89 protein-coding genes and 5 tRNA genes (2 of these 94 running past the window's edge) are annotated in these 115,343 nt (G+C 64.5%); 61 read left to right on the top strand and 33 right to left on the bottom strand.

From position 1 onward, the window contains the following. From HGB41_RS13870 to HGB41_RS13850, 5 genes are all read right to left on the bottom strand, one after another. Positions 1-124: the beginning of a SixA phosphatase family protein gene (locus tag HGB41_RS13870; RefSeq protein WP_229423022.1), read on the bottom strand. 377 nt of this gene lie to the left of the window's left edge; 124 of the gene's 501 nt are visible here — the first part of the coding sequence; the start codon lies at positions 122-124; its stop codon lies off the left edge, out of view. 112 nt (positions 125-236) lie between these two features. Further along, positions 237-1,100, bottom strand: a complete 864-nt coding sequence (locus HGB41_RS13865) for a DUF3494 domain-containing protein (protein WP_171085691.1) — start codon at positions 1,098-1,100, stop codon at positions 237-239. Positions 1,101-1,280: 180 nt separating this feature from the next. Then, entirely contained in the window at positions 1,281-2,210 is a 930-nt protein-coding gene (ttcA, locus tag HGB41_RS13860; protein WP_171085320.1) for a tRNA 2-thiocytidine(32) synthetase TtcA, read from the bottom strand. Beyond that, positions 2,207-2,605 (bottom strand): dihydroneopterin aldolase, encoded by a 399-nt coding sequence (locus tag HGB41_RS13855; protein ID WP_171085318.1) that lies wholly within the window; start codon positions 2,603-2,605, stop codon positions 2,207-2,209. Before HGB41_RS13855 ends, ttcA begins: the two co-directional genes overlap by 4 nt. 9 nt (positions 2,606-2,614) lie before the next feature. Next, entirely contained in the window at positions 2,615-3,409 is a 795-nt protein-coding gene (locus tag HGB41_RS13850) for an SDR family oxidoreductase (RefSeq protein ID WP_171085316.1), read from the bottom strand. Between the two features lie 58 nt (positions 3,410-3,467). Between HGB41_RS13850 and HGB41_RS13845 the strand changes: the two genes are divergently transcribed. The 17 genes from HGB41_RS13845 to rpoC all read left to right on the top strand — a co-directional run bounded on the left by HGB41_RS13845 (position 3,468) and on the right by rpoC (position 23,795). After that, positions 3,468-4,616, top strand: coding sequence for a class I SAM-dependent methyltransferase (locus HGB41_RS13845; RefSeq protein WP_171085313.1), 1,149 nt, complete (start codon positions 3,468-3,470; stop codon positions 4,614-4,616). Between the two features lie 133 nt (positions 4,617-4,749). Continuing rightward, positions 4,750-5,724, top strand: a complete 975-nt coding sequence (locus HGB41_RS13840; protein ID WP_171085311.1) for a J domain-containing protein — start codon at positions 4,750-4,752, stop codon at positions 5,722-5,724. A 353-nt stretch (positions 5,725-6,077) separates the two neighbouring features. Continuing rightward, positions 6,078-7,748 (top strand): response regulator, encoded by a 1,671-nt coding sequence (locus HGB41_RS13835; RefSeq protein ID WP_171085309.1) that lies wholly within the window; start codon positions 6,078-6,080, stop codon positions 7,746-7,748. Between the two features lie 3 nt (positions 7,749-7,751). After that, positions 7,752-9,293: an HDOD domain-containing protein gene (locus tag HGB41_RS13830; protein ID WP_171085307.1), complete on the top strand. Its 1,542-nt coding sequence runs from the start codon at positions 7,752-7,754 to the stop codon at positions 9,291-9,293. Positions 9,294-9,645: 352 nt separating this feature from the next. Then, positions 9,646-9,730 (top strand) — tRNA-Tyr (locus HGB41_RS13825). A 38-nt stretch (positions 9,731-9,768) separates the two neighbouring features. Further along, positions 9,769-9,842 (top strand) — tRNA-Gly (locus HGB41_RS13820). A gap of 35 nt (positions 9,843-9,877) precedes the next feature. Beyond that, positions 9,878-9,952: transfer RNA gene (locus HGB41_RS13815), tRNA-Thr, on the top strand. Positions 9,953-10,031: 79 nt separating this feature from the next. Beyond that, on the top strand, positions 10,032-11,222 hold the full coding sequence (gene tuf / locus HGB41_RS13810) for an elongation factor Tu (RefSeq protein ID WP_171085305.1): 1,191 nt from the start codon (positions 10,032-10,034) through the stop codon (positions 11,220-11,222). 102 nt (positions 11,223-11,324) lie between these two features. Further along, positions 11,325-11,400: transfer RNA gene (locus HGB41_RS13805), tRNA-Trp, on the top strand. A 36-nt stretch (positions 11,401-11,436) separates the two neighbouring features. Beyond that, positions 11,437-11,826, top strand: a complete 390-nt coding sequence (secE, locus tag HGB41_RS13800; RefSeq protein ID WP_171085303.1) for a preprotein translocase subunit SecE — start codon at positions 11,437-11,439, stop codon at positions 11,824-11,826. Then, positions 11,826-12,446: a transcription termination/antitermination protein NusG gene (nusG, locus tag HGB41_RS13795; RefSeq protein WP_171085302.1), complete on the top strand. Its 621-nt coding sequence runs from the start codon at positions 11,826-11,828 to the stop codon at positions 12,444-12,446. The genes secE and nusG overlap by 1 nt, the downstream gene beginning before the upstream one ends. A 106-nt stretch (positions 12,447-12,552) precedes the next feature. Continuing rightward, the gene (gene rplK / locus HGB41_RS13790) at positions 12,553-12,984 is read left to right on the top strand and encodes a 50S ribosomal protein L11 (RefSeq protein ID WP_020653552.1); all 432 of its coding nucleotides are present in this window, start codon (positions 12,553-12,555) and stop codon (positions 12,982-12,984) included. Then, complete coding sequence (gene rplA, locus HGB41_RS13785) at positions 12,984-13,679, top strand: 50S ribosomal protein L1 (protein ID WP_171085300.1); 696 nt, start codon at positions 12,984-12,986, stop codon at positions 13,677-13,679. The genes rplK and rplA overlap by 1 nt, the downstream gene beginning before the upstream one ends. A gap of 270 nt (positions 13,680-13,949) precedes the next feature. Then, positions 13,950-14,483 carry a 50S ribosomal protein L10 gene (gene rplJ, locus HGB41_RS13780; protein ID WP_171085298.1) on the top strand — a complete coding sequence of 178 codons (534 nt, stop codon included), beginning with the start codon at positions 13,950-13,952 and terminating at the stop codon, positions 14,481-14,483. Between the two features lie 63 nt (positions 14,484-14,546). Next, the gene (gene rplL / locus HGB41_RS13775) at positions 14,547-14,921 is read left to right on the top strand and encodes a 50S ribosomal protein L7/L12 (protein WP_171085296.1); all 375 of its coding nucleotides are present in this window, start codon (positions 14,547-14,549) and stop codon (positions 14,919-14,921) included. Positions 14,922-15,206: 285 nt separating this feature from the next. Next, entirely contained in the window at positions 15,207-19,316 is a 4,110-nt protein-coding gene (gene rpoB, locus HGB41_RS13770; RefSeq protein WP_171085294.1) for a DNA-directed RNA polymerase subunit beta, read from the top strand. Between the two features lie 225 nt (positions 19,317-19,541). Continuing rightward, on the top strand, positions 19,542-23,795 hold the full coding sequence (gene rpoC / locus HGB41_RS13765; protein ID WP_171085292.1) for a DNA-directed RNA polymerase subunit beta': 4,254 nt from the start codon (positions 19,542-19,544) through the stop codon (positions 23,793-23,795). A 94-nt stretch (positions 23,796-23,889) separates the two neighbouring features. On the opposite strand, the gene HGB41_RS13760 is transcribed toward rpoC, so the two are convergent. Then, positions 23,890-24,261, bottom strand: coding sequence for a hypothetical protein (locus tag HGB41_RS13760; protein WP_171085290.1), 372 nt, complete (start codon positions 24,259-24,261; stop codon positions 23,890-23,892). 296 nt (positions 24,262-24,557) lie between these two features. Between HGB41_RS13760 and HGB41_RS13755 the strand changes: the two genes are divergently transcribed. Both HGB41_RS13755 and sodC read left to right on the top strand, forming a co-directional pair. Further along, a complete protein-coding gene (locus tag HGB41_RS13755) occupies positions 24,558-27,329 on the top strand; it encodes a GAF domain-containing protein (protein WP_171085288.1) in 2,772 nt (923 codons plus the stop codon). Between the two features lie 131 nt (positions 27,330-27,460). Beyond that, entirely contained in the window at positions 27,461-27,982 is a 522-nt protein-coding gene (gene sodC, locus HGB41_RS13750; RefSeq protein WP_171085286.1) for a superoxide dismutase family protein, read from the top strand. A 207-nt stretch (positions 27,983-28,189) separates the two neighbouring features. On the opposite strand, the gene HGB41_RS13745 is transcribed toward sodC, so the two are convergent. The 3 genes from HGB41_RS13745 to HGB41_RS13735 form a co-directional block, all read right to left on the bottom strand. Beyond that, entirely contained in the window at positions 28,190-29,842 is a 1,653-nt protein-coding gene (locus tag HGB41_RS13745; RefSeq protein ID WP_171085284.1) for a M28 family peptidase, read from the bottom strand. Between the two features lie 64 nt (positions 29,843-29,906). Beyond that, positions 29,907-32,204, bottom strand: coding sequence for a M28 family peptidase (locus HGB41_RS13740; protein WP_171085282.1), 2,298 nt, complete (start codon positions 32,202-32,204; stop codon positions 29,907-29,909). A gap of 145 nt (positions 32,205-32,349) precedes the next feature. After that, on the bottom strand, positions 32,350-33,012 hold the full coding sequence (locus HGB41_RS13735; RefSeq protein ID WP_171085280.1) for an energy transducer TonB: 663 nt from the start codon (positions 33,010-33,012) through the stop codon (positions 32,350-32,352). Positions 33,013-33,322: 310 nt separating this feature from the next. Between HGB41_RS13735 and HGB41_RS13730 the strand changes: the two genes are divergently transcribed. Genes HGB41_RS13730 through HGB41_RS13715 form a run of 4 tightly spaced genes read left to right on the top strand, consistent with a single transcriptional unit; the run spans position 33,323 to position 38,201 of the window. Continuing rightward, entirely contained in the window at positions 33,323-33,973 is a 651-nt protein-coding gene (locus HGB41_RS13730; RefSeq protein WP_371868519.1) for a response regulator, read from the top strand. 7 nt (positions 33,974-33,980) lie between these two features. Further along, positions 33,981-34,985 (top strand): hypothetical protein, encoded by a 1,005-nt coding sequence (locus HGB41_RS13725; RefSeq protein WP_229423021.1) that lies wholly within the window; start codon positions 33,981-33,983, stop codon positions 34,983-34,985. After that, on the top strand, positions 34,982-36,493 hold the full coding sequence (locus HGB41_RS13720) for a sensor histidine kinase (RefSeq protein WP_171085278.1): 1,512 nt from the start codon (positions 34,982-34,984) through the stop codon (positions 36,491-36,493). Before HGB41_RS13725 ends, HGB41_RS13720 begins: the two co-directional genes overlap by 4 nt. A gap of 19 nt (positions 36,494-36,512) precedes the next feature. Beyond that, positions 36,513-38,201 carry a M14 family zinc carboxypeptidase gene (locus tag HGB41_RS13715; RefSeq protein WP_171085276.1) on the top strand — a complete coding sequence of 563 codons (1,689 nt, stop codon included), beginning with the start codon at positions 36,513-36,515 and terminating at the stop codon, positions 38,199-38,201. Between the two features lie 162 nt (positions 38,202-38,363). Here the strand turns inward: HGB41_RS13715 and HGB41_RS13710 are convergent, their stop codons facing one another. The 3 genes from HGB41_RS13710 to HGB41_RS13700 form a co-directional block, all read right to left on the bottom strand. Continuing rightward, positions 38,364-40,169, bottom strand: a complete 1,806-nt coding sequence (locus HGB41_RS13710; RefSeq protein WP_171085273.1) for a DUF885 domain-containing protein — start codon at positions 40,167-40,169, stop codon at positions 38,364-38,366. Between the two features lie 16 nt (positions 40,170-40,185). Then, entirely contained in the window at positions 40,186-41,322 is a 1,137-nt protein-coding gene (locus tag HGB41_RS13705) for a branched-chain amino acid ABC transporter substrate-binding protein (RefSeq protein WP_171085271.1), read from the bottom strand. 165 nt (positions 41,323-41,487) lie between these two features. Next, positions 41,488-41,973 (bottom strand): Lrp/AsnC family transcriptional regulator, encoded by a 486-nt coding sequence (locus HGB41_RS13700; RefSeq protein ID WP_171085270.1) that lies wholly within the window; start codon positions 41,971-41,973, stop codon positions 41,488-41,490. A gap of 148 nt (positions 41,974-42,121) precedes the next feature. Here HGB41_RS13700 and HGB41_RS13695 point away from each other — a divergent pair, with 148 nt between their 5' ends. The 6 genes from HGB41_RS13695 to HGB41_RS13670 all read left to right on the top strand — a co-directional run bounded on the left by HGB41_RS13695 (position 42,122) and on the right by HGB41_RS13670 (position 58,832). Then, positions 42,122-44,059 (top strand): aminotransferase class V-fold PLP-dependent enzyme, encoded by a 1,938-nt coding sequence (locus HGB41_RS13695; RefSeq protein ID WP_171085268.1) that lies wholly within the window; start codon positions 42,122-42,124, stop codon positions 44,057-44,059. Between the two features lie 214 nt (positions 44,060-44,273). Further along, positions 44,274-52,505 (top strand): GH36-type glycosyl hydrolase domain-containing protein, encoded by an 8,232-nt coding sequence (locus HGB41_RS13690; RefSeq protein ID WP_229423020.1) that lies wholly within the window; start codon positions 44,274-44,276, stop codon positions 52,503-52,505. After that, a complete protein-coding gene (locus HGB41_RS13685) occupies positions 52,502-53,359 on the top strand; it encodes an outer envelope protein (protein ID WP_171085266.1) in 858 nt (285 codons plus the stop codon). The genes HGB41_RS13690 and HGB41_RS13685 overlap by 4 nt, the downstream gene beginning before the upstream one ends. 105 nt (positions 53,360-53,464) lie before the next feature. Next, complete coding sequence (locus tag HGB41_RS13680; protein ID WP_171085264.1) at positions 53,465-55,111, top strand: CehA/McbA family metallohydrolase; 1,647 nt, start codon at positions 53,465-53,467, stop codon at positions 55,109-55,111. Positions 55,112-55,351: 240 nt separating this feature from the next. Beyond that, complete coding sequence (locus tag HGB41_RS13675) at positions 55,352-57,208, top strand: M1 family metallopeptidase (RefSeq protein WP_171085262.1); 1,857 nt, start codon at positions 55,352-55,354, stop codon at positions 57,206-57,208. A 13-nt stretch (positions 57,209-57,221) separates the two neighbouring features. After that, positions 57,222-58,832, top strand: coding sequence for a serine hydrolase (locus HGB41_RS13670; protein WP_171085259.1), 1,611 nt, complete (start codon positions 57,222-57,224; stop codon positions 58,830-58,832). Between the two features lie 138 nt (positions 58,833-58,970). Here HGB41_RS13670 and HGB41_RS13665 read toward each other — a convergent pair whose 3' ends face one another. Beyond that, a complete protein-coding gene (locus HGB41_RS13665; protein WP_171085257.1) occupies positions 58,971-60,542 on the bottom strand; it encodes a S1C family serine protease in 1,572 nt (523 codons plus the stop codon). Between the two features lie 148 nt (positions 60,543-60,690). Beyond that, positions 60,691-61,485 (bottom strand): class I SAM-dependent methyltransferase, encoded by a 795-nt coding sequence (locus tag HGB41_RS13660; RefSeq protein WP_171085255.1) that lies wholly within the window; start codon positions 61,483-61,485, stop codon positions 60,691-60,693. 412 nt (positions 61,486-61,897) lie between these two features. Between HGB41_RS13660 and HGB41_RS13655 the strand changes: the two genes are divergently transcribed. From HGB41_RS13655 to HGB41_RS13610, 10 genes are all read left to right on the top strand, one after another. Further along, positions 61,898-63,532, top strand: a complete 1,635-nt coding sequence (locus tag HGB41_RS13655) for a TldD/PmbA family protein (protein WP_171085253.1) — start codon at positions 61,898-61,900, stop codon at positions 63,530-63,532. Positions 63,533-63,546: 14 nt separating this feature from the next. Then, positions 63,547-64,881, top strand: coding sequence for a TldD/PmbA family protein (locus HGB41_RS13650; RefSeq protein WP_171085251.1), 1,335 nt, complete (start codon positions 63,547-63,549; stop codon positions 64,879-64,881). Between the two features lie 132 nt (positions 64,882-65,013). Next, positions 65,014-66,651 carry a TldD/PmbA family protein gene (locus HGB41_RS13645; protein ID WP_171085249.1) on the top strand — a complete coding sequence of 546 codons (1,638 nt, stop codon included), beginning with the start codon at positions 65,014-65,016 and terminating at the stop codon, positions 66,649-66,651. Positions 66,652-66,663: 12 nt separating this feature from the next. Beyond that, positions 66,664-68,001: a TldD/PmbA family protein gene (locus HGB41_RS13640; RefSeq protein ID WP_171085247.1), complete on the top strand. Its 1,338-nt coding sequence runs from the start codon at positions 66,664-66,666 to the stop codon at positions 67,999-68,001. A 16-nt stretch (positions 68,002-68,017) separates the two neighbouring features. After that, positions 68,018-68,638 carry a DUF4159 domain-containing protein gene (locus HGB41_RS13635; protein WP_171085246.1) on the top strand — a complete coding sequence of 207 codons (621 nt, stop codon included), beginning with the start codon at positions 68,018-68,020 and terminating at the stop codon, positions 68,636-68,638. A 3-nt stretch (positions 68,639-68,641) separates the two neighbouring features. Then, positions 68,642-69,646: an AAA family ATPase gene (locus HGB41_RS13630; RefSeq protein WP_171085244.1), complete on the top strand. Its 1,005-nt coding sequence runs from the start codon at positions 68,642-68,644 to the stop codon at positions 69,644-69,646. 2 nt (positions 69,647-69,648) lie between these two features. Beyond that, positions 69,649-70,539, top strand: coding sequence for a DUF58 domain-containing protein (locus HGB41_RS13625; protein ID WP_171085242.1), 891 nt, complete (start codon positions 69,649-69,651; stop codon positions 70,537-70,539). Further along, positions 70,536-71,507: a BatA domain-containing protein gene (locus HGB41_RS13620; protein ID WP_171085240.1), complete on the top strand. Its 972-nt coding sequence runs from the start codon at positions 70,536-70,538 to the stop codon at positions 71,505-71,507. Before HGB41_RS13625 ends, HGB41_RS13620 begins: the two co-directional genes overlap by 4 nt. Then, positions 71,491-73,467 (top strand): DUF4175 family protein, encoded by a 1,977-nt coding sequence (locus tag HGB41_RS13615; protein WP_171085238.1) that lies wholly within the window; start codon positions 71,491-71,493, stop codon positions 73,465-73,467. The genes HGB41_RS13620 and HGB41_RS13615 overlap by 17 nt, the downstream gene beginning before the upstream one ends. After that, a complete protein-coding gene (locus HGB41_RS13610) occupies positions 73,464-75,002 on the top strand; it encodes a hypothetical protein (RefSeq protein ID WP_229423019.1) in 1,539 nt (512 codons plus the stop codon). Before HGB41_RS13615 ends, HGB41_RS13610 begins: the two co-directional genes overlap by 4 nt. Before the next feature lie 169 nt (positions 75,003-75,171). Here HGB41_RS13610 and HGB41_RS13605 read toward each other — a convergent pair whose 3' ends face one another. Both HGB41_RS13605 and HGB41_RS13600 read right to left on the bottom strand, forming a co-directional pair. Next, positions 75,172-77,604, bottom strand: a complete 2,433-nt coding sequence (locus HGB41_RS13605; protein WP_171085236.1) for a TonB-dependent receptor plug domain-containing protein — start codon at positions 77,602-77,604, stop codon at positions 75,172-75,174. 288 nt (positions 77,605-77,892) lie between these two features. Further along, entirely contained in the window at positions 77,893-78,621 is a 729-nt protein-coding gene (locus HGB41_RS13600) for an autoinducer binding domain-containing protein (protein WP_229423018.1), read from the bottom strand. 125 nt (positions 78,622-78,746) lie between these two features. Between HGB41_RS13600 and HGB41_RS13595 the strand changes: the two genes are divergently transcribed. Further along, on the top strand, positions 78,747-79,982 hold the full coding sequence (locus HGB41_RS13595) for an alpha/beta fold hydrolase (RefSeq protein ID WP_171085234.1): 1,236 nt from the start codon (positions 78,747-78,749) through the stop codon (positions 79,980-79,982). Between the two features lie 27 nt (positions 79,983-80,009). On the opposite strand, the gene HGB41_RS13590 is transcribed toward HGB41_RS13595, so the two are convergent. The 9 genes from HGB41_RS13590 to HGB41_RS13550 form a co-directional block, all read right to left on the bottom strand. Then, entirely contained in the window at positions 80,010-80,786 is a 777-nt protein-coding gene (locus tag HGB41_RS13590; protein ID WP_171085233.1) for a spermine/spermidine synthase domain-containing protein, read from the bottom strand. Between the two features lie 118 nt (positions 80,787-80,904). Beyond that, positions 80,905-81,504 (bottom strand): glutathione S-transferase family protein, encoded by a 600-nt coding sequence (locus HGB41_RS13585; RefSeq protein WP_171085231.1) that lies wholly within the window; start codon positions 81,502-81,504, stop codon positions 80,905-80,907. A gap of 13 nt (positions 81,505-81,517) precedes the next feature. Continuing rightward, complete coding sequence (locus tag HGB41_RS13580) at positions 81,518-82,870, bottom strand: sensor histidine kinase (RefSeq protein WP_171085229.1); 1,353 nt, start codon at positions 82,868-82,870, stop codon at positions 81,518-81,520. Then, complete coding sequence (locus tag HGB41_RS13575; RefSeq protein WP_212760937.1) at positions 82,867-84,198, bottom strand: sigma-54-dependent transcriptional regulator; 1,332 nt, start codon at positions 84,196-84,198, stop codon at positions 82,867-82,869. The genes HGB41_RS13580 and HGB41_RS13575 overlap by 4 nt, the downstream gene beginning before the upstream one ends. 42 nt (positions 84,199-84,240) lie before the next feature. Then, entirely contained in the window at positions 84,241-85,473 is a 1,233-nt protein-coding gene (locus HGB41_RS13570) for an ABC transporter permease (protein ID WP_171085228.1), read from the bottom strand. Between the two features lie 18 nt (positions 85,474-85,491). Next, a complete protein-coding gene (locus HGB41_RS13565; protein WP_171085226.1) occupies positions 85,492-86,802 on the bottom strand; it encodes an ABC transporter permease in 1,311 nt (436 codons plus the stop codon). 10 nt (positions 86,803-86,812) lie between these two features. After that, a complete protein-coding gene (locus HGB41_RS13560; RefSeq protein ID WP_171085224.1) occupies positions 86,813-87,523 on the bottom strand; it encodes an ABC transporter ATP-binding protein in 711 nt (236 codons plus the stop codon). 31 nt (positions 87,524-87,554) lie between these two features. Next, positions 87,555-88,823: an efflux RND transporter periplasmic adaptor subunit gene (locus HGB41_RS13555; RefSeq protein WP_171085222.1), complete on the bottom strand. Its 1,269-nt coding sequence runs from the start codon at positions 88,821-88,823 to the stop codon at positions 87,555-87,557. Positions 88,824-89,119: 296 nt separating this feature from the next. Next, complete coding sequence (locus tag HGB41_RS13550; RefSeq protein ID WP_171085220.1) at positions 89,120-90,895, bottom strand: YbhB/YbcL family Raf kinase inhibitor-like protein; 1,776 nt, start codon at positions 90,893-90,895, stop codon at positions 89,120-89,122. Between the two features lie 221 nt (positions 90,896-91,116). Between HGB41_RS13550 and HGB41_RS13545 the strand changes: the two genes are divergently transcribed. Further along, the gene (locus tag HGB41_RS13545; RefSeq protein ID WP_229423017.1) at positions 91,117-92,682 is read left to right on the top strand and encodes a MutS-related protein; all 1,566 of its coding nucleotides are present in this window, start codon (positions 91,117-91,119) and stop codon (positions 92,680-92,682) included. 209 nt (positions 92,683-92,891) lie between these two features. Here HGB41_RS13545 and HGB41_RS13540 read toward each other — a convergent pair whose 3' ends face one another. Further along, entirely contained in the window at positions 92,892-94,691 is a 1,800-nt protein-coding gene (locus tag HGB41_RS13540; protein WP_171085216.1) for a phosphoethanolamine transferase, read from the bottom strand. 551 nt (positions 94,692-95,242) lie between these two features. Here HGB41_RS13540 and rpsL point away from each other — a divergent pair. From rpsL to HGB41_RS13510, 6 genes are all read left to right on the top strand, one after another. Beyond that, entirely contained in the window at positions 95,243-95,626 is a 384-nt protein-coding gene (gene rpsL, locus HGB41_RS13535) for a 30S ribosomal protein S12 (protein WP_091877422.1), read from the top strand. Positions 95,627-95,773: 147 nt separating this feature from the next. Next, positions 95,774-96,244 (top strand): 30S ribosomal protein S7, encoded by a 471-nt coding sequence (gene rpsG / locus HGB41_RS13530; protein ID WP_171085213.1) that lies wholly within the window; start codon positions 95,774-95,776, stop codon positions 96,242-96,244. Positions 96,245-96,360: 116 nt separating this feature from the next. After that, on the top strand, positions 96,361-98,466 hold the full coding sequence (fusA, locus tag HGB41_RS13525; protein WP_171085211.1) for an elongation factor G: 2,106 nt from the start codon (positions 96,361-96,363) through the stop codon (positions 98,464-98,466). Positions 98,467-98,540: 74 nt separating this feature from the next. Then, complete coding sequence (gene tuf, locus HGB41_RS13520; RefSeq protein WP_171085209.1) at positions 98,541-99,731, top strand: elongation factor Tu; 1,191 nt, start codon at positions 98,541-98,543, stop codon at positions 99,729-99,731. A 286-nt stretch (positions 99,732-100,017) separates the two neighbouring features. Continuing rightward, a complete protein-coding gene (gene rpsJ / locus HGB41_RS13515) occupies positions 100,018-100,332 on the top strand; it encodes a 30S ribosomal protein S10 (RefSeq protein WP_091877180.1) in 315 nt (104 codons plus the stop codon). A gap of 301 nt (positions 100,333-100,633) precedes the next feature. Then, positions 100,634-101,557, top strand: coding sequence for a hypothetical protein (locus HGB41_RS13510; protein WP_171085207.1), 924 nt, complete (start codon positions 100,634-100,636; stop codon positions 101,555-101,557). A 220-nt stretch (positions 101,558-101,777) separates the two neighbouring features. On the opposite strand, the gene HGB41_RS13505 is transcribed toward HGB41_RS13510, so the two are convergent. The 7 genes from HGB41_RS13505 to HGB41_RS13475 all read right to left on the bottom strand — a co-directional run bounded on the left by HGB41_RS13505 (position 101,778) and on the right by HGB41_RS13475 (position 108,647). Next, positions 101,778-103,031, bottom strand: coding sequence for a TerD family protein (locus HGB41_RS13505; protein WP_171085205.1), 1,254 nt, complete (start codon positions 103,029-103,031; stop codon positions 101,778-101,780). Further along, positions 103,028-103,945 (bottom strand): HpcH/HpaI aldolase/citrate lyase family protein, encoded by a 918-nt coding sequence (locus HGB41_RS13500; RefSeq protein ID WP_171085203.1) that lies wholly within the window; start codon positions 103,943-103,945, stop codon positions 103,028-103,030. Before HGB41_RS13500 ends, HGB41_RS13505 begins: the two co-directional genes overlap by 4 nt. Next, entirely contained in the window at positions 103,938-105,041 is a 1,104-nt protein-coding gene (locus tag HGB41_RS13495) for a cysteine protease StiP family protein (protein ID WP_171085201.1), read from the bottom strand. Before HGB41_RS13495 ends, HGB41_RS13500 begins: the two co-directional genes overlap by 8 nt. Further along, the gene (locus HGB41_RS13490) at positions 105,038-105,799 is read right to left on the bottom strand and encodes an HAD family hydrolase (RefSeq protein ID WP_171085199.1); all 762 of its coding nucleotides are present in this window, start codon (positions 105,797-105,799) and stop codon (positions 105,038-105,040) included. Before HGB41_RS13490 ends, HGB41_RS13495 begins: the two co-directional genes overlap by 4 nt. Further along, entirely contained in the window at positions 105,777-106,961 is a 1,185-nt protein-coding gene (locus HGB41_RS13485) for a phosphoribosyltransferase domain-containing protein (protein WP_171085197.1), read from the bottom strand. The genes HGB41_RS13490 and HGB41_RS13485 overlap by 23 nt, the downstream gene beginning before the upstream one ends. Next, entirely contained in the window at positions 106,958-107,986 is a 1,029-nt protein-coding gene (locus HGB41_RS13480) for an ATP-grasp domain-containing protein (RefSeq protein WP_171085195.1), read from the bottom strand. The genes HGB41_RS13485 and HGB41_RS13480 overlap by 4 nt, the downstream gene beginning before the upstream one ends. Positions 107,987-108,071: 85 nt before the next feature. After that, positions 108,072-108,647, bottom strand: coding sequence for a TerD family protein (locus HGB41_RS13475; RefSeq protein ID WP_171085193.1), 576 nt, complete (start codon positions 108,645-108,647; stop codon positions 108,072-108,074). Between the two features lie 254 nt (positions 108,648-108,901). Here HGB41_RS13475 and HGB41_RS13470 point away from each other — a divergent pair. From HGB41_RS13470 to rplE, 14 genes are all read left to right on the top strand, one after another. Continuing rightward, positions 108,902-108,978 (top strand) — tRNA-Val (locus HGB41_RS13470). 277 nt (positions 108,979-109,255) lie between these two features. After that, a complete protein-coding gene (gene rplC / locus HGB41_RS13465) occupies positions 109,256-109,912 on the top strand; it encodes a 50S ribosomal protein L3 (RefSeq protein ID WP_171085191.1) in 657 nt (218 codons plus the stop codon). Positions 109,913-109,914: 2 nt separating this feature from the next. Next, positions 109,915-110,535, top strand: coding sequence for a 50S ribosomal protein L4 (rplD, locus tag HGB41_RS13460; protein WP_171085189.1), 621 nt, complete (start codon positions 109,915-109,917; stop codon positions 110,533-110,535). Next, a complete protein-coding gene (gene rplW / locus HGB41_RS13455; RefSeq protein ID WP_171085187.1) occupies positions 110,532-110,849 on the top strand; it encodes a 50S ribosomal protein L23 in 318 nt (105 codons plus the stop codon). Before rplD ends, rplW begins: the two co-directional genes overlap by 4 nt. After that, entirely contained in the window at positions 110,849-111,679 is an 831-nt protein-coding gene (rplB, locus tag HGB41_RS13450; protein WP_171085185.1) for a 50S ribosomal protein L2, read from the top strand. Before rplW ends, rplB begins: the two co-directional genes overlap by 1 nt. Before the next feature lie 10 nt (positions 111,680-111,689). Then, positions 111,690-111,965, top strand: coding sequence for a 30S ribosomal protein S19 (rpsS, locus tag HGB41_RS13445; protein ID WP_056337578.1), 276 nt, complete (start codon positions 111,690-111,692; stop codon positions 111,963-111,965). Continuing rightward, positions 111,962-112,294 (top strand): 50S ribosomal protein L22, encoded by a 333-nt coding sequence (gene rplV, locus HGB41_RS13440; RefSeq protein WP_171085678.1) that lies wholly within the window; start codon positions 111,962-111,964, stop codon positions 112,292-112,294. Before rpsS ends, rplV begins: the two co-directional genes overlap by 4 nt. Before the next feature lie 11 nt (positions 112,295-112,305). Continuing rightward, positions 112,306-113,136, top strand: a complete 831-nt coding sequence (gene rpsC / locus HGB41_RS13435; protein ID WP_171085183.1) for a 30S ribosomal protein S3 — start codon at positions 112,306-112,308, stop codon at positions 113,134-113,136. 2 nt (positions 113,137-113,138) lie between these two features. Beyond that, a complete protein-coding gene (rplP, locus tag HGB41_RS13430) occupies positions 113,139-113,558 on the top strand; it encodes a 50S ribosomal protein L16 (RefSeq protein WP_005663456.1) in 420 nt (139 codons plus the stop codon). A gap of 12 nt (positions 113,559-113,570) precedes the next feature. Beyond that, the gene (gene rpmC, locus HGB41_RS13425) at positions 113,571-113,762 is read left to right on the top strand and encodes a 50S ribosomal protein L29 (protein ID WP_091877207.1); all 192 of its coding nucleotides are present in this window, start codon (positions 113,571-113,573) and stop codon (positions 113,760-113,762) included. Beyond that, positions 113,759-114,031: a 30S ribosomal protein S17 gene (rpsQ, locus tag HGB41_RS13420; RefSeq protein WP_171085181.1), complete on the top strand. Its 273-nt coding sequence runs from the start codon at positions 113,759-113,761 to the stop codon at positions 114,029-114,031. Before rpmC ends, rpsQ begins: the two co-directional genes overlap by 4 nt. A 234-nt stretch (positions 114,032-114,265) precedes the next feature. Then, complete coding sequence (gene rplN, locus HGB41_RS13415) at positions 114,266-114,634, top strand: 50S ribosomal protein L14 (protein ID WP_155436388.1); 369 nt, start codon at positions 114,266-114,268, stop codon at positions 114,632-114,634. 9 nt (positions 114,635-114,643) lie between these two features. After that, a complete protein-coding gene (gene rplX / locus HGB41_RS13410; RefSeq protein WP_171085179.1) occupies positions 114,644-114,958 on the top strand; it encodes a 50S ribosomal protein L24 in 315 nt (104 codons plus the stop codon). A 6-nt stretch (positions 114,959-114,964) separates the two neighbouring features. Then, positions 114,965-115,343 carry the 5' portion of a 50S ribosomal protein L5 gene (gene rplE, locus HGB41_RS13405; protein WP_171085177.1) on the top strand. Its footprint extends 161 nt past the window's final position, so 379 of the gene's 540 nt are visible here — the first part of the coding sequence; the start codon lies at positions 114,965-114,967; the stop codon falls past the right edge of the window.

Here is a 115,343-nt window from a genome sequence, read left to right as displayed (position 1 = left end):
CGCTCATCTTTTCCCCATGCCGCAGCAGGTAGATCGCGCTGGGTTCGGCCATCGCTGCTGCGCAGGGCACGAGCATGGCGCAGGCCAGGGAGAGTTGTCGGAACAGGCGGGCAGGCAGTCTCATTGGCATCCTCTTGTAGGTGAGCGGGACGAAAAAAAGGCAGGGTAGCATGCCCCTGCCTTATTGCTACAGCCTCCGCTATGGGTATGTCCGTGGTCGACGCGGGACGGGAAACTTAATTCAGGGCGGCCGGCTTGATTCGGCGGCGCAAGGCTGCTGCGCACAGGCCGGCGCCAAACAGCGCCAGGGTTGCCGGCTCCGGCACTTCGCCGGGCGCCATCACGCTGGTGCCGTCGCCGCTGAAACCCTTGCTGCCGAAGTCGTTTGCCTGGACTGTGGGCGCGTAGGCATTGCAGTCGCTGGAAACGGTAGCGCCGTTCATGGTGACCGCGCCACCCAGCGCGAACGCGCGTCCGCATGTGATGCCGGCGGCCGACGCGAAGCTCACGCTTTGCAGGGCCAGGATATTTCCTGCAAACGCCGTATTTTCCCCCAGCGTCGCCGAGCTGCCAACCTGGAAATAGATCCCGTTGCTGCTGGTACCGTTGAGCACGTTCACGACGGCATTCGATGCCGTGGTCAGCGCGCTGCCGATCTGGAAAACGACAATGCCGTTCGGATCGTTGGCGAAATCGATCGTCATCGTGCCGGTCAGCGCTGCCGCTGCGGAGAATCGGTACACGCCCGCAGTGAAGCTGCCGGTGCTGCCGAGGTCCTGGCCGCTCAGGTCGGTGCCGCCGGTGAGGCTGGCCAGCCGGCCGTAAGCGGCGTTCGCATCGGCGTAGGCCCGGATCGCGGTGGCGTCGGCCTGATGGCGGGCGCCACCGCTCGCGAAGTTGACCTGGCCGGTGCCGGCGAAGGCCGAGCCAGGCGCGACGCCCAGGTTGCCCTGCAGCGTATTGATATTGGTATAGGTGACCGACTGGGCGCCGAGGACGGCAAATTGCTGTGCTTCGCCCAGGAGCGGGATGACGCCGGCAGCGGCCCCGCCGCAGGACAGGGCCAGCACCAGTGGGAGTAGCAATGTTCGAGTGCGCATGTGTTCTTTCGATTGGGCGCGTATGTACACATACGCAAGTTATATTATCGACAATATCACGCCAGGACGGCCACACGTGCCGCCGGCTGTGATATTGCGTGCAATATGCCCAATCTACTTCTGCATGCCAGCCCATACCCGGGCGTGGCAGCTAACCCGCCCTGGGGGAGGGCAGCCTGCCTACAGTTGCTGCAGCGAGATGATGCCGGGTGTCGGCGTCGAACAAGGTTCTTCATCAAACGCGATATCCCCCAGCGGATTGGGCACGCCATCGGTCTTCAGGTCCATGAACCCGAACAGGTCGCGGTCCTGAAGGTGCGACGGCACCACGGTCGACAGCGACGAGAAAATGTTGTCCACGCGCCCCGGATTCGTTTTTTCCCATCCGCGCAGCATGTTCTTGATCTGCTTGCGCTGCAGGTTTTCCTGCGAGCCGCACAAATCGCAGGGGATGATCGGGAAGCCCTTCACTTCGGCATAGCGTTCGGTGTCGGCTTCTTTCACATAGGCCAGCGGGCGGATCACCATGTGCTTGCCGTCGTCCGACACCAGCTTGGCCGGCATGCCCTTCAGCTTCCCGCCGAAGAACATGTTCAGGAAGAAGGTCTCGAGGATGTCGTCGCGGTGGTGGCCGAGGGCGATCTTGTTGCAGCCCAGCTCGTCCGCCACGCGGTACAGGATGCCGCGGCGCAGGCGCGAGCACAGCGAACAGGTGGTCTTGCCTTCCGGGATCAGGCGCTTGACGATACTGTAGGTGTCCTGGTTTTCGATGTGGTAGTCCACGCCGAGCTTGTCCAGGTAGGCCGGCAGGATGTCGGCCGGGAAGTTCGGCTGCTTCTGGTCGAGGTTCACGGCGACGATGTCGAAGTGGATCGGCGCGCGCTCGCGCAGGGTCAGCAGGATGTCCAGCAGCGCATAGCTGTCCTTGCCGCCCGACAGGCAGACCATCACCTTGTCGCCGTCTTCGATCATGTTGAAGTCGCCGATCGCCTGGCCCACCAGGCGGCACAGGCGCTTGTGCAGCTTGTTGTTCTCGTGCGCGATCTTCTCCATCGTCTTGGCGCTGGTTCCAACGCCTGCGCCCATCTGGTCGAGGTCTGCTTCGCTCATGCTTCTTCCTTCATCTGGAACACTTCGCAGCCCACGCCTTCGCAGTCCGGATACACGTCCGGCTTCATGGTCGAGACGCGCGCGGCGCGTACGCGCGGGTGCGTCAGCATCGCCTTCACCACGTCGTCGCACAGGGTTTCCTGCAGGTGGATATGGCCCTTGGACACGCGCTTGGCGATGGTGTCGCGCATGAAGTCGTAGTCGACCACTTCCGACAGCTGGTCGGCCTTCGGGGTCGATTGCTCGAGCGGGATGTACAGGTCGACGTTGATCAGGACGCGCTGTTCCGCCTTCTTCTCGAAGTCATGCACGCCGATATTGATCATCACTTCGTAATTGCGCAGGAACAGCCGGCGGCAATCGCGCAAGCTCGGGTGGGTCAGGGCGGACAGCATAATAAAGCCTTATGAATGGTTACTTTTTGGTTCGGTCAGGAACATCACGTCGCGGTTCGACGGCACCAGGTGCTGGCCGCCGTCGACCAGCAGCGTGGTGCCGGTAAGGGCGCGTGCGCCGGCCGCGTAGACGACGGCGTCGGCGATGTCCTGCGGGGTCGAAGAGCGCCCCAGCGGCGTCTGCCGATGCGCCTGCGCGAAGCCTTCCTCGGTCTGCTCGCCCGACACCATCGTGATGCCGGGCGCCACGCCGACCACGCGCACCCTTGGGGCCAGCGCCTGCGCCAGCATCGTGGTGGCCGCATGCAGCGCCGCTTTCGACAGCGTGTACGACAGAAAATCCGGGTTGAGATTGTACAGTTTCTGGTCCAGCAGGTTGATGACGACCGCCTGGCTACCTGCAGGTGTTGCAGCATGCAGGGCCTGCGCCAGCAGCAGCGGCGCAGCGACATTCGCTCCCATATGGGTGACCAGCAGGGCCGGGGAGAAGCCGGTCGCACTGTCGTATTCAAACAACGATGCATTATTGACCACGCAGCTGACCGCGCCCAGTTCCTCGGCCACGCGGCCCGGCAGCGCGCGCACGGCGGCTTCATCGAGCAGGTCGCACTGGACCAGCGCGGCGCGCCGGCCAAGGGCGCGGATCGCGTCCGCCGTCTCGCGGGCGTCGCCTTCCGAATGGCGGTAATGGACGGCCACGTCCCAGCCGGCGGCGGCCAGGCCGAGCGCGATCGCGCGGCCCAGGCGCCGGCCGGCGCCGGTCACGAGCGCGACCTTTGGGGTAGCAGGGGCGGAATCCGTCATCGTTGGTCTGTAGAGCGGCTGAATGGTTGATAAGGGCTGATTTCGCTACAATGCGCGCATGTCCCTGCCCGCACCCGCTCCCGACGCCCTCGCAGCGTCCCAATCCCTGCAACAACTGATCGCCCTCGAGATCGAACAGCTCGGCGGGGCGATGGCGTTTTCACGGTTCATGGAACTGGCGCTGTATGCGCCCAGGCTCGGGTATTACAGCGGCGGTGCATCGAAGCTCGGCGCGAGCGGCGATTTCACGACTGCGCCGGAGATCTCGCCCCTGTTCGGGGCCAGCTTGGGGCGCGCGGCAGCCGCTATTATCGCGCAAAGCGCGCCCGACATCATCGAATTCGGCGCCGGCACCGGCAAGCTGGCGCGCGACGTGCTCACCGCGCTCGCGCGCATGGGCGTGACGGTCAACTCCTATACCATCATTGAATTGTCCGGCGAACTGCGCGCGCGCCAGCAGGAAGCCCTGAAGGATTTGCCGCAAGTGCGCTGGGTCGATGGCTTCCCGGACAGCTTCAGCGGCGTGGTGCTGGCCAACGAAGTGCTCGACGCCATGCCGGTCGAGCTGGTCATCCGCAAGGACGGTACTTGGGCCCGCCAGATGGTGACGGTGGAAGAGGGCGAATTCGCTTTTATCCAGCAGCCGCTGCCCGAGCAACTGGCGCTTCAGGTCTTGCGCCAGATCCCGGATGCCGACCACCTGCCCGAAGGCTATGTCACCGAAATCCACCCGGTGGCCGAAGGCTTCATGGCCTCGCTGGCCGGCATGATGAAGAACGGCCGCGGCGCCGCCATCCTGCTCGACTACGGCTTCCCGGCGCGCGAATTCTATGTCGACCAGCGCACGGGCGGCACCTTGATGTGCCATTACCGCCACCATGCCCACCCGGATCCCTTCTATTTGCCGGGCCTGCAGGACATTACCGCCCACATCGACTTTACCGCGATGGCGCTGGCTTCCCAGGATGCCGGCCTGCCGGTGCTGGCCTATATGAACCAGGCCTCCTTCCTGCTGGCCTGCGGCATCGGCGACCTGCTGCTCGAGACGGATCCGCAGGATGCCCTGCGTTATTTGCCCCAGGCCAGGGCGATGCAGAAGCTGGTGTCGCCGGCCGAAATGGGCGAACTGTTCAAGGTGCTGGTGGTCGGGCAGGGCGTCGATTTGCCAGACGCAATCGTGCAGGCAGACCGTACCCACCGCCTGTAGAATTTTTGACATCTTGCGCTCTGGATACAAATCCGGCTAAGCTGTACCACCCTGCGCCGGGGCTGGCGACCGGATCGGCTGTAGAATCTGCTTAAAGATCGACACGGCGAGAACAGCACGCACACGAGACACCATGGCCAAGATCCACACCCACTATGACAACCTGAAGGTCGCGCGCGGCGCGCCGGGGGAAGTCGTGCGTGCGGCATACAAGGCCCTCAGCCAGAAATACCATCCCGACAAGAATCCGGGCGACGAAAAGGCCGCCCGCATCATGGCGATCGTCAACACCGCCTATAACACCCTGTCCGACCCGGTGCGCCGCAAGGAGCATGACGAATGGATCGCGTCCGAGGAATGGGAAGTCGAGTGGCTCGAAAGCAGCGGCGCCGAGGACGGCGCCCCCCGCACCCGCCCTGACAGCTGGGAGCCGCGTGCGCCGGAAGCGCGTCCGCGCGCCCGCCTGCTGCGCGATCCGCGCTGGTGGCTGGGCCTGGCGAGCTGTTTCGTGGCCGGGGCCGCCGCTGCCTTCTTCCTGGTGGAGCCGCCGCGCGCCAAGCTGCCGGCCGCGCTGGCCTGGGCCGGCAAGCCCGATCCGGTGGCAGTCGAACGTACCGACCGCCCCGACCGTCCGGACGAACTCGGCACCGATGCCAGCACCGAAGGCTGGGCGCGCCGCTTCGGCGGCGAGGGATCGGCGCCGCCGCCCGAGATCAAGGCACTGGCCGTGACCCAGCTGGTGGTGCCGGCCCATGCCCCCGACTGCGGCACCGACCTGCAGACCCTGAACGCCCCAAGCGGCGATCCGTGGCCCGCCGAATCCGGCTACCTGCCTGGCTACCCCTACGGCAATGGCGGCAGCGAGATGCAGGTCCTGGTCGACAACAGCGCGAATGCCTCGCCGATCTTCGTCAAGCTGTACGACCTCGACCGCCGTTCGAACGTGCGCCACGCCTACGTCCAGCCGCAAGCGACTTTCCTGATCGACAAGCTCACCGCAGGCAAGTACGAAGTCCGTTACCAGAACATCATCGTTGGCGGCCCCAAGTCCGAATGCGTGAACGGTCGCCGCGCGCCCCTGCGCCAGGCCGCCGCCTTCGCGCCATAAGCGCCCGGATGTAATGCCGAGAATCGTAGGGTGGGCAGGTTTTCCTGCCCACGCGGTGATCGTTGCGATATGAACTGGCGCACAGGCTGCAGCACCGTAATCTGAACGCGTGGGCAAGGTAATTCAGGCCAGTGGCCTGAATTACGAATTGCCCACCCTACGATTAAGCGACGGCTCTCAAAAGTGACCAGCCTTTGCCCCGGCTGTCGCATTTTCCCCGCACTTACCGCCGGTTAAAGCAGCGTCTTTACCCAATTCAACTATTTTGTTCCCCAGCCGTAATATACTGGACCAATGCAGCGTGCCCATGCAGCAGCTGCGCCACGCCCAACGCAGGCTAACGGAAACCTGGAATGAACGAACTGGAAGGCCTCACGGCCCTGATCATCGAGCCCCACGCGGGCATGCGTGCCAACGTGCACAGCATGCTGAACATGTGCGGCCTGACGAAAATCGAGCATGCCAGCTCGTCGAACCAGGCGGTCAAGCACCTGACCCTGCGCAGCTTCGACCTGATCCTGTGCGAATACGACCTCGAAGGCGGCCAGGACGGCCAGCAACTGCTGGAAGACGTGCGCCACCACAAGCTGATGCCGCTCGCGACCATGTTCTTCATGGTCACCGCCGAAGGCAACCACAGCAAGGTCGTCAGCGCGGCCGAGCTGGCGCCCACCGACTACGTCCTGAAACCATTCACCGCCGACCGCCTGCTCGAGCGCATCGCGCGTGCGCTCGACAAGCGCTCCGCCTTCATGCCGGTGTACACGCTGATGGAAGCGGGCGACCAGCGCGACGCGATCGAGGCCTGCATCAAAGGCGAGGCCCTGCATCCGCGCTACGCCGTCGACTTCTTGCGCCTGCGCGCCGAACTGCACATGTTCCTGGGCGAGCCTGAGCAGGCCGAGCCGATCTACCGCCAGCTGATCGAGGTCAAGGCGATCGCCTGGGCCCGCCTGGGCCTGGCCAAGACCCTGTTCCTGCGCAAGCAGTTCGACGAGGCCAAGGGCCTGCTGGAAGAGCTGGTCGACTCCAACAAGAACTTCGTCGACGCTTACGATTGGCTGGCGCGCACCCATTCGGCGGTCGGCGACCTCGCCAAATCGCAGGCCGTGCTGACCGAAGCGGTGGCGGTCTCGCCGCATGCCGTGCGCCGCCTGCGCACGCTGGGCGAGACGGCCTTCGAGGCGGGCGATACCGAGGCGGCCGAGAAGGCGCTCAAGCAGGTGGTGAACAAGGCCAAGTATTCCGAATTCCGCGATCCGGAAGACCACGTGCGGCTGGTGCGCACGCTGGTAAAAAAGGGCGACCCGGTCGCCGCGGCCGCCATGGTGCGCGACCTCGACCGCTCGATGGGCGGGCGCGCCAACACGGCCCTGTGCAGCGCGATCTCGTCGGCGATGCTGCATGAGTACACCGGCAACGAAGCGCGCCTGAACGAAGCCCTCACTTCCGCCCTGGGCGCCTGCAAGGATGCGCCGGCGCTCTCCAGCGACCTGAAGCTGGAACTGGCCCGTACCTGCCTGGAAAACAACATGGAAGAGGGCGGCGCCGACCTGGTGCGCGAAGTCATGCGCAACGCCTCGAACGATGCCGGCATGGCGCGCGCGATGGGGGTGTTAGAAAAAGCCGGCTTCCCGGACCTGGCGCGCACGCTGGCGCAGGAAAGCCGCCAGCACGTGGTCGACCTGGTGGCCGACGGCGCCGCGCGTGCCCGCAGCGGCGACTACAGCGGCGCCGTCACCATGATGCTGGAAGCAACTAGCAAGCTGCCGAACAATCCCTCGGTGGCCTTCAATGCCGCGCTGGCGGCACTGCGCTGCATCGAGCACGACGGCTGGGACGACAAGCTCGGCCAGCAGGTGACCGGCCTGATCGGCAACGTGCGCAAGCTCGACCCGGGCAATCCGAAGCTGGGCGCGCTGGCGGCGCTGCACCACCAGCTGCTCAAGAAATACGAACGCAATGCGCAAGGCCGTCCGGTGAAGCCGTCCACCCAGCCTGCGCCGGCGAAGACGGCTGGTTGATCGATGCATGAATCTGAATTGCCGCCGGAAGGCGTGACCCGCCGCGTGCGCGCCGCCCTGATGCACAAGGTCTGCGGCGACGAAGAGATGTTCGCGCTCGGCGCCTCGATCGCGCGCGTGGTCGAGATGGCATCGAGCGACGACCAGGGCACGCACGACCTCGCGTACTACGTGGTGTCCGACCCGGCGCTGACCCAGCGCATCCTGCGCCTGTCCAATACCATCCAGTACCGCACCATTTCCGGCACCGCGGTGACGACGATCTCGCGCGCGATCTCGCTGCTCGGCTTCGATAACGTCAAGACCACCGCGCTGGCGATGCTGCTGGTCGACGCCCTCGACAGCTCCGAGCATGCCGGCAGCGTGCGCATCGAACTGGAAGCGGCACTGTGCGCCAGCCTGGTGGGCCGCGAAATGGCGCGCCACAGTTTCTTCCAGGGCGCCGAGGAAGCGGCCATCTGCGCGCTGTTCAAGAACATCGGCCCGCTGCTGGTGGCCAGCCACGAGCACGACCGCTACCGCGAGATCGGCGCCCTGGTCCAGGGCGGCAAGCACACGGTCGGCCAGGCCTCCCAGATGATCCTGGGCGCCAGCTACGACATGCTGTCGCAGGCGGTGCTGGCCGAATGGAAAATCCCGGACGTCATCGTGCGCGCCCAGGCGGCCCTGCCGCCCACGGCAGTGCGGGTGGCGGCCAACCGCGGTGAATGGATGCGCCAGGTCGCTTCCTTCGGCCTCGACGTGGCGCGCCTGCTGGCAAAAACCCACGAGCCGGCCGGCACGCCGGAAGCGGTGGCGCTGCTGGGCCGCTATGGCGCCGCCCTCGACCTGGATAACGCGCGCATGGAGGCGCTGCTGGCGTCGGTGCAGGAAGGCATGCGCGGCCTGATGGAGAGCATGAACCTGAAGCCGGCGCCCAAGACCGAGGCCCAGAATGCGAAAGCTGGCTTGCCCAACGTACTGCTGCTGGCCACCCTGGATGCGGGCGAGGAAGAGCAGGGCGGTTTCCACCCGAGCGGCAAGCCGAGGAATGCCCGCGACCTGCTGCTGGCGGGCGTGCAGGACGTGACGCAGTTGCGCGCCTCTGGCCAGGGTACGCTCAACGACGTGGTGCTGGCCGTGCTCGAAACCCTGTTCGGCGCGCTGGGTTTTCGTTTCGCCACCGTTTGCCTGAAGGACGCCAGGTCCGGCCAGTTCCGCGCCCGCGTGGCGCTGGGCGAAGACAGCACCCGGCTGCAGGCCGGCTTCGCCTTCCCGGTGGCCACGGCACGCGACCTGTTCCACCTGGCCATGGACAACGACGCCGACCTGATGATCTCGGACGCCGCCAGCCCCAAGATCCGCGACCTGCTGCCCGACTGGCACCGCAAGCTGCTGCCCGACGCAAAAAGCTTCATCGTGCTGCCGCTGGTGGTGGGCAAGGCGCAGCTGGGCATGTTCTATGCCGACCGCACCATGGAAGCGCCGGAAGGCGTGCCGCCGGACGAGACGGCGCTGATCAAGGCGCTCAAGGGGCAGGTGCTGGCGGCGTTGGGGCAAGGCTAGGCACAGCCGCTGTTCGTAGGGTGGGCAGATTCTGCCCACGCATTCAAATCACGTTTGAAACCTGGCGGGCCGGTTCCATTGCCGGCTGAACACCCTGCACCCAACCCCTGCATGAAACGCCTTCACGGCCCTTCAATTGGCGGCTGAACGCGTGGGCAAGAAACTTGCCCGCCCTACGGGTAAACGATAATTTTTAGGCTACCCTGCAATTCCCACCAAATCACCCTTGTGGTTTTGCATCCTGCCCGTTACAATCACGCCCCGAAGCAACGCTGCTATGCGATGCAGACAAAGTCTGCGGAAGCATAGTTGACACTACGTTGGGCTTGCTTCATACTCTGCGGTTCTTCGCGGTGGGGTGGCCGAGTGGTTAAAGGCAGCAGACTGTAAATCTGCCCTCTCTGAGTACGCTGGTTCGAATCCAGCCCCCACCACCAAAAGAAGAGTCGTGAAGACGAATTGATAGTTGTGCCTCGCGGGTGTAGCTCAATGGTAGAGCAGAAGCCTTCCAAGCTTACGACGAGGGTTCGATTCCCTTCACCCGCTCCAGTGTTCGCGGTGTAAGTAGAAAACCGCAAAAACAAGCCCTTTTAGCTCAGTGGTAGAGCACTCCCTTGGTAAGGGAGAGGCCACGTGTTCAATCCACGTAAAGGGCACCAGAATTCAAAAAAACGGCAGTGCGCTGTACTGCCCGTCAGGTGTGCCTGGTAATTCTCAAAATATCGTTAGGAGTCTCAAATGGCAAAAGGTAAATTCGAACGGACCAAGCCGCACGTCAACGTCGGCACCATCGGTCACGTTGATCACGGCAAAACCACCCTGACGGCAGCAATCGCAACCGTCCTGTCGAAGAAATTCGGCGGCGAAGCTAAAGCATACGACCAGATCGATGCGGCTCCAGAAGAAAAAGCACGCGGCATCACCATCAACACTGCGCACGTCGAGTACGAGACCGAAAACCGTCACTACGCGCACGTTGACTGCCCAGGCCACGCCGACTACATCAAGAACATGATTACCGGTGCTGCGCAGATGGACGGCGCGATCCTGGTGTGCTCGGCCGCCGACGGCCCAATGCCACAGACCCGCGAGCACATCCTGCTGGCGCGTCAGGTTGGCGTTCCATACATCATCGTGTTCCTGAACAAGTGCGACCTGGTCGACGACGCAGAGCTGCTGGAACTGGTCGAAATGGAAGTCCGTGAGCTCCTGTCGAAGTACGAGTTCCCAGGCGACGACCTGCCAATCATCAAGGGTTCGGCACGTATGGCCCTCGAAGGCAAGCCGGGCGAAATGGGCGAAGACTGCATCATCGCCCTGGCGCATGCACTGGACACCTACATCCCAACGCCAGAGCGCGCTGTTGACGGCGCCTTCCTGATGCCAGTGGAAGACGTGTTCTCGATCTCGGGTCGCGGCACCGTTGTTACCGGTCGCGTCGAGCGCGGTATCATCAAGGTCGGCGAAGAAATCGAAATCGTCGGTATCGTCGACACCGTCAAGACCATCTGCACCGGCGTGGAAATGTTCCGCAAGCTGCTGGACCAGGGTCAAGCTGGCGACAACGTCGGCCTGCTGCTGCGCGGCACCAAGCGTGAAGATGTCCAGCGTGGTCAGGTCCTGGCAAAGCCAGGTTCGATCAAGCCGCACAACCACTTCACCGGCGAGATCTACGTCCTGTCGAAAGACGAAGGCGGCCGTCACACTCCGTTCTTCAACAACTATCGTCCACAGTTCTACTTCCGTACGACTGACGTGACCGGTTCGATCGAGCTGCCAGCGGACAAAGAAATGGTCATGCCAGGCGACAACGTGTCGATCACCGTCAAGCTGATCAACCCGATCGCGATGGAAGAAGGCCTGCGCTTCGCAATCCGCGAAGGCGGCCGTACCGTCGGCGCCGGCGTGGTTGCCAAGATCCTGGCCTAATAAGCCACGGAAAGAGGGAAGCGGTCACCCGTTTCCCTCGAACAGCATTGTCAGGCTGCGAAGGTATCCTGTATAATGCTGGATTCAGCGAGAAGTTTTCGTAGGGGTGTAGCTCAATTGGCAGAGCGTCGGTCTCCAAAACCGAAGGTCGCGGGTTCGATTCCCTCCGCCCCTGCCACCGATTCTGGTGCCAGGCACCGAAAGTAAAAAAAGTATGTCGAACCAATCCGTGCAAACTGTCAGCACCTCGAATGACAAGTTCAAGGTCGCACTGGCGGTGGTTGCCACGATTGCAGGCGTTGTCGGGTTCTTTTACCTGAAAGGCCAGAACAAACCAGCCTTGGTCGCCGCAGGCGCCCTCTTGGCTGGTTTAGTTTTTGCCGTCCTGCTTTTGTGGACTTCCACCACTGGTCGTGATTTCCTGAGCTTCGCCAAGGAATCGGTGCGTGAAACCAAGAAGGTCGTTTGGCCGACCCGTAGGGAAGCCACCCAGATCACCGGCATCGTTTTTGCCTTCGTGGTCGTGACGGCAATTTTCCTGTGGGGCACGGATAAAGTTCTCGAATTCCTGTTGTACGACGTCGTCCTGGGGTGGAAAAACTAATGAGCGATAACGTTGACAACGTGCCGGGTGAAGTCCCGGCCGACGGCATTCCACAAGACGCTGCAGCACCGGTGAGTGTCCCGGTCAGCAACAAGCGCTGGTATGTCGTCCATGTCTATTCCGGTATGGAAAAGAGCGTCATGCGCGCCCTGACCGAGCGCATCGAGCGCGCCGGCATGCAAGAACAGTTCGGCCAGATCCTGGTCCCGACCGAAGAAGTCGTCGAAATGCGCAACGGCACCAAGGCCGTCTCCGAGCGCCGCTTCTTCCCTGGCTATGTGCTGGTTGAGATGGAAATGACCGACGAAACCTGGCACCTGGTGAAGAACACTTCCAAGGTCACCGGTTTCATCGGCGGCAAGAGCAACAAACCGACCCCTATCCCGGCGCGCGAGATCGACAAGATCATGCAGCAGGTCCAGGAAGGCGTCGAAAAGCCTCGGCCGAAAGTGCTATACGAAGTGGGCGAGCAGGTCCGTATCAAAGAGGGCCCGTTCACCGACTTCAACGGCAACGTCGAGGAAGTGAATTACGAAAAATCGAAGGTGCGCGTGTCTGTCACCATCTTCGGTCGCGCAACTCCGGTGGAACTGGAGTTCGGGCAAGTCGAGAAGGTTTAAACGCAATAATCGGAGCGTCGCAGCAGCAAGGCGGAATCCGGTAAGAGGAGCCCCGCCAGAGTAGTAGTGGTGGGGCGCTACTACTCAAAGCCAACAGGAGCTACACATGGCAAAGAAGATTATTGGTTTTATCAAGCTGCAAGTCGCAGCTGGTAAAGCAAACCCATCCCCACCGATCGGCCCAGCACTGGGTCAGCGCGGCCTGAACATCATGGAATTCTGCAAGGCGTTCAACGCCCAGACCCAGGGTTTCGAGCCGGGCATGCCGATTCCAGTCGTGATCACCGCGTTCGCCGACAAGTCCTTCACCTTCGTGATGAAGACCCCACCGGCAACCTACCTGATCAAGAAAGCCGCTGGCATCACCAAAGGTTCGCCGAAGCCACATACCGACAAAGTTGGCACGCTGACCCGTGCACAGGCTGAAGAAATCGCAAAAACCAAGCAGCCGGACCTGACCGCAGCCGACATGGACGCCGCAGTGCGTATCATCGCCGGTTCGGCACGTTCGATGGGCATCACGGTAGAGGGTGTGTAATGGCTAAGATCTCCAAGCGCGTCAAAGAAATGAAAGCGAAAGTCGACCGTAACAAGGTCTACGCCTTCGACAACGCACTGTCGCTCGTCAAGGAATTCGCAACCGCCAAGTTCAACGAGTCGATCGACGTCTCGGTGCAGCTGGGTGTGGACCCGAAGAAGTCGGACCAAGTGGTCCGCGGTTCGGTCGTCCTGCCAGCAGGCACCGGCAAGACCGTGCGCGTCGCTGTCTTCGCATCGGGCGAAAAAGCCGAAGCTGCAAAAGCAGCCGGCGCCGACATCGTCGGTATGGAAGACCTGGCTGAGATGGTTAAAGCCGGCAACATGCCATTCGATATCGTCATCGCTTCGCCAGACACCATGCGTATCGTCGGTACCCTGGGCCAGATCCTGGGTCCACGTGGCCTGATGCCTAACCCGAAGGTCGGCACCGTCACCCCTGACGTCGCTACCGCGGTCAAGAATGCCAAAGCCGGTCAGGTCCAGTACCGTACCGACAAGGCTGGTATCGTCCACGCTACCATCGGCCGCAAGTCGTTCTCGGACGACCAGCTGAAGTCGAACCTGGTTGCGCTGATCGAAGCCCTGAACAAGGCCAAGCCGGCAACCTCGAAGGGCGTGTACCTGCGTAAGGTCGCCCTGTCGTCGACCATGGGCGCCGGCGTCCGCGTCGACCACGCTTCGATCGCCGCTTAAGCAATAAGAATTCAGTCTTCGCCAGAAATGGCGAAGCGCATCTTTGGGCTGGTGAGGCGGCAACGCTTCACCAGGCAATCAAAGACCGTTGGGCCGAATGCAGCAGGCAGGCAGGAGGTTAATAGGCCACCCAACGCAGATGGTGTACCCGAACAAGTTTTGTAGTCCACGCTGCGTGAATCTATCCGCGTCAGATTGGCTTCTTAACTTCGGACGCCGTGTTCGAACCGATGTGAACGCTTTTGTTCCCATCATTTAAGGAGATTGACCGTGGGTCTTAATCTGAATGACAAAAAGGTCGTCGTCGAAGAAGTTTCCGCGAAAGTAGCTAGCGCGCAAACGATCGTCGTGGCTGAGTACCGTGGCATCCAGGTTGCTCACTTGACCAAGCTCCGTGCAACCGCACGTGCCCAGGGCGTCTACCTGCGTGTTCTGAAGAACACGCTGGCTCGTCGCGCTGTCGAAGGCACGCAGTTTGCCTCGCTGGCTGATTCCATGACCGGTCCGCTGATCTATTCGATCTCGGACGATGCCGTTGCTGCAGCGAAAATCATCAATGATTTCGCTAAAACCAACGACAAGCTGGTCGTGAAAGCCGGTAACTACGCAGGTAAGCAGCTCGATGTAGCTGGCGTTACCGCGTTGGCAAGCATTCCGTCGCGTGACGTCCTCATCTCGCAGCTGTTGGGCGTGATGCTGGCTCCGGTGTCGGGCTTTGCACGTGGTCTGGCTGCCCTGGCAGCGAAAAAAGGCGAAGGTTCGGAAGTTGCTCCAGAAGCAACCGAAGAAACCGCAGCAGCTTAATAGCCGCGCCTTTTTTTTCAAGTACCAACCTGAACTACACACACAACATATTTGGAGTTTCAAATGGCAATTAGCAAAGACGATATCCTGAACGCAGTGAGCGAAATGTCCGTCATGGACCTGAACGAACTGGTCAAGGCCTTCGAAGAGAAGTTTGGCGTGTCGGCAGCTGCGATGGCAGCACCTGCAGCCGGTGGCGCTGGCGCCGCTGCTGCAGTCGAAGAGCAGACCGAATTCAACGTCGTGCTGACCGAAATCGGCGCGAACAAGGTCGGCGTCATCAAAGCCGTCCGTGAAATCACCGGTCTGGGCCTGAAAGAAGCTAAAGACGTGGTCGACGGTGCACCAAAGACCGTGAAAGAAGCCATGCCTAAAGCTGACGCTGAAGCCGCCAAGAAGAAGCTGGAAGAAGCTGGCGCCAAGGCTGAACTGAAGTAATACATGTGCATTGGGCACTTCGGTGCCCAACGCGGGAGTCAAAGCTTGCGAAACCTGCCGAAAGGGAGGTGTAGCTGCTTTGGCTCTTTTGTCGTCCCTGCGGCAAACGTGTGCAATACCTGTCGTACGGAAACAAATAGTGACGGCAGACGGAAATATCGTAACACAGCAGTAGCTCGTCCTTTTTCACCTGACGGGAAAGCAGAGGCTTCAGGCCTTGCGTGTGGCGCTTCAACCACTGGCAATTCCTGAATTCTCATCCTTTCTGTCACTCACGGAGTGTCCATGCACTACTCATTTACTGAGAAGAAGCGCATTCGCAAGTCGTTCGCGAAGCGCGCCAACGTTCACAACGTTCCCTACCTTCTGGCTACCCAGCTTGAATCCTACGAGAATTTCCTGCAAGCGGATGCCGTTCCCTCCGTGCGCAAGAATGAGGGCCTGCAGTCCGCCTTCAGCTCCATCTTCCCTATCGTGTCGCACAATGGTTTTGCGCGCCTCGAGTTCCTTTCTTATGTGCTGGGCGATCCTGCGTTTGACGTGAAAGAATGCCAGCAGCGCGGCCTGACTTTCGCCTCGCCGCTGCGCGCCAAGGTGCGTCTGGTGATCCTGGACAAGGAATCGCCGACCAAGCCGGTCGTGAAGGAAATGAAGGAGCAGGAAGTCTACATGGGCGAACTGCCGCTTATGACCACGAACGGTTCGTTCGTGATCAACGGCACGGAACGCGTCATCGTCTCGCAGCTGCACCGCTCGCCAGGCGTGTTCTTCGAACACGACCGCGGCAAGACCCACTCCTCGGGCAAGCTGCTGTTCTCGGCACGCATCATTCCTTACCGCGGCTCGTGGCTGGACTTCGAGTTCGACCCGAAAGACATTTTGTTCTTCCGCGTCGACCGCCGCCGCAAGATGCCGGTCACGATCCTGCTGAAGGCCATCGGCATGACGCCGGAGCAGATCCTGGCGAACTTCTTCGTCTTCGACAATTTCACCCTCCGCAATGAAGGCGGCGAGCTGGAGTTCGTGTCCGAACGCCTGCGCGGCGAAGTCGCGCGCTTCGACATCGTCGATCCGAAGTCGGGCAAGACCATCGTCACCAAGGACAAGCGCATCAATGCCAAGCATGTGCGCGACATCGAAGCTGCCGGCATCAAATCCATCTCGGTCCCTGAAGACTACCTGCTCGGCCGCGTGCTGGCACGTAACATCGTCGACCAGGACACTGGCGAAGTCATCGCCGTGGCCAACGACGAGCTGACCGAAGAACTGCTGGGTAAGCTGCGCGATTCGAGCGTGACCGACATCCAGACGCTCTACACGAACGACCTGGACCAGGGTGGCTACATCTCGCAGACCCTGCGCACCGACGACACCGCCGACCAGACCGCAGCTCGCGTGGCGATCTACCGGATGATGCGTCCTGGCGAACCGCCAACCGAAGAATCGGTCGAAGCCCTGTTCAACGGCCTGTTCTACAGCCCTGAGCGCTACGACCTGTCGGCTGTCGGCCGCATGAAGTTCAACCGCCGTATCGGCCGTGACGAACTGACCGGCGCCATGACGATGTCGAACGAAGACATCCTGGCCGTGATCAAGATCCTCGTCGAGCTGCGCAATGGCCGCGGCGAAGTCGATGACATCGATCACCTGGGTAACCGTCGCGTCCGTTGCGTCGGCGAACTGGCTGAGAACCAGTTCCGTGCCGGCCTGGTGCGTGTGGAACGCGCCGTCAAGGAACGCCTCGGCCAGGCCGAAGCGGACAACCTGATGCCGCATGACCTGATCAACAGCAAGCCGATCTCGGCCGCGATCCGTGAATTCTTCGGTTCGTCGCAGCTGTCGCAGTTCATGGACCAGACCAACCCGCTGTCGGAAGTCACCCACAAGCGCCGCGTCTCGGCTCTTGGACCGGGCGGTTTGACCCGCGAACGTGCAGGCTTCGAGGTGCGCGACGTGCACCCGACCCACTACGGCCGCGTGTGCCCGATCGAAACGCCTGAAGGCCCGAACATCGGCCTGATCAACTCGCTGGCACTGTACGCCCGCCTGAACGAATACGGCTTCCTGGAAACCCCGTACCGCAAGGTCGACGGCTCCAAGGTCACCGACAAGATCGAATACCTGTCGGCGATCGAAGAAGGCCGCTACATCATTGCGCAGGCGAACGCCGCGATCAATGAACAGGGCCAGCTGGTCGACGAACTGGTCTCCGCTCGTGAAGCCGGTGAAACCATCCTGGTCTCGCCAGAGCGCATCCAGTACATGGACGTGGCGCCAGGCCAGATCGTGTCGGTCGCAGCGTCCCTGATTCCGTTCCTGGAACACGATGATGCGAACCGTGCACTGATGGGCGCCAACATGCAGCGCCAGGCCGTGCCTTGCCTGCGTCCGGAAAAAGCCTTTGTCGGTACCGGCATCGAGCGCACCGTGGCAGTCGACTCGGGCACTACCGTGCAGGCCCTGCGTGGCGGTGTGGTGGACTATATCGATGCAGGCCGTGTGGTGATTCGCGTCAACGACGACGAAGCAACCGCAGGCGAAGTCGGTGTCGACATCTACAACCTGATCAAGTACACCCGTTCGAACCAGAACACCAACATCAACCAGCGTCCGATCGTGCAGGTTGGCGACCGCGTTGCCCGTGGCGACGTGATTGCCGACGGCGCATCGACCGACCTGGGCGAACTGGCCCTGGGCCAGAACATGCTGGTGGCGTTCATGCCGTGGAACGGCCTGAACTTCGAGGATTCGATCCTGATCTCGGAAAACGTCGTCAAGGACGACCGTTACACCTCGATCCACATCGAAGAGCTGTCGGTCGTCGCTCGCGACACCAAGCTCGGCGCGGAAGAGATCACCCGCGACATCTCGAACCTGGCTGAAAACCAGCTGGCGCGCCTGGATGAATCGGGCATCGTCTACATCGGCGCCGAAGTGCAGGCTGGCGACGTGCTGGTCGGTAAGGTCACCCCGAAAGGCGAGACCCAGCTGACCCCGGAAGAAAAGCTGCTGCGCGCGATCTTCGGCGAAAAAGCGTCGGACGTGAAAGACACCTCGCTGCGCGTGCCATCGGGCATGATCGGCACCGTGATCGACGTCCAGGTCTTCACCCGTGAAGGCATCCAGCGCGACAAGCGCGCCCAGCAGATCATCGACGATGAACTCAAGCGCTATCGCCTGGACCTGAACGACCAGATGCGTATCGTCGAAGGCGATGCCTTCCAGCGTCTGGAGCGCATGTTGACCGGCAAGATCGTCAACGGCGGTCCGAAGAAACTGGCCAAGGGCGCCGCGATCACCCAGGAATACCTGGCTGACCTCGACAAGTTCCACTGGTTCGACATCCGCCCTGCGGACGACGACACTGCGAACGCGCTGGAAGCGATCAAGGAATCGATCAACGAGAAGCGCCACCAGTTCGACCTGGCCTTCGAAGAGAAGCGCAAGAAGCTCACCCAGGGCGACGAGCTGCAGCCTGGCGTGCAGAAGATGGTCAAGGTCTACCTGGCCGTCAAGCGCCGCCTGCAGTCGGGCGACAAGATGGCAGGCCGCCACGGTAACAAGGGTGTGGTCTCGCGTATCGTGCCGGTGGAAGACATGCCGTTCATGGCGGATGGTACGCCTGCAGACGTCGTGCTGAACCCGCTGGGTGTCCCGTCGCGTATGAACGTCGGCCAGATCCTCGAAACCCACCTCGGTTGGGCGGCAAAGGGCCTGGGCCTGCGTATCGGCGACATGCTGCGCGCCTCGGCGAAAGCCGAAGAACTGCGCGGCTTCCTGGGCCAGATCTACAACGAAACCGGCCGCAAGGAAGACCTGGACAGCTTCAGCGATGAAGAAATCCTGACCCTGGCGGGGAACCTCAAGAACGGCGTGCCGTTCGCGACCCCAGTCTTCGATGGCGCCCACGAAAGTGAAATCCGCCGCATGCTGGACCTGGCGTTCCCTGACGAGATCGCTGCCCAGCTGGGCATGACCCCGTCGAAGAACCAGGTCACGATGTTCGACGGCCGCACCGGCGAAGCATTCGAGCGCAAGGTCACCGTCGGCTTCATGCACATGCTGAAGCTGCATCACCTGGTGGACGACAAGATGCACGCGCGTTCGACCGGTCCATACTCGCTCGTCACGCAGCAGCCACTGGGCGGTAAAGCCCAGTTCGGCGGCCAGCGCTTCGGTGAGATGGAGGTGTGGGCACTGGAAGCCTACGGCGCGTCCTACGTGCTGCAGGAAATGCTGACCGTGAAGTCGGATGACGTGAACGGCCGTACCAAGGTGTACGAGAACCTGGTCAAGGGCGACCACGTGATCGACGCCGGCATGCCGGAATCGTTCAACGTGCTGGTGAAGGAAATCCGTTCGCTGGGTATCGACATCGATCTCGAGCGCAACTAAGCAAGTCAGCATGGCTGTCGGCCTTCGGGCTTGGCCTGTTGCTCTTGAAACGTCGCCCCGGCGCAGGCCGGGGCCCAATTTCGGTGATTTAGCCGAAAAACCTGGATCCCGGCCTGCGCCGGGATGACGCTTTCAAGGGTAGTGGTTCAAGCAAGCACTGGCGAAAATCAGTGAGAACCGGCGGTAGTAGTAGTACGTAAAGAATTCAATCACCTGGAGTGATAAATGAAAGCACTGCTCGATCTATTCAAGCAAGTTCAAACGAACGAAACCTTCGACGCCATCAAGATTGGCCTGGCGTCGCCTGAAAAAATCCGTTCGTGGTCCTTCGGCGAAGTCAAGAAGCCGGAAACCATCAACTACCGTACCTTCAAGCCAGAGCGCGACGGCCTGTTCTGCGCCAAGATCTTTGGCCCGATCAAGGACTACGAGTGCCTGTGCGGCAAGTACAAGCGCCTGAAGCACCGTGGCGTGATCTGCGAGAAGTGCGGCGTCGAAGTCACGCTGGCCAAGGTGCGCCGTGAGCGCATGGGCCACATCGAACTGGCCTCGCCAACCGCGCACATCTGGTTCCTGAAGTCGCTGCCGTCGCGCCTGGGCATGGTCCTGGACATGACGCTGCGGGACATCGAACGCGTGCTGTACTTCGAAGCATATGTCGTGACCGATCCAGGCATGACCCCGCTGAAGAAGTCGCAGATCATGTCGGAAGACGACTACGCCGCCAAGTACGAAGAGTACGGCGACGACTTCACCGCATTCATGGGCGCCGAAGGCATCCGTGAGCTGCTGCGCTCGATCGACATCCACCGCGATGCCGAAGCCCTGCGCGTGGAGCTGAAAGAATCGAAATCCGAAGCCAAGATCAAGAAATACGCCAAGCGCCTGAAAGTGCTCGAGGCGTTCCAGCGTTCGGGCATCAAGCCTGACTGGATGATCATGGAAGTGCTTCCGGTCCTGCCGCCGGAGCTGCGTCCGCTCGTCCCGCTGGACGGTGGCCGTTTCGCGACCTCCGACCTGAACGACCTGTACCGCCGCGTCATCAACCGTAATAACCGCCTGAAGCGCCTGATGGAACTGCGCGCACCGGAAATCATTACGCGTAACGAAAAGCGCATGCTGCAGGAAGCGGTCGACTCGCTGCTGGACAACGGCCGTCGCGGTAAAGCGATGACCGGCGCCAACAAGCGTCCGCTGAAGTCGCTGGCCGAGATGATCAAGGGTAAGGGCGGCCGTTTCCGCCAGAACTTGCTGGGCAAGCGCGTCGACTACTCGGGCCGTTCGGTCATCGTGGTCGGCCCACAGCTGAAACTGCACCAGTGCGGCCTGCCGAAGCTGATGGCCCTGGAACTGTTCAAGCCGTTCATCTTCAACAAGCTCGAACTGATGGGTCTGGCAACGACCATCAAGGCGGCCAAGAAGCTGGTCGAAATCCAGGAACCGGTGGTCTGGGACATCCTTGAAGAAGTCATCAAGGAACACCCGGTCATGCTCAACCGTGCACCAACCCTGCACCGTCTCGGTATCCAGGCGTTCGAGCCAGTCCTGATCGAAGGCAAGGCCATCCAGCTGCACCCACTCGTCTGCGCGGCGTTCAACGCCGACTTCGACGGTGACCAGATGGCTGTCCACGTCCCGCTGTCGATCGAAGCGCAGATGGAAGCGCGTACGCTGATGCTGGCGTCGAACAACATCCTGTTCCCGTCGAACGGCGAACCGTCGATCGTGCCGTCCCAGGATATCGTGCTGGGCCTGTACTACGCGAGCCGCGAGGCGATCAACGCCAAGGGCGAAGGCATGATGTTCCCGGACGTGTCGGAAGTCATCCGCGCGTACGACAACAAGGAAGTCGAACTGGCGACCCGCATCACCGTGCGTATCGTCGAGTTCCCACGCGTTGCCGGCACCGAGGAATTCGAGCGCACCGTCACGCGCTACGAGACCACCGTCGGCCGTGCGATCCTGTCCGAGATCCTGCCTAAAGGCCTGCCGTTCAGCGTGCTGAACCGCTCGCTGAAGAAGAAGGAAATCTCGAAGCTGATCAACACGTCGTTCCGCAAGTGCGGCCTGCGTGCGACCGTCGTGTTCGCCGACAAGCTGATGCAGTCGGGCTTCCGCCTGGCGACGCGCGCCGGTATCTCGATCGCCGTCGACGACATGAAGATCCCGGACGTCAAGAAGGGCATGATCGCGACCGCCGAAGCGGAAGTGAAGCAGATCGAGCAGCAGTACAGCTCGGGCCTGGTCACCGCCGGCGAGCGTTACAACAAGGTCGTCGACATCTGGGGCAAGACCTCCGATGAAGTCGGCAAGGCGATGATGGACCAGCTGAAAGTCGAGCCGGTCACCCGCCGCGACGGCACCGAAGGCACCCAGGAATCGTTCAACGCGATTTACATGATGGCCGACTCGGGCGCCCGTGGTTCGGCAGCGCAGATTCGCCAGCTGGCTGGTATGCGAGGCCTGATGGCCAAGCCGGACGGTTCGATTATCGAAACGCCGATTACCGCGAACTTCCGCGAAGGCCTGAACGTGTTGCAGTACTTCATCTCGACGCACGGCGCCCGTAAGGGTCTGGCCGACACCGCGCTGAAGACCGCAAACTCGGGTTACCTGACCCGCCGCCTGGTCGACGTGACCCAGGATCTGGTGGTCATCGAGGACGATTGCGGCACCACCAACGGCACCTTCATGAAGGCGATGGTCGAAGGCGGTGAAGTCATCGAAGCGCTGCGCGACCGTATCCTCGGCCGCGTGACGGGCAACGATGTCGTCAATCCTGAAACCCAGGAAACCGTGTACGAAGCCGGCACGCTGCTGGACGAAGACATGGTCGAAGAGATCGAACGCCTCGGCATCGACGAAGTCAAGGTCCGCACCCCGCTGAACTGCGACACCCGTTATGGCCTGTGCGCATCCTGCTACGGCCGCGACCTGGGCCGCGGCTCGATGGTCAACAGCGGCGAAGCAGTCGGCGTCGTGGCAGCACAGTCGATCGGTGAGCCGGGTACCCAGCTGACCATGCGTACCTTCCACATCGGTGGTGCGGCATCGCGTGCAGCAGTGGCATCGTCGGTCGAAGCCAAGTCGAACGGTACGGTCCGCTTCACGGCGACCATGCGTTACGTCACCAACGGCAAGGGCGCGCAAATCGTCATTACCCGTTCGGGCGAAGTGCTGATCACCGACGACCACGGCCGTGAGCGCGAGCGTCACAAGGTGCCGTACGGCGCGACCCTGATCGTCAAGGACGGCCAGGCAGTCAAGGCCGGCACCGCCCTGGCAACCTGGGATCCGCTGACCCGTCCGATCATTACCGAGTACGCAGGTACGATCCGCTTCGAGAACGTGGAAGAGGGCGTCACCGTCGCTCGCCAGGTCGACGAAGTGACCGGCCTGTCGACCCTGGTCGCGATCGATCCGAAGCGTCGTGGTTCCGCAGGCAAGGTTGTGCGTCCGCAGGTCAAACTGCTGAACGAAGAAGGCCAGGAAGTGAAGATCGCCGGCACCGAACACGCCGTGGCGATTGGTTTCCAGGTTGGCGCGCTGATCATGGTGAAAGACGGTCAATCTGTCTCGGTGGGTGAAGTGCTGGCACGTATCCCGACCGAATCGCAGAAGACCCGCGACATTACCGGTGGTCTGCCACGCGTTGCCGAGCTGTTCGAAGCACGTTCGCCGAAAGACGCGGGCATGCTGGCCGAAGTCACCGGTACCGTCGCCTTCGGTAAAGAAACCAAGGGCAAGCAGCGTCTGGAAATCACGGACATGGACGGCAACAAGCACGAGTTCCTGATCACCAAGGACAAGCAAGTGCTGGTCCACGATGGTCAAGTCGTGAACAAGGGCGAGATGATCGTCGATGGTCCGGCCGATCCGCAGGACATCCTGCGCCTGCTGGGTATCGAAGCGCTGGCACGTTACATCGTCGACGAAGTGCAGGACGTCTACCGTCTGCAGGGCGTGAAGATCAACGACAAGCACATCGAAGTCATTGTTCGCCAGATGCTGCGCCGCGTGGCCATCGTCGAAGCCGGCGACACCGACTACATCGTCGGCGAGCAGGTGGAGCGTTCGGAACTGCTGGAAGAGAACGACCGCATGGAAGCCGCAGGCAAACTGCAAGCGACCTACGAGAACGTCCTGCTGGGTATTACCAAGGCATCGCTGTCGACCGATTCGTTCATCTCGGCCGCATCGTTCCAGGAAACCACCCGCGTGCTGACCGAAGCTGCGATCATGGGCAAGCGCGATGGCCTGCGCGGCCTGAAGGAAAACGTCATCGTCGGCCGCCTGATCCCTGGCGGTACCGGCCTGGCATTCCACCGCGCCAAGAAAGAGAAGGAAGTGTGGGAGGCGGAAGAGCGCCAGGCACTGCTGCAGCAGGAGAAGGCCAACATGGCTGCCGAACTGCAGGCGATGGAAGACCAGCAGAATGCGGCGGCTCCGGCTGAGCAGCATCACGGCGACGACGAGTAATCGTTTAGCTTCGCTGATATGAAGACGGCACCCTGAGGGGTGCCGTTTTTTTTGGTGTACGAATTATTCGAGAAGCTAAAAAGAGGCAAATTCGCTAACAGAGACTTCCACCAATGCTTTTCCCGTCGCGAAGATCGAAACCGAAGCTGCATACGTATTCGCCTTCCTTACTTCTACTACACATCACATTGCCCTTGTCACGGAACCGAACACGAGTGCCGCTGCCCTCCATGCATGGGTCGTGTTTGTCGGGCCCAATCTCTTCGAACAGTTCCCTTGCTGCCTGGCCTTCCATTGAAATGGCAACTTTCTTGTTCTTAACGGTCGGGACCGTGGGATCGCCGAGGCTACCGCCGTAAATGCGATAGGTCGTCGCTGCCTTTTTATATGGGCCTGGTTCGCTGTCGCCGGCGCCGGCGCCCCCAGCAAGCGACAATGCCGCTAGCTGCAAAGGTAGTTTGAGCATGCCTCGCCTTGAAAACGCACTTCGACAGGGAATGACCGTGACGACTGGCCAGCAACGGGGTAGTCACCAGGATGGAAGTTCCCTCGCTACATGGACATCCAAAGGAGACATTCTTGGTTATATTCAGCAAGCAATATTGATGCTGGCTAAGGGCCATCGGTCGCCACAGAGCGAGCGTGCAAGAGTAGAGGACAATGTTCGCCATTTAACTCATCCGTACGCCATGCGCCTGTAATGACTGCTATCATCCATCGCTGAGTTATCGTTCTTTCCACGTTCCTTACCCACCAAGCAATATGCCCTGGCCATTTGATGCGACCCCGGACGCCGCGTGCGCGCCTGCCATGCCGGATACCCGCACCTCCGACATGGAACGCCAGATGCGCGCCTTCCCATGGGAAACCACCGCCGTCGGCCCCGTCAGCACCTGGCCGCAAAGCCTGAAGCATGCCGTCCGCACGGTGCTCGACCTGCGCATGCCGGCCTACCTCGCGTGGGGCGAGTCATACATCCAGTTCTTCAACGATGCCTATGTCCCGATTCTCGGCGCCAAAGCGCAAAACGCGCTGGGCGTCGATACCCGCCTCACCTGGCCCGAGGCCTGGCCGACCATCGCGCCGCTGTGGGAACAGGTGCGCCAGGGCGCGACCTTCGCCGACGACGAATTCCAGATCACGCTGAACCGCAATGGTTTTGCCGAGAGCTGCTACTTCAGCCACTCGTACAGCCCGATCTACAGCCCCTCCGGCGCGATCGAAGGCATCTTCGTCACCTGCGTGGAGACCACGAAGGCCGTGATGGGAGAGCGCCGCAAGGCCTACCAGCTCAAGCTGGCCGACACGCTGCGCCGCGAGACGGAGTTCGGCCCGATGCTCAAGGCGACCATCCGCCTGACCAGCGAATACTTCACCGGCTCGAAGGTCGCCTACGTCGAACTCGATGAGGGGCAGCGCAGCTTCTCGGTCAAGGAAGAATGGATGGAAGGCGTCGAGACCGGCGGCGCCCATGGCACGCTGCCACTGGACATGCTCTCGCCCGACCAGCTCGAGCAGCTGCGCGCTGGCACCACCATCTGCATCAACGACGTCAAGACCGATCCGGCCTGCGCGCCGGTCGCCATGCCTTGCTTGAGCCTGGGCATCCATTCGGTGGTCGTGATTCCCCTCAAGGACGGCAACCGCCTGCACGGCGCCGGCTTCCTGTACAAGGACCATGCCTACCGCTGGACCGACGACGACCGCACGCTGGCAGAAGACCTTGCGCGCCGCACCTGGGAAGCGCTGCGCCGCATCCGCGCCGAGGAAGCGCTGCGCGAAGAGACGCGCATGCTCGAACTGCTCAACCGCGCGGGCAATGCGCTGGCGTCGACGCTCGATATCGACACGCTGCTGCAGGCGATCACCGACGCCGCCACCGAACTGACCGGCGCCGAATTTGGCTCCTTCTTCTACAACGGCAAGGACGAGAACGGAGACGCCTACCTGCTGTATACGCTCAGCGGCGCGCCGCGCGAGGCCTTTGCCCATCTCGGCCATCCGCGCACGACAGCGATCTTCGGCCCCACCTTCCATGGCGCCGCGCCGATCCGCAGCGACGACATCACCAAAGACCCGCGCTACGGCAGGATGGGCCCGCACCATGGCATGCCGAAAGGGCATCTGCCGGTGCGCAGCTACCTGGCAGCCTCGGTGTATTCGCGCTCCGGCGAGGTGCTGGGCGGCCTGTTCTTCGGCCATTCGCAGACGCACAGGTTCGACGAGCGCACCGAGCAGCTCATTACCGGTTTCGTGGCGCAGGCCGCGGTGGCCATCGACAATGCGCGCCTGTACGAACTGGCCCAGCGCGCGGCGAAGGAACGCGAAGGATTGCTCGCCAGCGAGCGCGCCGCGCGCGCCGAGGCCGAGCGCCACAGCAAGATGAAGGACGAGTTCCTGGCGATGCTGGCGCACGAGCTGCGCAACCCGCTGGCGCCGATCATCAACGCGGCGCAGCTGCTCAAGATGCCGACCGTGGACGAGAACCTGCGCCTCAAGGCCGGCAACATCATCTCGCGCCAGGTACGCCACATGACGGAGCTGGTGGACGATTTGCTCGACGTGTCGCGCGTGACGCGCGGCCTGGTGAAACTCGATACCGAGCCTTTGGCACTCGACGCCGTGCTGCGCGCCGCCGTCGAACAGGCGCGCCCGCACATCGAGGCGCGCGAGCACCTGCTGACGGTGGAAGCGCCGGCGCTTCCCGTAGTGGTAGCCGGCGACCGCACGCGCCTGGTGCAGGTGCTGGTCAACCTGCTCAACAACGCGGCCAAGTACACGCCGCCGCAGGGCCGCATCACGCTGCGCCTGGAAGCCAGCCTGGAGGCGGCGCGCATGACCGTGATCGACAACGGCTGCGGCATGGACGCCAAGCTGCTGCCGCACGTGTTCGACCTGTTCACCCAGGCCGAACGTACGCCGGACCGCTCACAGGGCGGCCTCGGTATCGGGCTGGCGCTGGTCAAGAGCATCGTGCAGATGCATGGTGGCCAAGTCGAGGCGCACAGCGATGGCCTGAACCTGGGCACCTCGGTGTCGGTGCTGCTGCCGCTGGTCGATGCGGCCGGCGCCCCGGGCCCCGCGCACCTGCATTCGGCGGCGCGAACCGTGTCGCCATGCCTGCTGACCATCGTCGACGACAACGTCGATGCGGCCCAGTCGCTGGCGGTGTTGCTGCGCGCACAGGGCCATAGCGTGAACGTGTTCGAAGATGGCGTGCGCACGCTGGCTTCCAGCGAGATCGCGCAGACGCATGCCTTCATCCTCGACATCGGCCTGCCCGACATGACCGGCTACGAGCTGGCGCGGCGCCTGCGCCGCGAGCATCCGCAGGCAGTGTTCATTGCGCTCACCGGCTACGGGCAGGAGCGCGATCGCGACCTCTCGAAAGCGGCCGGCTTCGACTACCACCTGGTAAAACCGGTGGAGTTCCGCGCGCTGGCGGACATCCTGGCGCAGCTGCCGCAGTCCCAAGCGGCCGCACAGGAAGAGGCGCCGCGCAAGCCGGAGCCGGATGTGGCCGAACTGGCTTGATGTATGCCGGCCTGGCGCCGGCGAACCGGTGTCGCTTCCCCGGGGCCTCTCCTGCGGAACGCCCCCGTCAAGGGGGATGGCATACACTTGTTCCGGTTCTCGTTTACTCACCCGACTCCAAGGAGCTAGTCATGAAGATTCGCTGGATCTGTGCCGTCTTACTGGGCGCGAGCTGCGCCGCCGCCCATGCTGCCGATGTGAAGGTCGCCATGAAGATGGCGACCGAGAAGGGGGAGGGCGCCAGCGTGGGCACCGTCACCATTAGCGAGACCGCCCATGGCCTGGTGTTTACCCCGGCGTTGACCGGGCTGCCCGCCGGCCTGCACGGCTTCCACGTGCATGAAAATGGCAGCTGCGGCCCGAACCAGAAGGATGGCAAGACGGTGGCTGCAGGCGCCGCGGGCGGCCACCTCGATCCGGCCAAGACCGGCAAGCATGGACTGCCGTGGGGCGAAGGCCACCTGGGTGATTTACCGGCCTTGAGCGTCGATGCGAACGGAGCGTCCGCCAATCCGGTGCTGGCGCCACGCCTGAAGCTGGCAGACGTCAAGGGCAAGGCCTTGATGGTGCATGCGGGTGGGGATAATCATGCGGATCATCCGGCGCCGCTGGGTGGTGGGGGTGCGCGGATGGCTTGTGGGGTGATTCAGTAAGTGAAATAAAATTTCAGTAGTGCGCTTTATATGAAATAAAATTTCACTCGTAGGGTGGGCGGCTTCACCCGTCGCGAGGAATACCTCGCACCGCGTGTGCCGCCCGCGCGTTCAACCACGACATGGTTAGACGCGACATCCGTTCATGCGTCGGTTGAACGCGCGGGCGGGAGACCCGCCCACCCTACGAAAGCGAGACGATAGCGATTACTTCGCCGCCGTACGCGCCTTTCCGAACGGATCACCCGCCTTCCACTGCGGCGCCTTCGGCGAATCCGCCACCATGCGGCCCAGGTTCAGCGTGAACTGCGCCTGCTGCACCATGCCCGACAAATCCCAGTTCGGATCGTATTCATCCGACACCTGGTGGTAGCGCGCGCGGTAAGCTTTCTGCTTGGCGTCGCTCGCTTCCACGTCCTTCACCCAGCCGTGACCCGCGCCCACCGAGAATGCCGGCACGCCGGCCTTGGCGAAGCTGAAGTGGTCGCTGCGGAAGTAGCCGCCGGCGAGGTCCGGCTTGCTTGCTGCGATCTGCAGGCCCATGCTCTTGGCGGTGGCTGCTGCCATCGCGCCCAGGTCGGTGCGCTCGCTGCCCGGGGTGCTGACGTCCTTGACCAGGCCGACGAAGTTCAGGCTGTCCAGGTTCAGGTTGGCGACGGTCTTCTCGATCGGCCACAGCGGCTTGGTGGCATAGGCGGCGCTGCCCAGCAGGCCCTGCTCTTCGGCCGCGACCCACAGGAACATCTGGCTGCGCTTGGCCGGGTTGCGCGAGGCTTGCTCCGCCATCGCCAGCAGCGCGGCGGTGCCCGAGGCGTTGTCGACCGCGCCGTTGAAGATGGTGTCGCCCTCGCTACCCTGCTTGCCCATGTGGTCCCAGTGCGCGCTGTACACCACGACTTCGTCCTTGAGCTTTGGGTCGGTGCCCGGCACGACGCCGGCCACGTTGAATTCGTTCAGCGTACGCACTTCGGCACGCGCCTCGCCCTTCACACGCGCATTGAGTACGACCGGCTTGAAGGCCTTGTCTTCGGCCGCGAGGCGCAGCTTGTCGAGGTCCTGGCCGCTGGCGGCGAACAGCTTGCGTGCGGTGGCGTCGGTCATCCAGCCCTGCAGGCCGGTGCCCAGCTTGCCCTCGGCCAGCTGGAAGCGCTCTGCAGAGGCCCAGCTGTTTTGCACCACGCTCCAGCCATACGAGGCCGATGCGTCGGTGTGGATCAGCAGCACGCCGGCGGCGCCCTGGCGCGCGGCTTCTTCGAGTTTATAGGTCCAGCGGCCGTAATAGGTCAGGCCCGCGCCATTGAAGCGCTTTGGCTCCGCTGCGGTCGGCGCCGGGTCGTTCACCATCATGACGATGACCTTGCCCTTGACGTCCACGCCCTTGAAATCGTCCCAGCCTTCTTCCGGCGCGTTGATGCCGTAGCCGACGAAGACCAGCTCCGCGTCGAGCGTGTGGTCCGGCTTGGCATCGCCCGGTCCCCAGACCCAGTCGGAACCGAATTGCAGCGGCAGCGCCTGGCCGCCGGCGATGATGCCCAGATTGCTCTTCTGCGGCAGCGAGCGCACGCCCGCGATCTTCACCGGCTGGCGGAAGCTGCCGTTATTGGCCGGCTGCAGGCCGGCGGCGGCGGCTTGCGTTTCCAGGTAAGTAACGGTCAGTTCGCCACCGCGCTGGCCGGTGCCGCGGCCTTCGACGGCGTCGGACGACAGGAAGGCCAGGTGGGCGCGCAATGGCGCTTCCTTGACGGTCGCAGCTTGTGCGGATTTTGGCGACTTGGCTGCGCCGGCGGCGTGGGCCGGATAGGCCAGCGCCAGGCTGCCCGCGAGGGCGGTGAGGACAACGGAGGAGACGATCTTGTACATGGAATCCTGCTGCGTAAGTTGAAGGGTAAAGCACTGGGTGCGTCGAGCATTGTATGCCAACTGCTCAGTAAAACCGCAGCACGTCCGAGGAGATTGTCATGCCCGTTCCCGGCATCCGCGGCGGCGCGCCGGGCGGCAGCAGGTGGGTCGGCAGGCCGGGCATGCGTTCCTCGACCACGATCGCCAGCAGGTCTTCGGCCTTGGCGTCGACCGTGAAGCGCAGCAGCCCGTCCTCCATCCCGTACAGCGACATCGACCATCCACCTTCGCTCGAGGTCAGCACCCGCCCGTTGACGGTCGAGCGCAGCGGCTTGGTGCCGGCTGCCCACAGCTCGATATGCGGTGCGCGGTTCTTCGAGCGCAGCGTGAATTCAAGCTGCCGCGTGGTTTGCTTCGCGTTGGTCGAGGCCAGGGCTGGATTCTTCAGCAAGAACGCTTCGGGGAAGGCGATGCGGTCTTCGCGCGGCGCGATCGCATACCACTGGCGCGGGCTGTGCCAGCCGAAGACGTCGACATGGATTACCGGCTGCGCCAGGCCAGGGAACAGGGACTTGGACCAGCCGTCGAGCGGCTGCGGCGGCAGCAGCCAGTAAGCGCGCCAGCTGTTCATGTCCTTGAAATAGACCAGGCGGTCCGGTTCCACCATGACGCGTTCCTGCGGCGCCGGGCTGGCGCCGCGCTCGGGCGCAGGCAAGGCCGCGCAACCGGCAAACACCAGCACCAGCGCCGGCCCTGCGACACGCCCGACCGGCACCAGCAGCAGCACGCTCGCGAAGCACAGCATCAGGATGGCGACAACCAGCGCCGGCACATACAGTCCCTGCGGCGCCAGCTCGGTCCAGGCATCAAGCAGGGCTGGCATGAACAGCACCAGCGCGGGAATGAGTCCGGCGGCCACGATCGCGAGGCGGGCCATGGAGCCGGGTGCAGCCTGCAGTGCCGTGAAGGCGCCAAGTGCCGCCACCAGCGGCCACGCGAGCAAATAGGCCACCTCGGGCGCCGCCAGCAATACCCCGACCAGGACTGCGGTGATCCACGCCATGGCACCGAGGAAGACCGGGACGCCGCCGGCCAGCCAGCGCAACACGTAGAGCGCGCCGACGAACAGGCAGCCGCTCATAATCGCGAACACCAGCACCGGCTCATGGCTGGCGGCCTGCGTCAGTGCGATCACTTCCTCGCGCCGCTCCCACAGGCCCATGCGCGCCGCCAGCAGGATCAGCGCGATGCCGAAGAAGCCCTGCACCAGCGGCGCCACCGTGGTGTCGGATTCCGCCAGTGCGCGCCGGTAGCCCCGCACCAGCAGCACGCAACTGAGCACCGCCAGGCCCCAGGACAGGAAGGCCGAATGCCGGACGCTGCCCACCAGCGGCAGGGTGAAATAGCTGTGCGCGTAATGGACGCCGCGTCCCAAGGATGCGTCGCCGAAGTGGCGCGCCAGACGCAGCATGGTGTCGCCCAGTTGCCCCAGCATGGCCGGGTCCAGGCGCTGCGGCGTATCGAGCACGCGCTCGGCATCGAAGCGTTTGCCGGTATTCGCGAACAGCAGGGCAGGGGCATCGATGCCGGCGAGCGGCCCGATACGCAGCGGGTCGGGCAGCAGCCTGGCCAGTCCGGCCACCATCGAAGAACCCTCGACGCCCGGCACTGCCGTGGAAACGCCGCGCAGTACCGCACTTCCGGCGCCCGCAGCATCGACCAGTACCGGCGGCCCGCTGCTCCCCGCGCTGTCGAAGCGCAGGGCCAGGCCCACCTGCCGCGCCCACGGATGCTGTTCGGCGAAGCCTTTCGCGCCCAGTGCACCGACGCTCTCGCCATCGGCAAACAGCAGCACGATGTCGTTCGCTCGCGCAGGGCTTGAACTCAGCACCCGGGCGGTTTCCAGCAGCGCCGCCACCTGCGCGCCCGAACGGGCCGCGCCCAGCGTGGTCTTGCCGGTGTCGTAGTGCGCCGCGAGCAGGAGCGCAGGGCGCTGCATGCTGCCAGGCGCATTTCCCGGGATACGCACGAGGATGTTGTGGACCACACCCAGGGTCACATGCCTGCCGCCCCAGTACTGGATCACCGATTTCTGCACGGTGGTTTTCTGCACCAGCGGCGCCAGGCCCATGCCACGCAACTGGCCCACGATATAGTCGCGCGCCCTGGCGTTGGCGCCGGTCGCGATCGGCCGCGGCTCGCTTGCCAGCACCGCCACGTGGCGCAGCATGCGCTCGAGCTGGGGCGCTCCGGCCGGCGCGGGCAGTGTGGTGGCGGGTGCGATGGCCAGCCAGGCCAGTGCACCCAGGGTCAGGCAGGCGGCCGCCAGCGCGGCCAGGCCAAGGGCACGCGGCGGCGCCCTCAAGGATCCAGCGGTAAGCATCTTCTCTCTCCAGTTATTGGTATTGTTGTCGGTACTGCGGGTGTGTCGGTGTGCGGCCTCCAGGGTCGACGGCGAAACTGCGGGCGAAAAAAAGCCCGCCAGGCTAAAAGCTGGGGCGGGCGAAGAGGGGGAAAACCCGGGAAACCTATTCGAGGGTCCAGACGTAGGCGATCTGCGCCCATCCGGCTTCGGCGACGCCGGCATTCATGGCTGGCTTGAACTGGCACAGGCTCAGGGCATTCACCGCGGCGCGGTCCAGGTCACGCGAGCCGCTCGACTTCTGCACCCGCGAACCCTGCACCCGGCCGTCGGCGCCCACCATCAGCGCCAGCGTCACGGTGCCGGTCTCGCCATTGCGGGCCGCACTCACCGGATACTCCGGCTTGGCGCAACCGTTGGCATCGGCCAGTACGGCGCTGCGCATTTCGCCCGGATTGCTGTTCGAGGCCGGCGGCGCCGGCGGTGCGTCATTCTGCGAAGGCAGTGCCGGTTCCGGCGCCGGATCTGGCTCGGTGCTGGCCTGGACCTGGTCTTCCATTGGCGGAGGTGCCACCTCGACTTCGGTCTTCGGCACCACGATGTCCGGCTTGCTGACTTTCTGCTGCGGCTGCGGTGGTTCCGGCGGTGGTGGAGGCGGGACCTCCGGCTGCATCCAGACGATCTTGTCGTCCAGCAGGGCCGGCAGGCTGATGGTCTTGCTGTTCATCATGTTGACCATGCCCACCGCCACCAGGGCATGCAGGCCGGCGACGAGAGCGAACTTGCCGGCCTTGCCGCCGGGCGCATCATTGATTTGCGAAAAGTGCATGGTGTTCTCCTTTTTTTGTCGCACGGCGACTGGGTCGCAGAACTTTTTACCTCAGGAAAGATATGCATAAGACAGCTTATGGAATCAATATATGCTAGAGCCTAGCAATTAGTAAAGCGAATTCGTAGTAATTTTGATTCCATGTGTAAGAGTGCTGGCGCCAGCCCCCAAGGAAAAGCGGGCACTCGCATCGTGACGCGTTGTATGAAATAATCCTTCTATCACCCGCACCCGTTCCGTCCATTGGCACACATAGCTGCCAGAACTTGGTAAGCGAATGTAAGCGGGCCTCAAGACAGGAGTAAAAGTGGTGTCCGAACAGAAAAACCCGATTCGCGTCATGCTGGCCGACGACCATCCGATCGTCATGACCGGCTTTGCCATGTCGCTGGAAGCGGCAGGCATGCAGGTAGTGGGGCAGGCCAAGACCCCGAGCGAGGCGGTGGCGCTGTATGCGTCGCAGCAGCCCGACGTGGTCATCCTCGACATGCGCTTCGGGACCGAGCTGACCGGCCTCGATGCCGCACAAAGCATCCTGAAGGACGACCCGGGCGCGAAGATCATCTTCCTGAGCCAGTTCGACCAGGACAGCCTGATCAAGGAAACCTACCGCATGGGCGCGCATGCCTTCGTCACGAAAGATTGCGACCCGTCCGACCTGGTGACCGCCGTGCGCCACGCCCACGACGGCAAGCTGTACTTCCTGCCGCAGATCGCTTCGCGCCTGGCCAGCATGGCGGTGCGCGGCGACGTCACACCGCAATCGCAGCTCGATGAGCGCGGGCTCGAGATCTTCAAGCTGATGGCCGAGGGCATGACCAATGCCGAAATCGCCGAGAAGCTCGATTTGTCGACCAAGACCATCAGCAATGTCAGCCAGTCGATCAAGGAGAAGCTGGGCGTGCACCGCCAGGCCAACATCACGCTGCTGGCCGTGAAGCACGGCCTGATCGAACCTTAAGCCGCCGATGCAGCCCTTCCGGTTCCTGCGCACGGCCTGCGCTGCGCTCGCGCTGCTTGCCTGCGCGGCGCAGGCGGCGCCGATGCAGCACGATGCAACGAAGGACGACGAGATCACGGGCTTTCGCTTCCAGATCGTCACCGGCGACGACAGCGAAGTCACGCGCCGCATCGCCGAAGACCTGTACAAGCGCCTGGTGCCCACCTTCGCCGCCTTCCGCACCGAGCTCGGTCAGCGCCGCCGCATGCTCTACGTGGCGATCGGCCCCACCGCCTTGCGCGATGCCGTGGCGCGCCGCTGCGACTGCGTGGTGATCTCGGCCTTCACCTCGAGCCAGGTCTGGCGCGCGGTGACGAAATCCGCACCTGGCCGCGCCGCCTCCATGACCGCCGTGTATGCCGAGCCGGCGCCCGCCGACCAGCTGCGCCTGGCCGCGCTGCTGTACGGACGGCCGGTGCGCGTGGGCGCCATCCTCGGGCGTGACACCGCCTTCCTGCGCCCGACGCTGGAAAACGAGGTCGACGTCCAGCCGCTCGCCCTGGGCGACGACATCAACCATACGCTCAACCGCATGACGCGCTCCGAAGTGCTGCTGGCGCTGCCCGACGGCGACGTCTACAACCCGGAGAACGTGCGCAACATCCTGCTCTCGACCTACCGCCGCAAGCAGGGCGTGATCGGCTTCTCGGCCGACATGGTGAAGGTCGGCGCGCTCGCCACCACCTATTCCGAGATCGAGGACATCAACACCCAGGTGGCCGAGATCGCGGCCAGTTTCGTCGCCACCGGCGAGCTGGCCCCGCCGCAGTTCCCGCGCTATTTTCGCACCCTGGTCAATGAAGGCGTGGCACGCTCGCTCGACGTGCGCGTGACCGATGGCGCGCGCAAGTTTGCGCGTGCGCCGGTGCGTCACGCTGCGCCCTTGCGAGCCCCGTCGGTGGCCCACTCCGCCGGCGCGCCGCTCATTCCGTCGATTGCTCCACTACCGGCCCCCGTGGCGCCCAAGCCATGACGCTGCGCTTCTGGCGCGGCTGGAGCATCGGCCGGCGCATGACCTTCATCACCATGCTGCCGGTGGCCTGCCTGTTCACCTCCTTCGTGTGGTACTCGTGGTATTCGCACCGCTCGCAGGTGGCCGAGGAACTGTCCGAGCGCGGACGGATCCTGGCGCGCGCGCTGGCGGAGACCAGCGAATACAACGTCATCTCGGGCAACCTGTCCGACCTGCGCCTGACCATCAACGGCCTGGTGCAGTCCGACAGCAGCCTGTATCGCATCGAAGTGGTGGGCGTGGACGGCACCCAGGCGGTGCGCGTGGATTCCGAATCGGCCATTGACGCCCAGCCGCATTATTACGAGGCGCCGATCAAGAAGCAGGTGGTGTGGATCAACCTGTTCACCGACAACGGCACGCCCCACGTGTCCGCATCGAGCCTGCTGCGCCCGCCGACGCTCACCACCGAGATCGTCGGCTGGGTGCGGGTGACGATGTCGCCCTCGAACATGATGGCCAAGCAGACCCGCCGCTTCCAGTTTGAGCTCGGCATCGCGGCGCTGGCGCTGGCGGTCAGCGGCATCCTGGCCTGGGTGCTGGCGCGCTCGCTCACGGTGCCGCTGCGCGAAGCCATCGGGGCGCTGAGCCGCATCCGCAACAGCGACTTCCGCGTGCACCTGCCGGTCACCACCGGCGGCGAGATGGGCGAGCTGCAGGCCTCGATCGGCGAGATGGCGCTGGCGCTGGACGAATCCAAGCGCGACCTCGAGAACAAAGTGGCCGAGCGCACCCGCGACCTGCTCGCCTCGCGCAACGAAGCGCTGCGCGCCGACGCCGACAAGCGTAAACTCATCCAGAAAGTAAATTCGATCATCGAGGACGAGCGCAAGAGCATCGCGGTCGAGATCCACGACGAACTCAATGCCTCCCTGATCGCCGCGCGCCTGGAAGCGCAGGCCATCGGCGCCCTTGCGGCCAAGGCCGTGCCCTGTCCAGAGATCGACGAGATCGGACGCAAGTCGCAGGCCATCACCAAGCTGGCGCTCGACCTGTACGCCAACGGCCGCCGCCTGGTGCGGCGCCTGCGCCCCGAAGTGCTCGACATGCTGGGACTGCACGGCGCAGTGGAAGAGATGGTGCGCCACTACGACAGCGGCTCCGGCTGCGGTTTCGAATTCCACGGCGAGGGCGATTTCTCGCGTCTGCCCAACGAACTGGCCATTTCGGCCTACCGCATCGTGCAGGAAGCGCTGTCGAACATCATGAAGCACGCGCAGGCGACATCGGCCCAGGTGCGCCTGGTGCTGGACGAAGGCGCGCAGACGCTGCGCATCGTCGTGGCCGACGACGGCAACGGCTTCGATCCGGCCAGCGCCTCGGAAGGCATCGGCATCATCGGCATGCGCGAGCGCGTGTACGCGGTGCACGGCGTGATGGACGTGCGTTCCAGCCCGGGTGGCGGGACCGTGCTGGCGATCACGCTGCCGCTCACCGCACCGGTTGCCGTGCCGACTACCATTCAGTAACTCCAACACAAAGCAAACCATGTCCAACGAACTGCTGACGCCCTATGAACAGGGCAACCTGAACCAAACCACCACCCTGCGCGACTGCATCGCCTGGTACGAAGACCTCGCGCGCCGCTATCCCGGCGTGCTGCACTTTACCCAAGTGGGCGTGTCCGATGCGGGCGTGCCGATCCACGCGGGCGTGGTAACGAGCGATGGCGTGTTCGACCGCGAAACCATCAAGCGCTCTGGCCGTCCGGTCTTCTTCAACAACAACGGCATCCATCCGGGCGAGCCGGAAGGTGTGGACAGCTGCATGGCGCTGGTGCGCGACTTCTGCACCCAGCCCGAGCGCCTGGCCGCGCTGAAAGACACGGTTTTCCTGTTCGTCCCGCTGTACAACGTGGACGGCAGCCTGAATCGCGCCGACACTTCGCGCGTGAACCAGGACGGCCCCGAGCAGTTCGGCTTCCGCGGCAACAGCCGCCACCTCGACCTGAACCGCGACTTCGTCAAGTGCGACACCCTGACCGCCCGCGTGTTCAACCAGCTGTTCACCGCCTGGGACCCGGACGTGATGGTCGACACCCATACCTCCAACGGCGCCGACTACAGCTACACGATGACGCTGATCCACACGCAGGCGGACAAGCTGGGCGAAGAGCTGGGCGGCTTCCTGCGCTCGACCATGCTGCCGGCCATGTACGCGGGCATGGAAGCGCGCGGCTGGCCGACCTGCCCGTACGTGAACCCGGTCAAGGACAGCCCGGACCACGGCATCGCCGAGTTCCTGGAAACCGCGCGCTTCTCGACCGGCTACGCGGCCCTGCACCACACGATCGGCTTCATGCCCGAGACCCACATGCTCAAGCCGTTCAAGGACCGCTACGAGTCGATGCGTGCGCTGGTCGAGACCGCCCTGGAGTTCACTGTGAAGCACGCCGGCCAGATCCAGGCCCTGCGCCGCGCCGCCAAGCAGCTTGGGCGTACCCGCAGCGAGTGGCCGATCCACTGGGCGATGGACGACACGAATCCGTCGTCGTTCCGCTTCAAGGGCTATGAAGCGAAGTACAAGCCAAGCGTGCTGGGAACCTATGCGCGCCTGTCCTACGACCGTTCGAGCCCGTGGGAACGCGACATCGCCTACTACAACAGCTTCCCGGCCGACATCACCGTGCCGGCGCCGCGCGCCTACATCGTGCCGCAGCAGTGGCGGGAAGCGATCGAACGCCTGCAGTGGAATGGCGTGCGCCTGGAGCGCGTGGAAAGCGACCGCATGCAAGACGTCGACTATTACCACATCGTGTCGGTGACCTCGCGCCCGAACGCCTACGAAGGCCACATGTTCCACGACGACGTGGTGCTGGAACGGCGCCGCGGCCAGGTCCAGCTGCGCGCCGGCGACTTCATCGTGCCGCTCGACCAGGACAATGCGCGCTACGCCGTGGAGACGCTCGAGCCGCAGGCCCACGACAGCTTCTTCCGCTGGGGCTTCTTCAACAGCGTGCTGGAGAAGAAAGAAGCGTATTCGGACTACGTGTTCGAAGACCACGCGGCGGAACTACTGAACGACGAGCCGGCGCTGGCAGCGAAGTTCGAGGAGTGGAAGCGTTCGAATCCGGCGCTGCTGGGCAACCAGGAGGCGGTGCTGGACTTTATCTTTGCGAACTGCGAGCGCTATCGCGAGCCGGAGTGGAGGCGGTATCCGGTGTTCATGATCGGCTGATCTCGCATCGAACGCCGATGCAGCCGGCACTCGTAGGGTGGGCGTAAAACAGTCCACTGGACTGTTTTACCTGCCCACGCGTTCAACCATGGCGTGCATTGCCACAACGCCACCGTGAGTTGAACGCGCGGGCGGGAGACCCGCCCACCCTACGAGCCGCGTCTATTTAGCCTCAGCAATCCACCGATCCACCTTCGCCTCCAGCACCGCCAGCGGCAGCGTGCCTTCCTCCAGCACGACCTTGTGGAACTCCGGAAGGCTGAACTTGCTACCCAACGCATCTTGCGCGCGCTTGCGAAGCTCCATGATCTTCAGCGATCCGATCTTGTAGCCCAGCGCCTGCGCCGGCCACACCATGTAGCGCTCGATCTGGGCGCGTGCCTCGTGCTCCGAATAGCCCAGCGTATCCTGGAAATATTTGATGGCGCGCTGACGGCTCCAGCCCTTCGCATGCAGGCCCGTGTCCACCACCAGGCGCGCTGCGCGCAGCATCTCGTCGTTCAGGTGGCCGAAATAATCTTCCGGCTTGTCGAACAGGCCCATCTCCTTGCCCAGGGTCTCGGCGTAGAGGGCCCAGCCCTCGGTAAAGGCATTGTTGCCGCCGAATTTGCGGAAGTTCGGCAGGCCCAGTTCCTGCACCAGGGCGATGTGGAAGTGGTGGCCCGGCTGGCCTTCGTGCAGGTAGAGCGTGACCATGCCGGTGCTGCCGTACTGTTTCGGGTCGTTCACCACCGACCAGAACACGCCCGGACGCGAACCGTCCACCGCCGGCGGCGTGTAGTGGTCGGATGCAGTCGCGCGCGACAGTTCCGGTTCCAGGCGCAGGTCGAGCGGCGACTTCGGCATCAGGTTGAACAGGCTAGGTAGCTTGGTGCGCACTTTCGCATCGAGCTCGCGGAACACGTCGATCACCTGCTGGTCCGACGTAAACGGCTTGAACTTCGGCTGCTCCGACACCCAGCGCGGCAGGCCGGCGGCCGGGCCGGTATAGCCCATCTTCGGTCCAGTCACGCCGTATTCGCCCTGGATGCGCGCCACTTCCTTCAGGCCGATCTGGTGGATCTGGTCGGGCGTGAGGCTGGTCGTGGTCATGGCCGCGGCGCGCGCCGCGTACCAGGCGGCGCCCTGCGGCAGCGCATTCCAGCCGGCCGTCGTGCGGGTCTTCGGCAGGTAGTCCTTCTCGATGAAGGTCGCCAGGCGTTTCAAGGCTGGATTGAGCTTGTTGGCGATCGCCTTGCGGTAGGCCGTGGTCAGGCTGCGCTTCTCGGCTGCCGAGAAGCTGGCCGGCATGTTCTTGATCGGCGTGTAGAAGATGCTGTCTTCCGGCTTGCTGGCCACCAGCTGCTTGAACTGCGGCAGGCTTGACAGCATCGGCTCGCGCGGCTGCACCACGCCGCGCCGGATCCCTTCGCGCATGTTCACGATCGACTGGTCGATATGCGGCACCAGCTGGTTCAGGCGGCTCAGGTAGGCGCGGTAGTCGCGCGCCGTGGTGAGCGGCTGGGCGCCCTGGCCGCCGGCGTAGTTCGCCAGGATCACCGGCATGCTGACCATCTGGTCGATCGGGATCAGGTGCTCGGGGAAGGGGGCCAGGCGCAGCGCGGTATCGAGCTCGAACTTCAGGATGTCGTGGCTGGTCTGGTCGCGGCTGCCGAGGCGCTCGCGCGGGATCGCGGACAGCCGCTTCAGGTAGCTGCGGTAGAGTGCGAACTGCTGCTGGCGCAGCTTGGGCGAGATCGACAGGCCCAGCTTGTCGTTGAAGCGGCTGTCGCCGTTTTCGGTGGCCCATACCGGCTCGAAACGCGCCAGCGATTCGTAGTATTCGTCGGCCAGGGCGTTGATCTGGCGGCTTTCAACAGTAGCCGCAGCGGAGGCAGGCTTGGGTGGCGTCGTGGGCGCAGCCGTTACGGGCGCGCAGGCCAGCAGCGCGGCCGCAGCGACGGCGCCCAGTGTAAACAATGCTTTCATCTTGGTTCTTCCCGGATCAGTAGCTGGCCAGCGGCGTCAATGCGCCATTCTTGAAGGTGTAGACGGTGACCGCAGTCTTCTTCAGGTTGCCCTTCGGGTCATAGCCGTAGGTGCCGACCACGCCCTGGTAGCTGATCGTGTGCATCGCCGCGCCGACCTTGGCTGCGTCCAGCGAGTTCGCAGTCTTCATGGCTTGCGCGATGAACCTGGTCTGGTCGTAGAACGAGGGCGCGTACACGTCCGGCTCGCGCTTGAACCGGGCCTTGTAGCTGTTGATGAAGGCCGGGCCGCCCGGCTGCCTGGCGACGATCGCGCCGGCCTGGGCGCAGCGCACGTTCTCGCCGACGGCGGGGCCGCCGAGTTTTGCCATCTCGGGGCTGCACAGGGTGTCGCCGCCCAGCAGCGGCACGTTCAGGCCAAGCTGCTTCATCTGGCGCGCCATCGGGGCGGCCTGCGGCGCATAGCCGCCGAAGAACACGGCGTCCACGCGCTTGGCCTTGAGGGCGGTAAGGATGGCGGCGAAGTCGCTGGCCTTGTCGGTGGTGTATTCGTGTCCGGCGACCTTCATGCCGCTGGCCTGCGCCTGGCGCTTGAATTCCATCGCGATGCCCTGGCCGAAGGCGGTGCGGTCGTCGATGACGCCCACGTTCTTGACCTTCAGTTCCTTGGCGGCGTAGGCCGCGACCGAGCCGCCGACCTGGGTGTCGCTGGCGACGATGCGGAATACGGTCGGGTAGCCGGACTGGGTGATTTTGGGATTGGTGCCGACGGTCGACATCAGGATGCCGCTGTCGTTGTACACGCGCGAAGCGGGAATGGCCACGCCCGAGTTGTACGGGCCGAGCACGAACTTGACGCCGGCGTCGGCGAATTTCTGCGCCACGCTCACGCCCTGTTTCGGGTCGCCGCCATCGTCTTCGGACTGCAATTCGAAGCGCAGGGTCTTGCCGCCGACCTGGAGTTTCTGGGCGTTGAGTTCTTCGACGGCGAGGCGCACGCCGTTCTCGTTGTCCTTGCCGGCGAAGGCGTTGGCGCCCGAGAGCGGACCGCTGACACCGATTTTCACGACCTGTTCGGCGGCAGTGGCCGGAACAGCATGAGCGGCAAGCAGCGCGGCCAGCGCCAGCGGCGCCATGTTCATCTTGGTTGGCATTCCCTTGGTCTCCGTAAGAATCTAACGGTCGCCATCATCGCACGATTCAGAGCGCCTAACAAAACCCCATGGCTGCGTTGCATTCGTCTCGCCGTACTAGCGTACTGTCTTCGACAATGCGCCTTGCCCTGGGGCCTTGCAAGACGCTCTGCTTGTTAGTGGAAATCAGGCGGGCAGGCCGTGCGAGATCAGTTCCAGCGGCAGCGCCGTGGTGTTCTTGATCTGCTCCATGGAGAACGCGGAGGACACGCCGGTCAGGCGCGCAGCCTTGATCAGCTTCTTGTAGAAGCGGTCGTAGCCGGCGATGTCGGTGGTGACGACCTTGAGCAGGTAGTCGACGTCGCCGCTCATGCGGTGGAATTCGAGCACTTCCGGCAGCGCGACCACGGCCGCGGCGAAACGTGCCAGCCATTTTTCATCGTGCTCGGTCGTGCGGACGCTGACGAAGACGGTCACCGGCAGGCCGACCTTGTTGCGGTTGACGATGCTGACACGGCTTTCGATATACCCGTCTTCCTCGAGGCGCTTGACGCGCTTCCAGCACGGCGTACTGGACAAACCGACCTTTTCGCTAAGGCCGGAAATCGAGAGGGTAGCGTCTGCCTGCAATGCGGCAAGAATGGCGCAATCAAACTTGTCGAGTGAATTCATTTTCCAAATGAAGATATATGGAGAATAGATATGCCAATAGTACGCAATATTTCAGAAAAATTGGTATATCTTTACCGGGTCAACTCCGTAACATATTCACTAACAATAACACGATCCGAAGCAACTAATTACCTTTTTGTATTTCTTTATGAACAGCGAACTCTACCTCGACGCCAATGCCACTTCGCCGGTGCTGCCGGCGGCTGCCGCAGCCGCCAACGCTGCAATGGGGGCCTGTTTCGGCAACCCGAGCAGCAGCCACGCCAGCGGCTTGCGCGCCAAGGCCTTGCTCGATGCGGCCCGTGCATCGGCGCGCCGCGTGCTGGGTGCGGCAAAGGGCAGGGTGCTGTTTACGAGTGGGGCCACCGAAGGCATCCAGACCGCCGTGCTGTCGGCGCTGTGCGCGGTGCGCGAGCGCCGGCTGCGTGGCGAGACTTGCGGCGACCTGCTGGTGTATGGCGCCACCGAGCACAAGGCGGTGCCGGAAAGCCTGGCGCACTGGAACCGCTTGCTGGGAACCGGCCTGGAACTGCGCGCCTTGCCGGTCGATGCCGACGGGCGCCATCGCCTGGACCTGCTGCGCGAAATGGCGCCGCGTGCGGCCTTCGTGTGCACCATGGCGGCCAACAACGAGACCGGGATCGTCTCAAGCCTCGATGGCATCGCCGCCGTATTGCGTGAGACGGCCAGTCCGGCGCTATGGATGGTCGATTGCGTGCAGGCGCTCGGCAAGCTGCCGCTGGCGCTCGACACCACGCGCATCGACTACGCGCCATTTTCGGGCCACAAGCTGTATGCGCCGAAAGGCATCGGCCTGCTCTATGTGCGCGAAGGCGCGCCTTACACGGCGCTGATGTGCGGCGGCGGCCAGGAAAGCGGGCAGCGCTCCGGCACCGAGAACATGGCCGGCATCGCAGGCTTCGGCGCGGTGCTGTCCGCGCTGGAAGAGGGCGGTACCTTTCGCACCCACGCCGAACTGCTGGCATGCCGCGACCGGCTGGCCGGCGCGCTGGTTGACGCCTTCCCCGGCGTCGTCTTCAACGCACCGCTCGAACATGCGCTGCCAACTACCCTGAATTTCTCGGTGCCGAATCGCAGCAGCAAGGAGCTGCTCGATTTGTTCGATGCCGCCGGCGTGCGCGTCAGCGCGGGCTCGGCCTGTTCGGCCGCCCGGGCCGCGCCCAGCTATGTGCTCGACGCGATGGGCGTGCCGGCCGGGCGCAGCGCCTCGGCGGTGCGGATGTCCTTCGGTCCGCTGGTGGACGATGCCTTCATCGACGACGCCTGTACGCGCATCCTGCGCTGCGGCCAGGCGCTGGCGGCCCCCAATCCGCCGGCCGGGCTGGAGCAGCTCGAGTCGGGCGGCGCGAGCGGCTGGCTGCTGTTCGATGCCGAAGGCCGCGACTGCATCGCCATCGATCCGCCGGCCGCGCTGGCGCCCCGCATCGCTGCCGACCTGCGCGCGCGCGGTTGCCGGCTGCTGGCCTGTTTCGACACCAGCCATGGCGCCGGCGGCGCCGACGCCCTGTGCGAATTGATGGATGTCGCGCCAGGTGCCGCGCCCGAGGCCGTGGCGCTCGGCCCGGACCTGCTGCTCAAGGCCGGCGATGCCTTCCTGCTTGGCCGTCCGGAAGGCGCGAGCCTGCCCCCGGACGCCGTGCGCTTCGTCTTCGGCGCCATGCCCAATGACGCCACGCTGGCCACCCTGGCCCTGCGCTGCCACCGCATCGGCGAACCGGCGGTGTCGCGCCCGGGCGCCGAGCCGCTGCCCGACGACGGCATGCACCTCGATCCCGCTGCCGCGCATGCCTACCTGGATGCCCATCCAGATGCGCTGCTGGTCGACGTGCGCGAGTTGCCCGAGCACGCCGCCGGCGCCGCTCACCTGCATGGCCGTGCGGCCCACCATGTGCCGCTGTCGCAGCTGGCCGGACAGGCCGCGACGTGGCTGCGCGACGGCGAACCTCGTCCGCTGGTCTTCATGTGCCGCAGCGGCAACCGCAGCGCGCGGGCGGCACGCCTGTTGCGCCAGCTGGGCCATGCCCAGGCCTGGCACGTGGCGGGCGGCCTGGCGCTGGCCGGCTGAATACGGGGCCCCGGGGTCGCAACATCCCCGCAACAGGGGGGGCGCATCTGCCCCCTGTGTACGTCACCGCACGGTGCCCACCCCACGCTTCTTCTAGCATGATGGAGGCCGTGCGCGCCCTGCCATGTTGGTCTGTTGAATCGCTCCACTGATCCGCCCCGGGCGCCCGGCGCGCCAGCAGTCGACAGCGCACGCCTCCGTACCGAGGAACCTGTTGAACCTGGAGAAGAACCCGATGGCCGAATCCGCGTCCGCGCAGCAAGCTGGTACCGGGCGCGCCGACGCTGACGTGCCGCTAGATGTGCCGATCAATGCGCCGATGAGTGCCGCGCAGCTGGCCGCGCACGGACGCGTGCTCGCGTCCCGCCACCGGCTGGCCGGCGGCAATGGCGCGCCCGGCCTGCGCGTCCTGCTGGCCGAGCAAGGCGATGCCTTCGACGCTGCCTGCACGGCGCTCGACCGTGCGCGCCAGGGTGGCAGCGAGCTGCCGGCCGCCGCCTCTGCGATCCTCGACCACACCCCACTGATCGACGCCCAGCTACGGCTGGCCCGCGGCCAGCTGCTGCATGACGACAGCGTGCTGCCCTGCCTGGGACAGCCCGCCGTCGCACGCCTGCAGGCCCTGGCGCATGAGGCAGTGGCGCAGGGCGCCGGCCGCATCGAACGAGACAGCCTGGTGCGCTTCCTCGCGGCCTATCAGGAAGAAGCCCCCCTGCTGCTGGCCGAGCTGCGCCTGCTGCCTGCCGCCTTGCGCCTGGCGCTGCTGGGCAGCCTGCGCGGCATCGCCGTGCGCAGCGAGCGCGCCTGCCGCGAGCGCGCACTGGCCGGCGGCTGGGCCACGCGCATGGTCGAAACCGCCGAGCAGCGCTCGGGTGACCTGATCCTGCTGGTGGCCGACATGGCGCGCGCCATACAGCCGATGGGCAGCAGCTTCGTTGCGGAACTCGCGCGCCGGCTGCAAGGACAGGGCGGCGCGCTGGCGCAGGCGCTGGCCTGGATCGATGCGAGACTGGCAGACGACAATTCCAGCATCGCCCAGCAGGTACAGGACGAACGCGGCGCGCTGGCCGCCGACGGCATCCGCGCCGCCCACTGCCTGGCCAGCCTGCGCCTGCTCGGCGGGATCGACTGGCGCGCGGTGCTCGAAGAGCTCAGCCCCATCGAGGCAAGGCTGCGCACCGACCCCGATGGCAGCTACCCGCACATGGACGGCCCGACGCGCGACCTGTACCGCCGCAGCATCGAAGAGCTGGCGCGCCGCACGAAGCGGCTGGAACCAGAGGTGGCGAATGAAGCGCTGGCGCTGGCCGGTGTGCACCGTGCGCCTGCCGAGGGCGGCCTGGATGCGCGCCACCGCCATATCGGTTACTACCTGTGCGGCCCGGGTACCGCTGCGCTGGAGGCGCGCCTGCAACCGCGCCCCGGCCTGGCTGCAGGCTTGCGCCGGCGTGTCACCCAGATGCCGCTCGCGCTGCGCATCGGCGCCACCGGCGTGCTGACGCTGCTGTTTGCGATCGCCGCCGTCGTGTGCGCGCGCCAGGGCGGCGCCGGGCTGGTGCTGCAGGCGGCCGTCGGGCTGCTGGCGCTGCTGGGGGCCAGCCAGCTGGCCGATGCCCTGGTCGACATGATGGCCACCTGGCTTGCGCGGCCTCCCGCCACGCCGCGCATGGATTTCAGCACCGGCATCCCGGACCATGCCCAAGCGCTGGTGGCGGTCTCCGCGCGCCTGAGAACCAGCGCGCAAGTCGATGCGCTGTGCCGCGACCTTGAAGTGCGCTATCTCGCGAACCGCGACCCGCGCCTGCGTTTCTGCCTGCTGGCCGACCTGCACGACGCCGAAGCCGAGGCGCTGCGCGGTGATGCTGGGCTGGTCGCACGCGCGGTCGAGGCGATCGACGCCCTCAACCGCAAGCATGCGCAGCGCCACACCTTTACCACCCTGGACGAAGACGGCCAGCCGGCGGCCAGCACGCAGCGCATTGAACCCTTCCTGCTGCTGCAGCGCCCGCGCATGTGGAACAGCGGCGAGCATGCGTGGATCGGCCGGGCGCGCCGCCGCGGCCAGCTCGCCGACCTGAATGCCTATCTGGCGGGCACGGGACGCGAGCGTTTCGCCTGCAGCGCCGGAAACACCGCCGGCCTGGCGGAAGTGCGCTATGTGATCACCCTCGATGCCGCCATCGACCTGCCGCGCGACGCGGGCAGGGCGCTGGTCGGCGCCATGGCCCACCCGCTCAACCAGCCGGCGCTTGGCGCCGACGGCAGCCGTATCCTCAAGGGCCACGGCATGCTGCGCCCGGCCATCGGCGGAGCGCTGCCGGGCAGGCAGGCCTGCCGCTACCAGCGGCTGTGGACCGGGGCCCGGGGCACCTGGGCAGCGGCGCTGGCCGGGCACGAATGCGACACCCAGGGCATGTTCGGCTGGGCTGCAATCTATGACGTCGACATCTACGAACGGGTGCTGCGCGAGCGCCTGCCGGACGATGCGCTGCTCAAGCCGGGAGCGGTCGACGAGGGCTGCCTGCACGCGGCGTTCGACTGCGACGTACGGCTGGAGGAAGCCTTCCCCGACAACTACGGCGAGCACGCCGTACGGCGCCACCGCACGGTGCGTGCGGCCTGGCAGTCGGCGGGCTGGGTGCGCCGTGTGGTCGGCAAGGCCGGCGGAAAGCCCGAAGCCAACCCGATGACGGCGGCCTACCGCTGGCGGCTGTTCGACGCGCTGCGCGACAGCCTGGTGGCCCCGGCGCTGGTGCTCCTGCTGGTGCTGTGCTGGACTGCGCTCGCGGCGCCCGCGTTCTGGATGGGCGCCGTGCTGTCGGTGTTCTTCCTGCCCGCGCTGGCCGGCAGCCTGGTGGCGCTGGCCGACCGCCCGCACGACGCGCCATGGCGCCAGCATCTCGATGCCTGGGCGCGCGGCGCCCGCGCGGCGCTGGTGCGCGGTGCGCTGGCGGCCAGTTTCCTGCCGCATGCGGCCTGGTGCCAGGCCGACGGGGTAGCGCGCGCGGTATGGCGCCGCCACGTGTCGCGCCGGCGCCAGCTCGAGTGGCGCCTGCCGGCGCTGTCGCGCCCCGCCCGCGAGATCGCCAACAACTGGATCACGATGTGGATCTCCCCGGTGCTGGCGGTGTCGGTGGCCCTGCTGCTGACCTTTGCCAATCCCTATTCGCTGTTCACTGCGGCGCCGGTGTTGCTGGTGTGGTTCCTGTCGCCGGCGCTGGCATGGTGGACCAGCCTGCCGGTGCGCCAGCGCCCGCCGCGGCTGCCGGCCGCGCGGCAAGCGTTTGTGCAGCGGCTGGCGCGCCGCAGCTGGAGCTTCTTCGAAGACCACGCCGGCCCGGCCAATAACTGGCTCCCGCCGGAAAGCGTGCAGGAGCACCCGCATCCACTGGTGGACGGACGCACCACCCTGGGCGGCATGGCGCTCGGGCAGCTAGCCACGCTGGCGGCGCGCGACTTCGGTTTCCTGCCGCCAGGCGAGTTGCTCGGGCGGCTCGACGCCTCGCTGGCGTCGATGGCCCTGCTGGAACGCTGGAACGGCCATTACCTTGCGTCCTACGACAATGCCACGCTCGCACCCTGCGAACCGGCCTTCGTGTCGACGGCGGACAGCGGCTGGCTGGCGCTGGCCCTGCGCACGCTGGCAGTGGGCCTGGACGAACTGCCGGACACGCCGGTTTGCGGACCGCAGGCGCTGGACGGGATCCGCGCCGCCCTGCATGTAGTGGACGAACTGGCGGCCGGGCAGCCGTCGAAGGTGCGCGAGCGGGTGGCCGCCGTGTGGGGGGCACTCGATCCGAAACGCTGCCGCGCAGCCGATACCTTGCCCGGCCTGAGCGAATGCCTGCGCCACGTGGCCGACGCGGCCGATGCGCTCGACACCGCGCTTGTACAGTCCGGCGACGAGGCCTTGCGCAACTGGTCGGCGCGCCTCGCGGCCCAATGCCACGCAGTGCAGGACGACCTCCTGGCACTGGCGCCGTGGATGCGCGCGGTGCAGGAATACGTGTTCGATGCCAGCCTGACGCGCATCCCGAGCCTGCGAGAACTCGCCGCCATCGACCCGGCGGCCGCCACCCAGCCCGGGCTGGCGCGCCTGGTGCGCGAAGGGCGCGACCGGGCAGGGGCGCTGCTGGCACATGCTGCACGGCTGGCCGGGCAGGCGCGTACGCTGGGCACGATGGATTTCGCGGCACTGCTCGACCATGACACCGGATTACTGTCCGCCGGTTGCCACATCCGCGAAAACCGGCTGGATGCCGACAGCTGCGACCTGCTGGCCTCCGAAGCCTGCATGGCCAGCTTCATCGCGGTAGCCCAGGGCCAGCTGCCGCAACAGCATTGGTGGAAGCTCGGGCGCCCGATGCGCGTTGCCGACGCCGAGCAGTTGCTGCTGTCGCGCTCGGGCGCCTTGTCGGATTACCTTGGCCCACCCTTGCTGATGCCATCCTGGCGCGAGTCGCTGCTCGACCATGCCGGGCGCGCCGCCGTTCGGGCCCAGGTCGCCCATGGGCGCCTCCACAACATGCCCTGGGGCTTTTCGGAATCGGCCTGTAATGCGGTCGATGCCATGCTGCGCTTCCAGTTCCGCCGCTTTGGCGTGCCGGCGGCGGCCCTGCGGCGCGGTCTTGAATCCGAACCGGTCGCCGCGCCATACGCGGCCATGCTGGCGCTGCCGGTGGCGCCCGGCGTGGCACTCAGCAACCTCGAACGCATGGCGCACGAAGGATTGAGCGGCGAATACGGCTTCGTCGACGCCGTCGACCATACGCCGGGCCGCCTGCCGCACGGCGAGCAGCGCCACGTGGTGCGCACGGTGGCCGCGCGTCACCAGGGCATGGGCCTGCTCGCGTTGCTGCAGTTGCTGCAGGACGCCCCGATGCAGCGCCGCTTCGCTGCCGATCCAGAACTGCGCGCCGCCCTGCCGCTGCTGCAGGAAGCGCTGCCGTCCAGCGGCGCCTCGCGTCCCGCGCCGTACGCCGCCGCCGCGCGCCAGGCCGGACCGGCCAGCGGCCGGGTCGTCGACAGTCCCGCGTCGGGCAGCGCCATGCCGGAGCTGCAGCTGCTGTCGAACGGCCGTTATCACGTGATGGTGACGAGCGATGGTACCGGCTATAGCGCCTGGGGTGGGGTGCCGCTCACGCGTTGGCAGCCCGACCCGCTCGGCGGGAGCGGAGGCCTGGCCTGCGTGCTGCGCGATACCGATTCCGGCGACACCTGGTCGGCCACCCTGGCGCCCGCCGTCGGCGAGCCGGAACGCTATGAAGCCGTCTTTGCCGAAGGGCGCGCAGCTTTCCGGCGCGAAGAACGCGGCCTGTCCATCCTGAGCGACGTGGTCGTCGCCCCAACCGAGGACGTCGAACTGCGCCGGGTCCATATCCGCAATACGCTCGCTGCGCCGCGCACGCTGGAAGTGACGAGCCACGTCGTGCTGGCGTTCCCCGGGCTGTCCCCTGGCGCTGCGCAGGACGATCCGGTGCCGCCGGTCCGGATCGACGGCGTGTCGCAAGCAATGCTGTGCTCTTTCGGCCTGGGTGCACCGGCCGTACTGCACATGCTGGCAGTGCGCGGGGAAGCCGGCGCGCCGGCCTACAGCAGCACCTGCCTCGACCCGCTTGGCGCGCTGCCGCCGCTGGAGCCGGCGCCACCTGCGCCGGCGCTGGCGATCCGCCGCACGATCACCCTGGCGCCCGGGCAGGAGGTGAGCATCGACCTGGTGCTGGGTGCGGCCGCCACGCCCGCCGCGGCGCGCGAACTGGCGCTGCGCCACCTCGATCCGCAGGTGGTGGCGGGAGCAATCGATGCTGCATGGACCCACGGCCAGGCCTTCCTGCGCCGCGCAGGCCTGGGTGAAGCCCAGGCCCAGATCTACAACCGCCTGGCCGGCTGCCTGCTCGATCCGGTGCCCGGCCTGCGCGCCGATGGCGGCGTGATCGAGCGCAACGTGCGCAGTCGCGCCGGCCTGCTGCCTTATGGCGTCGGCGCCGGCCGCCCGCTGGTGGTGCTGGTGCCGGGCCAGGAGAGCGGCCTGGTACGGGACACTTTGCAGGCGCATGCCTACTGGGATGCCCGCGGTCTCGGCGCCGATCTGCTGGTCTTGTGCGACAGCCGCGCGATGCGCGACGAGGTCGCCGGCCTGGCGCCAGGCGCACAGGAAGGCATCCACGTGTTCTTGCTCGAAGACGTTCCGCAGGAAGACCGCATCCTGCTGCGCTCGGCCGCGCAGGTGCTGCTGCTGGGTGAACGCGGCGCGCTGGCCGACCAGCTGCGCCGCGCGGCGCCCGCCCTGCCGGCCCTGCCGGCGCCGTTCGCGGCGCGCGAAGAAATCGACCCCTGGACCGTCGACCCGGCGCCTGCTATGGATGAACCGCTCCAATACGACAACGGCATGGGCGGCTTTTCGGCAGATGGACGCGAATATCTCATCCGCAGCAGCGAGCCCGCGCCGGCGTCGTGGGAAAACGAACTGTCCAACGCCGGCTTCGGTACCGCGCTGGCAGCCAGCGGCAGGGGCGGCACCTGGTGCGGCCGCCGCACGCTGCGCCTGACGACGGACGGCGGCGAAGCCTTCTATTTGCGCGACGAGGACAGCGGCGCGGCATGGTCGCCGACCCCGTGGCCGATGCCATCCGGCCAGCCTTACCTCACGCGGCACGGCTTCGGCTACACGCTGTTCGACCACCAGGCCCACGGCATCGGCTCGAGCCTGCGCTGTTTCGTGGCGGCCGGGGAAGCCCTCAAGTATTCCGTACTCACCCTGCGCAACGCCTCCAGTGCGGCGCGGCGCCTGTCGGTCACCGGCTATGTGCAGTGGCTGATGGATGACGCCGGCCTGCCGCCCGGGCTGCAGGTCGTCACCGGCATCGACGTCGCCAGTGGCGCGCTGTTCGCCCGCAATGCTTTCGGTAGCGGCTTTGGCGACCGGGTCGGCTTCTTCCATGTCGAGGCAGGGCAGGTGGCGTATACCGCCGACCGGCGCGAATTCGTCGGGCGCCACCGCAGCCTGGCGCGGCCGGCCGCGCTGGAGCGCAGCGGACTTGCGGGAACGCTCGGCGCTGCGCTCGATCCGTGTGCCGCACTGCAGGTGATGGTCGAGCTGCAGCCGGGCGCCGAAACCGAACTGGTCTTCCTGCTCGGCGTGGCCAGTCCCGACAGCCTGGCGGCCAGCCGGGTGGTGCAGCAGCATGGCGGCGCCAAGGGAGCGGCACTGGCGCTGCGCCAGCTGCACGGATTCTGGGACGGCCTGCTCGGCAGCGTGCGCGTCGAGACGCCAGATGCTGCCTTCGACATCTTCGCCAATGGCTGGCTGCCCTATGGAGCGTTGGCCGGCGCCATGGGCGGCACGCCCGCGCAGCAGCTGCAGGGCGCCATGGCCGCGGTGCATGGCAACCCGGCGCCGCTGCGCGAGGCACTGCTGCGGACGGCGCGCGAGGACATCGGCGCTACCCTCGCCCAGGTCGAGGACTTCCTGTGGCTGCCCTTTGCGCTGCACCGCTATGTCAATGTGACCGGCGACTACGGCGTGCTGCGCGAACCGGCCGGCGGCGATCCGTCGAGCGGCACGCGCCTGGCGCGCGATGACCTGTACCAGTATTGCGTGCATGGCCTGCGCGGCTGCCTGCGCTTCGGCGCCCAAGGCTTGCCACTGCGGGACGCCCGCATGCACGAGGACGACCAGGATCCGGCAAGCCGGCCCGAGAGCGTGCGGCTGGCCTTCTTGCTCGCCACCGTGCTGCAACGCTTCGCCGAGGTGGCCGACCGCCGCGCCGATTTCGGTTTTGCCACCACCTGCCGCGGCGCCGCGCTGGCCTTGATGGCGCAGGCCGAAGAACACGGCTGGGATGGCGCCGCCTATGGCACGGACGGCGATGACGCCACCGGGACGCAAGCCTGGGCGGCCATTGCCGGGGCAGAACCTGAGCGCGTCAGGACAGCCCTGGGCACCATCCCAGGTGCCGGGACGCAGGACGGACGTATGGCCGCATGGACCGCACTGGCACTGGCCGGCGAAGGTGCGGCGACGCGCGCCTGGGAACTGGCGCGCAGCCTGAACCCGATCGGCCCGGCCCCGGATGCATGCGTGCGCTACGCCGGCACGCCTTACTTCATGATGGATGCCGCAAGCGCCGGCTGGACCTACATGCTGCTGACCGACGCGCTGCTCGGCATTGGCCGCGCGGTCGACCGCGTCACACTGGCGCCGCTGCTGCCCTCTAGCTGGGACAGCTTCCGGTTCCGCTACCGCACGGGCCGGACGGATTATCTCGTCACGGTGCGGCGTGCCGGCGTCGGCGAGCAGCTCGTGCTCGACGGCGAGCCGCAGGGAGGGACGACCTTGGAGCTCGCCGACGATGGGCGCGAACACCAGGTCGAGCTGTATGTGGAACGCAAGCCGGCCGATGCCATGGCCGGCCATCACGACAACCAGCCAGGATCGAGAACATGACCAAGAGACTGACGACGGCGGCGTGCGCTGCCCTGCTGTGCTGCAGCGTGCCGGCCGGCGCGCAGGACTGGAGCGACAATGCGGTCAGCTACCGCTACGGCACCCGCTTCGCCGAGCCCTTCAACCCGGGGCACATCAAGAAGCACGTGGTCGCATTCACCCACGCCAGCGGCTACAAGTACGGCAGCAATTACCTCAACCTCGACCTGCTGAAATCCGACCGCACCGACCCGCGTTCGCTGGGCAGCAGCAGCGGCGCGCGCGAGGCCTACCTGCTGTACCGCCACACGCTCGACTTCGGTGCGCTGCGCGGCTCCGAGATCCGCTTCGGCAAGGTCAAGGGCGTGGGCCTGACGGCCGGTTTCGATGTCAACCACAAGATTGATGTCGGCTACAACTCGCGCAAGCGCATGCTGGTTCTAGGGCCGACCCTGATGTGGGACGTACCGGGCTTCCTGAACACCAGCATCCTGTGGCTGCGCGAGAGCAATGCGCCGAGCGGGCCCTTCCCGCCAATCGCCAATGTCCGTGGCCGCTACACCTATGACACCCACCCGATGTTCGGCGCCAGCTGGGGTATCCCGGTGCTTGATGGGTGGTCCTTCGAAGGCTTCCTGAATGTCATCGCCGCCAAGGGACTCGACGAAACCGGCGCCCCGACCAGCGCCGAGACGAATCTCGACCTGGCGCTGATGCATGACATCGGGCCGCGCCTCGGTTACCCGAAAAAGCGCATCCGGGTCGGCGTCGGCTACCAGTTCTGGAACAACAAGTTCGGCAATTCGCGGGCGACAACGGGCGGGGCAGGGCAACGTGCCAGCACGCCGATGCTGCGCGCAGACGTCCATTTCTGAGAGACCGGTTATTTGTTGAAACCGCTCAGTAGATGTAGATAAATTTGCAACTAGGGAGGCGGATCGGCGCAAGGTGGAGTTCGGTGCAATTGTAAAAATTGCATCATGAAAACCACACTCCTGCCCCCCACCCTCCGTGCGTTGCTGCTGGCCCTGTGCTGCGGCAGTGCTATCGCGGCGCCTGTCGAGCACAAGGAATTCGAAGCCACCCTGCACGCGCCTTTCCAGGCCGACGCAAGTGCGCGCCGGACCTTCAGCCTGTCCTTCCACTACCCCGGCCTGGAACGGCCAGGGACAGTCGACTGGACGCTGGAACTGGTGACTCCGCAAGGACGCGTCTCCCAACGCTGGCGCGGCAGCCGTGCGTTTTCCGGGGCCGCGGTGCCGGCGTCGGTCACCTGGAACGGCCGTATCGGCACGGCGCCCGCACCTGCGGGGCTATACCGGCTGCGCCTGCACGCCGGCCTGCGCGGCGACCACGAGTCGCTGGTGGAGCAGGAATGGCAGATTGCCGTCGGCAGCCGGGCCTCGCGCGATGCGCCATCGATGCCGGCGTTTGCGCCGCTTCCCGGCGTGCGCGACCTGGTAAATCCCGCCAACCCGGCCGCCATGGCGCCGGCCACCGGTTCGCTGCCCTACACCGTGTACCTGGCCAACCTGCACAGCCAGAGCAACCACAGCGACGGCGGCGCCGCGCTCACGGAGTGCAAGGGCGCGCAGGATCCGCTCAAGTCGAAGTACGGCCCGGAGGCGGCCTTCGCCTATGCGCGTGGACGCGGCCTCGACGTGCTGGCGGTGTCGGAACACAACCACATGTACGACGGCTCGGACGGCACCGCGGCCGATGGCGATCCGGCCGCCGCCAGGGCGCTCTACAAGGCCGGCCTGGCCAGCGCCGCCGCTTTCAATGCCACCAAGCCCGGCTTCCTCGCGCTCTACGGCATGGAGTGGGGTGTCATCAACAATGGTGGCCACATCAATATCTTCAACAGCGACGAGCTGCTGGGCTGGGAAAAGAATGCCAAGGGCGAGCTGATGGCCGACACCCTGAGCCCACGTAATGACTACGCGGCGCTGTACACGCGGATGCGCGAGCGGGGCTGGGTCGGGCAATTCAATCATCCCGCGCAGCAGGGACAGTTCGCCGTGAACGGCGTAGCGCTCGGGTACACGCCCGACGGCGACGAGGCGATGGCCCTGTGCGAGGTGATGAACAGCACCGCATTCTCGACCAACGATACCGAAACAGAAACCCGCCGCAGCAATTTTGAGCATTCCTGCAACCGCCTGCTGGAAGCCGGTTACCACCTTGCCTTCAGCACCAACCAGGACAACCACTGCGCCAATTGGGGCGCGTCCTACACCAACCGCACCGGCGTGCTGCTGCCCAACGGGGCCGCCTTGACGCGCGAGAGCTTCATGGCGGCGCTCAAGGCCCGGCGCGTGTTCGCGACCATGGACAAGACCTCGCAGCTGGTCTTTACCGCCAACGGCAAGCTGATGGGAGAACGCTTCACCAACCGCGGTCCCCTCACGCTGAAAGTGAACTTCGCTTCTACCTCGGGCAAGAAGGCGGCTGCGGTCGCGATCATGGAGGGTGTGCCGATGCGCGGCGGGACGGTGACGCAACTGTCGTCGACTGCCATCACCAAGTTCACCCCGGCGTCCGGCCAGCATTTTTATTATGCGAAGGTCACGCAGGACGATGGCAACGTGCTGTGGTCCGCGCCGGTATGGGTAACCCAAGAGTAGTCGAGAATCGTAGGGTGGGCAGGTCTCCTGCCCACGCGTTCAAATTACGGTGATGCTGCCCGTGCGGCTATTCCACGCCTAACTATCACCGCGTGGGCGGGAAACCCGCCCACCCTACAAGCCCGTCAATACAGCGTGACTGCGTCCCGACCCACGCTTTCGCGCCCTTAACGAAGATGCTATCCTGCTCGCGCCCCACAGCCCTGCCTGGGCTGCCTGACCTACCTTCTGCGAGAGACCATGAAGACAAGCACCCTGCTGCGCGCTACGGCCTGCGCCTTCCTCAGCCAGTGGAGCGCCTACGCGTTTGCACTCGATCCGCTCAGCTACGCCCGCTACGACCAGGTGAAAACCACAGCCCTGCACCTCGACCTGAAGGCCGACTTCGCGCGCAAGACACTTAGCGGCCATGCCGACCTGACCCTGAACTGGCTCGACAAGGCGGCCACCACCCTCGACCTGGACACCCGCGAGCTGGCGATCTCGAAGATCGAGGCGCGCGATGCGAAGGGCGCATGGAAGCCGGTCAAGTACACGCTCGACAAGCTCGACGCCGAAAAGGGCCAGGCCCTGCACATCGCGCTCCCTGGCCAGCCCTCGACCATCCGCATCCACTACAAGACCGCGCCCACCGCTACCGCGCTGCAGTGGCTCACGCCGAAGCAGACCATGTCGGGCAAGTACCCGTTCATGTTCAGCCAGTCGCAGCCGATCAATGCACGCTCCTTCGTGCCGATCCAGGACACGCCGGCCGTGCGCTTCACCTACACTGCCCGCATCGAAGCCCCGCAAGGCATGCGCGTCGTGATGAGCGCCGATAACGACCCGAAGGCCACCGGCAAGGGCGGCTGGAAGTTCACGATGCCGCAGCCGATTCCTTCCTACCTGCTGGCGATCGGCATCGGCGAACTCGAAGCGCGCACGCTGGGCGGCCGCACCGGCGTCTATGCCGAGCCGCAGCGCATCAAGGCGGCCGAATACGAGCTGGCCGATACCGAGAAGATGGTCGAAGCGGCCGAATCGCTGTACGGCCCTTATCGCTGGGGGCGCTACGACATGCTGGTGCTGCCGCCGTCGTTCCCGATCGGCGGCATGGAAAACCCGCGCCTGACCTTCCTGACCCCGACCATGATCGCGGGCGACCGCAGCCTGGTCGACCTGATCGCGCACGAGCTGGCGCACAGCTGGTCGGGCAACCTGGTGACCAACGCCTCTTGGAAGCACTGGTGGCTCAACGAAGGCTTCACGACTTATGTGACCACCCGCATCCTCGAGAAGATGTATGGCGAAGAAGTCGCGACCATGAACCTGCAGCTCGAGCAGGAAGAAGCGATCGAGTCGCTCAAGACGATTCCCGCGGCCAAGCAGGCACTGCTCACCCGGAATCCGGATACGTCGAACGAACATTACACCGACGAAGGCCTGGCCTATCCGAAGGGCGCCTGGTTCCTGCGCACCCTCGAGCAGCGCGCTGGCCGCGCCGCTTTTGACCCCTTCCTGCGCGGCTGGTTCGACCAGCACGCCTTCCAGAGCGTGACGACGGAGCAGTTCGTGGACTACCTGCGCGCCAACCTGATGGCGAAGAATCCGAAGATCATGAGCGACGCAGAGCTCGACGAGTGGCTGTACGGCCCGGGCATTCCGGCCAGCGCCAAGCACGCCGAATCAAAGCGCCTGACGAAGCTGAACGACACCACCGCACGCTGGCTCAAGGGCGACCTGAAGACCGCGCAGCTCGATACCAAGGGCTGGACCGCCGCCGAGTGGATGAAGTTCCTGAACGATATCGACAACAAGGCCACGGCCGCGCAGTTGCAGGAGCTGGACAAGGCTTTCGGCCTGGCGAAAACCGGCAATAACGAAGTTGCCTTCCGCTTCTACCGCGCCTCGGTGCATGCCGGTTACCGCGGCATCCGCCCGAACCTCGAAGCCTTCCTGATGAGCGTGGGCCGCCAGAAATTCGTGGTGCCGCTGTACGGCGCGCTGCGTGCCAACGCCGAAGACCGGGCCTGGGCCGAGCGTATTTATAAGGCGGCGCGTGAGCGCTATCACCCGGAGACGCAGGGCAGCGTCGACAAACAAATGAACAAGCAATAAGGACCGACCAGCCATGAACCGCATTGCAGCCGCGATCCTGATCGCATTTTCCACCTCCGGCTTCGCCGTCGCGCAGACCAGCGCCGCGCCGGTCGTCGCAGACCAGGCGCCCGCCTACAACCTCGAAGCCGACGTCACGCGCGTGATGAAGGCCTTCCAGGTGCCGGGTATCGCCATCGCCGTCGTCAAGGACGGCAAGGTCGTCGTCGCCCAGGGCTTCGGTGTGCGCAGACTCGGCGAGCCGGCCAAGGTCGATGGCCAGACCATCTTCGAGATCGCCTCGAATTCCAAGGCTTTTACGGCCGCCGCACTGGGCATGCTGGTCGACCAGGGCAAGCTCGATTGGGATGATCCGGTGATCAAGCACCTGCCGGACTTCCGCATGTACGACGCCTACGTCACCGCCGAGATGACCGTGCGCGACCTGCTGACCCACCGCAGCGGGCTTGGCCTGGGCGCGGGTGACCTGATGTGGTGGCCGACCACCACCTTCAGCACCGACGAGATCATCCACAACCTCCGCTACATCAAGCCGGCCACCAGCTTCCGCAACAGCTACGCCTACGACAACCTGCTCTACATCGTCGCCGGCAAGATCATCGCCGCCAAGTCGGGCAAGACCTGGGGCGAGACCATGCACGAGTGGATTCTCAAGCCCGCCGGCATGGCGACCACCACCACCAGCCTGGCGGAGAACGCGAAGTTCGCCAACGTCTCGGCGCCGCACAGCAAGATCAACGGCAAGATCGCCGCGGTCAAGCCGATGCCGGTCGATAACGCGGTCGGCGCGGTGGGCATCAACACCAGCGCCGAGGACATCGCGCGCTGGATGAACGTGCTGCTCGATAACGGCCGCGTCGCCAAGGGTGCGGACGGCAAGGATGTACGCCTGTTCTCCGAGAAGCAGTCGCGCGAAATGTGGACGCCGCAGACGCCGATGAAGATCAGCCAGCCGCGTCCTCCGCTGGCTGCCACCAAGCCGAACTTCTACGCCTACGGCCTGGGCTTCCAGCTGCGCGACTACCAGGGCAAGATGGTGGCGATGCACGGCGGCGCGCTGCAGGGCTTCTATTCACGCGTGCTGCTGGTGCCGGAATCGAAGCTGGGCATCGCGATCTTCACGAACGCCGAAAGCGGCTCCTCGCTGTCGGCCCTGCAGTACCGCCTGCTCGATCAATACCTGAAGGTGGCGCCGACCGACTGGATCGGCCGCGTGGCCGATGTCGAGCGCGAGATGACCGAGAAGGAAGCTGCCCGCCTGAAGAAGGAAACCGCGACCCGCGCGGCCGCGTCGAAGCCATCGCTGGCGTTAGCTAGCTACGAAGGCGACTACCAGGACGCGTGGTACGGCCTGGCGACCATCAAGCGGGTGGGGAACAAGCAGGTGCTGTCGTTCGCGAAGACGCCTGATTTGACCGGAGAGCTCGAGCACTTCCAGCACGATACCTTCATCGTGCGCTGGAAGGAGCGGAACTTCAATGCGGATGCCTACGTGACGTTCTCGCTGGACCACGACGGCAGCATCGAACGGATGCGGATGAAGCCGATTTCGACGGAGACGGACTTCAGTTATGACTTCCAGGATTTGTTGTTCATGCCGGTGAAGAAAGAGAAGAAGGGCTGATCTTAGGCTGGTTGACCGCGTGGGCGGGAGACCCGCCCACCCTACGGGAGGGTTTTGTAGGGTGGGCAGGGTAATTCAGGCCAGTGGCCTGGATTACGACCACGCGGTCAACTACACTTGGCACCCAGGCGAAGCGCCTTATTTCCCGCCCCACACCTTCATCATATCCTCCGACCCCTGCGTACGAATCCCGTTATCCGACAGGATCGCATCGGTCGCATCCAGCGTCGCCTTGCGCGGCAGGATCATGGTTTCGCCATAGCGCTGGTCGAACTTGAACACCACATGCTCGTCCTTCAGGTCGCGCAAGGTAGCCACCAGGTGCGCCAGGCTGCGGATCTTGACGCCGTTGACCGTATCGACCACCGAACCAAACCGGTTGCTGTAGCCGCTCACCAGCTTGTGCGGGAAGAAGGGGCTGCTGATCACCACCAGCTCTTCGCGCGCCGCATCCGGCGAATCGCCGCGCTGGGTCACCAGCGGGCTGTCGTTGAAGCTGTAGGCGTTCATCGCCGGAGCGCTCGAGACCAGGAAAGACAGGAATTCATTGGTGGCGCGCGTGAACACCGCCGGGCCATACACGAAGTAGGACGGGTAGCCGCCGTTCAGGTCCGGGATCAGCAGCGGGCGCGGGCCGCTGCTTGGTACCTCAACCCGCATCGGTTTACCGCCCCGTACGATGGTCATCGGCACCTTGCCGTTCTTGGCCACCTGCTGGATGCGGTACTGGAAGCGCACCCGCAGGTTCGAGCCCAGCTTCACCATGCCCTGGTTGTCGATCGGATGCTCGCCGATATGGGTCACGATGTCCCATTCCTTGAGCGGCCAGCTCGCATCCGTCTTGTACGGGCGATGCACCACCGCGCCTTCCACCGATTTGTCGAGTTTCAGGTACTGGCGCAGCGCCGGGTTTTCCAGCGTCTGGATGCTGTCGTGCAGCAGCGGCTTGCCGTCGTAGCGGCCATCCGCGACGTCTTTCAGGAACAGCTCGATCTCCTCGTTCGGGATCACGTAGCCGATGTTCTGCGCTCCGGCCGCCATCGAGAAGGCCAGGCCGATCATCTTGTCGCCGGCGATCACCGGGCCGCCGCTGTTGCCGGGGTTGATCGGCGCGTCGATCTGGATGCGCAGGCCCGAGCTGAACGAGCCGTAGCCGACGAATTCCACGCGCGAGACGATGCCGCGGGTGGTCGAGAGCGAATTGCCGCCGACCGGATAGCCATAGGCGAACACCGCTTCACGCACGTCCGGCAGCACGGCCGCGCGCTGGACCGCCGGGCGCTTGTCGAAGAAGGATGCGTCGTCCAGTTCCAGCACCGCCAGGTCGAGGCCGCGCGCGAGCGCGATCACCTTGGCCGACACCTTGTCGCCCGACTGGCTGGCCTGCACCTCGACCTGGCTGGCATAGCCGACCACGTGGGCATTGGTCAGGATGCGCTTGCCCTCGATGATGACGCCCGAGCCGGTCACGTCGACCGGGGACTGCTTCGCCCACGGCTTGTACGGGTCCGGGCGGCGCACGGTGGCGAAGATCTTGACGACCGAGTTCTCGACGGCCGGCAGGGCAGGCGGGGTGGTGGCGGACGGGGTCGCGGTGGCCGGTGACGGTGGCGTCGCAGGCGTCGGTGCCGGCGGTGGGGTGGTGTCCTGTGCGTGGACGAGGCCTGCCATGGCGAATGCCACGGCGGCGGCGAGGCGGACGATCTTCATAAATTCCTTCGGTGGCTCAATCGGGTCGATCTGGATGGGTACAAACCGCCAGAATACACGCTCGCCGCCGAAGGAAACACACGAATCTTCACGGCCAGGAAGGCGGGCCTTCCCGGCCGTGAACATGATCCGGCTTACTGCAGATGGATCACTGCTTGACGAACTTGAGCGTCATGCGGTCGCTCTCGCCGATCGCCATGTACTTCTCGCGGTCCTTGTCCTTGTTGGCCAGCACCGGCGGCAGGGTCCAGACGCCTTTCTCGTGGTTGGCGGTGTCCTTCGGATTGGCGTTGACTTCCGATTTGCCGGCCAGCTTGAAGCCCGCGCTCTCCACCGTCTTGATCACCCAGGCTTCATGCACGTAACCGCTCGAGGCCTTGGCATCCTGCGGCATCGAGCTAGGGAGGCGGTGGTCGACGATGCCCAGCACGCCGCCCGGTTTCAGGACCTTGTGGATTTCCTTGAAGGTGGTCTTCAGCCCTTCTTCGCCGTGGCCCACCCAGTTGTGCAGGTTGCGGAAGGTGAGCACCATGTCGACGCTGTTCGGCGCCGCGATCTGATAGCGTGCCGGCGGTTCGAAGATCGACGGAGCGACCTTGTCGTAGATAGCCGGGTTCGAGTCGAGCTTCTTCTTGAAGGCCATGCCGTAGCGCTTCTCCGGTGCGATCTCTTCGCCCGCACCAATCAGCTTGCCCTTGTCGCGCAGGTAGGGCGCGAGGATCTCGGTGTACCAGCCGCCCGACGGCGTCAACTCCACCACCGTCATGTTTGGCTTGATGCCGAAGAAGGTGAGGGTCTCGTAAGGGTGGCGGGCGCTATCGCGTGCCTTGTTGGCGGCGCTGCGGTGTTCGCCCGCAACGGCAGCCTTCAGTGCGTCGTCCGCATGTGCCGCGCCGGCGGCCAGGCCGGTGGCCAGCATCGCAGCCAGGATCAGTCGTTTCATCGGTTTGGGGTCTCCAGAAGTTGTTGGTCGCGGCCGGGCAGGACGCCGCCGCCGCGCTGATGATCCGGCAGCCCGGACAGACAGTCAAGCGTTCCCTGTATATGCATATCTGGCTCTTGAGCTTGTCCCGTTGTTGTCCGGAACTTGTCCGCAGCGGACACAGCGGACGGTCGCCCGGACACCGGGCCGGACAGTAAATGCCTGCCAGAATCAGGCACTTAAGCCACGCTTTGATATGGCACAACAATTGCCTATTCAAATCCTCATGTTGCTGCTAATGTTGCCAAGTTTTTCGTCGCAATCATTGCCTGGCCGAATAAGCACCCAGCTTTCGCCAGCGCCGTACATACAAGAGCGGACCGTGAAGCCGGCGGGACCGCTGTCCAGAAACAGGTAGATTTCAGGAGACACGATGGAACGCCGTACCTTTCTAAACTTCAGCAGCCTGGCCCTGGCCACGACCATGGTCCCGTTCAGCCGCGCGATCGCCGCTGAAGAGCTATTGACCAGCATGCCGACCGCCGCCAAGAAGGCGCTCGCCGACGTTGCGCTGAACGCCGCCACGAAGGCCGGCGCCAGCTACGCCGACATCCGCATCGGCCGCTACCTGAACCAGTTCATCACCACCCGCGACCTGAACGTCGAGAACGTGGCCAACACCGAGTCGGCCGGCATCGGCGTGCGCGTGATCGCCAACGGCGCCTACGGCTTCGCCGCCACTTCCGACATGAGCAGCGACGGCATCGCCAACGCGGCGCGCCAGGCGGTTGCCATCGCCAAGGCCAATGCCAAGCTGCAGTCCGAACCGGTGCGCCTCGCACCGGTCAAGGGCGTCGGCGACGTGTCCTGGGCCACGCCGATCAAGAAGGACTGGCGCACGGTGCCGATCAAGGAAAAGGCCGACCTGCTGATCGCCGCCAACAAGGCCGGCATGGACGGCGGCGCGACCTTCATGAATTCGATGCTGTTCCAGGTGAACCAGCAGAAGTACTTCGCTTCCACCGACGGCTCCTACATCGAGCAGGACGTCCACCGCCTGTGGGCGCCGTTCCAGGCCACCGCCGTGGATAAAACCACCGGCAAGTTCCGTTCGCGCTCGGGTCTCGGCGCGCCGGTCGGCATGGGCTATGAATACCTGGATGCGCGTCCGGAGCACAAGCTCAAGGCCGCGGGCGGCGTCGCTACCCTGTACACCGGATCGTACGACCTGATCGAAGACGCGAAGGCCGCCGGCCGCGACGCCAAGATGAAGCTGACCGCCAAGTCGGTCACGCCTGGCAAATACGACCTGATGCTGTCGCCCGAACATTTGTGGCTGACCATCCACGAGAACGTTGGACACCCGACGGAACTGGACCGCGTGCTCGGCTACGAAGCCAACTACGCCGGCACCAGCTTCGCCACGCTCGACAAGTGGGAAACCAAGAAATTCAAGTACGGTAATCCGATGGTCAACCTGTATGCGGACAAGGTCACCCCGGGCTCGCTCGGCGCCGTCGGTTACGACGACGAAGGCGTGAAGACCAAGAAGTGGGACATCATCAAGGACGGTATCCTGGTCAACTACCAGGCCACGCGCGACCAGGCCCACATCATCGGCGAAAAAGAATCGCACGGCTGCTCGTACGCCGACAGCTGGAACTCGGTGCAGTTCCAGCGCATGCCGAACGTCTCGCTGGCCGCCGGCAAGAAGAAGCTGACCCCGGACGAGATGGTCAAGGACATCAAGAAGGGCATCTACATCGTCGGCGACGGCTCGTTCTCGATCGACCAGCAGCGCTACAACTTCCAGTTCGGCGGCCAGCTGTTCTATGAAATCAAGGACGGCAAGATCGGCCCGATGCTGGAGGACGTCGCCTACCAGGCCAATACCCAGGAATTCTGGACCGCCTGCAGCGCGATCTGCGACGAGCGTGACTGGCGCATGGGCGGTTCCTTCTTCGACGGCAAAGGACAGCCGCCGCAGATCAGCATCGTCTCCCACGGTTCGAGCACGGCCCGCTTCAACGGGATCAACGTGATCAACACCGCCCGCAAGATCGGCTGAGGCGAGGACACTTCATGAGCATCCTGACCCAGGAACAAACCAAGCGCATTTCGGATCGCGTGATGTCGCTCTCGAAGGCGGACGAGTGCATCGTCAGTGTCGAGGGCAGCCGCATCGGCAATATCCGCTTCGCGCGCAATGCCGTCTCCACCGCCGGCCTGGCCGACGACACGCAGCTGCAGGTGCAGGTCGCCTTCGGCAAGCGCCAGGGCACCGCCACCATCAACGAGTTCGACGACAAGTCGCTGGAGCGGGCCGTGCGCCGCGCCGAAGACCTGGCGCGCCTGGCGCCGGAGAACCCGGAATTCATGCCGGCGATCGCCAGGACCGGCTACAAGACTTCCGACACCTTCGTGCAGCGTACCGCCGACATCGACCCGGAATACCGCGCGCAGGCTGCCGCCTATGCGATGGAGGCCTGCCGCAAGAAGGGCCTGGTCGCCTCCGGCTTCTTCACCGACCGCTCGTCGTTTGAAAGCATCGCCAACTCTAACGGCGTGTTCGGCCACCAGGCCGCGACCTCGCTCGACTTCACCTGCACCGTGCGCACCGAAGACGGCCGCGGTTCGGGCTGGGTGAAGCGCTCGGCACGCGACGTCGCCCGTTTCGATCCGCGCGAAGCAGCCGATGTCGCCATCGAAAAGGCCTTGCGTTCGGTGGATGCACGGGCGCTCGAGCCGGGCCGCTACACCGTGGTGATGGAACCGGCCGCCACCAGCGACCTGATTGGCGCCATGCTGGGCGGCTTCAATGCGCGCCTGGCCGACGAGGGCCGCAGCTTCCTGTCGAAGAAGGGCGGCGCCAACCGCCTGGGCGACAAGCTGTTCGACCAGCAGGTGAATATCTGGACCGACCCGTGGGACAAGGACGTGCCGGTGCTCCCATGGGACAACGGCATGATGCCGCGCGAGCGGATGCAGCTGGTGAAGGATGGCCGCATCAATGCGCTCAACTATTCGCGCTTCTGGGGCCAGAAGAAAAACCAGCGCGCGATCGGCACCGCCGGCAACATCATCATGGCCGGTACCGACAAGACCACCGCAGACCTGATCGCCAGCACCAAGAAGGGCGTGCTGGTGACGCGTACCTGGTATATCCGCATGGTGGACCCGCAGTCGGTGCTGCTGACCGGCCTGACCCGCGACGGCACCTTCTACATCGAAAACGGCAAGATCAAGCACCCGATCAAGAACTTCCGCTTCAACGAGAGCCCGGTGACGATGCTGAACAATATCGAGGAAATCGGCAAGCCGGTCGTGATCGGTGGCGACGAGGCGAATTACTCGATGCTGATCCCGTCGATGAAGATCCGCGATTTTAACTTTACGTCGCTGTCGGACGCAGTCTAAGCACCCGTAGGGTGGGCGGGTCTCCCGCCCGCGCGTTCAACTCACCTATGAATCGACGAACCGTCTGTTCATGCCTGATTTGAACGCGCGGGCGGCGAAGCCGCCCACCCTACGAAACAAACGGAAACTCAAATGGAACGCCGCAAATTCCTCCACATCGGCGCCGGCACTGCCGGCGCCATGCTCGTCCCGGTCTTTGGCAATGCCATCGCCGCCGATGAGCTCATGAACCCGATGGCGGCCAGCGCCAAGAAAATCCTGGCCGACACCGCGCTGAACGCCGCCACCAAGGCCGGCGCGTCCTACTGCGACGTGCGCATCGGGCGTTACCTGAACCAGTTCATCATCACGCGCGACCTGAACGTCGAGAACATCAGCAACACCGAATCGAGCGGCGTCGGTGTGCGCGTGATCGCCAACGGCGCCTACGGTTTTGCCTCGACCAACGACATGACGCCGGACGGCATCGCCAACGCGGCGCGCCAGGCCGTGGCCATCGCCAGGGCCAACGCCAAGCTGCAGTCGGAGCCGGTGCGCCTGGCGAAGGTAGAGGGCGTCGGCGACGTGGCCTGGGCCACGCCCGTCAAGAAAGACTGGCGCAGCATCCCGGTCAAGCAGAAGGCCGACATGCTGATCGCCGCCAACAAGGCCGGCATGGATGCGGGCGCGAGCTTCATGACCGCCTCGCTGTTCCAGATCAACCAGCAGAAATACTTCGCCTCGACCGACGGCTCCTACATCGACCAGGACATCCACCGCCTGTGGGCCCCGATCAATGCGACCGCCGTCGACAAGGCCAGCGGGAAGTTCCGCTCGCGCGCGGGCCTGAGTTCGCCGGTGTCGATGGGCTACGAGTATTTTGATGCGAAAGCCAGCGACAAGGTGCAGGCTGCGGGCGGCGTGACCACGCTGTACACGAACTCCTACGACATCGTCGAGGATGCACGCCTGGCCGGCAAGCAGGCACGCGAAAAGCTGTCGGCCAAGTCGGTCGAGCCGGGCAAGTACGACCTGGTGCTGAGCCCTGAACACCTGTTCCTGACCATCCACGAAAACGTCGGCCACCCGACGGAACTGGACCGCGTGCTCGGCTACGAAGCCAACTACGCCGGCACCAGCTTCGTCGGCCTGGACAAGTGGGAATCGAAGAAATTCAAGTACGGCTCCGAGCGCGTCAATTTCGTGGCGGACCGCACCACCCCGGGTTCGCTGGGGCTGATCGGCTACGACGACGAAGGCGTGCGCGCCAAGAAGTGGGACATCATCCGCAACGGCATCCTGGTGAACTACCAGGCCACGCGCGACCAGGCCCACATCATCGGCGAAAAGGAATCGCACGGTTGTTCCTATGCCGACAGCTGGAGCACGATCCAGTTCCAGCGCATGCCGAACGTGTCGCTGGAACCGGGCAAAGCAAGGCTCACACCAGATGAGATGGTCAAGGACGTCAAGAAGGGCATCTACATCCTGGGCCGCGGCTCCTACTCGATCGACCAGCAGCGCTACAACTCCCAGTTCGGCGGCACGCTGTTCTACGAGATCAAGAACGGCAAGATCGCCGGCCCGCTCGAAGATGTCGCCTACCAGACCAACACCCAGGAATTCTGGAACGCCTGCAGCGCCATCTGCGACGAGCGCGATTGGCGCATGGGCGGCTCGTTCTTCGACGGCAAAGGCCAGCCGAGCCAGGTCAGCGCGGTGTCGCACGGCTCTGCTACCGCCCGCTTTAACGGCATCAACGTCATCAACACCGCACGCAAGATCGGTTGAGGAGGAGACAAAATGAAACAGCTAAACCAGGAACAAGCAAAACGCATCACCGACCGCGTGATCGCTTTCTCGAAGGCCGACGAGTGCAACGTGTCGATCCAGGGCAACCGCACCGGTAACATCCGCTTCGCGCGCAACAGCGTGTCGACCGCTGGCCTGACCGAAGACATGCAACTGGCCGTGCGCGTCGCTTTCGGCAAGCGCGTGGGTACCGCCGTGATCAACGAATTCGACGACAAGTCGCTGGAAAAAGCGGTGCGCCGCGCCGAGGAGCTGGCGCGCCTGGCCCCGGAAAATCCGGAATTCGTCCCGAGCGTGAGCAAGCAGGACTACCTCACCACCAAGACCTTCATGTCGTCCACCGCCGGCATCGACCCGGACTACCGCGCCGAAGTGGCCGCTGCCGCCATCGGCGCCGCGCGCGCCAAGAAGCTGGTGACCGCCGGTTTCTTCACCGATAACAGCAGCTTCGCCTGCATCGCCAACTCGAAGGGCGTGTTCGGCTTCCAGGAATTCACCGACCTCTCCTTTACCTGCACCGCGCGCACCGAAGACGGCCGCGGTTCGGGATGGGTGACCCGCTCGGCGGTCGATGCGCGCCGCTTCAACGCGCGCGAAGCGGCCGACATCGCGATCGACAAGGCACTGCGCTCGGTCGACGCCAAGGCACTGGAACCGGGCCGCTACACCGTCATCCTGGAACCGGCGGCGACCTCGGAAATCCTGGGTAACATGTTCAGCTCCCTCGGCGCCCGCGCCGCGGACGAAGGCCGCAGCTTCCTGGCCAAGAAGGGCGGCGGCAACCGCCTGGGCGAGAAGCTGTTCGACGAACAGGTCAACATCTGGGCCGACCCATGGAACCCGGACGTGCCGGTGGCGCCGTGGGACAACAACACCATGATCGCCCGCAAGCGCACCGACATCGTCAAGAACGGCCGCATCGCCTCGCTCGGCTATTCGCCATATTGGGCGCAGAAGACCGGCAACCAGGCCACGGCCAGCCACGGCAACATGATCATGGCCGGCGGCACCAAGTCGCTGGAAGAGCTGGTCGCCGGCACCAAGAAGGGCATCGTGGTTACCCGCACCTGGTATATCCGCATGGTCGATCCGCAGTCGCTCTTGATTACGGGCCTGACCCGCGACGGTACTTTCTACGTCGAGAACGGCAAGATCAAGCACCCGGTGAAGAACTTCCGCTTCAACGAGAGCCCGGTCACCATCCTGAACAACATCGACGAACTGGGCAAGCCGGAAGTCATCGGTGGCGACGAGGCGCCGTTCCAGATGGTGCTGCCGCCGATGAAAGTCCGCGACTTCAACTTCACCTCGCTGTCCGACGCGGTTTAAGTTCGATGGCGCGCTGATGGCAACCTACGACTTCTACTTCACGCGCCTCATGTACGAATCGGGCGACTGGGACGTGGATATCCGTACGCCCAGCAACGTGCTGAACTCGCTGGTCGAGTACACCACCTTGCGGTTGGATCCGGCAGAGCGCATGGTCGCGCTGTCGGATCCGAAAATGCTGCAGGCGCCGTTCTGCTATTTCGCCGGGCACAAGCTGGTGCAGTTCACGCCAGCCGAGCGGCGCAACCTCGAGCGTTATGTGCGCGGCGGCGGTTTCATCTTCGTGGATGACTGCAACCACGACATCGACGGCCTGTTCGCCAAGTCGTTCGAGGCCGAGATGACCAGGATTTTCGGCGCCTCGGCGCTGAAGAAGATCCCGAATACGCATCCGCTGTATTCGTGCTTCTTCAAGTTCGACGGGCCGCCGACCACCTCGGGCGAGCTCAATGGCTGGGGCGACGACCTGGTGCACGAATACCTGAAGGCGATCGAATTCGGCGGGCGCGTGCGCCTGCTGTACTCGAACAAGGACTACGGATGCGAGTGGGACTACGATTTCCGCAACAAGCGGTTCCTCGCGGTCGACAACACCCGCTTCGCGGTCAATATCATTCAATACGCGTTGGGAGCATGAGCAGTGGCGGAACGTAATGCAGTGGAGTGGGACGAGGAGGAAATCGCCAGCCTGAGCGCGGCAGTCGGCGCGCTGAAAGAGAGCATGGCGCGCGTGATCATCGGCCAGGAAAACGTGGTCGACTTGTTGGTGACTTGCCTGCTGGCCGGCGGCCACGCCCTGGTCGAAGGCGTGCCGGGCCTGGGCAAGACGCTGCTCGTAAAATCGCTGGCGCAGGCTACCGACATGCAGTTCCGCCGCGTGCAGTTCACGCCGGACCTGATGCCGTCCGATATCGTCGGCACCGAGATCCTGGAAGAAGACACCAGCACCCGCCAGCGCGTGTTCCGCTTCCAACAGGGTCCCGTGTTCACCCAGGTGCTGCTGGCGGACGAGATCAACCGCGCGCCGCCGAAGACCCAGTCGGCCTTGCTCGAAGCCATGCAGGAGCGCGCGGTGACCTTTGCCGGCACCACGCACAAGCTGCCACGCCCGTTCTTCGTGCTGGCCACGCAAAACCCGATCGAACAGGCCGGCACCTATCCGCTGCCGGAAGCACAGCTCGATCGCTTCCTGCTGCGCATCGATGTGGTCTACCCGACCGAAGACGAAGAAGTGCTGATGGTCTCGCGCACCACCCACGCGGGCCTGGACGATGCCGAGCCGGCGATGACGGTCGAAACCCTGCTGCGCCTGCAGCAGCTGGTGCGCGACATCGAGATCGGCGAGCACCTGCTGCGCTATGCGACGCGCCTGGTGCGTGCGACTCGCCCGTCCGAGACCACCGTATCGGCAGTCAAGCAGCACGTGGGCTGGGGCGCCGGTCCGCGCGCCGGCCAGGCGCTGGTGCTGGCCTCAAAGGCGCGCGCCCTGATGCAGGGGCGCCTGGCAGTCACGCGCGAAGACATCGGGGCGATGCTGCTGCCGGTGCTGGCGCACCGCGTGCTGCGCAACTTCGAGGCGGAAGCCGACGGCGTCGCCATCGCCGACATCCTGCACGCGCTGCGCAACGAGATCCGGATCGATTAACCTTGTCGCTGGCGAAGACCGCGCTGATCGCGCACACGCAGAACCTCGACCTCGTGATCCGCCATGTGCTGGCGGGGCTCGGCCACGGCATCCATGCCGGGCGCGAGCGCGGGGCCGGTGTCGAATTCTCGGAATACCGGGCCTATGCGCCCGGGGACGAGTGGCGCCGCGTCGACTGGAAACTGCTGGCGCGCGCCGACCGCTACTATGTGCGCGAGGCGGAGCGCGACAGCCACGTGGCCGTGTGGCTGGTGCTGGACGCCAGCGCGTCCATGTCGGAACCGAGCCGCAGCGTCGAGGGCGTCGACAAGCTGGCGTATGCGCGCACGTTGCTCGGCTGCGTGGCCGCCATTGCCCAGCGCCAGGGCGATGCGTTCGGATTAGTCATCCTGAATGAGGGCAAGGTGCAGTTCACTCCGGCCCTGCGCGGACCGCGCCACCTGCAGCGGGTGCTGCTCCAGCTCAGCCGCGTGGAGCCGGCCGGCGCGCTGCCCGATGCCGATACGCTGCGCGCCAGCCTGCATTTTGCGCAATCCCCCAGCGTCATCTTCGCGACCAGCGACCTGCTCGACTGGCCGTCGCCGCTGTCGCAAGCCTTGCTGCGCCTGCGCGGCAAGCGCCACGACGTGCGCGTGCTCTGCCTGCAGACCCAGGCGGAAGTGGATGCCAGTTTTTCGTCGACGCCCGCCTACCGTGACCCGGAGCAGGGCAGCGGCGTGTTCCGCTTCGGCGCCGACCTGCAGGAAGGCTATCGCCGCAACCGCGAAGAACACTTCACGCAAGTCACGGCGCAATGCCGCAAGAGCGATATCCCGCTGGTGGCGGCGCGCATCGAACAGCCGCCGGGCGAGGTATTGCGCCTGTGGCTGCGGCGCCCGGGGAGCCGTCCATGAATGCGCTCTGGTGGTTCGCTTTGCCAATCCTGCTGCTGCCGGTCTGGTGGCACCGGCGCAAGCGCGAGCAGCACAAGGCGGAGCCGCTGGCCACCGCGCGCTTCCTGCCGCGCGCCGAGCCGCGCCAGACGCGGGCCTGGCGCTGGAACGACTTGATTCTGCTCTTTGTGCGCTGCCTGCTGCTGGCCTGCGCCATCGCCTGGCTGGCGGACCCGGTCATGCCATGGCGCGGCGATACGGTCATCGTTGCCAGCGGCACCGACGCCGGCTGGGTCGACCGCCAGGTGGGGCAGGCCGGGCTGCTTGAGGCCGACCGCGTCGCCATGCCTGCGGCGCAGGCCATCGGCTGGCTGCGCGCGCACGAGCGCGAGTGGCGTCCCGAAGCCCGTCTGCTGGTGCTGGGCGATATTCCCATGCCGGCCTTGACCCCGGAATTCAGGCGCAAGATCGAATTGCGCACGCTGGCGCGTCCGGCGGAGGCTGCCGAGCGCCACGTGTACGTCGCCAGCGAGCGCCTGGAGCAGTGGCGCCGCGTCTTCGCTGCCGGCGGCGAGATCGTCGACGAGGCGCCGGGCGCGAAGACCGCGTTGATCGTCTGGGACCGCCCCGAGGCGCCGCCGCCATCGCTGCGCGCGCCGCTGTGGCTTGTTGCCAATACGGCCGCTTTCCCGGAGCTGCGTAATGCCCCGCAGGTGGACGGCCTGCGCTACGCGGACAGCCCGCGCGGCCGCCTCTGGCATTCGGCCGCCTGGCCGCCGAAGAGCGCCGACGCTGCACGCACGCTGCTGGAACACTGGCAGCGCCTGCATGCCGGGCCGCCCGCCTACACGATGCCCTCGCGCGTGTTTGCGGCATCGCCATCGGCCCGTGTACTCGAAGCGAGCGGCGCATTGCGCGATATGCTGATGGCTGCGCTGGTGGCCTTGTTCGTACTCGAAAGGATCCTGACGCATGCAAGAAAGCGCTGAGATTGTCCGGCGCGTCTGGCGTGCCGCCCAGCTGCGCCGCTTGCCGCTCTGGATCGCGGGCGCGCTGCCCTGGCTGTTCATCCGCTCGGCCCCGGGCCTGATCGCCTGGATTGCGTGGTGCTCCTGGGATTGGGCCATCCTGCGCCGCCAGGTCGGCTATGCATGGACCGGCTGGCTCGATGGCGCCGTCCCCGAAATGGAAGACAGCAGCGCGCTGCTCGAGTACGCGGCCACGCCGGTCGCCCAGCTGCAGCGCCGCCGCCTGCTCGACCGGCTGGACGCCAGCGTCAGCGGCCCGCAATTGCGCCGCATCGTGCGCACACGCGTGAAGGCCGGCTGGCTTTGGCTTTTGGCCAGCGTCGCGCTGGCCGCCGCCGTCTGGTTCTCCGGCGCCGCGCCGCAAGCCCCCGTCGCTGCGCCCGGCAAGGCGCAGGCAGCGATTGCCGCGCCAGTCGCCGGCCAGCTGGTGGTGCGCACCGCGCCACCGTCCTATACCGGCGTGAAAGCGATTGAATCAGCTCCGCGCGACCTGCACGTGCCCGAGCAGACCGTCATCACCTGGTGCCTGAAGGACGGCGCGACCCCGCAGGAGACGATCGAAGTCAGCAACGGCCAGGTGCTCAAGCCCGGCAAGGACTGCGCGCGCTGGACCGCGACCGAATCGGTGTTCTGGCGCTGGCGCGGCAACCGCTACACGGTCAAGGTCACGCCGGATGCGCCGCCTGAAATCACGATCACCGCGCCAACGCAAATGGTGCAGGAACTATCGGAGACCGCCACCAGCGCTGCAATGGGCGTCAAGGTGTACGACGACTACCTGGTGCGGCGCGCCACGCTGCACATGACGCTGGCGCGCGGCAGCGGCGAGAACATCCGTTTCACCGACCGCGAGATGCCCATCCCAGGTTCGCCTGATCCGAAACAGCGCAACTGGTCGAAAGCCTGGTCGCTGGCGGAGCTGGGCATGGAGCCGGGCGACGAGCTGTATTTCTTCGTGCGCGCCACGGATAACGCTGGGCGCCCGCATACCGTGCAGTCGCCGACCTACACACTGCGCCTGCCGGCGCCTTTGGCACCCGCGGAAGAGGAGAGCGCCGCAATGCCGATGCTGGTCAAGCCGCAGAGCCTGCGCAGCCAGCGCCAGATCATCATCGATACCGAACAGCTGGTGGCCGACATGCGCAGCACGAAGATGGGCAAGGATGCGGTGCTCGAGCGCAGCCAGCAGATCGCCGCCGACCAGGGCGCGCTGCGCCGCCGCTACGGCCAGTTCCTGGGCGAGGAATCCTCGCTGTTCACGGATGGCGATGGTGATGACGACCACGGGGCAGAAGAAGGCAGCACGCCAGACATCCTGCACCAGTACGGCCATGCCCACGACGAGGCGGAGAACGCCACGCTGTACGACGAAGACACCAAGAAAGTGCTGCGCCGCGCGCTGATGGCGATGTGGGATGCCGAGAAGGCGCTGCGCGCGATTACGCCCAAAGTGGCGCTCCCGCCCGAGCACAAGGCCCTGGAAGCGATCAAGGAATTGCAGCAGGCCGAGCGCATCTACCTGCACAAGACCGCCTTCGTGCCGCCGCCGATCAAGGAAGAGAAACGCATGACCGGCGAGATGGATGGCACGGCAAGCTACCGGCGCGAGCAGGCAAGCGCCGAAAAGCGTGTGCCGGATGACGTGCAGCTGCTGGTGCAGGCCTTGTCGGGCAATGGCCCGCTGCCGGCGCTGTGGTCCCGCGCCGCCCACGACTGGGTGCGTGCCCGCCTCACGGACGACGACCAGCGCCTGTCGGCCCAGACTGCGATCCAGGACGTGGCGGACGGTTGCGTCGCCTGCCGCCCGGTGCTGCGCGCCTGGCTGCGCAATGCCGCGGGCCAGGGACAGGTGCTGCTGCAGGCGCGGCCAACGGTGGAAACGCCCTTCGTGCGCGCCTGGCGTGATGGAGCCAGGCCATGAACTTCGTGATGAGCACGAACCTGATGCTGGCGCTGGTCGGCGCCGCGGGCCTTGCCAGCGCGGGCCTGTACGCGTGGCGCCGCCAATGGATCGATACGCTGCTGGTGCTGGTGGCGGCGGCCGCCCTCGGCCTGTTCGCGGCCGGCATCCGCTTGCCGGGCGACGCCGGCAGGACGCTCACGCTCGACCCGGCGGCGCCGGCTCCGACGCTGGAAGGCGTGCGCGCGCTTGCCGTCAAGGGCGACGGCCTGCGCGCGGCGCAGTGGAACGATTTGCCGGCGCTGCCGTTGGAATGGCAGCGCCCGGAAGGCGGCACGCTGCGCCTGATTTATCCGCGCCAGTTGGCGCTGGGCCGCACGTTTACCCTGCGCGTGCAGCGTGAAGACAAGAAGGATGCGCGCCTGCAGCTGCTGGCCGAAAATGGCCAGGTGATCGGCGAAGCACGCGGTACGGGCCAGCTGGCCGTGAACTGGCTGCCGCCGCTGGCCGAGCGCGTCGTGCTCAAGGCACGCCTGCTGGACGCGGCCGGGATAACCATCGCCGAAGGTCCGGTGCCGCTCACGATCAATGCGCCGGCGATGCTGCAGGTGCAAGGCCGCTTCGGTGCGCCGTCCTTCGACCTGCGCACGCTCAACGAACTGCTGGCCGGCAGCGGCGCGCTGCTCGACTGGCAGGTGGTGCTGGGACGCGCCATCACCCGTACCGAATTCCCGCTCGAAGAGATGAAGGAGCCGAACCTGCTGGTGATCGATGCGGCCTGGTTCGAGCGCCTCGGCGCCGGAGAGCGTTCGGCATTGTTGGGACGCGTCGCCGGCGGCCTGCCGCTGCTGGTACTGGGCGCGAACGCCAACGATCCCGGCGTCTGGTCACGCACGGTGGGCTTGCCGCTGCAGGCGCAGGCGGCGGGCAAGAAGATCGATGCGCCGCTCGAGCTCTTGGCGGCGCCGCTCAATCCTGCGTCGCGCGAAGCAGGCGAATGGACCGGTTCGGACAACCTGGTCTGGACCCGCAACTGGCAGAAGGGCCGCATCGCCTGGCTCGGCGCCAGCGACTGGCATCGCCACGCGATCGCGGAGCCGCAGGCGCTGGCGCTGTGGTGGCAGGGTGTGCTCGACCGGGTCGGCGTGGAGAGGCCGCAAGAAGTCGAATGGCTGGAACCGGAAGAACTGCCGCTGCCGGGGCAGCGCATGGAACTGTGTGCACGGGGCGTCAAGGGCGACGTGGCGTTCCCGGAGCTGAAGTTGACCAGGACATGGTCGCAGCGTACGGATGAGGCCTGCGTGGCGGTCTGGCCGGAGAAGTCGGGCTGGCTGGAGGTGAAGGATGCGAAGGCAGGCGCGCACGCGGAATATGTGTACGCGCCGGGTGACTGGCCGCAGTGGCAGGCGGCGCAGCGGCGCGATGCTACTGCGCGCTATGCGGCCCGGACTCCCAATAAAGCCTTGGAGGGCACTGCACCCGCATTTCCGGCCTGGCCGTTTGCGCTGGTGTTTGCGCTGGCGCTGCTGCTGCTGTGGTGGCGCGAGCGCCGTTAGATTCAACGGCGTTGCGAACGATCTTGAACTTGTAGGGTGGGCGGATTCCGCCCACGCGGTGATAGCTAACGATGGATCGGCCGCTTGGGCTGCTCGATCACTGGTTGAACGCGTGGGCAGGAAGACCTGCCCACCCTACGATGTCCGGCTGATCGGCCGGATCATCCCATCAGAACGCGTAGTCCACCTTCGCGTACATCGACCGGCCATTGATCCCGAACGGGCAGGTCTCCCAGCAGTAAGTGAAGCCCAGTTGCGGGAACGGCGATGCCTTGACCGGATCCCACTTGGTCGGGTAGGTGTCGAACAGGTTGTTGATACCGGCCGACAGGCTGAACTTCTTGCTGAAGTTGTAGCGGGCGGTCAGGTCGACGATCCACTTCGCTTCCCAGGTCTGGATGAAGCCCGGCGTGAAGCCCTGGCCTTCGACTTCGCCGAAGTAGTTGGCGCGCACGGTCGCGTTCCACGGGCCGGTCGTGTAGTCGGCTGCCACCACGTGGTGCTGGCGCGGCTGGCCTTTCTCGATCAGCGTGACTTGCGTGTCGTCGAACAGCTGGGTGCCGGTCAGCACCGCCGATTGCGATTTACGGTCCTTCACCTCGGTGCGGTTGAAGCCGAGCTGGCCGGACAGCACCAGGGTCGAGCCGGTCCAGCGCGTCGTGTGCTGCGCCACCAGGTCGAAGCCGGTGGTCGAGGTATCGATCGCATTGGTGAAGAACTGCGCCTGGCCTACGCGCAGCGGATCGAGGATCGCCTTGATCGGGCAGGCCGCTGCGGTCAGGCAGGCGCCCGACTCCGGTGCGATATTGCTCGAGAAGACGATGCGGTCGTCGATGTTGGTGCGATACAAGTCGGCCGTCACCGAGAAGTTCGGGGTCGGTCGCAGGATCATGCCGACGCTGGCGCTCTTCGAGGTTTCTTCCTGCAGCGGTGCGATGCCGAAGGCGCGGGTCACGGCGCTGTTCTCGCGCGCGGTCAGCGTCTCGGTCAGCACGCCGGCCGAGTTCAGGTTGGTCGACACCGAGCTGTAGAACTTCTGCTGCACGCCCGGCGCGCGGAAGCCGGTCGAGCCGCTGGCGCGCAGGCCGAAGGTGCGCGACGGGTCGTAGCGCAGGCTCAGCTTGCCGATGGTGGTGTTGCCGAAGTCCGAATAGCGCTCGTGGCGGATTGCAGCGCCGGCCGAGAGGAAGTCGCCGAACTTGCGCTCGAGGTCGAGGTAGTAGGCGGTATTGTGGCGGCCGTCGTCCACTTCGGTGCCCGGCGTATAGCCCGGGAAGCCCTGGATGCCGGATGCGGCGATGCCGCCCGTCTGGTCGCGGATGACGATGGCCGGGTTGTTGGTGCGGCCGTACTGGTAGGACACCGGATCGCCCGCGACGATCTGGTAGTTATCCCGGCGCCATTCGAAGCCGGTGCCGATGAACAGCGGACCGCCGGCGAAGTCGACCGAGCCCTTGAAGTCGAGGTTCAGGGTGGTCTGGTCGAACTTCAGCTTGCCGGTGTCGGCCTCTAACGGCGAGCTGCCGGTCTCGTAGAAATAGCTGACGTTGATCGAGTTACGCTCGTGGAAACCGAGTTCGCTGCGGCCGTGGTTGACGCTCAGGTCCACGCTCCAGTCATTCGCCAGGTCGTGCTTGTAGCCGACGCCGAGCGAGGCATCCTTGACGGTGGTGATGATGTTCGGCAGGAAGCCGTTCGGGTAGATCGAGGGCACGTTGCGCGCGTCGCCCGCCGAGCGGAAGAAGCCTGACGAATCGCCGGTGCGCTTGGAGGCGCCGCCGAAGGCGTACAGCTCGCCGCCGCCGACCGGCAGTCCGGCGTTCATCCACAGGTAGCCGTCCTTGGCCAGCGAGTCGCCGATGCGCTGGGTGACGCGCGGCGGGTTCACGCGCAGCGAGTCGACGCCGGCGCGGTTGGTTTCGTTGCGGCGGCGGCCTTCGAGCGACAGGTTCAGGTAGCCGCCATCAAGGCCGAGGGCCATGCCCTTGTGGGCGCTGGCGGTATAGGTGTCGCCGTCGCCTTCGCTGGTGGTGCCGGCACTGGCGCTGATCAGCGTGTCGGTGGCGCCCTTCTTGAGGACGATGTTGATCACGCCGGCGATCGCGTCCGAACCGTATTGGGCGGCGGCGCCGTCGCGCAGCACCTCGATCGACTGGATGGCGGACAGGGGAATCGCGTTGATGTCGGTGCCGGCCGAACCGCGGCCGATGGTCTGCTGCACGTTGACCAGGGCCTGCTGGTGGCGGCGCTTGCCGTTCACGAGCACCAGCAGCTGGTCAGGCCCGAGGCCGCGCAGCGTTGCCGGGCGGATGATGTCGGTGCCGTCGCTGATGAAAGTAGTCGTGAAGTTGAACGACGGGTCGAGGTCCTGCAGCACCTTGCCGAGTTCGAGCGAGCCTGCCGATTGCAGGTCTTTCGCGCTGATCAGGCCTACCGGCACCGCGGTGTCCAGTGCGGTCTTGGCCTGGGTACGCGAACCCAGCACGACCACCGTGGATATGTCCTTTTCGACCGTGGTCGCCGCTTCCTGTGCGAACGCCGATGCCATCGCCGAAACCAGCGCGGTTGCCAGCAATACCCGTTTCTTCGGTTGATTCACCATCTTGTTCCCTTTTGTAGAGTTAAATCACGCCATCACGAAAACCATGTCTCCTATAACTGCTGCTTCTTGATTCTCTACAAATATTTCTGTAAGTACAAGTGTCAGCTGTGCAATACGCAACACTTTTGGCGATTTACCTGATTTATGGAGAACGAATGGATCGGGCGGGGCGGGTGTGCTAGAAGGATGTGCGGCGCTGCACCAAGGTGGCGCACGCGTACAGCTCGACTTCCGCAAAGTGAAGGGGCTGCTGCCGGGAGCTGGGGAACAGCTGGCGAGGCGGAGCGCCTAGAGCAAGCCGAGCAGCGCCGCTTTCACGACGCCGGCGGTCTTGTTCGCCGCGCCCAGCTTGGCCATCGCATTACTGACGTGGAAGTTGACGGTGCGCTCGGACAGGCCGAGGATCTGCGCCGCCTCGCTGGAGGTCTTCCCGTCGGCCATCCAGCGCAGCACTTCGGCTTCGCGCGCGGTCAAGACCACCGGCGGCGCCGCCGGCCGGTGCAGCCGCACCATCGCCTCGTGGGTGGCATGGGCCAGCCACGACATGCTGCCTTCGCTATGGCGTAACTCGGTATCCAGGATGTCGTCGTCCGAGCGCGCCAGGGTCAGCATGCCCGTGGCGCCGTCGGCGGTGCGCGAGGACTGGGCCCAGCCCACCCGCAGGTGGTGGCCACGCGCGTCTTCCCACAGCGGCCGCGCCGGTGCGAACAGCGCTTCGCTCCACAGCACCGGCAGCAGCGAGGTGGCGCCATGGGCCACGGTGGGATCGGCCGCCAGGTAGCCTTCGTCCGCGTAGCGCGCCTGCCAGGCAGTTGGATAGTTGTTGACCATGACGGTACGCGGAGCCGACAGCGGCAGCGGCATGCGCAGCCCATAGGCGCAGTAATCGAAGCCGAGATCGCGCGCGGCGCCGGCGACGATGGCGTGCAGGCTGGCCGCGTCCGGCGCCTGCGCCATGCCTGCGAGGCAGTCCTCGCGCCAGCCCATCGCTTGCCCTCCCACCCGTTCGTCCTTCATGTCCCTCCATCCGCCTGCTGTCAGTTCTTACAGTTCCGATGCCGCCATGGTCTTTCGTAGAATGATGGCCACCAGCCATTCTCTCTTTATGTGACTGGAATAACAACTACTTCCAGGAGCCGCCCATGAACCACCAACTTCCCCTCCGTGGCCGCATCGCCACCGCCCTGCTGGCGCTTGCGCTGTCCGGCACGCTCCAGGCGGCATCGCCCGCACCCGACACGCTCAAGGTCGGTGATTACCAGGTGCAGGTGGCCACCTTCGGTGCGGGCAACTACACGGTGATCCTGGAATCGGGCTTCGGGCGTGACCTGGGTGTGTGGCGCAACGTCGCCCCGGCCCTGGCCAAGTCGGCCAGGGTGATGGCCTATTCGCGCGCCGGCCATGGCAAGTCCGACCCGCGCCTTGACCCGCCGACTATCGCAGCGCGCACCAACGAACTCGAACAGCTGATCGCCACGGCCGGCCTGAAGCCACCCTTCGTGCTGGTCGGGCATTCGTATGGCGGCTTCCTGGTCCGCAGCTTCGCCACGCGCCATCCGGAGCAGGTGGCCGGCATGGTCTTCGTCGACCCGAGCGACGAAGCCTTCAATGTCGAACTGCGCAAGCTCGATGCTGCGGGCGTCGACAAGGACACGAAACTGACCGAGCAATTCATGCCGCCGAAACTCCACGCCGAGCTGCGCAGCGTGCAGGCGGTGCTCGATAGCGGCAAGCTGCCCTTCGCCGGCGCGCTGCCGGACGTGCCGGTGGCGGTGCTGACCTCGGTGCAGAAGCGCGAGCAGCCGCAGCTTTTCCTCGAGACCCCGGCCGCGGTGCAGGTGTGGCGCGGCCTGCACGAGCGCTTCTTCCGCAGTTTCAGCAACGGCAGCCACATCGTGACGGCCGAGAGCGGGCATAACATCCACCAGGAGCAGCCGCAGCTCGTGGTCAGCGCAGTCGAAGGCGTGATCGCAGCGGCCGAAAGTGCCCGCGTCAAGCGCGTGCGCGAGGCAGCGAGGGCGGAACTGATGCGCCGCCTGGAGCAGGGCGGTTCCGATGCGGAGATGGCAAAGGCGCTGGAGACGAGCGGTTTCGGCGAGCTTGATGCGAATCGCCTCGGCTACGAACTGCTCGGGCCGCGCAAGCAGCCGCTGCTCGCCGCGCGCCTGATGAAGGCGAACGCCGGCAAGTACAGCCTGTCCGACAACGTGCAGGACAGCTATGGCGAAGTGCTGCTGGCAACGGGACACCCGGCCAAAGCCAAGGCCCAGTTCATGAAGGCGATTGCGCTGGCTGAAGCACTGGGCAAGGGTGACAAGGTGGTGGCGGGCTACCGCGCCAACCTGGCCAAGGCAGACCAGGCACTGGGCGCGCACTGAAATCGAACCGGGTATGCCGGCCGCGCCTCAGGCGTGGTCGTGCATCCATTCCTTCAGGCCGTCGACCCAGTTCCGCGCCGGCAGGTTGAGGCGCCGTTTCAGTTCGGCGGCGCGCTCGTACAGCAGCGAGAAGTCGAGCTGGGGCGCGTTCTTGAAGGCAAGGACGACGATGTTCGCGTCGTGCACCTCGGGCAGCCAGACCACCGCGTCGAACACCTGCTGCATGGTGGCCAGGTTGGTGTCGTAGCGGTGGACGTCACCGAAGACATTGGCGGTCATGATGCCGTCGCCCGTTAAACAGTCATGGCAGCCCTGGTAGAACTCGAGCGAGTCGAGCACCGGCCCACGCGCTTCCTGGTCATATAAATCCACCTGCAGCACGTCGGCGCGGCCGTGGTTGGCCGGGTCGAGCACGAAATCGAGGGCATTCGTCTCGCGTACGTCCAGGCGTGCGTCGTTGGCGGGCAGCCCGAACAGGGCGCGGCAGATCGCGATCACGTTTGGATTGAGCTCGGCCGCAGTCACGCGCGCATCGGGAAAGCGCGTGTAGCAGAACTTGGTCAGCGCGGCGCTGCCCAGGCCCAGCTGCACGATTTGCCGGGGCGCGTCCTTGAACAGCGTCCACATCATCATCAGCTGGATGTATTCGAGCTCAATCGCATCCGGTTTGGCCAGCCGCATGGCGCCCTGCACCCACGAGGTGCCGAGATGCAGGAAGCGCACGCCGTCGAACTCGTCGATGGTGGCGGGCGGGTGGCCCGGCTGGGCGAAGCGGGGATCGATGCGGGCGTAAGAAGGTGGCATGGCGATGGGATGATACCGTAGGGTGGTCGGCTTCGCCGACCGCGCGTTCGAATCCGGCATGATTTGACGCGCGGCTGACCAGAATCCTGTTGAACGCGCGGTCGGCAAGCCGACCACCCTACGCGACGCCGTTTCGCCCGTATTCGCGAAAGCCAGGGCGTTCGGCCAGGCGGTCGTAATAGGCGGCCACGTAACGGTAACCCGGCTTGTCGATCGGCGTCATCATCCAGCGGTTCACCGACAGCCCGAGCACCACGTCGGCCAGGGTGAAGCTGCCCCCAAGCGCATAGACGCCGGTCGCACCCAGCTGATCGTCGAGGATGCCAAGGTGGCGGTTCCACGCCGCGATGCTGGCCGCGATTTGCGCTGGCTCTTGGTAAGCAGGGCTGTTGCGTACCAGCGCCATGAAGGCGTAGCGCCAGGCCGTATTCAGGTCGGTCGCCTGCCAGTCCATCCACTGCTCAACGCGGGCGCGGCTCTTGGCATCGTTTGGCAGCAGGGCGCCGTCCCCATATTGGGTGCACAGGTAGCGGCAGATCGTGTTCGATTCCCACAGCACGACACCATCATCGACCAGCACCGGCACCAGCGCGTTCGGATTGAGCGCCGCATGGCCGGCCTGCCAGTCTTCGCGCTCGAAGGGCAAGCCGAGTTCCGCGCAGGTCCACAATACCTTGCGCACGTTGATCGAGCTGTCTTTGCCGATGATCTTCAACATAGGGCGGTAGCTTTCATGGTGATTGCGTTCCCGGCAGCGCCGGCAGGATCAGGGTGACGGCCAGGCCGCCGCCCTCGCGGTTGGCCAGCGTGATGCGGCCCCCATGCGCCTCGGCGATTTCGCGCGCCAGCGCCAGCCCGAGGCCGGTGCCGCTGCGCTTGGTCGAGTAAAAGGGCACCAGCGCATTGGTCAGCACGGCCTCGCTCATCCCGGTGCCGCGGTCAAACACGTCGATGCGCAGGGCATCCTGCACCCGGCGCACTTGCAGTTCGACGTCTTCCGGCGGCGAGCCCGATTCGTGCGCGTTCTTCAGCAGGTTGAGCAGCGCCTGCTCCATCTGGGCGGCGTCGATCCAGGCCGGCTCCAGCGGCAGCTCGCCCACTAAGCGGAACTGCACCTGGTCGGCCAGCCGGTCGATGAACACGTTCCAGTCCCGGGCTTCCAGACGCGGCGTGGGCAGCTTGGCGAAGCGCGCATAGCCGAGGATAAAGGTCTCCAGGTGGCGTGTGCGCTCGCCGATGGTCTGCAGGATTTGCGGCAGCCGCTCGGTCTGGCCGCGCCGCACCAGTTCCGCGCCGGAGTGCGCGAGCGAGGCGAGCGGCGCCAGCGAATTGTTCAATTCATGGCTGATCACGCGGATGACCTTTTTCCAGGTCTGCACTTCCTGGCGCCGCAATTCCGTAGTCAGGTGGCGCAGCAGCAGCAGTTCGTGGCGCCGGCCATTGAGGGTGAAGCTGCTGCGCGCCAGGTGATAGACCTCTTCGTTCTCGCCTTCGCCGGCGGTGAACAGGCCATCGCCGCCGCGCGCCAGCGCTTCCTTCAGGGCCGGGGCGGCACTGTCCAATACCTCGCTGAGCTGGTGGCCTTCGAGCTTGCGCCCCTCGGACAGGAGCTTGCGCGCAGCCAGGTTGGCGTAGACGATGGCGCCGGCGCTCACGGAAAAATCCGTCACCAGCAGCATGGCGACGGGGGTGTTCTGCACCATGGTGTCGAGCAGCAGTTCGCGCTGCACCAGCCCGAGGCGTTGCTCGCGCAGCACGTGGCCGAGCTCATTGTGGGCGGCGATCAGGTCGGCCAGCTCGTCGTTCTGCGGCCAGTGCAGGCTGAACGAAAAATCGCCGTCGCGGTAGCTCGCCACCGTGCCCTCCAGCGCGCGGAACAGCGACAGGATCGGCTGGATCTGCGAGCGGATGGTGATGATGGCGATCGGGACGATCGCCAGCAGGCAGGCGAAAAAGACCAGGACCGGGTGGCCAGGGAAAAAGTGATCGAGCCCGAGCGCGACCAGGATGCCGAGCGCCAGCAGGGTGCCGACCAGCGCCGACCAGCGCGTGACCAGCGAGAGCCGCACACCCTTGCCCTTCATGTTGGCCGGGCGATGCCGAGCCGCTCCATGCGCCGGTACAGGGCCTGGCGCGAGAGTCCCAGTTCGCTCGATGCCTGCGCCACCACGCCGCCGGCGCGCGCCAGTGCCTGGACGATGGCCTCGCGGTCGGGCTCCACGTCCTGGCTGGCCGCCACCGACACCGGCAGTCCAAGGTCGGCAGCCATGATCACCGCGTCCTGTGCCAGCAGGCTGGCCCGCGCCATCACGTTTTTCAGTTCGCGCACGTTGCCGGGCCAGGCATGGGCCAGCAGCGCTGCCTCGGCCAGCGGGTGCAGGGTCTTCCCGCGCAGGAACGACAAGGCCAGCGGCAGGATGTCGCCCGGGCGCGCGGCGAGCGGCGGCAGGCGCAGCTCGATCACATTCAGGCGGTAGAACAGGTCTTCGCGGAAGGTCCCTGCGCGGATCATCGCGCCCAGGTCGGCGTTGGTGGCGCTGATCACGCGCACCTTGACCTGGCGCTCGCGGTTGGAGCCGAGGCGCTCGAAGCGCCCGGTTTCCAGCACGCGCAGCAGTTTCATCTGGCCGGCCAGCGGGAGGTTGCCGATCTCATCGAGGAAGAGGGTGCCGCCGTCGGCCGCCTCGAACTTGCCTTCGCGCGCTTTCGAAGCGCCGGTATAGGCTCCGGCGTCCGCCCCGAACAGCTCGGCCTCGATCAGTTCCGAGGGCAGGGCGCCGCAGTTGAGCACGACGAAGGGGCCGTCGGCCACCTGCGAATTGGCCTGGATGATCTCGGCGATGCGTTCCTTGCCGGTGCCGTTCGGGCCGGTGATCAGGACGGGGATGTCGGAGCGCGCGACCTGGCAGGCCAGGTGCAGCACGCGTTCGGTGGCCGGGTCTTGCCAGACCAGCCCGCGCAAATCGAAACCTTGTTCCAGTTCGCGCTTGGCGCGGCGTTCGCGCTGCAGGCGCTGGCCAAGGGCGCGGTTGGCCTGGCCCAGTTCGATCAGGTTGGTCACCGTGGTGATCAGGCGCTCGTCGTTCCAGGGCTTGGACAGGTAATCGGCCGCGCCGGCCTTGATCAGCTCCACCGCGGCGTCCAAATGGGTCCAGGCGGTGAGCAGGATCACCGGCAGGTCCGGGTGGCGCTTGCGGATCTCGCGGAACAGCGCTACGCCTTCCTCGCCGGAGGTGGTGTCGGCGCTGAAGTTCATGTCCTGGATCACCAGGTCCACGGCCTCGCGCCCGAGGATGTCCAGTCCTTCCTCCGGCGACCCCGCGCGCAGGGCGGCGATGTCGTGGAGCGAGAACAGGACGTCGAGCGCGATCGCGACCGCGGCGTTGTCGTCAATGATCAGTACAGTGGGCATGGGCGCAAGGATACCATTGGTGGAATCACATCATCCTTTGCATCAGGCACTGCGGGTGGCCGTGGCCGGCGAAATGCTCGCCGCCCTCCATGCCGGACCGTAGGCTGCCAGGATGCCGAGCGCCCAGAACACCACCGCGCCGCCGACCAGGTAATGCACCGGCAGGCGCGCCATCTCGAGCCGCGTCACCAGGAGGTGGTTGAGGCTCAGGCCCAGCAGCACGCCGCCGAACACGCCGGCGCTGGTGATCATGAAGTTCTCGGTGATGAAATAGCGCAGGATGTCGAGCTTGCGCGCACCGAGTGCGCGCCGCACGCCGATCTGCTTGCGGCGCTGGGTGACCCACAGGCTGGCCATGCCGACGATGCCCGAGCAGGTAATCAAGAGCAGCAGCACGCTCACCGTGATCAGCATCCACGACAGCGCCACGTCGGCGCGGTAGCGGTCCTTGCGGTCTTCTTCGGTGGTCTTGGTCTGCAGGATCATCGGGGTGGCGGACGACTTGCGCAGCGCCTCTTCGGCGTCCTTGATGACGCGGTCGCGCTGGCCCGCTTCGGTGCGGATCGCATACAGTGCGCCCGGGTTGCCATACAGGCGCGCCGGGACGTGCACCGAGAAGTCGCCGCGCTCGCCCACTTCGGTGTGCGCGGTCTGCAGGCGCTCGATCACGCCGACGACCTGGGTGCTTAGTGCGTCTTCGCCGGTGCCGAAGTACAGCGTCTTGCCGACAGCCGGCTGGCCCGGCCACAGCTTGTCGGCCAGCGGCTTGGTGATGATGATGGTCTTGGGCAGTTCGCGGTTTTCGTTCTCGTTGATCTCGACGAAATCCTGCGGCAGGAAGTCGCGGCCCTCGACCAGCTTCAGGCCGAAGGTCTTGACCAGCGAGTCGCCGGAGATATACATGCCGGCCAGCGCGCTCTCGCGGTCCTGGCGCTTGTCGATGGCGACGCTGCTGGTGCTGCCGTCGCGCGACATCGGCATCTGCGTCACGTTGGCGACCGAGACCACACCCGGCACCGCGCGCAGCACCTCGGCTTCGCGCTTCATGGTGGCCAGCTGCTGCTCGGGGCCGTCCTTGTTCAGGTTACGCACCGTGAAGTAGAAGGTCGCGGCTTCGTCACTCAGGCCCGACGGACGGGCGGCCATCTCGCGCCGCTCATTGACGATGTGCAGGGCGTTGGCAAGGATCGCCAGGCTCAGGGCAACCTGCAGGGCGACCAGGATCGGGCCGGTTTTATTGCGCATCAGCGCAGACAGGATGGGACGGATTTCCATGATGGTTCTCTCTCGCTCTTATTGGGATTTCAGCTGGATCGCCGGCGTCACCTGGCAGGCGCGCCAGGTCGGCAGCAGGCCTGCGACGAGCGCGGCGGCCACGGACATGATGAAAGTCACGATCAGCATCTGCCAGTCCATGCGCGCGATCGCGGCCATGCCCTTGCTCTGCATGCCGATCAGCGCCAGCGCGCCGAAGGCCAGCACCAGTCCCAGCACACCGCCGGCCAGGCCGACCACGCCGGTCTCGATCAGGAACTGGCGGAAGATGTCGCGGCGCGAAGCGCCCAGCGCGCGGCGGATGCCGACTTCGGCGGCGCGCACCGAGAACTTCGCCAGCAGCAGGCCGATGGTGTTCACCAGGCACAGCACCAGGAAGCCGAAGGCGAGCCAGGCCGACAGCTTGCTGTCGTTGCCCACCACTTTCAGTTCTTCCATCCACTCCATCACGTTGTACAGCTTGTTCGGCGCATTGCGCTTGAGGCGCCCCAGCTTGCGCTGGTCGCTGGCATAGTTGTCGAGGAAGGATTGCAGCTCGGCGCGGTCGCTGCTTGACCTGGTCTCGAACCAGAACTGGATCCAGGTGCATTCGGAGGTGAGCAGGTTGGCGAAGCCGGGGTCGCGGTTGGCGCTGCAGTTCATGCTGCCGCTGTGGCCCTGTTCATGGCGGATCGCGGTGGCGAAGGGGATGAAGAATTCCTCGCCCTTGCCGAAGCGGCTGCCGCCGATCAGCTTGTAGTAGCGCGGCAGCGGCGACCAGGTGTCGATCACGCCGGTCACGGTGAAGGGGAAGCCTTTCATCATGAGCTGCTTGCCGACCGGGTTGGCGTCGCCGAACAGCTTCTCGGCGGTCTCGCGGCCCAGCACCACGACATCGGCGCCGCGTGCATCATCAAGCGCGGTCCAGGGCTGGCCGTGCAGGAAGGGCACCTTGAACATGGCGAAGAAGTCGACGCTCGGCGCCAGTCCGCGCGCATTGAAGGCCGGGATGTCGCTGCGCGGCGGTTCGACCGGCAGCTCGACGCCGTACATCGCCGTGCGGCGCTCGCCCTGGCCGCTCTTGAGCAGGTTGGACGCGTCCGGATAGCTCATCTGCATGTCGTTGGGGCCATCGCTCGGGACCCAGCCTTCCACCTGGCCGTTGTCGAGCTGCGGCACGAACAGGCGGTCGCTCTTCTCGGGGATCGGGTCGCCCGACATCATGTGCAGGATGGTCAGCGTCGATACGCTGGCGGCCACGCCGATGGCCAGGGTCAGCACCATCAGCGCGGTCAGGGCAGGGTTGCGGCGCAGGCTGCGCACGCCAAGCTTGAAGTAATAGGAGAACATGGCGCTTTCCTTAAGCCGAGACCGGGGCCTTGTCGACCAGGGTCGGGCCCTTGCGCACCAGGTCCGAGACCTGGCCGTCGATGATGTGCACGTTGCGGTGGGTGCGCACGGCCAGTTCCGGGTCGTGGGTGACCATCAGGATGGTGGTGCCGGCCGCGTTGATCTCTTCCAGCAGCTCCATCACGCCGCGCGCCATTTGCGTGTCGAGGTTACCGGTCGGTTCATCGGCCAGTAGCAGCTTGGGCGAGCCGGCCAGTGCGCGCGCGATCGCCACGCGCTGCTGCTGGCCGCCGGACAGTTCGGCCGGGTAGTGCTTCATGCGCGAGGCCAGGCCGACCTTGGACAGCGCATCCTCGATGCGTTCCTTGCGCTCGGTCTTGTTGAAGCCGCGGTAGCGCAGTGGCACGTCGACGTTGTCGAACAGGTTCAGGTCGGGAATCAGGTTGAAGCCCTGGAAGATGAAGCCCAGCTTCTCGTTGCGCAGGCGCGAGCGGGCGGTGTCGTCCAGGCCCTTCACGTTGACGCCGTCGAGGATGTACTCGCCCGAGCTGAATTCTTCCAGCAGGCCGGCGATGTTCAGGAAGCTGGTCTTGCCGGAGCCGGAAGGACCGGTCACGGTGACGAACTCGCCCTGCTTGACGTCGATCTCGAAGCCGCGCAGCGCGTGGGTCTCGATCATGTGGGTGCGGTACACCTTGCTCAGGTTGGTCATGCGCAGCATGGGTTTCTCCTTTGTTTGTCTTGTTAAGCGTTCAGCGGTTGATCGAGATGCGTTGTGCGTTCTTGAAGGTATCGGTGCCGGAAATGACGACCTTGTCGCCCACCTTCAGGCCCGACAGGATCTCCACGGCGGAAATGCTGGTGGCGCCCAGCTGGACCGGGGTACGCACGGCCACCCCGTCTTCCACCCGGTAGGCGAAGCGCCCGCCATCGTTTTCCACAAAAGGTCCGCGCGGCAGCATGGTCACGTTCGGGCGTTCTTCGATCAGCAGCCGCGCGGTCACGCGCTGGCTCTGGCGCAGGCCCTTCGGCTGCGCGCCATCGAAGCGCACGCGTGCCAGCACCTGGTTCTTGACGACTTCGGGCGACAGCGCGGAGAGCTTGCCGGTGGCGGTGCCGCCCGGCAGGGTGATCTCGGCGTTCATGCCCAGGCCGATGTCGGTCATGTACGACTCCGGCACTTCGAGTTCGACTTCGAGCTTGGACAGGTCGACCAGGGTCATCAGGGGCGCGTTGGCGGCGACCACCATGCGGTTCTGGACGTTCAGGGTGCCGATGAAGCCATCCACCGGCGCACGCACTGTCAATTCGTCGACGCGGCGCTGGGCATTGGCCATCGACAGGCGCTGGCGTTCCAGTTCGTTGACCTTGGTCTTCAGGGCCAGCTGCACGTCGTCGCTTTCCAGGCCGGCGGCCTGGGTGGCGTGGCGCGCCTTGATCTCGGCCGAGTTCAGCGCATCCTTGGCTTTCTGGTAGTCGATCTTGGCGATGATGCCGACCTGCGCCACGCTTTCGTAGCGCTCCAGCGTGCGCTGGGCCGACAGGCGGTCGATTTCGGCAGTGTCGGCTTCGCGCTTGGCCAGCAGCTTCTGTTTGCGTGCCAGGATCTGCTGGCGCGCCACTTCGGCCTTCAACTGTTCGTAGCTCGACACTTCACGCTTGAGTTCATCGGACAAATCGGGCGATTCCAGTACGGCCAGCACGTCGCCGCGTTTCACGGTGTCGCCGGCGGCGACTTTCAGGTTGACGGTGGCGGGGGAGGTGGAATACAGGGTCGGGCTGACCGCAGCGACCACGCGGCCATTCACCGAGGCGTCGCGCACCAGGGTGCCTCGGGTGACTTCGGCAATGCGCAGGCGGGCTTCACTGACGGAGTGCTCGCTGCTGCTCCAGGCGCCGAAGACGGCGGCCGTGACGGCGACGATGGCGACGGCGCCGCCCACCCACAGCGCGCGGCGCTTGAGCTTGTGGACCGGGGCCGGGGCAAGGACGGCATCTTGTTCTGATGTATCGCGGATCATGGTGTTTCCAGTAACGACGGGTTGTGGTCGTTAGTGCACGATCCGTGCCAGCAGCGCGGGAGTTGTTAAGTCATTGATTGAAAAGGAAACGGACACGCCGGACAAAGTTGTCCGGAGTGTCCGCGAGGGGTGTCCGTACGTACGCGGACACGGCTGTGTGGGCTCAGCCGTACATCGTAGGGTGGGCAGATTCTGCCCACGCGTTCAAACCGTGCATGAGCTGACGTATCGTTCATTCGGGAGCCGGTTGAACGCGTGGGCAAGGAACTTTCCCACCCTACGGGCCGCGTCTTCGTCTACTTCTGCGGCTTCTGCTTCTGCCCGTACGTCCCCATCACCTCGCCCTTGGAAATCACATGCCCCTGCATTGCCTGCAGCAGCGTATCGCGATCCGCCCCGAACGGCACATCGAGCATCGCATCGAGCGCATACACCTGGAAGTGGTAACGGTGCGGCTTGTCACCCACCGGCGGCTTCGGCCCGAAATAGCCCATCGAGCCGCGCGTGTTACGGCCCTGCAGCACGCCCTCGGGATCGGTCAGGCGCGGCTGCTCCTGCAGGCCTTCCGGCAGGCTGGTGACGTTCGCCGGAATGTTCCAGGCCAGCCAATGGACGAAGGGCGTGACCGGCTTCGAATCCGGATCTTCCATCACGATGGCATAGGACTTCGCGTTCGGCACCGCAGCCCACGACAGCGCCGGCGACACGCCGTCGGCGTATTCGCTGAACTTCTGGTCCATCATGCCGCCGGCCTTGAAGCTCGGCGAGCTGACCGCCAGCGTGCCCTTGGCGGCGGTCTCGGTGCGCTTGTTCGCGAGCGGCCCGCCATTGCCCTTGTTGGCCTGCTCGCGCATCGGCCCCGCGGGCGGCATCGCCGCCAGGTTGCCCGGCTTGCCGGCATTGTGGGCGATGCGGTAGATCACGCCGTTGGCGTCGTCCGCCATCAGCAGCGAGCCGTCCTTGGCGAAGGCCAGGCCGACCGGACGTGCGATATGGGTGTTGCCGCCGTCGGTGAGGAACCCGGTGACGAAGGGCTCGACCGATTTCGGCTGGCCGTTGGCGAAGCGCACCCGCACGATCTCGTAACCCGAGGCCTGGGCGCGGTTCCACGAGCCGCGCATGGTGACGAACGCGTCGCCGGCGTAATCGGGCGGGAAGCCGCCTGTTGCGCCAAACACCAGCTGCATCGGCGCCGCGTGCGCGGTATAGCCCAGCACCATCGGCGTGCTGCGCGCCTTCCACTGTTCCTTGGTGATGTCGCCGACCGGGGTTGTCTGTGGATGGATGTCGCCCTTGCCGAAGACGTGCGGCCAGCCGTACATCTTGCCCAGCTCGATCTTGTTGATTTCTTCCTGCTGCTGGTCGTCGCCCAGGAAGTCGATGCCGTGGTCAAAGCTCCACAGCTCGCCTGTCTGCGGATGCCAGGCGAAACCGATGGTGTTGCGCAGGCCGGAGGCAAAGATGCTGCGCTGCTGGCCGTCCGGCGAAATGCGCAGGATGGTCGCGTTCTCCGGGTTGCTCTCGTTGCAGGTATTGCAGGTGCTGCCCACGCTCAGGTAGAGCATGCCGTCCGGGCCGAAGGCCATGGTGCGGTTCGGGTGCTGGCCGGAGTCCGGCAGGTCGCCGATCAGCAGTTTCAGGTCGCCCAGGCGGCCGTCCGGCTTCATGTCGGCCACGAACAATTCCTTGACCGTGACGAGATAGAACTTGTTGTCCTTGATCGCGATGCCGTGCGCGCCGGCGCGGTTCGCCACCTCGACAGGCGCGCCGTCGGCCTTGCCGTCGCCATCGGCATCGCGCAGCATCAGCACGTCGCCCTGGTCGCGCCGGCTCACATAGATGTCGCCGCTCGGCGCCACCGCGATGATGCGGACGTTCTTCAGGCCGGTGGCGAAAGGCGTCACGACGAAGCCCTGCGGCGCCTTGATGCCGCGCATGCGATCCGGCGTGGCTTCCACCTTGGCGGGTTTGAAGGTATTGGCCGGGTTGGAGGCCCGGGTGCCGTCGCCCTGCTGGGCGTAGGCCGCGCCGATGGCGAGGGTGAGCAAGCTTGCGGTAAGAGCGCGTTTCATGGAAGCCATCCTTTTTGTTGGTCGTTGTGTGAATACGTGCGGTGGCTCATCCTGCCATGTGTTGTCATATCAGTATGTTGGGAGACGTACGCAGTTGATTCTCGATCCGTGACAAAGCTTGAACATTCGGTATTGACGGGCTGCTAAGATCCCGCGTCGACACCGCTTTCCACCGTCCCCTGCCCATGCCTCCCAAGTTTGCATCCCTGTTTGGCTCCCTGTTGAGCTTGCTGCCCGACGATTTCCAGCCGGCAGCCCGGAGCGAACTGCCATCGCATTTCTTTACGCCGGAAGAGATCGGGCGCCTGCATCGTGCCGATGCGGATCCATGCACCTCGCTCGACGACCAGACCTGGCAAGACCTGCTGCTCGAATCCTGTGAAGACAAGCTGGCGCTGGGCAGCAGCATTTTCGGGCGCCAGATGCTGCACCGCCGCCTGCGCGCCGGCATCGGCGATGCGGAATGCGCGTCGCTCGGCGCGCGCCTGCGCGGCCTGCTGGCCGATCCCGCCCGCCTTGATGCGCTGGACACGGCCTTGCGTCCGCTGCGCTATGCCGACACCGAACTCGCCGGCCTGCTATTCGGCGGCGAGCCGCCGCAGGCGCCGTCCTGGGCGCGCTTGCTGTGGACGCTGCCGGTGCTCCTGCTCGGGTCCCTGGCCTTGCTGGCGACGCAGCCGCTCGGCTGGATGGCGACGATCGCCGCCCTGGTACCCTTGATGGCGCTGCAGATCAGCTACCACCGCCGTATCGAGCTGTGGACGGCGACCCTGAACAGCCTGAACGCGCTGCTGGCCGGCAGCCACAAGCTGGCGGAATTCGGCGGCCCGCTCTTGGCGCCCTTCGTCGACGCGCGCGGACAGGCCGCGCGCCTGCACAAGCGGGTAGGGCGCTCGCTCCTGATGCGCATGATCCCGGGCGGGGAAGCCTACCTCAACTGGTTCGCCGCCTATAACGTGCGCCGCTACTGGAAGACCATGCGCGCCGTCTACCAGGCGCGCGACTTCCTGCGCGACGCCTGCCTGCGCACTGCCGAACTGGAAGCCGACGTGGCCCTGGCGCGCCACCTGCGCGGCCTGGACCACTGGTGCTGGGTCGAGCGCACGCCGGCGCGCACGCTCGAGTTGGAGGGCGGCGTGCACCCGCTGATGGAAGGGCCGACTGCGTTGTCGGTGGCGCTCGATGGACGCGGCGCCTTCATCTCCGGCCAGAACGCCTCGGGCAAGAGCACCTTCCTGCGCATGGTGGGCCTGAACCTGGTGGTGGCGCGCGCCTTCGGCTTCTGCTACGCCGAGGGGGCGCGCCTGCCGGCGGTGCCGGTGCGGGCCAGCATGCAGAACGAGGATTCGCTGCTCGGCGGCGAGAGTTTATATATGTCGGAACTGCGCCGCGCGCGCGAATTATTGGACGCCAGCGGCGCGCCACCCGGCGTCTGCCTGGTGGACGAGGTCTTCCGCGGCACCAACCACCTGGAGTCGGTGTCGGCCGCCGCCGCGGTGCTGGAAACGCTGTGCGACCGCGACCTGGTGCTGGTGTCGTCGCACAACCTGGTGCTGGCGCGCCTGCTGCACGGCCGGCTCGAACCGCTGCGCATCGATACATCGAGCGGCAGCCCGGTGCTGAAGCCGGGCGTGCTGCGCAACCCGAACGGCATCGCGCTGCTGGCCACGCAGGGCTTTGGAACGCAGATCGAGGACAGGGCAGCCGAGGTGGCGCGCTGGCTCAGCGCGCACCTGGTGGAGCCGGAGCAGCAAGAGGCGCCCAAGGCCCTGGCGCCGGTCACGTAAGAGTCGCTCATCAATCGTAGGGTGGGCAATTCGTAACTCAGGCCATTGGCCTGAGTTACCTTGCCCACGCGTTCAACCAGTGCGTGAATATCGTCGTCGTCGTACGACGGAGCGGAGACGGTTTGAACGCGTGGGCAGGCAAGACAGTCCAGTGGACTGTCTTGCGTCCACCCTACGAGTCAGCGGCGGCTCTTCATTGACCGGCATAATCAATAGCGCTTGAGCGGCTTGCCCTTCGCGATCACCTCGCGGCAGTCGCCGCGCATGGTGGAATCGTCGTAGTCGGTCCAGCCATAGCTGTCGACATAGCGCTTGTGGCGCTTGAATTCCGGGCTCAGGAAACTCCACTCGAGCCGTTCGCCGGGATAGCGGATGTCGGCCATGTCGAGCGCGGTGTGGAACATGTTCTCGGTCGAGAGCCTGGCCTTGCGGTGGCGCTGCAGCTGTTCGATCTTGGCGGGGAAGCGCTCGGCATAGCTGCTCGAATACCAGACGAAGGCCGGGATGTGGAATTCGTACTGCGTGTTATGCCCGTGGAAAGCGATCTTGCACGACTTGTCGTACAGCGTCTGGCCATGGTCGGCCACGTACAGCAGCGAGGATGGCAGGCTGGATTCCTTGAGCACCCCGATCACGTTCGACAGGAACCAGTCGGTGTACAGGATCGCGCTGTCATAGCTGTTATTAATCTGCGGCTCGATGCGGGTATCGGTGTAGTCGGGCTTCGCGATCGCGGTAAGCGAAGGGTGCCAGCGGTCGAATTCCTTCGGGTAGCGGTGCCCGTAGTTCCAGTGGCTGCCCAGGGTATGCAGCACCACCAGCACCTTTTGCGCGGGGTCGGCGATGGCCCGCCGCAGCGGTGCGAGCAGCACGTCGTCGTGGTTCGAGGCGCCGGAAAAGCCGCCCAGGTTCAGGAACTGGACGTCGTCGGCCTCCTTGGCGAACACCGACACCGGCGTGTCGAACTTGCCGAACGAGACCTGGTTCGAGATCCAGAAGGTCTTGAAGCCGGCTTCCCGGAAGGCCGACAGCATCGATTTTTCCGAGAAGCCGTCTTTCAGGCTTTGCATCGCCGGTTTGCGCGAAATGATCACCGGGACCGACAGGCGGGTCGCCGACACCGGGGTGATCACGTCCTGCAGCATCACCAGGTTGTCTTCTTTTGCCAGCAGCGGATTGGTGGGGCGTCCGTAGCCGTTCAGGCTCCAGCGGTCGAAGCGCGAGGATTCGCCCAGCACCAGCACGACCACCTGCGGCGCATGCGTGTCGCCAGCCTGGTGTGCGCCGAAGCGGAAGGCCGCGCTGCGCCGGTTCAGTTCCGCCAGGTAGATGCGCTCTTTATAGAAGTCGATGCCGCGTGCGGTCAGGCCGTAGGGCCAGGAGCGCGAAAAGATGCCGAGGTCGAAGGGCAGCTTCGCCCAGTGCGGCAGCGCCGGCGGGTGGGCAGCGGACGCCGACGCCGTGGCAGCCGAGGCTTTCACTGGCTGCGCGATGCCGTACTTGTGGCCATAGGCCAGCACCGCCGCGCAACTGCCCAGCGCCGCCAGCACCACCCAGCGCGAGCGGTCGGTCCAGTCGAAGTCGCGGGTGCGGCAGGCCACCACCCAGGTCGAGCCGAACCACAGCAGCACGGTCATAATGACGACGCCCAGCAGCCAGGCTTTCCCGCCCAGGAATTCGAGCGCTTCGCTGGGGCTGGTCTCCGCGATGACGCCGAGGTGGTGGGTCGAGATGCCCTGGCCATAATAAGTAAGCAGGTAGAGCTCGGTCGGCAGCGCCAGGAAGGCCGGCAGCAGCGCCCAGTGGAACCAGGCGGGCCGCTTGAACAGGGCCCAGGCCGCCATCCAGGCAAACAGGCCGGCGCCCAGCAGCTGCCATGGATCTTCCAGGGGCGTGCCCAGCAATTGCCCGGCAAAGGGCATCGCCGACAGCACTGCATAGCTCAGCAGCAGGTACAGGTTGGCGGGGCGCAGCAGGGGAGGCGGCAAGTGGCGCAACAGGCGGGACATTGGCTCGGCGGAGGGGAAAAGCGGCTATTATGCTCACTTTGGCGGCAGCCGTCTTTATTCGCAGAAATGCCACCACCGGGCTAAAGCCGATCACTTAAGCGTCGCCACTGACTCGTAGGGTGGGCAAGTTTCTTGCCCACGCGTTCAATCAGTGGATGAGTAGTTTCGCGGTTGTTCGTAGCCCGGTTGAACGCGCGGGCGGCGTAGCCGCCCACCCTACAGTTCTCAATAATTGACCGGCACTGACCCTCGGGCCTACGGTAGAACCGCGACGGCAATAACTTGTAGCAAGCTTGCCACATCCTCCACGGTAAACCGGCTTCAGGCGCCGCTGCCGGGTTCGCTGCTCACCAAAGCGGTTGACCCCTTGCCATATCAAGCCTATACTCGCGAGTTCTCGTTTTTATTCTGCACATCGTATACGCATTCGCAGCCGCTCCTTCGGTGAGTGGCTTTCGTCGCCTGCGTTGTGGGGCTGAGCGGGACTAGGTTTCAGTCCCCGGACAAGCGGTCCGGGTTATCAACTGTAGTACTTTGTTGGATTAGGAACGATGCCAACCATCAATCAACTGATTCGCAAGCCGCGCGTTGCCGCGGTTGTGAAGAGCAAGTCGCCGGCACTGGAAAACTGCCCGCAAAAGCGCGGTGTCTGCACCCGTGTGTACACCACGACCCCAAAGAAGCCGAACTCGGCTCTGCGTAAAGTCGCCAAAGTTCGCCTGACCAACGGTTTCGAAGTCATTTCGTACATCGGCGGTGAAGGCCACAACCTGCAAGAGCACAGCGTTGTCCTGCTGCGCGGCGGTCGTGTAAAAGACTTGCCAGGTGTGCGTTACCACATGGTTCGCGGTGCACTGGATACCCAGGGCGTCAAAGACCGTAAGCAGGCTCGCTCGAAGTACGGCGCCAAGCGTGCCAAGGCTGCGAAGAAGTAATAGCGGAGCTGTAATACGCGGGTCTCGGTCATACCGGGGTCATATTTAAAAGTTAAGTTGAGCCGGCCGTAAGGCCGAGTAAGTGAGTGGTCATGATGGCCCTCGCGAGTGCCCTTAAAGCACTCAACTGAAGATAAAGGAATTGAAATGCCACGTCGTCGTGAAGTACCCAAGCGCGAGATCCTGCCAGATCCAAAATTCGGCAACACCGATGTCGCCAAGTTCGTGAACGTTCTGATGTTGTCCGGCAAGAAGTCGGTCGCTGAAAACATCATCTACGGTGCGTTTGAATACATCCAGACCAAATCGGGCAAGGACCCGCTGGAAGTGTTCGTGACCGCGATCAACAACGCCAAGCCGCTGGTGGAAGTCAAATCCCGCCGTGTCGGCGGTGCCAACTACCAGGTGCCAGTGGAAGTTCGTCCGGTTCGTCGTATGGCGCTGTCCATGCGTTGGTTGCGCGAAGCCGCAAACAAGCGCAGCGAAAAATCCATGCCACAACGTCTCGGCGGTGAACTGATGGAAGCGGCCGAAATGCGCGGTGGCGCCATGAAGCGTCGCGATGAAGTGCACCGTATGGCTGAAGCGAACAAGGCGTTCTCGCACTTCCGCTTCTAAGCAAATGGCCAGACCCTCCAGGGGGCGCGGCCGTGCAGTATCTGTTGTTCAGGCCGGGCACATTTTGACTCCAAGATGCCGCCCGGTTTTGTCCATTCAAAGATTTAGGAAAAATTATGGCACGCAAGACCCCCATTGAGCGCTACCGCAACATCGGTATTTCCGCTCACATCGATGCTGGTAAAACCACCACCACCGAACGCGTCCTGTTCTACACCGGCGTGAACCACAAGATCGGCGAAGTGCACGATGGCGCCGCGACCATGGACTGGATGGAGCAGGAGCAGGAACGCGGCATTACCATTACCTCGGCAGCGACGACCTGCTTCTGGAAGGGTATGGCCAACAATTTCGAGCCGCACCACATCAACATCATCGACACCCCGGGCCACGTCGACTTCACCATTGAAGTCGAACGCTCGATGCGCGTGCTCGACGGCGCCTGCATGGTTTACTGTGCAGTCGGCGGCGTGCAGCCACAGTCGGAAACCGTGTGGCGCCAGGCTAACAAGTACAAAGTTCCACGTCTGGCCTTCGTCAACAAGATGGACCGTACCGGTGCGAACTTCTTCAAGGTCTACGACCAGATGCGCGCTCGCCTGAAGGCAAACCCGATTCCTCTGCAGATCCCGATCGGCGCGGAAGAGAACTTCCTGGGCGTGGTCGACCTCGTCAAGATGAAGGCCATCTTCTGGGACGACGCTTCGCAGGGCATGAAGTTCGACTACCGCGACATCCCGGCCGAACTGGCTGACCAGGCTGCCGAATGGCGCGAGAAGCTGGTCGAAACCGCCGCTGAAGCGTCGGAAGAGCTGATGAACAAGTACCTGGACGAAGGCGACCTCTCGGAAGAAGAGATCAAGGCAGCCCTGCGCCAGCGTACCATCGCGTCGGAAATCGTCCCGATGATGTGCGGCACCGCGTTCAAGAACAAGGGCGTGCAAGCCATGCTCGACGGCGTGATCGAATACCTGCCATCGCCAGTCGACATCCCGCCAGTCGGCGGTACCGACGAGGACGACCAGCCGGTCACCCGCCGCGCAGCCGACGACGAGAAGTTCTCGGCGCTGGCATTCAAGATCATGACCGACCCGTTCGTCGGCCAGCTGATCTTCTTCCGCGTCTACTCGGGCATGATCAAGTCGGGCGACACCGTCTACAACCCAATCAAGGGCAAGAAAGAACGCCTGGGTCGTATTCTGCAGATGCACGCTAACCAGCGCGAAGAGATCAAGGAAGTCCACGCAGGCGACATCGCCGCAGCGGTCGGCCTGAAAGAAGCGACCACGGGCGAAACCCTGTGCGATCCTTCGTCGGTCATCACCCTGGAAAAGATGGTCTTCCCTGAGCCGGTCATCCAGCAGGCTGTCGAGCCGAAGACCAAGGCTGACCAGGAAAAAATGGGCCTGGCGCTGAACCGCCTGGCACAGGAAGATCCGTCGTTCCGCGTGCGTACCGATGAAGAATCGGGCCAGACCATCATCGGTGGTATGGGCGAGCTGCACCTGGAAATTATCGTCGACCGCATGAAGCGCGAATTCAGCGTCGAAGCGACCGTCGGCAAGCCACAGGTTGCCTACCGCGAAACCATCCGCAAGACGGTCACCGACGTCGAAGGCAAGTTCGTCAAGCAGTCGGGCGGTCGCGGCCAGTACGGCCACGCAGTCCTGACCATCGAACCGCAAGAGCCAGGCAAGGGCTTCGAGTTCGTCGACGCCATCAAGGGCGGTGTGATTCCTCGCGAATACATCCCTGCAGTCGAAAAAGGTGTGCGCGAGACCCTGACCACCGGCGTGCTGGCTGGTTACCCGGTCGTTGACGTCAAAGTCACCGTGACCTTCGGTTCGTACCACGACGTCGACTCGAACGAGAACGCGTTCCGTATGGCTGGTTCGATGGCATTCAAGGACGGCTGCCGTAAAGCATCGCCAGTCATCCTCGAGCCAATGATGGCCGTGGAAGTGGAAACGCCGGAAGACTACGCTGGTTCGGTGATGGGTGACCTGTCGTCGCGTCGCGGTATGGTCCAGGGCATGGACGAAATCCCGGGCGGCGGCGGCAAGATCATCAAGGCCGAAGTCCCGCTGTCGGAAATGTTCGGTTACTCGACCTCGCTGCGTTCGGCGACCCAGGGCCGTGCAACCTACACGATGGAATTCAAGCACTATTCGGAAGCTCCGAAGCACGTGATTGACGCCATCGTCACCGCAAAGTCCAAGTAATACCGCGGGGGCAGGACGCGTGTCCTGCCCCGTTAAAATAAAGTAAGACAGTTCATTTAAAGGAAGATCGAAAAATGGCAAAAGGTAAATTCGAACGGAACAAGCCGCACGTCAACGTCGGCACCATCGGCCACGTCGACCACGGCAAGACCACCCTGACCGCAGCTATCGCAACCGTCCTGTCGAAGAAATTCGGCGGCGAAGCTAAAGCATACGACCAGATCGATGCGGCTCCAGAAGAAAAAGCACGCGGCATCACCATCAACACCGCGCACGTCGAGTACGAGACCGAAAACCGTCACTACGCGCACGTTGACTGCCCAGGCCACGCCGACTACATCAAGAACATGATTACCGGTGCTGCGCAGATGGACGGCGCGATCCTGGTGTGCTCGGCCGCTGACGGCCCAATGCCACAGACCCGCGAGCACATCCTGCTGGCGCGTCAGGTTGGCGTTCCGTACATCATCGTGTTCCTGAACAAGTGCGACCTGGTCGACGACGCAGAGCTGCTGGAACTGGTCGAAATGGAAGTCCGTGAGCTCCTGTCGAAGTACGAGTTCCCAGGCGACGACCTGCCAATCATCAAGGGTTCGGCACGTATGGCCCTCGAAGGCAAGCCGGGCGAAATGGGCGAAGACTGCATCATCGCCCTGGCGCATGCACTGGACACCTACATCCCAACGCCAGAGCGCGCTGTTGACGGCGCCTTCCTGATGCCAGTGGAAGACGTGTTCTCGATCTCGGGTCGCGGCACCGTCGTTACCGGTCGCGTCGAGCGCGGTATCATCAAGGTCGGCGAAGAAATCGAAATCGTCGGTATCGTCGACACCGTCAAGACCATCTGCACCGGCGTGGAAATGTTCCGCAAGCTGCTGGACCAGGGTCAAGCTGGCGACAACGTCGGCCTGCTGCTGCGCGGCACCAAGCGTGAAGATGTCCAGCGTGGTCAGGTCCTGGCAAAGCCAGGTTCGATCAAGCCGCACAACCACTTCACCGGCGAGATCTACGTCCTGTCGAAAGATGAAGGCGGCCGTCACACTCCGTTCTTCAACAACTATCGTCCACAGTTCTACTTCCGTACGACTGACGTGACCGGTTCGATCGAGCTGCCAGCGGACAAAGAAATGGTCATGCCAGGCGACAACGTGTCGATCACCGTCAAGCTGATCAACCCGATCGCGATGGAAGAAGGCCTGCGCTTCGCAATCCGCGAAGGCGGCCGTACCGTCGGCGCCGGCGTTGTAGCAAAAATCCTGGCCTAAGGCTAAGGAGCCTGCCCTTGCAAGGGCAGGCCGCTACGCGGGCGCAGGACATGTCCCGCGAATTCCCCGCTACGCCGTCGTCGCAAAGATCCTGGCCTAATTTCGGTTAGCTGGATCGCTCTACGGGACAGCTGTCCCGTTGGGGCAACAGATGGGGGCAGACTTTTTGGTCTGTCCCCATCTTTATGAGGGGGAACGATGCTATACTCCCGCCTCTTGAGCAGTGCAGAAACACCTTACACACATTGCCGGCTTCGAGCCGGAACGTTCTTTTAAAGGAAACAGCATGTCCGCTAACCAGAAAATCCGCATTCGCCTGAAGGCATTCGACTACAAGCTGATCGACCAGTCCGCACTGGAAATCGTCGACACCGCCAAGCGCACCGGCGCCGTGGTCAAGGGCCCAGTCCCACTGCCAACCCGTATCCAGCGTTTCGACATCCTGCGTTCGCCGCACGTCAACAAGACCTCGCGCGACCAGTTCGAAATCCGTACGCACCAGCGCCTGATGGACATCGTTGATCCTACCGACAAGACCGTTGACGCGCTGATGAAGCTGGACCTGCCAGCTGGCGTGGACGTCGAAATCAAGCTGCAATAATTGCTTGTTCGCCGGCGCAGCAATGCGCCGCGAAGCAAAGGCCGGGAAGTTCGCAAGAACTCCCGGCCTTTGTCATTTGTGGCTCATCATTCTCCTGATATGCCCCTCCACTTGCGAGTCGCCACTGGCCCGTAGGGTGGGCAGATTCTGCCCACGCGTCCAACCAGCGATAGCACGAACACGGCGCCCCTTTTTTTGCCAACTGTAAAAATTTTTCGCTCTACCGCTCGCGCATTGCCAGGCCGCGCCGCCATCTCTACTATGGTGAGATGACGAAAAATCCAACATATGCGGGAGAACCATGCTCCTGGCAGATCGCCTGAACACGACAGCGGCGCAGCTGCGCAGCACCTCCTGGCTGCAGCTCGCGCTGTACGCCTACCTCGCTTTTATCGGCATCGGAGTGCTGCGCCAGGCCCTGCCTGACGAACTTGCGGCGGCGCTGCGGCCCGCCGGGCTGCTGTTGCCGCTGATGCTGATCGCCGCCAAGGACCTGGCGCATGCGCCGGACGCGCTAGGCCGCCTGCGCTCCGCCAGAGGATGGGGCGAACGCATCACTGCATTGCTGCCGCCCGAGCTGGTCGGCATGTTCCGGCTGGACCGCCTGGTGTGGAGCGGATTCGCCCAATGGCTGTTGCGGCGTAAGCCGGCACCGGCGCCAGAAGGCGTGGAGCTGGCTTACCTGCAGCGCGGAGCCTACGGAACGGCGGTTGGCGTGGCCATGGTGGCCCTGTTCCTCGAACTGCCGATCAACGTCCTGCTCATCAACCTGTGGGTCGCCGATGCGGATATGCGCCTGGTGATCCACGTAGTCGGCGGCATCGGGGCGCTGTATTCGTTTGTGTGGGTGCTGGGGGACCGCTGGCATGTGGGCAACGGCTGCCATGCGATTGCCGACGGCGTGCTGCAGCTGTGCGTCGGCGTGCGCAGCCAGGGAAGCATTCCCTTGTGCGCGATCGAGCGCTGCGAAAGGGTAGACGAAGCGCCGGAGCGCTGGCGCCGCCGCCACGGCATTCACGCCTCCGAGACTTTGCTGGTGACGCCGTTCGACAAGCCCAACTGCGTGCTGGTCCTGAAAGCGGAAGCGGGCGTCACGCTGCTGCACTGGCAGGTGCGGCGCAAGGCGCCACGCTACGTGCTGATGTATGTGGACAGGCCGGAGCTGCTGGCCAGTTGGGTAGGTGGCGGATCAAGGCCGACCATTGGCCCCAAGCCAGTCACTTGAGAGCCGCCGGTTTTTCGTAGGGCGGGCGGCTTGTAATCTGGTCCACCGGACCAGATTACCCCGCGCGGTGATAGTTTCAAGATGAAGAGGCGCCCAGGCTGCCGGACCGTAATTTGAACGCGCGGGCGGGAGGACCCGCCCGCCCTACGAACAGGCGCCGACCCTCAGGTGTTTGGTATGGGGCACTGCCCGAAATTACCCCGCCCACCCTGCAGTGGCGCTAGCCTTTCGAGCCGGTCTTCCAGCGCATCCCGAAACCGAAGTGGCGGTCCATCAGTTCGTGGGCGCTGGTGCCGCCGGACTGCTGGAAGTATTCGGCCAGCTTGGTCACCTGCAGGCTGCCGCCGCGATTCTCGATCAGCGCGATCGCGCACATGATCTGGTTGCCGCCGCCGTCCAGCCGCACTTCGATTGGCGCCTGCTCGGGCACGGCGATCGTCACCACGCCGTCGGTCGCGGCCCAATTCGGCACGCCCTCGTAGATGAAGGAAAAGATCAGCGCGCGCCGGATCTGGTCGAAACGCTCGCCGTTGATATACAGGTTCTCGCCGCCGCTGACCGCCCCGGTCCGGTCGTCCGCCTCGAGCTTGATGAAAGGCTCACGTTCCAGGTCGCCCCAGGAATTACCGAGCGCCTGAACCAGCCCGCGCCGGCCATCAGCCAGTTCGTACATGCAGCCCAGGTCCAGGTCGATGCCGCCGCGGCCCTTGCGGCCTGCGCCGGCGCCGGCGATCAGCTTGTCGAAGAAACCGGTCTTGGCCGGCGGCGGTGGCGCCGCCGTGGAGGACTGGTTCCAGTTCAGGTTCACGTGGATGCGGCCGAAGCTTTTACCCGCGCGCTTGTCGAGCGAAACCTTGTCGCCGCGCTTTTCCAGCGTGACTTTCGATAGCGAGACTTTCGCAGGCGAGGACGAAGGTGCTGGTCCTGGTGCAGGCGCAGGCGCTGCAGCAGGCACCGATTTGGGCGCCGCTTCGCTGCCGCCGAAATGCGCCAGCAACGCCGACAGGCCGCCATTGAAGCCTTGGCCAACCGCGCCGAAGCGCCAGGTGCCGTCGCGCCGGTACAGCTCCGCCACGATCACTGCCTTCTCGTCGCCGAAGTCGGAGCCCGACCACGGGAAACGCACCGCGCTGCCAATGCTCAGGGCGCAGGCGCCGAGCGAGCGCATGGTCTGGGCGCCGTCGATGGCCGCGACGAACACCAGCTTGCCGATCGATGCCGGCAGCAGCTCGAGGTTGACCGCGAAGCGGGAAGCCGCGCCTTTCAAGTCCAGGCGCACCGCGCCCTCCGGGCTGGCCAGCTGGTTGTAGAACACCATGTAGCGGTCGTCCGACAGCCGGTCCGACGCATCCAGCCCGAAGCAGGAGACGTCGACCGACATGCCGGGGGCCTGGAGTTCGATGTCGACCGTGAATGCGCTGCCGCAGCCGAGGTCCTGCAGTTTCCCTTTTTGTCCGCGTGCGAACTGGTTCATGATGGTTCTCCTTCCAGGCTGGTCCGGCGCCCTGCATCGAGGGCATGGGCGCCGAAGCGGTGTGATTGTTCGACCAGGCGCTCGGCCCAGGCGCGGTGGGTGGCGACTTCGCACATGGCGTCGTCCATGCGGAACACGGCCGGGCTGGCGTCATCGAGGATGGCGCGTGCCACCGCCAGGTCTTGCGGGCGCACCTTGTAGTGCTGCTCGATCGGCGCGATCTGGGTCGGGTGGATCGCCGTCTTCCCGACCATGCCATAGGCGAGATCTTCCGCTACCTCCTGGTCGAGCAGCTCGGGCAGGTCGAGGTATTCGAACACCGGCGCGGTCAGCGCGAAGCCGTAGGGACGGAAGGTGGTTACCAGGCGCGCGATGACGGGGCCCAGCGGCGTGCGGTAGATCGTCATGCCGCGCGGCCGGCGCAGGCCGAGCAGGGCCAGCAGGTCGTTGCCGCCGATGCGCAGGCAGAGGATGCGCTGGCGCACGCCGGGAGCATCGAACACGCTGCGCAACTGCTGCATTTCGCTGTCGCAGAACACCTCTGCCGTCTCCAGCGTCGGCATCAGGCTGTGATCGGTATCGCGCACCAGGCGGAAATAGGTGTCGAAATTGTGGCGGGTGACCTTCGGCAGCACAAAGCCGGTCAGCTTGTCGCTGCCTGCCATGGCCAGCACGCGCTCCATGACCTCCGGATTGCGCACCCGGACGAAACGCTCGGCCGGGATGGCGTCGTGCATGTTCGCCAGCACCACCGACAAATTGAACAGCGACCAGCTCAACTCGCGCTCGGCGATGGCATCCTCTAGGCAGAAGATCAGCGAGCGCGCATGCGGCAGCTTTTCGCAGTTGGCGATCTGCGCCAGGTCCTTATGATTGGCGGGCACGTACAGCGACGCGCCCATCGACTTAACCATCTAATGCACTCCTGATCAGCGATACTGCATGGTAGGGCAATGCCGGGTCGATCTCGACCGGCACCTGTTTTTCTTCGGCCAGCACCTGCAGGTGCGCCACGTCGGCAGCCCCCGGCTGGCGCAGCACCAGCAGGCGCGGCACGCGGCGCAGGAGCACGCGGGTGGCTTCGCCGATGCCGGGTTTGATGAGATTGATGTCGGCGATGTCGTAGCCTGCCATGGCCCGCGCGAGATAGGCGCGCGAACGCTCTCCGGCCAGCGTCGCGTCGAGCGCCTCTGGCGCAGACAAGCCGCTTGCGGCCCTGGCGATCGCCAGCGCCACCAGCGCATCGGCGAAGCGCTGCGACTGGTCCGCAGCGACGAACCCGCCCTGGGCAGACTCGCCGTAATACACGCAGCCATGGAAGTCCTGCGGGCCGATGCGTTCGTCCAGCACCGTACGGCTCACCAGGCCCGATACCGTCGCGTTCAGGATGCTCGACGGGATCAGGTAATCCTCCCCGGACGCCGCGCAGGCGGCCGCGCCGGCCAGGTCCGACAGCACGTACAGGCCGCCGTCGATGCTGGTTCCCTGCGCCGCATTGAAGGCGGACACCGACAGCGCCAGCTCACGCGCGATCACGCCCTTGCCGGTCCAGCCGTCCAGGAACACGATCGATTCGCCCCGGTGGCCCTGGTCCAGGATGTGGCGCAGCGCCGCGCAGTCCAGGCCGCGGTCGCGCACGATCGATACCGAATAGTGGACCGCCTGGCGCCCGAACACCTCGCGCAGCAGGCGCACCACCACCACCCCCACCGGGGTGCCGGCGCGCGCCAGCGACACCAGGGTGATTTCGCCCTCGCGCCGCGCCGCGATCAGCCCGGCCAGCTGAAGGCAGTCTTGCGCCATGCGCGCGTTGTTGGCGCGGCAGGCGTCCTCGAACACCGCCATGTAGCGCGCCGACGGCACCGATTCCGGCGACAGCATCTGGCTGTAATGCCGCTGGCCGGACTGGATCAGGCGTTCCTTCTCGAGCACGCTGGTAAATTCCTGCGCCTGTAGGGGCGTGAGCAGGAACTCCACCTCGCCGCAGCGGTAGCTGCCTGAAAAACTCACAGCGCCCCCACGGTGATGCGTGCCAGCTGGGTGGCGCGCGGAACGATCGCGTAGTCGCAGGCCGCCATGAAGGGCGCATCAGAGCGGCTGTCGCCCATGCCGAAGGTGACGATGTCGCCATGCTCGGCGCGCAGCAGTCCGGTGACGCAGGCCACGGCATGCGCCTTGTCGAGCGCCTTCGGCAGGATGGCCAGGTTGTTGCCGTTGCGGTGGACCACGTAGTCCTTGTTGCCATCCGCGATCCACGGCCTCACCACCTCCGCCTCGATCGGCGCCAGGCGTTCGTGCTGCTTGTCCGGGTCTTTCACGACCAGGAAGAAAGGCGTAGCGAAATCCTCGATCATGCGCGCGCGCCCGCCGAAACCGGTGCGCCGTGCATAGTCGTCGATGTGTTTGGCCAGCTCCTGCAGGCCGGGCAGGGCGGCGTGCATGGCCTGACGCATGCCTTCCAGCCAGGGCTTGTGGGCGCTGCCGCCGGGCTGCAGCACCACGCCGCCATAATTGATGATGGCGTAGCTCTCGAAAGGCAGGTGCACGCGGCGCAGGCCGTCCAGGTCGCGCGCGGTGGTCGGAATCAGCGTCATCCCGTCCTGCACGAAGGCCAGGAAGGCACGCTGGGCGCGGGTGGTGTACGAACAGATGCTGCCGTCCTTGTAATAGGCGGCCGGCTCGAGCGCATCATGGCCATTGAGCGCGCTGCACTTCTCGAAAGTCTGGAACAGCGTGTCGTCCAGGTCAGCGAACAGGAACTTCTTCAACTTGGTCCTCGGTCAGGAAATGGAGCAGTCGCGCCCCTAACAGGCCGGCCAGCTCGCGCAGGGCGGCATTGGGGGCCGTTTCATGGCAGACCAGCACGTGGTCGTACTGGCCGGGCGCGACGTTATAGATGAAATTGGCGACGCCTTCGCCGTAGTTGTCCGGGAAGCGCAAGGCATGGCCCACCGCGCCCCAGGTCAGGATCGGCGAGCGCGTGGTCGACTGCACCATCACCGCTACGCCGCGCCGTTCCAGCGCCGCCCCCAGCAGCATGGCCGCGTGCATGAATTCGCCGGTGCCGAGCACCAGCACCGTCGCGCCAGGGGCGAACTCGCCGCACAGCTGAGCCGCCAGGGCCTCCGCTGCGGGCAGGGCGCCAGACAATCCAAGGCGCCCGAAACGCGTGCTGGCGCCGCGGTCCGTATCCGGGTCGAAGCGCTGTGCTTCGCCCGCGGTCACCGTGTACTCGCCGGGCGTGAAACGGTATTCGCCGCTGACCAGCGCGCCCATCGACACGGGCAGACCGAAACGCCCGCTCAAGCCTGCGGTGGCCGCCGCGCCCATGAAATTGGTGATCGTCGCCAGGTGCACGCGCTCGATGCCCGGGTTCAGGCGCCGGCAGGCCTCCGTCAGGTTCAGGAAGGTGTTGCCGGTACTGGCCTCGTCGTCCACCAGCACCAGGGTGCGCGCTTTCAATAGCAGCGCGTGCAGGGCGGGGTCTTCCGGCATGTGCAGGAACTGGCGCGGCGCGTGGCTGTGCGCTTCCTCGAATTCGATCAGCGGCCCGGTGCCGACGCGGTAGCGCGTGGTGTGCACGAACAGGGCCGGGTGGCCGGGGTGGGCGCGCAGCCAGGCCTCGAACACGCCCTGGCCCAGGCCGATCGCGGTTTCGGCCATGGCGATGAAGACCACCGGGCCGTCTACCGCCGGCACGGTCGCGGCCAGGCGGTCGTGGATGGCGATCATGTTCGACGGCGTTACCGGCCAGTGCTTGCCCAGCACCTTGCTGAGGAAGAGGAAGCCGCGCTTGGCGTTCGCGCGGGCGGCAAAGCCCAGCAGCGCATCGGCTTCTTCAAGGCCCTGGTCGAGCGCCACCTCGAGCTGGCCGGTGGGAAGCATCACGCTGCGTCGGGAAAGAACCAGCGGATCGGAGGTGGCGTTCATGCCAACTCCATCGCTTGCGCCACTTCGACCACGCGCATGCCGTTGCGCACTTCCGGCACCTCGACCGTGTCGAAACCGTCGGCAAAGCCCTTGAGCGCGATCCACGGCAGGTTGGGGCCGGCCGCACAGGCCATGCCGATCCCGCCGGACATGCGCGGATTGATCTCCAGCAGGCGCGGACGGCGCGCCTCGCCCTTGCCCGATTCGCGGAACTGCACGTTGAAGATGCCGTTCAGGCCATAGTCGCGCGCCAGTTTCGTGGTCGCCTCGACGATCTCGGGACGCATGTCGATCAGCTGGCCGCTGCCGGCGGCAAGCTTGCGCCGTGCCACCGCTGCCACCAGCCGGCCCTGGTCGCCGACGCAGTCGACGCTGTATTCCTGGCCATCGAGGAATTCCATCAGCAGCATGCTGCGGAACTGCCCCAGTTCGGCCAGCCCGCGGCGCAGGTCGGCGTAGCCGATGTGGTATTCGACGCCCGCCAGCAGCAGCGCGGCACTGCTGCGCTCCTCGTCGATGACGGCAAAGCCCAGGCCATAGATCGAATGCGAAGGCTTCAGGCACAGCTTGGCATGGCGCGGGCGCAGCTGGCCCCAGGCCGCGTCGAACTGTTCGACGTTATCGAAGTGGCGGAACTCGGCCACCGGCGCCTGCGGCAGGTCGGTTTCCGCATAGAAGCCGGCCTTGTCATGGATGAGTTGCAGCTTCGACGGCGAAGCCGCACTCAGTACGCGCGTGCCGATCGCTTCGAAACGCTCGTGGTGGGCCGCCAGCGTGGTCGCTTCGCGCCCCGGCACGAAGATGTCGATGCGGTGCTCGCGGCAGAAGGCCAGGCACCAGTCGACATAGGCATTTGCTTCCAGCCCGGTCGGCTCGCTATAGAACTCGTGCGCCAGGCGCGCGGCCGGTGTGTGGCGGTTGGCATTGCTGTGGATGATGGTGAAGCGGCCCGCAGCATCGGCTTGGCGAACCAGCGTGAAGGCGGCGTAGATGGACGAGAACGTCCTGTTGTACCAGACGCGCATGGAGTCCTCTGTGGCAGTGTGGAGAGATGCGCCCGCACCGTGCAGGGCGGGCGCTGGTGGAGCAAGACAGGGTGGGGCGAACCGCTTACACGTTGACGCCAAACGAGCGGGCGAGGGGACCGAGGCCGCCCTTGAAGCCCTGGCCGACAGCGCGGAATTTCCATTCGCCGCCGTGGCGGTAGAGCTCACCGAAGATCATGGCGGTTTCGGTCGAGCTGTCTTCGGACAGGTCGTAGCGTGCGATCTCGGCTTCGCCGGCGGCGTTCAGGCAGCGGATATAAGCCTTGCCGACCATGCCGAAATTCTGGTGCCGCGCGTCGGCATCGTGGATGGTGACGCAAAACGAGATCTTGTCGATCTCGGCGGGCACCGTGGCCAGGTCGACGGCGATCTTCTCGTCGTCGCCGTCGCCCTGGCCGGTCGTGTTGTCGCCCGCGTGCACCACCGAGCCATCGCTCGATTTCAGGTTGTTATAGAAGATGAAGTCGGCATCGGCGCGCACCTTGGTGTCGGACTTGAGTAGGAAGGCGCTGCCGTCGAGGTCGAACGCGGCGCCGTCGGTCGACCGCGGGTCCCAGCCGAGGCCGATGATGACCTTGGTGAGCCCGGGCGCTTCCTTGCTCAGGTTGACGTTGCCGCCTTTTTGCAGACTGATTGCCATGCGAACTCCTTATATAGTCAGGGATGTGGCCAACGATGCAGCTGCCGCCGCTACTGCTGCGCCGGGGCCGTGGGTCAACACGCCAATATAGTAGGCGTTAATTATCCAATTGTACACGCGCAGTATTCCACCTTTTCAGGGGCGGGCTGTCCATACGGCCGCGGCCTGCCTGCAGGGCCCCGCAGCTTATTTTCACAATTGCACAACACAGCTATTGCAAAACCCACAGGACCGCCTTTATAATTCGGCTCCCCGGGCGGTTAGTTCAGTTGGTTAGAATACTTGGTCGACATCCAAGGGGTCGCAGGTTCGAATCCTGCACCGCCCACCAAAATTCCACATAGCAGTTCCAGATCGCAGGCTCCCCGAGCCTGCAGAGAAAAGACGGTTTATCCTCTTTTCTGTGCTGACCAGCCAGGTCAGATTTCTCTCTTTCTCCAAGTGCAGCGGAAAACGCAACAGGGTCGACATACCCCCGAATCTCTTGTTGCGTCAAGCCTTTTTGCGCGCTATACTAGCCGGCTTCGGTATGGGTTTATCTTTTTTGCCCGCACCTTTTCCTGTAGTTAAATTAGCCCCGCCCAATCGTAGGTGGGAATGGAGAAAAAATGAGCCTGGGCCTTCTCGGTCGCAAGGTTGGCATGATGCGCATCTTCACGGATGACGGGGATTCGATCCCAGTTACCGTGCTCGACGTGTCGAACAACCGTGTTGCGCAAGTCAAAACTCCTGAAACTGACGGTTATACCGCTGTTCAGGTCGTATTCGGTCAACGTCGCGCTTCCCGCGTGATCAAAGCCGCCGCCGGTCACTTCGCCAAAGCTGGCGTGGAAGCCGGTACGATGTTGAAGGAATTCCGCATCGAATCCGCACAAGCCGCTGAACTCAAAGCCGGCGACACCATTGATACTTCGATGTTCGAAGTGGGCCAGAAAATCGACGTGCAAGGCACCTCGATCGGTAAGGGCTACGCCGGCACCATCAAGCGTCACAACTTCGCCTCGGGTCGTGCTACCCACGGTAACTCGCGTTCGCACAATGTTCCTGGCTCCATCGGTATGGCGCAGGATCCAGGTCGCGTGTTCCCAGGCAAGCGCATGACCGGTCACATGGGCGACGTCACCGTCACCACCCAGAACCTGGAAGTCGCTCGTATCGACGCTGAGCGTCAACTGCTGCTGGTGAAGGGTGCCGTTCCTGGCGCCAAGAACGGCCAAGTGGTTGTCAAGCCAGCCGTCAAAGTCAAAGCCAAGAAAGGAGCTTAATTATGGAACTTCAGCTCCTGAATGAGCAAGGTCAAGCTGGCGCCGGCGTAGCCGCCGCCGATACCGTGTTCGGCCGCGAATACAACGAAGCACTGATTCACCAGGTCGTGGTCGCCTACGCTGCCAACGCACGTAGCGGTAACCGCAAGCAGAAAGACCGTGAAGAAGTCCACCACACCACGAAGAAGCCATGGCGCCAAAAAGGTACCGGCCGCGCTCGTGCTGGTATGTCGTCGTCGCCACTGTGGCGCGGCGGTGGTCGCATCTTCCCGAACTCGCCTGACGAGAACTTCACCCACAAAGTCAACAAGAAGATGTTCCGTGCAGGTATCTGCTCGATCTTCTCGCAACTGGCTCGTGAAGGCCGTCTGGTCGTTATCGAAAACCTGTCGATCGACGCTCCAAAAACCAAGCTGCTGAGCCAAAAGCTGCAGGGCATGGGCCTGGAATCGGTCATGGTGATCACCGACACCATCGAAGAAAACCTGTTGCTCGCCTCGCGTAACCTGCCGCACGTGCTGGTCGTCGAGCCGAAAGCAGCTGATCCGATGTCGCTGGTGTTCTACAAAAAAGTCCTGGTCACCAAAGCTGCACTGGCCATGATCGAGGAGATGTACGCATGAGCGCCGCAATCAAATTCAGCGAAGAGCGCCTGATGAAGGTGCTGCTGGCTCCGGTCATTTCCGAAAAGGCGACTTTCGTCGCTGAAAAGAACGAACAGATCGTGTTCAAGGTTCTGCCGGATGCGACCAAGCCAGAAATCAAGGCTGCCGTCGAGCTGCTGTTCAAAGTCGAAGTGGAATCGGTGCAAACCGCAAACCGCGAAGGCAAGCAGAAGCGTTCGGGCCGTTTCACCGGTCGTCGCAACCACACCAAGCGCGCTTTCGTGGCCCTGAAGCCGGGTCAGGAAATCAATTTTGTCGAGGAGGCTAAATAATGGCACTCGTTAAGATGAAGCCAACCTCCCCAGGCCGTCGCGGCATGGTGAAAGTTGTGACCGAGGGCCTGTACAAGGGTCGTCCGTTCGCAGCTCTGGTTGAAAAGAAATCGAAAACTGCCGGCCGTAACAACAACGGCCACATCACCACCCGTCACATCGGTGGTGGTCACAAGCAACACTACCGTATGGTGGACTTCAAGCGCAACGACAAGGACGGTATCCCGGCCAAGGTCGAGCGTATTGAATACGACCCGAACCGTACCGCGCACATCGCTCTGCTGTGCTACGCGGATGGTCATCGTGCGTACATCATCGCCACCAAAGGCATGGCTGTCGGCGACGCCGTCATGAACGGCTCGGAAGCGCCGATCAAGTCGGGTAACTGCCTGCCAATCCGTAACATCCCGGTCGGTACCGTGATGCATTGCGTCGAAATGCTGCCAGGTAAGGGTGCCCAGATGGCCCGTACCGCCGGCGCCGGCGTCGTGCTGATGGCCCGCGAAGGCACCTACGCTCAGGTCCGCCTGCGCTCGGGTGAAGTTCGTCGCGTGCACATCGAGTGCCGCGCTACCGTTGGCGAAGTCGGCAATGCCGAGCACAGCCTGCGCAAGATCGGTAAAGCTGGTGCGATGCGCTGGCGCGGTGTTCGTCCTACCGTTCGCGGTGTGGTCATGAACCCGGTCGATCACCCGCACGGTGGTGGTGAAGGTAAAACCGCAGCTGGTCGTCATCCAGTGTCGCCTTGGGGCCAACAGACGAAGGGCAAGAAGACGCGTTCGAACAAGCGTACTTCGTCGATGATCGTTTCGCGCCGCGGCAAGAAATAAGGGATAACACATGACTCGTTCATTGAAAAAAGGGCCGTTCGTTGACGCCCACCTGGTGAAAAAAGTCGAAGCCGCGCAAGCGAACAAAGACAAAAAGCCGGTAAAAACCTGGTCGCGCCGCTCGACGATCACGCCTGACTTCATCGGTCTGACGATCGCTGTGCACAACGGCAAGCTGCACGTGCCTGTGTACGTGTCGGAGAACATGGTCGGCCACAAGCTCGGCGAATTCGCGCTGACCCGTACGTTCAAGGGCCACGCCGCTGACAAGAAGGCGAAAAAATAATGGAAACTAAAGCAATCCTCAAAGGCGTGCGCCTGTCGGAACAAAAGGGCCGCCTCGTTGCGGACCTGATCCGCGGCAAGAAAGTTGACGCAGCACTCAACATTCTGCAGTTCAGCCCGAAGAAGGGCGCGACCATCATCAAGAAGGTTCTCGAGTCGGCTATCGCCAACGCGGAACACAATGATGGCGCCGACATCGACGAGCTGAAAGTCGTGCAGATCTATGTTGAAAAGGGCCCGATCCTCAAGCGCTTTACGGCTCGCGCCAAAGGCCGCGGTGATCGCATTTCGAAACAATCCTGTCACATTTACGTGACTGTCGGTAACTAAGGGGTCATACGATGGGTCAGAAAATCCACCCAACCGGCTTCCGCCTGGCGGTCACCCGTAACTGGGCATCGCGCTGGTACGCTGGCAACGGCAACTTCGCCGACATGCTGCAAGAAGACCTGGCAGCACGCGCATTCCTGAAAAAGAAGCTGAAGAACGCTTCGGTCGGCCGCATCGTCATCGAGCGTCCAGCCAAGAATGCACGCTTCACCATTTACTCGTCGCGTCCAGGTGTCGTGATCGGTAAAAAAGGCGAAGACATCGAAGTGCTGAAGACTTCGCTGGCGAAGATCATGGGCGTGCCTGTGCACGTCAACATCGAAGAGATCCGCAAGCCAGAGATCGATTCGCAGCTGATCGCCGACTCGATTTCGCAGCAGCTCGAAAAGCGCATCATGTTCCGCCGCGCGATGAAGCGTGCCATGCAAAACGCCATGCGTCTGGGTGCCGTCGGCATCAAGATCATGTCGTCGGGCCGCCTGAACGGCATCGAAATCGCACGTACCGAATGGTACCGCGAAGGCCGTGTGCCCCTGCACACCCTGCGCGCCGATATCGACTACGGCACCAGCGAAGCATCGACCACGTACGGCATCATCGGCGTCAAGGTCTGGGTCTACAAGGGCGACCGTTCGGTCACCGGCGAAGCACCAGTCATCGACACCCCGCCGGACGAGAAGAAGCCACGCGGACCACGTCGTGACGATGGCAAGCCATCGCGCGGCCCACGTCCAGCCGGCGGTGCCCGTCCAGCAACTGCAGCGCCAGTCGTGCGCGCTCGTCCAGCCGTCAAGCTGCCGACGCCAGCCGCCGCTGAGCCAGCCGAGAAAGCAGGAGAATAAGCATGCTGCAACCATCGCGCAGGAAGTATCGTAAAGAGCAGAAAGGCCGTAACACCGGCATTTCGCACACCCGCGGCACCGCGGTCTCGTTCGGTGAATTCGGTCTGAAGGCAGTTGCCCGCGGCCGTATCACTGCACGCCAGATCGAAGCGGCACGTCGTGCCATGACCCGTCACATCAAGCGTGGCGGTCGTATCTGGATCCGTATCTTCCCGGACAAGCCGATTTCGAACAAGCCGGCCGAAGTCCGTATGGGTAACGGTAAGGGTAATCCAGAGTATTACGTCGCTGAAATCCAGCCAGGCAAAGTCCTGTACGAGATGGACGGCGTCGCTGAAGAACTGGCACGCGAAGCGTTCCGCCTGGCCGCTGCCAAACTGCCACTGGCTACCACTTTCGTGGTCCGCCAGGTCGGCCAATAAAAGGAGTTGAATATGAAAGCATCGGAACTCCTCGGCAAGGACCAGGAAGCCCTGCAAAAGGAGCTGAATGAGCTGCTCAAGGCCCAGTTCGGCCTGCGCATGCAAATCGCTACCCAGCAGCTGGGTAACACTTCGCAGCTCAAGAAAGTACGTCGCGACATCGCACGTGTGAAGACCGTGATGAACCAGAAGGAAGCCAAATGAACGACACCACTAAAACGGCGCTGAAGCGTACGCTGGTCGGCAAAGTCGTGTCCGACAAAATGGACAAGACGGTGACCGTACTGATCGAGCGTCACGTGAAGCACCCGCTGTACGGCAAAATCATCGTGCGTTCGAACAAGTATCACGCGCACGACGAGACCAACCAGGTCAAGATCGGCGACACGGTCGAGATCACGGAAGGTCGCCCGATCTCGAAGACGAAAGCGTGGACGGTGACTCGCGTTGTGCAAGAAGCACAGGTCATCTAAGCCTTAAAATTTGTCTTGCGTGGCCCGCTGGTATCTGAGATACTAGCGGGCTTCGTTCATGTGTTGCCGCAGTTTGTCCCCCCTCGGTAACTGCGGCCTGTAACGAAAGTTATTTGGAAAGTCCATCACCCAAACATAGCGCTCCAGCAGGAGCGGTATGGCGGGACCAAGACTGACCGCAGGCCTACGGTTCGCCGTGGGGTTTCTTCGGCTTAAGTTGGGAAAGAAAATACTATGATTCAAACCGAAAGCCGGCTCGAAGTGGCCGACAACACCGGTGCAAAGGAAGTTCTGTGCATCAAGGTGTTGGGCGGTTCCAAGCGCCGTTATGCGAGCATTGGCGACGTGATCAAAGTAACCGTCAAGGTTGCTGCGCCACGTGGTCGTGTCAAAAAAGGTGAAATTTACAACGCCGTGGTTGTGCGTACCGCCAAAGGTGTGCGCCGCCAGGATGGTTCCCTGGTCAAGTTCGATGGCAATGCCGCCGTCCTGCTGAACGCCAAGCTGGAGCCGATCGGTACCCGTATCTTCGGACCAGTGACCCGCGAACTGCGCACTGAAAAGTTCATGAAGATCGTGTCCCTGGCACCTGAAGTTCTGTAAGGATTCGACATGGATAAGATTCGTAAAAACGACGAAGTCATCGTTCTCGCCGGTAAAGACAAGGGCAAGCGCGGTGTCGTTCAACAGCGTGTAGACGCTGAACACGTCATCGTCGAAGGCGTCAACGTCGCTAAAAAAGCGACCAAGCCTAACCCGATGACCGGTGTTACTGGTGGTATCGTCGACAAGACTATGCCGATTCACGTGTCGAACGTTGCGCTGTTCAACGCAGCGACCGGCAAGGCAGATCGCGTTGGCTTCAAAGACCAGGACGGCAAAAAAGTCCGCGTCTTCAAGTCGAGCGGCGAAGTAGTGAAGGGGTAAGAATAAATGGCCCGTCTCCAAGATATTTACAAAGAAAAAGTCGTCGCTGAACTGACCGAGAAATTCGGCTACAAGTCGTCGATGGAAGTGCCGCGCCTGACCAAGATCACCCTGAACATGGGTGTCGGTGAAGCGATCGCTGACAAGAAAGTGCTCGAGCACGCAACTGGCGACCTGACCAAGATCGCCGGCCAGAAGCCGGTCACCACCAAGTCGCGCAAGGCAATCGCAGGTTTCAAGATCCGCGAAGGCTATCCGATCGGTACCATGGTGACCCTGCGCGGTAACCGCATGTACGAATTCCTGGATCGCTTCATCACCGTGGCCCTGCCGCGCGTGCGTGACTTCCGAGGTGTGAACGGCAAATCGTTCGACGGTCGTGGCA

This window comes from Telluria aromaticivorans (assembly GCF_013003915.1).
In the GTDB taxonomy this organism is placed as follows: Bacteria; Pseudomonadota; Gammaproteobacteria; order Burkholderiales; family Burkholderiaceae_D; genus Telluria; species Telluria aromaticivorans.
The sequence above is the reverse complement of the archived record's forward strand: the minus strand, read 5'-3'. Positions and strand labels throughout refer to the sequence as shown.

Coding starts and splice junctions, on each gene's coding strand:
- HGB41_RS13865 (WP_171085691.1), bottom strand. CDS start 1,100: ATGCGCACTCGAACATTGCTACTCCCACTGGTGCTGGCCCTGTCCTGC.
- ttcA (WP_171085320.1), bottom strand. CDS start 2,210: ATGAGCGAAGCAGACCTCGACCAGATGGGCGCAGGCGTTGGAACCAGC.
- HGB41_RS13855 (WP_171085318.1), bottom strand. CDS start 2,605: ATGCTGTCCGCCCTGACCCACCCGAGCTTGCGCGATTGCCGCCGGCTG.
- HGB41_RS13850 (WP_171085316.1), bottom strand. CDS start 3,409: ATGACGGATTCCGCCCCTGCTACCCCAAAGGTCGCGCTCGTGACCGGC.
- HGB41_RS13845 (WP_171085313.1), top strand. CDS start 3,468: ATGTCCCTGCCCGCACCCGCTCCCGACGCCCTCGCAGCGTCCCAATCC.
- HGB41_RS13840 (WP_171085311.1), top strand. CDS start 4,750: ATGGCCAAGATCCACACCCACTATGACAACCTGAAGGTCGCGCGCGGC.
- HGB41_RS13835 (WP_171085309.1), top strand. CDS start 6,078: ATGAACGAACTGGAAGGCCTCACGGCCCTGATCATCGAGCCCCACGCG.
- HGB41_RS13830 (WP_171085307.1), top strand. CDS start 7,752: ATGCATGAATCTGAATTGCCGCCGGAAGGCGTGACCCGCCGCGTGCGC.
- tuf (WP_171085305.1), top strand. CDS start 10,032: ATGGCAAAAGGTAAATTCGAACGGACCAAGCCGCACGTCAACGTCGGC.
- secE (WP_171085303.1), top strand. CDS start 11,437: ATGTCGAACCAATCCGTGCAAACTGTCAGCACCTCGAATGACAAGTTC.
- nusG (WP_171085302.1), top strand. CDS start 11,826: ATGAGCGATAACGTTGACAACGTGCCGGGTGAAGTCCCGGCCGACGGC.
- rplK (WP_020653552.1), top strand. CDS start 12,553: ATGGCAAAGAAGATTATTGGTTTTATCAAGCTGCAAGTCGCAGCTGGT.
- rplA (WP_171085300.1), top strand. CDS start 12,984: ATGGCTAAGATCTCCAAGCGCGTCAAAGAAATGAAAGCGAAAGTCGAC.
- rplL (WP_171085296.1), top strand. CDS start 14,547: ATGGCAATTAGCAAAGACGATATCCTGAACGCAGTGAGCGAAATGTCC.
- rpoB (WP_171085294.1), top strand. CDS start 15,207: ATGCACTACTCATTTACTGAGAAGAAGCGCATTCGCAAGTCGTTCGCG.
- rpoC (WP_171085292.1), top strand. CDS start 19,542: ATGAAAGCACTGCTCGATCTATTCAAGCAAGTTCAAACGAACGAAACC.
- HGB41_RS13760 (WP_171085290.1), bottom strand. CDS start 24,261: ATGCTCAAACTACCTTTGCAGCTAGCGGCATTGTCGCTTGCTGGGGGC.
- HGB41_RS13755 (WP_171085288.1), top strand. CDS start 24,558: ATGCCCTGGCCATTTGATGCGACCCCGGACGCCGCGTGCGCGCCTGCC.
- sodC (WP_171085286.1), top strand. CDS start 27,461: ATGAAGATTCGCTGGATCTGTGCCGTCTTACTGGGCGCGAGCTGCGCC.
- HGB41_RS13745 (WP_171085284.1), bottom strand. CDS start 29,842: ATGTACAAGATCGTCTCCTCCGTTGTCCTCACCGCCCTCGCGGGCAGC.
- HGB41_RS13740 (WP_171085282.1), bottom strand. CDS start 32,204: ATGCTTACCGCTGGATCCTTGAGGGCGCCGCCGCGTGCCCTTGGCCTG.
- HGB41_RS13735 (WP_171085280.1), bottom strand. CDS start 33,012: ATGCACTTTTCGCAAATCAATGATGCGCCCGGCGGCAAGGCCGGCAAG.
- HGB41_RS13725 (WP_229423021.1), top strand. CDS start 33,981: ATGCAGCCCTTCCGGTTCCTGCGCACGGCCTGCGCTGCGCTCGCGCTG.
- HGB41_RS13720 (WP_171085278.1), top strand. CDS start 34,982: ATGACGCTGCGCTTCTGGCGCGGCTGGAGCATCGGCCGGCGCATGACC.
- HGB41_RS13715 (WP_171085276.1), top strand. CDS start 36,513: ATGTCCAACGAACTGCTGACGCCCTATGAACAGGGCAACCTGAACCAA.
- HGB41_RS13710 (WP_171085273.1), bottom strand. CDS start 40,169: ATGAAAGCATTGTTTACACTGGGCGCCGTCGCTGCGGCCGCGCTGCTG.
- HGB41_RS13705 (WP_171085271.1), bottom strand. CDS start 41,322: ATGCCAACCAAGATGAACATGGCGCCGCTGGCGCTGGCCGCGCTGCTT.
- HGB41_RS13700 (WP_171085270.1), bottom strand. CDS start 41,973: ATGAATTCACTCGACAAGTTTGATTGCGCCATTCTTGCCGCATTGCAG.
- HGB41_RS13695 (WP_171085268.1), top strand. CDS start 42,122: ATGAACAGCGAACTCTACCTCGACGCCAATGCCACTTCGCCGGTGCTG.
- HGB41_RS13685 (WP_171085266.1), top strand. CDS start 52,502: ATGACCAAGAGACTGACGACGGCGGCGTGCGCTGCCCTGCTGTGCTGC.
- HGB41_RS13680 (WP_171085264.1), top strand. CDS start 53,465: ATGAAAACCACACTCCTGCCCCCCACCCTCCGTGCGTTGCTGCTGGCC.
- HGB41_RS13675 (WP_171085262.1), top strand. CDS start 55,352: ATGAAGACAAGCACCCTGCTGCGCGCTACGGCCTGCGCCTTCCTCAGC.
- HGB41_RS13670 (WP_171085259.1), top strand. CDS start 57,222: ATGAACCGCATTGCAGCCGCGATCCTGATCGCATTTTCCACCTCCGGC.
- HGB41_RS13665 (WP_171085257.1), bottom strand. CDS start 60,542: ATGAAGATCGTCCGCCTCGCCGCCGCCGTGGCATTCGCCATGGCAGGC.
- HGB41_RS13660 (WP_171085255.1), bottom strand. CDS start 61,485: ATGAAACGACTGATCCTGGCTGCGATGCTGGCCACCGGCCTGGCCGCC.
- HGB41_RS13655 (WP_171085253.1), top strand. CDS start 61,898: ATGGAACGCCGTACCTTTCTAAACTTCAGCAGCCTGGCCCTGGCCACG.
- HGB41_RS13650 (WP_171085251.1), top strand. CDS start 63,547: ATGAGCATCCTGACCCAGGAACAAACCAAGCGCATTTCGGATCGCGTG.
- HGB41_RS13645 (WP_171085249.1), top strand. CDS start 65,014: ATGGAACGCCGCAAATTCCTCCACATCGGCGCCGGCACTGCCGGCGCC.
- HGB41_RS13640 (WP_171085247.1), top strand. CDS start 66,664: ATGAAACAGCTAAACCAGGAACAAGCAAAACGCATCACCGACCGCGTG.
- HGB41_RS13635 (WP_171085246.1), top strand. CDS start 68,018: ATGGCAACCTACGACTTCTACTTCACGCGCCTCATGTACGAATCGGGC.
- HGB41_RS13620 (WP_171085240.1), top strand. CDS start 70,536: ATGAATGCGCTCTGGTGGTTCGCTTTGCCAATCCTGCTGCTGCCGGTC.
- HGB41_RS13615 (WP_171085238.1), top strand. CDS start 71,491: ATGCAAGAAAGCGCTGAGATTGTCCGGCGCGTCTGGCGTGCCGCCCAG.
- HGB41_RS13610 (WP_229423019.1), top strand. CDS start 73,464: ATGAACTTCGTGATGAGCACGAACCTGATGCTGGCGCTGGTCGGCGCC.
- HGB41_RS13605 (WP_171085236.1), bottom strand. CDS start 77,604: ATGGTGAATCAACCGAAGAAACGGGTATTGCTGGCAACCGCGCTGGTT.
- HGB41_RS13600 (WP_229423018.1), bottom strand. CDS start 78,621: ATGAAGGACGAACGGGTGGGAGGGCAAGCGATGGGCTGGCGCGAGGAC.
- HGB41_RS13595 (WP_171085234.1), top strand. CDS start 78,747: ATGAACCACCAACTTCCCCTCCGTGGCCGCATCGCCACCGCCCTGCTG.
- HGB41_RS13590 (WP_171085233.1), bottom strand. CDS start 80,786: ATGCCACCTTCTTACGCCCGCATCGATCCCCGCTTCGCCCAGCCGGGC.
- HGB41_RS13585 (WP_171085231.1), bottom strand. CDS start 81,504: ATGTTGAAGATCATCGGCAAAGACAGCTCGATCAACGTGCGCAAGGTA.
- HGB41_RS13580 (WP_171085229.1), bottom strand. CDS start 82,870: ATGAAGGGCAAGGGTGTGCGGCTCTCGCTGGTCACGCGCTGGTCGGCG.
- HGB41_RS13575 (WP_212760937.1), bottom strand. CDS start 84,198: ATGCCCACTGTACTGATCATTGACGACAACGCCGCGGTCGCGATCGCG.
- HGB41_RS13570 (WP_171085228.1), bottom strand. CDS start 85,473: ATGGAAATCCGTCCCATCCTGTCTGCGCTGATGCGCAATAAAACCGGC.
- HGB41_RS13565 (WP_171085226.1), bottom strand. CDS start 86,802: ATGTTCTCCTATTACTTCAAGCTTGGCGTGCGCAGCCTGCGCCGCAAC.
- HGB41_RS13560 (WP_171085224.1), bottom strand. CDS start 87,523: ATGCTGCGCATGACCAACCTGAGCAAGGTGTACCGCACCCACATGATC.
- HGB41_RS13555 (WP_171085222.1), bottom strand. CDS start 88,823: ATGATCCGCGATACATCAGAACAAGATGCCGTCCTTGCCCCGGCCCCG.
- HGB41_RS13550 (WP_171085220.1), bottom strand. CDS start 90,895: ATGAAACGCGCTCTTACCGCAAGCTTGCTCACCCTCGCCATCGGCGCG.
- HGB41_RS13540 (WP_171085216.1), bottom strand. CDS start 94,691: ATGTCCCGCCTGTTGCGCCACTTGCCGCCTCCCCTGCTGCGCCCCGCC.
- rpsL (WP_091877422.1), top strand. CDS start 95,243: ATGCCAACCATCAATCAACTGATTCGCAAGCCGCGCGTTGCCGCGGTT.
- rpsG (WP_171085213.1), top strand. CDS start 95,774: ATGCCACGTCGTCGTGAAGTACCCAAGCGCGAGATCCTGCCAGATCCA.
- fusA (WP_171085211.1), top strand. CDS start 96,361: ATGGCACGCAAGACCCCCATTGAGCGCTACCGCAACATCGGTATTTCC.
- tuf (WP_171085209.1), top strand. CDS start 98,541: ATGGCAAAAGGTAAATTCGAACGGAACAAGCCGCACGTCAACGTCGGC.
- rpsJ (WP_091877180.1), top strand. CDS start 100,018: ATGTCCGCTAACCAGAAAATCCGCATTCGCCTGAAGGCATTCGACTAC.
- HGB41_RS13510 (WP_171085207.1), top strand. CDS start 100,634: ATGCTCCTGGCAGATCGCCTGAACACGACAGCGGCGCAGCTGCGCAGC.
- HGB41_RS13505 (WP_171085205.1), bottom strand. CDS start 103,031: ATGAACCAGTTCGCACGCGGACAAAAAGGGAAACTGCAGGACCTCGGC.
- HGB41_RS13500 (WP_171085203.1), bottom strand. CDS start 103,945: ATGGTTAAGTCGATGGGCGCGTCGCTGTACGTGCCCGCCAATCATAAG.
- HGB41_RS13485 (WP_171085197.1), bottom strand. CDS start 106,961: ATGAACGCCACCTCCGATCCGCTGGTTCTTTCCCGACGCAGCGTGATG.
- HGB41_RS13480 (WP_171085195.1), bottom strand. CDS start 107,986: ATGCGCGTCTGGTACAACAGGACGTTCTCGTCCATCTACGCCGCCTTC.
- HGB41_RS13475 (WP_171085193.1), bottom strand. CDS start 108,647: ATGGCAATCAGTCTGCAAAAAGGCGGCAACGTCAACCTGAGCAAGGAA.
- rplC (WP_171085191.1), top strand. CDS start 109,256: ATGAGCCTGGGCCTTCTCGGTCGCAAGGTTGGCATGATGCGCATCTTC.
- rplD (WP_171085189.1), top strand. CDS start 109,915: ATGGAACTTCAGCTCCTGAATGAGCAAGGTCAAGCTGGCGCCGGCGTA.
- rplW (WP_171085187.1), top strand. CDS start 110,532: ATGAGCGCCGCAATCAAATTCAGCGAAGAGCGCCTGATGAAGGTGCTG.
- rplB (WP_171085185.1), top strand. CDS start 110,849: ATGGCACTCGTTAAGATGAAGCCAACCTCCCCAGGCCGTCGCGGCATG.
- rpsS (WP_056337578.1), top strand. CDS start 111,690: ATGACTCGTTCATTGAAAAAAGGGCCGTTCGTTGACGCCCACCTGGTG.
- rpsC (WP_171085183.1), top strand. CDS start 112,306: ATGGGTCAGAAAATCCACCCAACCGGCTTCCGCCTGGCGGTCACCCGT.
- rplP (WP_005663456.1), top strand. CDS start 113,139: ATGCTGCAACCATCGCGCAGGAAGTATCGTAAAGAGCAGAAAGGCCGT.
- rpmC (WP_091877207.1), top strand. CDS start 113,571: ATGAAAGCATCGGAACTCCTCGGCAAGGACCAGGAAGCCCTGCAAAAG.
- rpsQ (WP_171085181.1), top strand. CDS start 113,759: ATGAACGACACCACTAAAACGGCGCTGAAGCGTACGCTGGTCGGCAAA.
- rplN (WP_155436388.1), top strand. CDS start 114,266: ATGATTCAAACCGAAAGCCGGCTCGAAGTGGCCGACAACACCGGTGCA.
- rplX (WP_171085179.1), top strand. CDS start 114,644: ATGGATAAGATTCGTAAAAACGACGAAGTCATCGTTCTCGCCGGTAAA.